Raw genomic sequence first — 98,198 nt, 5'->3', positions numbered from 1 at the left:
GTTTCACGGGCCGCACTGGTTATTGAAGGGTTTTTAAACAGTTGACCAATATTAAGTGTTATAGCCAGCTGGTAGCCCTTAAATATGGTGGGTCGTGCCTGGTTAACTAAATTTTGCGGACTATAAATGTAAGAGGCAGTTAATCCATCCAGCCATGCAAATTTGGTTGCATTATAATTACTGTGGGCGGCGTTTACCTGGCTTTGCTTCGCTTTTACTTCCGGATAGTTCTTTTTAGCGATAGCTACCAGCTTATCAAGATATGGCATGTTAACCGTATTAATAAATGTTTCCTGGGCATATAATTGTTTAGAAAACAGGGTGATAGTTAATAAAAAGCAAAAAACTGTTATAGGTTTATTCATTATTTATACTTTTTCTTTTTGAAAGAGAGCTGGCACAGTTCCCGCAATAATTCGYAAATCTAACCAAATAGAGTACTTTTGAGCATAAAAGTTATCCAGTTTTTTTCTTTCCCTTTCAGACATATCTTCTTTTCCCCGTTTGCTTATCTGCCATAACCCGGTTAAACCAGCAGGGCCCAGGAACCTCATCGACCATTCGTTTGAGGTTAACATTTCGGCCTCGTAAACAGGTAATGGCCTGTTGCCAACTACAGACATATCGCCAACTAATATGTTAAAAAGTTGCGGCAGTTCGTCTAAGCTCGAATTACGTAAAAAGTTGCCAAGTTTTGTTATACGCGGATCGTTTTTAATTTTTACAAACGCTGCTTTGTTGGCTCCCCCCTCGGTTGCGTATTGATTGTTCTCTGTTGACAATTGAGCTAACAATTGATCTGCATCGGTTCGCATCGATCTGAATTTGTAAAAATCAAACACTTTGTAACCTGTACCAACACGCTTACTTTTATAAAGTACCGGCCCCTTTGAATCAAGCTTTATAGCTATAGCGATAAGCAGGTAAAGCGGCGACAGGAAAAATAACATTGCCCCCGAGATGCCAAGGTCAATAATGCGCTTTCCAAAAGGCATTTTGTAAGTTGTATCAACCTCTTTTGAAAGTTCAAGCAGCTTTGGTTTTATCAGCTTAAAGGTTACCAGGAAGTTTAGCCTTTCGCGCAGGTCATCGATAGCAAAAGGCTGGCTATAAAAATCATGTACTTTAAGTTGAATAGCCCTTTTTTTAAGTGATTTGTCGTTTTGAGTGGATAACAAAACAATAATTGATCCATTAAGTAAAAAGCTCTTTTTAATTTCTTCAACAAGTGCAAAGCATTTTCCATGAGCATCTACCTCCATCAGGATAATGTCTGGTACGGTTAAAATAGACTGCTCTTTAAGGTAATTGTCAAGCTCGGCGAGGGAATCGTTAAGATGGATATTAAAATTGCTAAGGCCGGTTAATATCAGTTTTTTAAACTCCACCCCGGCATAAGCAATCTTGATGTGCGAACCTGAGTTTTCGTTCCAATCAGACGTTTTGTGATTCATAAACTTGTAAGAGTTTGTTAATTGCCGATTTTAGCTCAGTAGGTTTAAATGGTTTGTACATGTGTCCATCTATTTTGAAAGGCATTTTGCTTACCTGCTCATCCAGATCGTGGGCTGCGGATAGTAATAAAACCGGAATATCGCGATAAAACCCACTTATTTTAACATTTTTAGCAAATGACTGGCCATCAAAATAAGGCATTTCAAGATCAGAAAGGATCAGATCGGGCATGTTGCCATCTTCCAACCAGCCAAATGCATCAATGCCGTTGTTTTTAACCACAACATCATAGTCTTTTGAAAGAATAAAATTAAGTAATTTCAATATGCTTAAATCATCATCAACAATTAGTAAAGTTCTCTTCATATGTCTGGTTTGGCGTAATCTGCGTTAAAAGGTAATTAAAAACACGTAAAGTAACGATTAATAAGTAGATTAGGTTTTGAACACCTTGCAAATAAATTATAATAGTAAAGTATCAGGTGTACGTTAAAATAATACTAAGAGTTTGTTTTTTTACAAATATTCGTAAAATACCCAACTTTAATATTGATAAATGCAAGTAAACATTTATTGTACCGAAAATACGCATAAAATGTGTATAATAAATTGCATGTCATAGTTTTTTTGCAAACTAACCTTACTTATCAGTGGTAAAGTAAAAAAAAAGGTTCTAACACCCATTGTTTGATTTTGGATAGTTCCATTTAAGGTAAGCCTGTGGCCTGGAAGGTTTTATCCGGCTATTATTTTAAAGGCAGATGGGGTGTCCTTTAATGGAAGAGTAAAAGCCAAATGGGGGGATGGACGCCATATTTCACATCACCTGCAGTAATTTTACGGTATACACAAAAGCCCTTAAGTAGAATCTACCTAAGGGCTTTTGCTATTATAACAAAAGCTCGGCTAACCCTTTTGTTCAATAACAGATAATATATTCCCTGCCGGGTCATTAAACCAGGCGATAACAGGCCCACCAGCAGTGAAGATTCCTTTCTCGTTGGTTTTAAAGTTTTCTTCGTTATAAACAATGAATTTAACCCCACGTTTGGTAAGTTCATCAACCGCCGCCTCCACATCCTGAACCGGGAAGTTGAGGATTGTAAAGGTTGCAGGCTCATGATTGGGTTTGGGATAGATAATGATATTATTACCACCAGAAATTTTGAGGTGTAAAATGCCCGGCATTTCAATGTCATCTTCAACCTCAAGTCCTAATGTGTGGCCATAAAACTCTTTGGCTTTTGGTATATCATTTACCGAAAAACCGCTGAATGCTTTGCTGTTTTTTAACATAGTACCTCCTTTTAGTTATTACAATTACCAGGGTTGGTTTTTGTTTTAAATGATTGGTATTAGTCCGTAAGTACCTCTGCGTGGTAACCAAAATCTCTCAGGAACAGTATCAACGCTTTGGACCTGATTGTGCCATTGTTACATTGCACACGCAATATGTTATCGCAGTCATCCAGATCGAAATTGGCGTTATAGCCCGAGAACGTTTTATGGATGTGTTGCAATAAAACTTTGGCGTATTTACGCTTGTTTACATTGGTTTTAAAAACTTCTACCGTCATAACAGTTCATTTTTTAATCCGTGTATAGGTTGTTTATTTCCAGGTGAACAATGGCGCGTATTTATCACGCTGTGTGTATGCCAGGAATAGGATGCCAATTAGTAACGCAATTACAATAGGTAACTGCGCCGGTCCTAAAAACGCATGATAAAAAACAATATTTACCATAATAGGAAACAACACTATTAAAGCCAGCGCAACACATCTGCCTATAAGCAGTAATATAGAACAAATCAGCTCGAGCGCCTTAATCAGCGGCATTAAATAAATGGCAGCCATTAAGCCTTCATTAAAAGTTTTAGCATTGCCTGTCATCACCGGCGTAGGGTAAAGTTTTAAAAAATATGCTGCTGATGCCCACAGGAACATCAGGCCAACAAGGGTGCGAACAATGATTACAGCGATTTTCATGATTTAAGGTTTAAACAGTACAAGCAAAACTGTCAATATCCAATAAGTGATCTTAGTTGTTTTGGCACTCATAATTGTAAAATTTACTGCGGGCGGTTAGGTGAATAGCTTACCATCCATGAAATACCAAACTTATCAGAAAACCACCCGAAAAAGTCGCCCCATGATGCTGGTGCAAGTGGTACCATTACATGGCCCCCGGCAGATAGCGCATTGAACAGCGTGTTTGCTTCTTCTTCGCTTTCTGTAGTTAAAGAAAGTTGGAAATTGTTGCCTGGCTTATACCCCATACCCATTTGGCCAACGGCATCTGTGGCCATCAATATATTGCCTTTACCAATTGGCAGGGCTATATGCATCAGTTTTTCTTTGTCTTCTTCGGCTATATTCCCAGCCTCCTGGGAGTCTTTAAAACGCATTACAGTTAAAAAATCGCCGCCAAAAACCGATTTGTAAAAATTGAAAGCTTCCTCTGTATTACCAGGGAAATTTAAATACGGATTAATTGTTACCATTTTAATTGAAGTTTAGTTGATAATTTGGTTATTGTTTACAGAAGTAAATTTAGGTTGAATAAAGATAACCAAAGCGGGCAGAATACGACAATTATGGGGCTAAATTATGACAGAAATTATCGTTCGGATATAAATCTGTACAAATAGGGGGCTTTATGTGCACCGCCGGTCCATTTTTTGGCGGTACGCTCCAATATCCCCAGGCTCAGTATCTTACGCTGAAATGCCGCCCGGATAAGTTTCTTATTTAAAATAGTTTCATAAAGGCTTTGCAGATCGCCCATGGTAAAGTCCTCTGTTAATAAATTAAAGCCGATAAGTTTTTGATCAAGATTGGCCCGCAGGGTTTCCAAAGCTTTTTGAATAATGAGTTTATGATCCTGCATCAGTTCGGGCAAATTATCCAAACCAAACCAGTCGCAACTGTCTGATATACTATCGGGAGTGGGGATAGCCTTTGTAAAATCAACCAGGGCATAATAGCCAACAGATATAAAGCGTTTCAGCAGCCAATGATCGTCGGGTGGAGCAACACCCCTTGTTGCTGTCATGATAGCCTTTAGCGGTGCGGTATCATGCCGGCTTTTATCGCCAAAAACATAAAACTGATCCAAAAAAATATTGGTTAAGCCGGTACGATCAAACAAAACCCGGCGGGCGGCTTCGTTTACATCCTCGGTATCGCGTATGAAACCACCGGGCAACGCAAACAGACCCGTGTTTTTATAGGTGAGCAGTAATACTTTTAACTGATTATCATGAAAGCCAAAAATAACGGCATCAATAGCCAAACCAGGCAAATAACCATCTCCGCCGGCATTAATTTCCTGTTTCCTGGATTCGTTACTCATGCTTTATAAATAAAAATTATAGCAAGTAACAAAAAAAAATTGTTACCCGGATAAAATTAATTTATTATTGTAACAAAATGATACAATAGATATCTTATCTTCGTGTTAAACCAACTAAACTAATTATAGCCATATGATAAAACCATTTTTAGCAGTATTGATGCTGGTGCAAATTGCTACCGTAGAAGTAATTGCACAAACAAACCAGGTAACCGTTGAAAACGGGAAACTGGAAGGCGTAAAAGAGGCAGGTTCGCCGGTAACTATCTTTAAGGGGATTCCTTTTGCCCAGCCACCTGTTGGCGATCTGCGGTGGAAAGAACCACAGCCAACAAAAAACTGGGATGGCGTACGCAAGGCCGATCATTTTGGAAACAAGCCGATGCAACTACCAATTTTTGGCGATATGGGATTCCGCTCAGCCGGTATGAGTGAAGATTGCCTGTACCTGAACGTGTGGACCCCCGCAAAAACCATGAAGGAAAAATTACCTGTACTGGTTTATTTTTACGGAGGAGGTCTTGCCGCAGGCGATGGCTCTGAGCCACGTTATGATGGTGAAAGCATGGCAAAAAAAGGCATCGTGGTACTTACGGTGAATTACAGGCTGGGCGTTTTCGGCTTTTTTTCTCACCCCGATTTAACCAAAGAGTCGCCTAATCATTCATCGGGTAACTATGGCTACCTTGATCAAAATGCGGCCTTACTATGGGTTCAAAAAAACGTGGCTAAATTTGGTGGCGATCCTAAACATGTAACTATAGCAGGCGAGTCAGCAGGTTCAATATCTGTATCGGTGCAGATGGCATCGCCATTATCAAAAGACCTCATTATAGGCGCAATCGGGGAAAGTGGCGCGGGTATAAAACCAACGTTAAACTCAATACCACTGGCCGATGCCGAAAAAAATGGAGTGACGTTTGCCACACATGTAAAAGCCGGTTCACTGGCCGAACTAAGGGCGATACCTGCAGCCGAGCTGCTGGATGCTGTTTTTAAACCAGGTTCGACGCCAATGACGCCTACTATTGATGGCTATTTATTGCCAAAATCTTTACCTGCAATTTTTGAGGCCGGCGAACAAGCTAAAATACCAATCCTGGTAGGATGGAACTCGGCCGAGGTACCCTACCAGTTTTTAATGCGTGCTGATGCACCAACATTGGAGAACTATAAAAAAACACTCGCTACTATATATGGTGATAAGGCCGATGAGGCTTTGAAACTATACCCTGCATCAACAGATGAGGAAGTTATTAAATCGGCCACGGCCCTATCAAGCGATAGGTTTATAGTGTACAGCACCTGGAAATGGGCCGATCTGCAAATTCAAACCGGTGGCAAACCTGTTTACCGTTATTGCTTTTCGCGCATCCGCCCGGCTATGACTGCGCAAATGGGTAATGCCACGGCGGGTCTTGCAGGAGGAGTTGTTAAAGGAGATGCCGCTAAACCTGCGGCCAAAGCACCTGCAGCTGTAGGTGCCTCACATGCATCGGAAATTGAGTATGCCATGGGTAACCTGGCCAGTAATAAAGTTTATGCATGGACACCTGATGATTACAAGGTATCAGAAACCATGGAAAACTACTTTGCCAACTTTATAAAAACCGGCAATCCCAATGGATCAGGCTTGCCAAAATGGGACGCCAACACAGGTAAAAGCCCGGTTAAGTTTATGGATATCGACGTAAAAAGCGAGCAAAAAACTGAAAATGACAGGGCACGGTATGTGTTTCTTGATAAGGAGTATATGAAATAAAAATTTTGTACAGGGGGTGATTATCCCGGTCGCTGTGGGGGCGCCGGGATTTTTTTTGATATTATCTTTTTGTGAATGCAATTTTAACACCCATTAGCACAAAAACTATAGCCGAGAATTTATTTAGCCAAACGCCAAATAAAGGCCGTTGTTTTAACCGGATTGAAAGGGAACCTGCAAAAAATGTTAATATCATAAACCATACTAAACTCGTCAGTCCGTAAGTAACCCCAAGTAATATAAAAGGCAATGCATTATGGATGTGGGCAGGCTGTATAAACTGCGGAAAGAAAGCCAGGAAGAAGATTGCCACCTTGGGATTGAGTGCATTGGTAAGCACCGCAGATAAATAAGTTTTCCTTACAGACTCAATTATAGCAGGCGCATCTTTTTTTACAACTGTATCCTTTGAAAAGAATTTGCTAATACCAAGACATACCAAATAAGCGGCACCAGCATATTTAACAAAACTAAATGCCGTTGCCGATTGAGAAAGGATAAGCGATAATCCAAAGGCTGCCAGGGTAGTATGTACAAGCACACCTGTAGTAATGCCCAAAGTTGAGTAAACACCGGCTTTTTTTCCCTGGGCAATAGATTTATTAAGCACAAAAATAGTATCGATACCCGGCGAAATGATAAACAGAAAAGACGTTACCAAAAAAGTAGTAAAATTGATGATCCCCATAATGTAAAGGTAATTATATGATGATTTAAAGAAAGCTTTTTACTTTAAGCCTTCGGCTTTTTGCTGATTTTTGATAGGTTAGCGCTTAATATGAACACATTTGCCGATAGGATAATCGATTTTAATAAACAATTGGCGTATACAGGCACTCTGCCACCGGGAATCAGCATCATGAACCCATTTAGGGATAATGATTTTGCGTTTGATGTTTCATCACAATTTTACAGCAAATATTATAGCGATAATCACCGGCGGCATTTGATCCTCGGCATAAATCCCGGCAGGTTTGGATCGGGGATGACGGGCGTTTCTTTTACCGATCCTAAACGGATGATTGATCAATGCCAGATCCCGTATACCGGCCCTATGACTCATGAGCCATCATCAGCATATGTATATGATATGATTAACGCCTTCGGAGGAATAGCGGCGTTTTACCAGCAATTTTATATTCATTCGGTTTGCCCCCTGGGTTTTACCATAACCGGCCCAAAAGGTAAGGAGGTGAATTATAATTACTACGATACCCCTGAGCTAACCAAAGCTGTATATCCCTTTATTATTGAAAACATCCAAAAACAGATAGATCTTGGCTTTGAAACAGATACTTGCTTTTGCTTCGGCACAGGTAAAAACGAGGCATTTTTGAGAAAACTAAATGAAGAAAAGAAATTCTTTAAGCAGATAATCGCGTTGGAACATCCTCGTTTTATAATGCAATATAAATCAAAAACGAAGCAGGATTATATTGCCAAATATCTTAAGGTTTTTAACCAGGCTGTTATTTAACCCATTTATTTTGTACTGATATCGCGCTGGTGGTCATCAAACTCTTTACCGGTAGCATGGTAATCCCTGATGAATTGCGCTAATTGTTTCAATTCAAAATCCGTAAGCTCGGTACTGCCGGAATATTGGTAACCGGGATCAACGTCATCTAAAAATATGGCGCCTAAATACCCTTTATCAAATGTTTTGGGGCTGTCTATTTCCCTGTACAATTTATAGATCCCAGCATTATTGCTTTCAACTTTGTTGATATCTGCCGGATCTATAGCTATGTTGATATGTGTTCCGTCTTCCTTAGTTATGCCGAATGTTACGCCGCTGATTATCATAATAATTACTTTTTTTAAGTAAACACACTAATTACACGAATGTTACAAACGGGCATGAAATAATATGGAATGAACTGTGCGATTATATAGATTCACTAATGTTTAATATTGTTCACCGTACACAAGTAACAATTTAGAGGCTTTTGAAATAAAATTAAAAAGTTTTAATATGTTTATAAAATTATTCTTCAAATTATATAAACCGTGTAAAAAGCAACATGTTTTATTTTAATTTTGTTGGGTTGGTTACACCTATGATCATAATTTCGTCTTTTTAACTTTATCAATAATCCTAACTGCTGATGATGGCTTTCGTTAAAAAAATCTCTTTATTTAAGTTAATGGTTATGATGATGTCAACCTGTTTTGCTGCAAATGCACAGGAAGTATCAAAGTTTCCTTTGATCCCGTATCCAAGTGAGTTGGTAGCAGGCACCGGCTCTTTTGTAATAACAGCTCAAACAAGCATTATAGCTGCAAAAGAATTTACCAACGAAGCTGCCGAGCTTAATAAGCTGCTGCAAAAGGGTTTGGGCAGATCACTAAAACTAAATAAAACCGACAAGCCACGCGCTATAAAACTGGTTTATGATGCCGGCATTACCGCACCCGAAGCATATAGGTTAAGTATAACCACTAAACAATTGGTTATCAGGGCTAAGGATCCGGCTGGTGTATTCCACGCCATAGAAACTATCCGGCAGTTATTGCCCGTTTCTATTGAAACCGGCGCAATTCATAAGCAATTAACTTTACCTGTAGTATCGATAGAAGATAAGCCGGCGTATGACTGGCGGGGGATGCACCTTGACGTATCACGGCACTTTTTCTCTGTAAGCTATCTCAGGAAGTTTATCGACAGGATGGCGCTTTATAAGATGAATAAGCTGCACCTCCACTTAACCGACGACCAGGGCTGGCGCATCGAAATAAAAAAATACCCAAAACTAACCGAGGATGGCGCCTGGCGTACATTTAACAACCAGGATTCATCATGCATGAAACGCTCAAAAGATAACCCGGACTTTATTATTGATAAAGAGCACATCATACAGCGCGAAGGTAAAACACTATACGGCGGCTTTTATACGCAGCAGGAAATGAAGGGGGTAGTAGCTTATGCAACTGCAAGGCACATTGATATTATCCCCGAGATTGATATGCCTGGTCACATGATGGCAGCAATTAACTCGTACCCATTTTTAACCTGCAACGGCGAAAATAAATGGGGTGCGCTGTTTACCAAACCTATTTGCCCATGCAACGAAACTACTTTTGAGTTTGCGCAAAATGTATTCAGCGAGATCATGGATATCTTTCCGTCTAAATATATCCACATAGGCGGTGATGAGGTTGACCGTACCGATTGGGGTAAATCTGAAGCCTGCAAAGCTTTGATGGAGAAGGAAGGCATTAAAGACCTGCCAGCGCTGCAAAGTTATTTTATCAACCGGATGGAGAAATTCTTTAACTCAAAAGGCCGTAAACTGATAGGATGGGATGAGATCATTGAAGGCGGCATCAGCCCGACAGCTATAGTGATGTATTGGCGCACCTGGGTGCCGCAAGCACCGGTTAAAGCAGTAAAAAACGGTAATACCGTGATCATGACACCCGGTGAACCGCTCTATTTTGATAACCAGGCCGACCAGTATTCTATCTATAGAGTATATCATTTTAACCCGATTCCCAAAGTATTAGATACCGAAGAAGCCAAATCCATCATTGGTGCGCAGGCAAACATCTGGACAGAGCAGATCCCTTCCGAAAGGCGCGCCGACTATATGTATATGCCGAGGATGACTGCATTGGCAGAATTACTTTGGACAAACCAACCGGATAAATACGATTCTTATTTACAGCGCCTGGTACAGGAATATAGCAGGATGGATGCTTTGAAGATCAATTACCGCTTGCCAGATCTGCCTGATCTTTTAAATGAATACGTATTTACCGATGAAGGCAAATTAAACATAGCTTCACCATCAAAAAGTTTAACTATCCGTTATACTGCGGATGGTACTTTGCCCGATGTTAAATCACCAATATTGCCATCACCATTAATTATAAAAAAATCCGAATTAGTAAGGGTTGCTGCCTTTACCTCAACCGGCACCCGTGGCGATGTTTATAATTTACATTATACCCAACAACAAATGCTTGGACCGGTAAAAATAGCACCGCCAAAACCTGGATTGGCCTGTACCTATTATAAAGCTTATTTTAAGGAAACGGCATTGATGCAGGCTGCAAAAATAGACAGTACTTTCACAACTGATAAAATTGAAGTGCCTGCTACAGTACAAGCACCGTCATTTGGTATTACTTATAAGGGATACATTGATGTTCCGGCTGATGGTATTTACAGCTTTTATTTAACATGCGATGATGGCGGAGTATTAAGCATAGGCCCCAATGTAGTTGTAAATAACGATGGTAATCACTCGGCCCAGGAACGCAGCGGGCAAATAGCTTTAAAAATGGGGGCACACCCTTTTAAACTTGATTTTATTGAAGGTGGTGGCGGTTTCACCTTGAAATTGAAATATAGTGTTAACGGATCTGCACCACAGGATGTGCCGGCAGATTGGTTTAAAAATTAAAGATCTTTTATGAGGAAGTTTACAGGCATTGCTTTATTGTTATTTATCATCAGCCTAAAAGGATTTAGCCAGGCTACGCCTAAGCCTTATGGTGTGCTGCCAACTAAAGGTCAGTTAAATTGGCAGCAGATGGAGATGTACTGCATTATTCATTATGGTGTTGATGTTTATACCAACAAGGAGTGGGGATATGGAGACGAAGATCCAAAACTGATCAATCCTTCGCAGTTTAGCGCTATGCAAATAGTTGCGGCGGCTAAAGCCGGTGGTTTTAAGGGTGTAGTAGTTGTGGCTAAGCACCATGACGGATTTTGCATTTGGCCCACAAAAACTACCGAACATAATATATCAAAAAGTCCATACAAGAACGGCAAAGGCGATATGATGAGGGAATACCGGGAGGCCTGCGATAAATTAGGCATGCAGTTGGGCGTTTATTGCTCGCCATGGGATAGAAACAACCCTAACTACGGAACTGCCGAATATATAAACATCTATCGCGCGCAGTTAAAGGAATTGTATACCAATTATGGTCCCCTGTTTATATCATGGCACGATGGCGCCAATGGTGGTGATGGTTATTATGGCGGCAAGCGCGAAATAAGAAAGATAGACCGGTCTACTTATTATGGCTGGGATACTACCTGGGCAATCACCCGTAAGCTGCAACCCAACGCGGTTATATTTGGCGATGTGGGGCCTGATGTGCGCTGGGTTGGCAACGAAGAGGGCCACGCCGGCGAAACCTGCTGGGCTACTTATACGCCGCACGCCCCCGAAGAAGGCAAGAAACCAGGCAACGGCTTTGTAAAAGATTACGAAGGAACAGAAGGTACCCGCAACGGCGATTACTGGATGCCGGCAGAGTGCGATGTTTCATTACGGCCGGGCTGGTTTTACCATAAAACGCAGGATGATGGCGTGAAATCGCCATACACACTGCTCGATCTTTATTATAAAAGCGTAGGGCGCGGGGCGGCGCTTGACCTGGGCTTATCTCCTGATCCGCGGGGAATAGTAAACGAGATAGATGTTAAATCGCTCACCGCATTTGGTAATTTGCTTAAACAAACCTTTGCTGTTAACCTGGCAAAAGGTGCAACAATAATAGCCAGCAATGTGCGTGGCGGCAACAAAATCAAGTATGGCCCCCAGTTTTTGATTGATAACGACCGTTACAGTTATTGGGCTACTGATGATAAGATCACCACGCCCGAAGTGACCATTGATCTGCATACCCCTAAAACTTTTAATGTGATCCGCCTGCGCGAGAATATTAAACTTGGCCAGCGTATTGAAGCTTTGGAGGTAGATGCCTATATAAACGGTAAATGGCAGCAAATAGGCGCTGCCACAAGCATAGGCGGAAACAGGCTGATCCGTTTAACACAGAATATTACTTCGGGTAAAATAAGAGTAAGAATAACCAAATCACCTGTTTCTGTTGCGTTAAGCGATTTTGGATTATATAAAGAACCCGTACACCTCACAGCTCCAAAGATTGTTAGGAATAAAAAAGGTGAAGTTAGCATCACTACCGAAGCCCCAGTGGGTGCTATCCGTTATACTTTAAACGGGCAGGAGCCTACACTAAGCTCCCCATTATATACAAAACCATTTACGGTAATGGATGATGGTGTGGTTAAAGCAAGAAGTTTTGAAGGCACCACGAAAAAAAGCGATGTAACTTTTGTTTCATTAGGTTATGCTAAAGCCTATTGGAAAGTTTTGGATGCCGCAACTGCAAACAATAATGGCGCCGAAAATGCGATTGATGAGCATTCCGGTACACTGTACAGTACGTTGCAAAAGGATGCTGCAACCTATCCGCAGCAAATTACTATTGATATGGGTAGCGCTCATGATATCAAAGCCTTTGGTTATTTACCGCGGCAGGATAAGCAACCTGAAGGAATAGTAGATAGCTATGTGTTTTACACAAGTAACGATGGTAAGGAATGGACTAAAGCTGCATCTGGCGAGTTTTCAAATATTAAATCGAACCCGATTGAGCAGCCGGTGGTTTTAAGTAAACCCGTAAACGCCAGATATTTTAAATTTGAAGCCACGCGGGTAATTGCCGGTAATGGTATTACCGTTGCCGAATTAAGCGTTTATTAATAAACTATTATGTGCCGTGGTTTAGGTTTGAAAAATATGATGAACCACTGCACTATCATCCTATAAATAAAATGAAAAAACAGATCTGTTTAGCCGGAATGCTGGCACTTTTAGCTTTAAATTCATTTAGCCAATCGCATAAAAAGGCGGTGGCTGTAAAAACACCCGGTCTTACAAAATATGTTGATCCTTACATAGGTACAGGCTTTCATGGGCATGTATTTGTTGGTGCCAATGTTCCTTTTGGCGCGGTACAGTTGGGGCCAACCAATTTATCCGAGGGCTGGGACTGGTGTTCCGGCTACCATATTTCCGATTCTACCATCGTTGGTTTTCAGCATACTCACTTAAGCGGTACAGGTATAGGCGATTTGGGTGATATTTCCTTTATGCCAACAACCGGCCCGATAAAAACGATTAAAGGTACGCTTAAAGACATGCAAAGCGGCTATGTATCGCTGTTTAGCCACAAGGATGAGGTAGTTAAACCAGGTTATTACAAAGTAAAACTTAAACGCTATGATATTGGTGTTGAACTTACGGCCAGTACCAGGGTAGGGATGCATAAGTACACTTTCCCGGCATCCAAAGATGCGCATATCGTTATCGACCTGAAGGAAGGTATAGGCTGGGACCGGCCTGTGGAAACGTACATTAAGCAAGTGGATGGTCATACCATCTGCGGTTACCGTTTTTCAAATGGCTGGGCTGTTGATCAGCGTATTTACTTCACGGCAGTTTTCTCAAAACCTATAAAAACATTTACTGTGTACGATAGTACAGCCAAAGCAGCAGGATCGCAATTAAAAGGTATAAAAGTTAAAGGTGTTATAAGTTTTACAACCACCAAGGACGAAGTAGTTTATGCTAAAGTAGGTATCTCGCCGGTAAGTGCCGAAAATGCCATGTTAAATATCAAAGCCGAAATACCGGGCTGGGATTTTAGCAAAGTTGTTGCTAATGCTGATAAAGCATGGAATACGCAATTTCAGAAGATCAGCATCAAGGCAGATTCAATTTCGCAGCTTAAAAAATTCTATACCGCTTTTTATCATTCCATGGTAGCGCCATCTGTTTTTAATGATGTGAATGGCGAATATTGGGGTACTGATAAAAAAGTACATAAAAATATAGGCTTTAATAATGTGACCACGTTCTCGCTTTGGGATACGTACAGGTCAAATAACCCATTGTCAACCATTATACATCCCGAACATACAAACGATATGATTAACTCTATGCTGGCCATTTACCAGCAGCAAGGGAGCTTACCTGTTTGGCATTTAATTGCTAATGAAACTAATTGTATGGTAGGATACAGCGGGGTTCCGGTAGTTGCCGATGCTTTACTAAAAGGTTATAAAGGCTTTGATGCAAACCTGGCTTATGAGGCCATGAAAACCACAGCAATGCAGGACGCCCGAGGTATTAAGTTTGTTAAGAAATTTGGTTATATACCTGCTGATAGTACTGCCGAATCTGTTTCCATGGGGTTGGAATATGCAATTGATGATTGGTGCCTTGCTCAGGTTGCTAAAAAGTTGGGTAAAACAGCTGATTATGAATATTTCAGCAAGCGTGGGCAATATTATAAAAACTATTACGACCCCAAAGCCGGTTTTATGCGTGGCCGTCTGTCAGAAAATGCATGGCGTACACCCTACAGCCCGTTTATCTCTATTCATGAGCATGGAGATTTTACCGAGGGCAACGGCTGGGAATATACCTTTCTGGTGCCCCAGGACGTGGAGGGTTTGATCAGCCTTTTGGGTGGTAAAGATAAATTTAATATCAAACTTGATTCATTGTTTATTGCTAAAGGCGATATGGGCAAATTAGCATCCAATGATATCTCGGGTTTAATAGGTCAATATGCGCACGGTAACGAGCCAAGCCACCCAATGACATATTACTATGCCTACTCTGGCCAGCCATGGAAAACAGCCGAAAAGGTGCGTTACATTTTAGATGATTTTTATACCGATAAAACCGATGGCATTATCGGTAATGAAGATGTTGGCCAGATGTCGGCCTGGTATGTTTTATCGGCCCTGGGCTTTTACCCGGTTAACCCGGCAAACGGATTGTATGTATTCGGCAGCCCGGTTATTAATGAGGCCACACTGAAATTACAGGGCAATAAAACGTTTCATATTGTGGTGAAAAATAATGGTCCTAAAAATAAGTATATCAACTCAATGAGCCTTAATGGCGCTAACTATACCAAAACTTATTTCGCCCATAAGGATTTAATGAACGGCGGCGAACTGGTGATTACCATGGGGGATAAGCCAGGAACAGTTTGGGGAATTGGTGATGCTAATAAAGCGGTATCAGTGTTGAAGTAGGCAGACAATAAGAATAAAAGCGTCATGCCGAATTTTTCGGCATGACGCTTTAGATATATATCAATACTTTCCACTCCCTGATAATATCATGGACGCTAACTGCTCATCCCTGTTGTAAATATCTTTACGGAAGTTAAGCTTGTTGCCCCTATCAGTAAATGCCGTGAAATAAGCTATAAATACCGGTACTTTTTGTTTCAGTGTAACCTGCTTTTCTATACCGGAGTTCATTGCCAGGCTGATCTTTTCAGCGGTCCAGGTAGTATCGCTTTTTAGTAAAAATGCCGCAAGTTTTGCAGGCTCGCCCACCCGGATGCAACCGTGACTAAACGCCCGTGATGATTCGCCGAATAATGATTTTGAAGGTGTATCGTGTAAATAAATACTATAACTATTGGGGAAAAGAAATTTTACCAAGCCCAACGAATTTGCCGGACCGGGTTTTTGTTTAATCACCGGCAAGCCATTCAACTGCCCGGTGATGATCATATCATGTTCATTTATATAATTGGGGTTCCTACGCTGAGCAGGTAAAACCTCGTTGCGGATAATACTCTCTGGCAGGTTCCAGTACGGGCTGAATACTACGTACTGCATTTGCCCATAAAAAATAACGGTTTGGTGCACCTTTTGGCCAACTACCACATTACAGCTCCAAAGCAAACTATCGGCATGGTAAACATGCAGTTTAAATTCGGGTATGTTTACAGCCAGGTAATTGGTATTTAAGCTAACCGGCAGCCAGCGGCATCGTTCCATATTAACAATAATCTGGCGGATACGGGTTTCCAGGGGAACATTCATTTCGGCAATAGTTTCGGGGCCTGGTAAGCCGTCATTGGTTAAGCCATGCCTTAACTGAAACTGTTTTATGCCATCTTTTATTTCTTCATCAAATATGTTACTAAGTGTATCTCCTTTAAAATCCTCCAGTTTATAAAGCCGTGTTTTAATTTGCGATATAACTACAGATGAATCGCCCGGCTTTATTCCCTTAGCCGAAGGGATGGCAAGCCATTTTTCTTTGGCATCTAAAGCACGATATTTGCTTAGAAAAGCTTTTAGGAGGTCATATTGCCTGTAAACAGGTTCAGATAAAGTACTGCCGACTTTACCCTTTTGTTTCAGCAGGGTATCCAGGTAATCATCATACGCGATTTTTTTTCGGGGTAGATACCAGTTTACGGCCTTGCTTGTTGCATTGCTCATTCCCTGGAATACCAGCTTCGAAAACACAAAATATTGGGCGGTAAGCATTAGCTCGGTGGAAACATTGGGTTTAAAGGTTTTATCTTTGGGATGAACCTCAAATACCAGCGAATCTAAAGATTTTGGGTAGGGGATGGCTTTATAAATACCTTCATTTTGCAGGTTTGTCAACCTGTCTGATAAGTTTCCGGACTGTTCTATCAGCTGACCGTTGGCGTACCATGCATAGGCAAATTTACGCTTGCTATAAAACATGTTAATATCTTTAGCATAGGGTTCAAAAGCGGGGTACTTTTTAAGAAAGGCAATAACCTCCGCGCTGTCAAAAACAAGCTTGGTTTGGTCGCTGAAACTACCGGGAATAGTTTTATTCCATTCTTTAACAATTTCCTTTTTTAATGTGTCGGCTTTTGAATGCTTGTGTTTGATAACCTGTTTGCAGCTAAATGTATTGAAAATGAATAGGATAAGCAGTATCGGCAAATGTTTATAAACTCCTTTTAGCATAGCTTTTTTATTAGTAAGATAGAGAATGGAAAAAAATAATTAAAATATCAAATAAAGTATACTAAATATATAGACATTATAGTATATTTGTCTTGTTAATTCAAAATCATGCAAAGTAAAGTGCAAAAATACCATACAAATAGCTTTTTAAGTCATAACGATCTTAAGGATATAGCCTGTATGTGTTGTTGTTGAATTCCTCTCCCCGTAAAACCCCTCAACAAATAAAAAGTTTACTGACCTCGTTATTTAATATATTTTATGAACGCTTATCTGATTAGTCAAATGAATATGCCAACCGATGGTGTGTTACATTACAGCAGGGTAATATATGGATTATGCCGTTGTTGAACGTGATGTATTATCCCGTAACCCCAACAAAAAATAATTTATATACCCATTATATATACCCATTATTCTATTACAAATGTTAACCTCAAATAGTAAATACCCGTTTTTTGATCTTTCGGAAATTGTTCAAGATAATGATATTCCGTTTAAACCTTACCAGCCTTTAAAACCTGTAAAAGCAGGTAACTATATTCCTGATCTGAAATTTTTGAGTGATTACAGCCGCTGGCAGTCGTTTTTTAACGGGGCTCAAACGCATGGACCAATTTCATTAAGGCAGTTGTTAAATAAACCTTTGGTGATTGCTTTTTATTCGCGCCACTGGGGGCAGCAAGGTTTTGAGCTGCTGAAGAAGCTGAACAATATTCAACAGGAAATAAAAGCCAACGGGGGTAATTTATTGATCATCAGCGATGAGCGTACCGAAGAACTGGGAAAGAGAGCCTGGGAAAACAGCTTAACCCTTAACTTTTATCACGACGAAGAAAAAAATATAGCTAATATATTCAGGATCTATTCTGACAATGACCCGGTTTGGAACAGATTTTCGGGAATTGATGTAAATGTACCCTTGTTGGCTACTTATATTATTGATGCCAATAAACAGGTTATCTATAACCATATCGACCTGGACTTTTTGGGAACCTTTTTTGGCGAGGATATTATTTCTTCGGTTTATGAGGCCTCATTGATAGCTAACAGCAGGAGATCTGCCTGATATTTATTCACGTAAAATTAAAACTATGTCAATCACGATAGATGAGCTTCAGAAAGTGAAGACCAAAGTGCATCGGCAGGTACTTTCAGCCAACAGTGAATATGTGAAACACTTTGGCAACAAGGGCGAACTTACCATACCACCCAAACGTCAGTTTGCTATTTTAACCTGTATGGATGCCCGCCTTGATCCGGCGAAATATGCAGGTTTGGCCGAAGGTGATGCGCATGTGATCCGCAATGCGGGCGGGCGTGCAAGCGACGATGCCATCAGGTCGCTGGTTATTTCGCATAAATTATTGGGTACTAGAGAGTGGTTTGTAATTCACCATACCGATTGTGGTATGGGTTTATTTACCGATGATATAATCCGTAACCTGCTGGCTACAAGTTTAAAAACAGCTGCGATTGATGAAAATGGCTGGCATAATATCGACGAAAGCGGTGGATCTGATGAGGCGGCCCATATTGCGTTCCTTACTTTTAAAAACCTGGAAGCCAGTGTTACCGAAGATGTGGAGCGCATCAGGAACCATCCTTTAGTTGCCGGGCATATCCCCATTTACGGTTACGTGTATGATGTGCGGTCGGGCAAATTGATCGAGGTGCCCGAAGCCAGCCATGCCGGCGAAGTTTTTAATTAAACTATATAAGCGCGAAGCTGTTAATTTGGATATCTTAGGGGTACAAAACCTCTGAAAAATATAGATGAAGCTTGAAAAGCGCGATTACGATGCCATAATAGTTGGGTCGGGCCCAAACGGCCTGGCAGCAGCAATATTATTGCAGCAAAACGGCCTGTCTGTATTGTTGCTGGAGGGGAAAAAAGAAATAGGAGGGGGCCTGCGTACAGCAGAACTTACTTTACCAGGTTTCAAGCATGATATCTGCTCGGCTGTTCATCCTCTTGCGGTAGCATCGCCATTTTTTGAAACACTGCCTCTTGCACAGCATGGCCTGGAATATATTTTTCCGGAAACGGCAGCCGCCCATCCATTTGATGATGGTACGGCTGCTGTTTTACTAAAATCGGTTGATGAAACAGCAAAGCAGCTTGGCGCCGATGAACAGGCTTACCTAAACCTTATGAAGCCGATAGTAAAAAACTGGCCCCTTGTTGCAGCCGATGTATTAGGCCCGCTGCATTTTCCAAAGCATCCTTTGTTAATGGCCCGGTTTGGTTTGCCGGCGCTTACACCGGCAACCTGGTTGGCTAAAACATTTAAAACCCAAAAAGCAAAAGGCCTGTTCGGGGGAATGGCAGCCCACGCTATACAGCCGCTGAGCAATATAGCTACCTCGGCTATTGCACTTGTATTAATGGCCCATGGACACTTAAAAGGCTGGCCGGTTCCAAAGGGCGGTTCGCAGCAAATAGCGAATGCTTTGGCATCCTATTTTATATCTATAGGCGGAAAGATTGAAACGGATTGCTATGTTCAGTCATTAGATCAACTGCCATCTGCCCATGCGGTTTTGTTTGATATTACACCAAAGCAACTATTAAAAATAGCCGGTCATAAATTTTCATCTTTATACAAATGGCAGCTGGAACGCTATCGTTATGGTGCCGGTGTATTTAAGGTCGACTGGGCATTAGGCGCGCCAATACCTTTTAAAGCCGAAGCGGTAAAGCAAGCCGGAACTGTACACATTGGTAATACCTTCGAAGAAATTGCCGAAGGGGAGAAAGAGATATGGAAGGGCAGGCATCCCGATAAGCCTTATGTGTTGTTGGCACAACAAAGCACGTTTGATAAATCCCGCGCACCCAGGGGTAAGCATACCGCCTGGGCCTATTGCCATGTACCCAATGGGTCTGGTAAAGATATGACTGATATTATTGAGCAGCAGGTGGAACGTTTCGCACCGGGTTTCAGGGATACTATTTTAGCTAAGCATACTTTCAATACCGCACAGTTAGAGGAATATAATCCCAACTATATAGGTGGGGATATTAATGGCGGTGTAATTGATATTGGTCAGCTATTTATCCGGCCGGTGTTGCGTTCATCGCCATATAAAACATCAGCAAAAGGACTTTATATCTGCTCATCCTCCACGCCACCTGGTGGCGGGGTGCATGGCATGTGCGGTTATCATGCAGCTAAGAAAGCTTTGAGCGATGTTTGGGGCATAAAAGTAAAGCCGCTGTAGGCTCTACCCGAGAGGATGTATCATAAATAAAATTTATGCCCCGAATAAATCCAAAGAAAAAAGAGGCTGATCATTTTATGATACAGCCTCTTTAAGAAGATTTTTTAAGTCTCCCCTTTAGGGGAGATTTAGAGGGGTTTTAATTCAGTTCTAATGTCACTACAGATTTTGCAGGCAGTGTTACTACCAGTTTATCACCATCTTTTTTGGCACCTGTAAAACTTGCAAGGTGCAATTTGTTAGGATTTTTAAAAGTGTTGATATCTGTGATTTTAGCCGAAGTTAATACCTGGCCGCCAACGGTACTCCATTTAACATCTTTCAGATCGGTAGTAATGGTTATGGCATTATGCAAATCAAGGTTAACCAATGAAATGTGCACCTTCCCGGCAGCATCCTGCGAAGCTGAAGCATTTACAGCCTCTATCTTTTTACCGTCAACCTCGTAATTAGGTACGTTTAGTTTAATTGGCAGGTATTTAGCATCCTGGTGAACCTTGTACATGTCAAAAATATGGTAAGTAGGGGTGAGCACCATTTTTTCCTTGTCGGTTAAAATAAGCGCCTGCAATACGTTTACAGTTTGCGCCAATGCGGCCATTCTTACCCTGTCGCTATGGTTATTAAAAATATTCAGCGTTGTACCGGCTATAAGGGCATCACGCAGGCTGTTTTGCTGGAATAAAACACCATGGTCGGGACCCGGTTCAGGATCCGTCCAAACACCCCATTCGTCCACAACTAAAGCAACTTTCTTTTCAGGATCATATTTATCCATAATGGCAGAGTGTTTGTTAACCAGTTCCTCCATTTTAAGGCAGTTAACCATAGTGCTAAAATATTCTTTTTCACTAAACTCAGTAGCCGATCCTTTTTTACCCCAGTCTCCTGTCGGAATTGTGTAATAATGCAACGATAAGCCCGACATCAGCGAATTTGAGATGTTCTTCATGCAAACTTCTGTCCAGTTATAATCATCAGCGTTTGGTCCGCTGGCTATTTTTTGAAGCTTTGCGCCTGGGTAATCCTTGGCAAAAGCAGCGTAACGTTTAAACAGGTCTGCATAATATTCGGCTTTCATATTACCTCCACAGCCCCAGCTTTCGTTACCAACACCCCAAAAAGTCACCTTATAAGGTGCAGGGTGGCCATTTTTAGCGCGCATTTGGGCAACTGTACTGCTACTGTTTGAATTTAGATATTCAATCCATTTCGACATTTCCTCTACCGTGCCGCTGCCAACATTGCCGGCAACATAGGGCTCGCATTTTAATAAGTCGCAAAGCTCCAGAAATTCATGTGTGCCAAAGCTGTTATCTTCGGTGGTACCACCCCAGTTGGTATTTACCATACGTGGGCGTTGTGCTGCGGGGCCAATGCCATCGCGCCAGTGATATTCATCTGCAAAGCAGCCCCCAGGCCAGCGCAGGTTAGGGATTTTGATTTTTTTTAGGGCATCAACCACATCCAAACGGATGCGATCCTGCTTTTTAACCGGCAGGTTTTTATCAACCCAAAAACCACCATATACACCACGGCCCAGATGCTCGGCAAATTGCCCGTAAATGTGCTTGCTGATGGTTGTTTTTGAATCAGTGCTGATGCTGAGAGTACCGGTTTGGCTGTAGCCGGTTGCCGAAATTAAACATAACACGGCAATGCCAAATGAGGAGAGCAAATTTCTTTTCATTGAAAAACAGGTTTATGCCGTAAAGAAAAGAAAAATTATTAATAAGTGTGAAAATAACAATAAAAAAAATTGAGAGCCTCAGCCAAATTCTCCAAAGGAGGGTCTTGGCTGAGGCCTCTAATTCGTTTCCTCTTCTAAAAACTCCTTAAACTTATCTCCGCTGTAATCAACCGCGCCCGAATGCTTGTATTTCAGGCTTCCATCCTTGCCAAATATAAGCGTAGTAGGTATGGTGCCGCCTAATAATGTATCTGGCAGCTGGTTAAGGGATGTATATAATGGCAGGTTATAGCTGTGTTTCTGCAGGAAGATACTGGCCCTGGCCGGGTCATTATCCACATCAACCATTATAAAAACTATTTTGGGATTGTTTTTTAGTTTTTCATACAGTTTATTGATCGATGGCATTTCGGCAAGGCAGGGTGGGCACCAGGTTGCCCAGTAATTTACAAATACTACTTTTTGTTTTAAGCCCGATAAAGAGATGATATTACCGGTTGAATCCTTATATCTATAATCGGGCAGATTTGCAAATACTTCATGATGACGGGCATACCCCGCCGGATCTGGCTTAAAAAATCCTACAGCCATTAATCCACGGATCAAATAGCTTTTGGCTGCAGGATTTATCAATGTAATTAAAGCCGCTGTCATAAGTACTATAAACAGGATGTTTGATTTGGAGATATGTTTTCTTTGTATCATGTTCAATGGTTTGCGCCAGTAAAACTCAATGCGGCAATTTGTTGCGCAGTAATCCATAAACCCAGGTACCTGCAATTGCGCTTAATAAGGTTACAGCAGTCACCAAAAAGCCGCTCCCAATTTGTGCAAACAGCGGGCCCGGGCAGGCGCCGGTTATGGCCCAGCCTAAACCAAATATCAATCCGCCGTAAACATTACCCCAGCTGAATTTTTTTGGTTGGATGATAACGTCTTCGCCAAGCAGGGTTTTAATCCTGAATCGTTTAATGATTAAAATTGATAGCATACCAACAACAATAGCGCTGCCAATAATACCATACATATGAAAAGCCTGCAACCTGAACATTTCCTGGATCCTGAACCAGGAGATCACCTGTGATTTTACAAGTACCACCCCAAACAGTAAACCTATAAAGAGGTATTTTATATTTTTCATGTTAGAGTTGCATAAGGTAAGGTAAAATAAACCAGGTCATTACAAAGCCGCCTATCATAAAGCAGCATGTTGCTATCATAGATGGCCATTGGAGGTTAGAAATGCCCATAATAGCATGACCCGACGTACAACCATCGGCATACCTGGTGCCAAAACCCACTAAAAAACCGCCTAAAACCATAAAAACAAAGCCGCGTAAAGTAAGCAATTGCTTAAAGCTAAAAATATCCCGGGGTAATAAACCAATAAAATCCTTTACACCTTGTTGCCTGAGCAGGGCAGTAGTTTTGGGATTAATATCAACCGCCTGGTTCCCGGCTAAGTATTGTGTGGCAACTAATCCGCCTAAAATAATACCGGCTACAAAAAACAGGTTCCAGCTTTCTTCTTTCCAGTCGTATTTAAAAAAGGAGATATTAGCCGGCAAACAGGCCGCGCAAATATGCCTGAGTGATGATGATATGCCAAACGCTTTATTGCCAATAAGCAAAAGGGCCGGAACAAAAAGGCCTATAACCGGGCCGGCGATATACCATGGCCAGGGCTGCTTTAAAAAATCCATAGATTTAAAGGTGTTATGTCGCAAATATATTTAATGTAAGCAGCAAATCTGTTTTTTAACGCGTGTGAATAACAGTCATTCCTACAATTTTACTTTTTATTTGCTTTAGTAGTATTGTAACAATATATTTACCAGTAATTATATAAGGCTACAATATATTCTGAATGGTGAAAAGGTTTATTGCGATACTATTATTAAATGTGCATCTGTTCAATTTGGGCGGATACAATTTAGTAGCCCAGTATTTCATTCACCAGTCTGAAGTGCAGATAGTAAAAGAGATCTACGAAAATAAGATCGATGCTACCAAGCTTGTCGAGATCAAAATACCGGTACATCTGCCCGGAATCCACAAATGGAAAGATTATGTGCGCGTTAACGGCCAACTGCAATTAAAGGGCGTTTATTATAATTACCTGAGATACAAAATGGCACCCGATACGATGTCGTTCATTTGTATAGCCAATAGCGTTAAAACCAGGCTGGTATCTGCCAACCTGATCATAGCCAAAGAAATCAACGATGTGCCTTTGAGCAAGAAAGGACACGATTCATCGTTGAAAAAAGGAAGTACCAATAACGATTATAGTTTTACGGCGATGAATTACCAGTTCGCTGCATTTTCTACACCGCTGAAAGTTAATATCAGCCCTATAATTTACCATTTAAATTTTCCCTACATCGAGTCTCCCGGCAAACCGCCAAACTTTACCTGCTAATTATAGCTTATAAATTATGATGTTGAATTGTTCTTTTAAAAAAAAGCGCAGTTTGATTTAATTATTGATCGATACCAATTGTTGCTTTAATGTGCAATAAGTGTTTATTGAACAATTGACATCGTTATTATATGCTTACCAACTTTAATGCTGCATAATTATTTAATGGCCTTTATTTAATGGCGTAAATGATTTTTTCTTTAACCTGTTTATTGTTAACTTATTACTAAAAACCTTACTTAAATCGAATGAAACATTCATTGCTGTATTTTTACAGATGCTGTATTGTTATGGCATGTTGCCTCACTTTTTCAGAATACGCGCAGGCGCAAACAGATGCTGATGCCTTAATGATACCCAAAAACTACGTTTGTGCTGCGGGTGTTTATACCCACAGTCAGTGGGATAACTATTGGGAAGGTACTTTTAAACGGGATGCCCCAAACCTGGGTACCGTAAGCTCAAATTCATATATGCTGGGTTTTGTTTATGGTCTTACAAATAAGATCAATGTATCAATAGCACTTCCTTATGTAACCACAAATGCAAGTGCCGGTACCTTAAGGGGTGAGCGTAATTTTCAGGATATAAGCGCATATGTAAAATGGCTGGCTGTTAAGCAAGAGATAGGTAAAGGTGTACTTAGCTTTCATGCTATTTTATCGGGATCAATTCCTGCAACTAATTATGAGGCCGATTTTTTGCCTTTATCTATTGGTTTGCACAGTAAAAATATTGCTTTACGTGGTTTATTCAATTACCAGGTTAACCGCTTCTTTGTAGCCGGCGCGGCACAGTACATTCGCAGGAGCAATATCACTATCGACAGGAATTCATACTATACTACCGAGATGCATTATACCAATGAAGTGAAGATGCCCGATGTTTCTAACTTTTTTGTGAGCGCCGGTTTCAGGAGTTTACAATTTAATGCCGAGGCGGTGCTTACTAAGGTTACAACATTGGGTGGTTTTGATATCAGGAAAAATGATATGCCTTTTCCAAGTAACAAAATGAATTCAACACTTGCCGGTGTCATCTTCAAATACAGCTTTCAAAAGATAGCCGGGTTAGAGCTAACCGCCGGTGGTAACTATGTATTAAAAGGCAGAAATGTGGGGCAGGCAAGAACCATGTATGGCGGTGTTTATTATGTTTTTAACACCAGGAAAGAGAAATAATTTTGATAATACTTAATAATAATCTGATGAAAAGATCATTACTTTATATAATTCCTACAGTACTTTTAGGTGTAGCCGTTTTTAGCTCATCGTGCAATAAAGATATTGTAGACCGTACTTCGTTATACCCTGCATTAACGCCGGCAAAGCTCGATCTGAATGCTGATACCTGGACTCCCGTATTGGTTAAAGATTTTAGTGTGCTTACCGTTGCCGCACCTGATGCAGTTACCTCACCTGCCTATCTGGCGGATATTAATGAGATTAAAGCGGCACAACGGAATTTAACTGATGACCAAAAGGCATCTATAAAATACTGGAGCGCGGGTGCTGTATTAAGGTGGAACGAGATTATGCGCCAACTGGTGGCAAAGCACAATATTCCACCATATCAAAATGGCGACGGCACTTACCCGGCGCCAAGTTCGGCCAATCCGTTTAACTACCCGGAGTTTCCGTTCTCGAACCCACCGTTTGCTGCCCGCGCTTATGCTTATGTAAGTGCTGCGCAATATGATGCCCTCATTGCTGCATGGCATTTCAAAAACACTTACAAACGCACGGCTCCTTATAAAAACGATGCAGCCATACAGGCACTGGTTCCGGTATCCGAACTGCCATCTTACCCAAGTGAAGATGCTGTTGTTGCGAGTACTACGGTTGAAATGATGAAGCTGTTGTTCCCTACAGAGCTGGCTTACATTAATGAAAAGGCACAGGAAGAAAAATTATACCGTATAATGGCTGGCGCCAATACAAGAGGCGAAATTACCGCAGGCGAATCATTAGGTAAGCAGGTTGCCGCGTTGTTTGCAGCACGTGCCCGTGGTGACCGGGCCGGCAAGGCTATTGGCGATGCCAATGTATGGGCAAAGCTTCAAACAACTGCGTTTGAACCAGGTAAATTTTGGCTGAGTTTAGAAACGCCTAAAAGGCCGCCAATGTTACCTTTGTTTTCAAAAGTGCTTCCGTTTTTGTTTGATACGTTAACTGTTGTTTCATTGCGCCCGGCTGCACCTTATTTATCCAGCTCGGCCGAGTATAAAAAAGAGGTTGATGAGGTATTGTCAATGAGTAAAAACCATAGCCGCCAGCATGAAGAGCAGGTTGCTTTTTGGGCAGATGGTATTGCCACTTATACCCCAACCGGCCATTGGAACGCTATTGCTGCCGATGAGTTTGTAAAGCAAAATTATAGCGAAGTGCGCTGGGCACGTAACTTTGCCTTGTTGAACATGGCCGAAATGGATGCCGCAATTGTTTGTTGGGATACCAAATATTTTTACTTTAATCAGCGTCCGTCGCAAGTTGACCCTTTGATTAAAACGCTCACAGGAGTGCCAAATTTCCCGGCTTATACATCGGGCCACTCTAATTTTAGCGGTGCCGCAGCAACCGTATTAACTTATTTATTGCCGGATAGGGGTACTAAGTTTACAGATTTGGCACACGATGCTGCCATGTCAAGGTTGTATGGTGGTATCCACTTCCGCAGCGATTGTGAAGTTGGTTTGGTAACCGGCAATAAGGTAGGGCAATACGCAGTTAACAGGGGGAAAGCCGACGGAGCCGGGCTGTAATAAGTACTATCAAATAAGCTATAAAAATGTCACGTTTAATTACCGGTCAAAAAATATATTACACGCTTCGCTTTGCCTGTGCCATGTGTTTTATAGGGCATGGCGCGTTTGGAATAATAACCAAGCAAATATGGTGCAATTACTTTGCGGTTGTGGGGATAGGTCATGATATGTCATATACACTAATGCCTTATGTGGGTACGGTTGACATATTGTTTGGATTATCCCTGTTGGTTTACCCGATACGTGCAGTAGCCGGATGGCTGGTGGTATGGGGTTTAATAACTGCATCTATGCGCCCGTTATCTGGCGAACCATTTGCCGAATTAATTGAACGCGCGGGCAATTTTGGTGCCCCGTTTGTGCTGCTGCTTTTTCAGGGTGGCTTTAAAATGCCTTTGAAGAAATGGTTTAGCCGTATGGACGATCATGTAAGCCTGGATGCATCTACTTTAAAAACAGTAATAAATTGTTTAAGGTTATTCGCGTTCCTGCTGCTGCTTGGTCATGGTTGGCTAAACCTGACCCAGAAAGCTGGACTCATCAATCAATATCATTCTTTAGGATTTAATGACCCTGGTAAAACAGCACAAATGGTAGGCTTATTTGAAATTGTAGCAGCCTTTTCGGTACTCATCAGCCCTTTTGCCAACATTCTTTTGGTATTGGTCGCCTGGAAAATAGCAAGCGAGCTTTTTTATCCCAAATATGAAATGTTTGAGTGGATAGAACGTGGTGGCAGTTATGGAGTACTGCTATCCCTGTGGTTCGCGGTAAAAAAAGCACCTTCCGGTTTATTGGCATGGCCTTTTAAAAACAAATCTCATCTAAATATAAATTAATCAACATAAAAATCCTGTAAAAACAGGTTTAAGCAGGGTTTAAGCACCCGGCTTTGTCCTTTTATTATTTAAACATTGTAAACACTTTAAAATTCTATGAACCTATTTTTAAAATCTATTTGCGCAATTGCGTTTCTTGTACTTATTAATTACACCAATGTAAATGCACAAGGCTGCGTAGCCATCAGGAGCACAGGCGGTTTATGTACTATGGACGAACACCCCGATAGCGCCAGTGCAGCCGAAGGAAGCTGGCTGCTGAACAGTAATAGCCGCTACTTCCGGTCGTACAAACATTTTGTGGGTACTAAAGAGCAAAAACAACGTATTGCGTTGGGTACAAACGTTATTAATCATTCTTATACGCAAGACCTAACCCTTACCCGCGTCTTTAACAATCGTTGGTCGTTCGCAGTGGATGTTCCCGTTGTTGATAACAGCCGTTCCTCTTTATATGAGCACGGTGGTAAAGAGCGCTTAAGCACGCATTCATTTGGCTTAGGCGATATACGTTTAACTGCATATGCGTGGTTACTAAACCCGGCAAAAGCCCGTAGGGGAAATATACAGGTAGGTTTGGGTTTAAAACTGGCTACAGGCACCTATAACTACCAGGATTATTTTTACCACCAGGGAGGTACAGCCGATACGAAGGTGCTTGGCCCTGTTGATCAATCTATCCAATTGGGAGATGGCGGTACAGGCATAACTACCGAAGTTAATACCTATTACAACTTTACCAACAAGCTTGGTGTATATGGTGGTTTTTATTACCTGATTAGCCCAAGAGAACAAAATGGTGTTTCATCTGCACGTGGCGGTACCCCAAGCGCTAAAGCGGTTGCCAATGGCAGCGACGTAATGAGCGTGCCCGACCAGATAATGCTAAGAGCCGGTGCCAGCTATGGCTTAGGCAAATTTAATTTTTCGGCTGGTGCGCGTTATGAGTGCTTACCGGTGAAAGATCTTGTAGGTGGTAGCAATGGTTTCAGAAGAACAGGTTACATTATATCTGCCGAACCAGGCGTTACCTATCGTTTAAAATCGTTTTCAATTTATGCATTTGTACCAGTTGCTTTAAAACGCGACCGTACACAAAGTGTTCCTGATAAAATTTCAACAAGACTTACAGGAACTTATACACAAGGCGATGCGGCCTTTGCCGATTACGCTGTAAACGTTGGATTAACATACAGATTTAAATAGAGAGTTGATTTTATGATTTAAGGAGAAGCCGGGCGTGAGATACCCGGCTTTTTTGTTTTTTGTAATACTATTTTGTTAAAAAACTATAGTTTTACGGTATGAACACTCCCGAAGAAAACTTTGCGGCACTGGGTTTAAACCTGCCGCCGGCACCAAAACCTCTTGGTGTTTACAAACCTTGTTTAGTTGATGGTAAATACCTTTACCTGTCTGGTCATGGAACGGTACAGGATGATGGAACGCTAATTATTGGCCGTATTGGTGATACCATTAATATGGAAGATGGTAAGCTGGCCGCACGTCAGGTAGGTTTAGCTATGCTGGCCACTATAAAAGCCAATATTGGTAGCCTGGATAAAGTTAAAAGAGTGATAAAAGTATTGGGTATGGTTAACTGCACACCCGATTTTGAAAAACACCCATTCATCATAAACGGAGCAAGCGAGCTTTTTGCCAAAATATGGGGCGAAGAGAACGGTATAGGCGTTCGCAGCGCGGTAGGGATGGGGTCGTTACCTGATAATATTCCCGTTGAAATTGAAGCCTTGTTTGAGCTGGCTTAGTGAGTGGTGAGTGGTGAGTGGTGAGTGGTGAGTGGTGAGTGGTGAGTGGTGAGTGGTGAGTGGTGAGTGGTGAGTGGTGAGTAAAATTGCCATACAAGTTATTCAAAATTCTTTAATTCGTTTAATTCCGGTTCAGACAAATTCGATGGCTCAAAACTGGTTCACGATAGATAATATCGACAAGCTTGATACGCCGGCGCTGGTGGTTTATCCGGATAGGGTAAAGGCAAACATTGATCTGCTTAAAACCATGATCGACGATGTTACCCGTTTGCGTCCACATGTAAAAACTTACAAAAACAAAGAGGTTACCCGGCTATTGCTGGCTGCCGGGATTAAAAAGTTCAAATGCGCCACCATAGCCGAGGCCGAACTATTGGCATTATCTAATGCCCCTGATGTATTGCTTGCCTATCAGCCGGTGGGGCCTAAACTTGATAGGTTCATTAAGCTGATACACCATTATCCGCAAACAAAATTTTCATGCCTGGTTGATAATGATCTTGCTGCGGGCGAGATTTCTGAGGCCGCTAAACAACATGATCTGACGATCGATGTTTATATCGATCTGAATATTGGGATGAACCGTACGGGCATTGCCCCTGGATTTGAAGCATTGCAGCTATATATGGATTGTAGTGTACTGCATGGGCTAAACCCTGTTGGCTTGCATGCTTATGATGGTCATATCCACGATATTGATCTCGCTAAAAGAAAAGAACGTTGTGATGCTGGTTTTAACCCGGTTTTAAAACTGCAGCAAGACCTTAAAGCAAAGGATTATCCAGAACCGGTTATTGTGGCAGGAGGTTCGCCTACATTCACTATTCATTCCAAAAGAGACCTTGTAGAATGTAGCCCCGGAACTTTTGTTTATTGGGATAGAGGTTATGAAATTGGAATTCCCGATCAGCCATTTTTACCGGCTGTGCTGGTAATTGCAAGAGTGGTTTCCCTGCCCGATACTACTAAGCTTTGCCTGGATGTTGGCCATAAATCCGTATCGGCCGAAAATGAGTTGGGAAAACGGATCTACTTTTTAAACGCTGCCGAATTGGTGCCAACCGGCCAGAGTGAAGAGCATTTGGTAGTTGATGCCGGTAAAGATCACCACTATAAAATAGGGGATGTGCTTTATGGTATCCCGCACCATGTTTGCCCAACTGTGGCTTTATATGAGCGTGCTTATACAATTGAAAATAATACACTTACCGGTGAGTGGTTAAATGCTGCCCGCGACCGGAAGATCACTATCTGATAGAATAAATTATGTTTGTAATTGATGCCCATTTAGACCTCAGCATGAATGCGCTGGAGTGGAACCGCGACCTTACCCGCCCGCTTGCCGAACTTAACCAGCGCGAAGTAGGCTTGACAGATAAACCAGATAGGGCTAAAGCAGTAATAACTTTACCTGAATTGCGTAAAGGCAACATTGGTTTGGTAGTAGCCACACAGATAGGGCGTTATGTTGCGCCTGGCAATCCCTTGCCCGGCTGGCACTCACCAGAACAGGCCTGGGCGCAAACACAGGGACAGGTGGCCTGGTATAAAGCTATGGAAGATGCCGGTGAAATGGTGCAGGTGAATGACCTGGCATCGTTAGAAAAACATTTGTCTTTTTGGAATGATGGCCGGTCAACAGAAAATAAAGCAATAGGCTATATCCTGAGTTTGGAAGGGGCTGATTCTATAGTAACGATACAACACCTGGAACGTGCTTATAATTATGGTTTGCGTGCTGTAGGTCCGGCTCATTACGGTCCGGGCAGGTATGCACAGGGTACCGATGCCACTGGCTACATGGGGCCCAAAGGGCATGAGCTTTTAAGGGAAATGGAACGGCTAAACATTATACTTGATGCTACCCATTTATGTGATGATAGCTTTTGGGAAGCGCTTGATCATTTTAACGGCCACGTTTGGGCCAGTCATAATAATTGCAGGGCGCTGGTGAACCATAACCGCCAGTACAGTGATGAGATGATAAAGGCGCTGGTAGACCGGGGGGCGGTTATCGGTGCAGCTTTGGATGCCTGGATGATGGTGCCGGGATGGGTAAGGGGAATATCCACTCCAAAAGGAATGAACTGTAACATGGAAGTAATGGTTGATCATATCGACCATATTTGCCAGGTAGCCGGAAATGCACTGCACGTAGGCATGGGTACCGATTTGGATGGAGCCTTTGGCCGGGAGCAATGCCCTTATGACCTGGAAACTATTGCCGATCTTCAAAAAGTACCGCATCTTCTGAAAAAACGTGGTTATACAGATGCGGATATTGAGAATATGATGCACGGTAACTGGTTAAGATTTTTAAGAACGGCCTGGGCGTAAATAACAAAAAAATTAGTTTACGATAAAGTGCTGATAGCCAGCTGGAAAGGTGTTCCACCGCAATTTATTTTAACAGCTGTACGACAAGTTGTGTCGTACATAATTGGTTTTTAATCATTGATAACTATTTGATAGTTAGTTTGTTATGGTGTTTTTTTGGAAAATTCTGAAAAATAACTGCTTGTAGTGCCTTTTAAAACGGAACACTTTGAACCATTAGCTATTAACTGTGTTTTCTTCACCCTTGTGTAAAACATCTCCTGCGATTCTGTTAATTATTGTAAATAAGCCAACTTTGCGCCAATGAACGCAGAACAAGCAAGGTTAAAGGATACAAGCTGGAAAAAATGGGGGCCTTACGTAAGTGATCGCCAATGGGGAACAGTACGGGAGGATTACAGCGCCAACGGTGACGCCTGGAATTATATAACCCATGATATGGCCCGCAGTAAAGCCTATCGCTGGGGCGAAGAGGGCATTGCCGGAATCTGCGACAGGCAACAAAACCTGTGTTTTGCCATCGCGCTCTGGAATAAAAAAGACCCGATCATTAAAGAACGTTACTTCGGCCTCAGTAATCCCGAAGGTAACCATGGAGAGGATGTAAAGGAACTGTATTATTACCTGGATAGTACACCTACACATTCGTACATGAAAACGCTGTACAAGTATCCGCAAAATGAATTCCCGTATGCATTGCTGGTTAATGAAAATAAACGCCGTACCCGTAACGATCCTGAATTTGAATTGATTGATACCGGTATTTTTGATAAGGACGAATACTTTGATGTTTTTACTGAATATGCCAAAAACGCCCAGGACGATATCCTGATCAGGATCACTGTACATAACCGGGGAGCTGCCGATGCCGTACTTAATGTAATGCCCTCCTTGTGGTTCCGCAATACCTGGAGCTGGGGTTATGATGACTACAAGCCGTACATTACCGCACACGGCAAGGGCGTAACCGAAATTTTTCATAAAGACCTTGGGCAGCTTTGGCTGCATACAGAAGGTAATCCCGAAGTTTTGTTCTGCGAAAATGAAACCAATATGGGGCGCCTGCATAAGTTTGATAGCGGACATAAATACCATAAAGATGGCATTAACGATCATATTGTACATAATGCTGATACCATTAATCTTAAAAATACAGGCACAAAGGCGGCTGTAAATTACGATATCAGCGTTGCCGCCAGGCAAAGTGTAACTATCAGGCTAAGGCTATCGCCGGATGCCAATTATAGCTTTGAGGATTTCGACCAGGTTTTTAATACCCGTAAAACGGAGGCCGATCAGTTCTATAATGATATTTACAGCAATAAAAAGGATGCCGATAGATGCCTCATTCAGCGCCAGGCGTTTGCCGGCATGCTTTGGAACAAACAATTCTATTACTCGGATATCCGCCAATGGCTAAATGGCGATCCTTCACAGCCCGAACCTCCTGTCAACAGGGAAAATGCCCGTAACCATAAGTGGAAACACCTTAATACCAAAGATGTAATATCCATGCCCGATAAATGGGAATATCCCTGGTTTGCAGCCTGGGATCTTGCCTTTCATTGTTTGCCTTTGGCTACAATTGATATGGCTTTTGCAAAGAACCAGCTTGTTTTACTTACCCGCGACTGGTATATGCATCCAAACGGACAGTTACCAGCCTATGAATGGGATTTTGGTGATGTGAACCCGCCGGTACATGCTATGGCAACCTGGAAAATATATACAACCGATAAATTAGCCAACAATGGCAAAGGTGATACGTATTTCCTGGAGAGGATCTTCCATAAGCTGATGCTCAATTTTACGTGGTGGGTAAACCGTAAGGATGTCTCTGGTAATAATATTTTTGAGGGCGGTTTTTTGGGGATGGATAATATTGGCGTGTTTGATAGGAATACGCAACTGCCGTCTGGCCAGCACCTGGAGCAGGCAGATGGTACCAGTTGGATGGCCATGTACTCGCTTAATTTGCTGCGCATAGCTACCGAACTCGCAGAAACCGATAGGGCATATGAAGATATCGCCTCTAAGTTTTTTGAGCATTTTATCTATATAGTTGAGGCGATGTCAAACCTCGGCGAAAACAACGAAGGCCTTTGGGATGACGACGATGGCTTTTTTTACGATCAGATCCGGTTCCCGGATGATGGATCGATCAAAATGAAGGTTAGAAGCATAGTGGGGCTGATCCCGCTATTCGCAACCGAGGTTTTGGAGGAAGCCGATATTACTGATAGCCCTATATTTAAAGAGCGCCTGAGATGGTTTGCCGAAAAGCGACCAGACCTTGCATCACTGGTTTCCCGCTGGAACGAAAAAAACCGCGAAGGCAGGCACCTTATTAGTTTGCTGCGTGGTTATCGTATGAAATCATTGCTGAAGTATATGCTTGATGAAAACGAATTTTTAAGTGATTACGGCATTCGCTCATTGTCAAAATACCACCAGGAACATCCATTTAAAGTGGCAGTTAACGGAGTTGACTTTGGTATTGATTATACTCCTGCCGAAAGTGATAGTGGTCTTTTTGGCGGCAACAGCAACTGGCGTGGCCCTATCTGGATGCCCATAAACTATTTAATCATTGATAGCCTGCATCGCTTTCATCAGTATTACGGCGACGATTTTAAAGTAGAGTGCCCAACCGGATCCGGTAATTTCATGAACCTTGCCGAGGTTGCTAATGAACTATACCTGCGGGTATCCAAATTGTTTTTACGTGATGAAAAGGGCAATCGTCCACTGTTTGGTACCAATCAAAAAATGCAAACAGATCCTAACTTTAAAGATTACATACTTTTCTATGAGTTTTTTGATGGCGACAATGGCCGTGGCGCGGGTGCATCCCACCAAACCGGGTGGACGGGTTTAATTGCCAATTGTTTGCAGAGTAGTAGTACATAAGCAAGTTCAGGATGACCATGTATGTTTGAAAACTCTTCATCATGCTTAATTGTGTAAAAAAGACACAATAAGTTTTAATTTGCTGATTTTTATTATTTAGATTTACTGTACCACATTAAAACTAAAATTATCAGCATGAATTACAACAGGAGAAAATTTATTCAAAGCACTGGTGCATTGGTGCTTGGCGGCATGGCCTTATCAGGAAAAGCAGCTACTTTATTAAGTAATATGGCAAGCCCGCATGCGGTAGGCTTGCAGCTATACACATTCTTTGGCGTTATAGACGAAGATGTAAAAGGCACTCTTACAAAAATAGCAGCTCTCGACTTTAAAGACATGGAATCGGCATTCAGCAAAAAAGGCGGTTACTATGGTATGAGTCCAAAGGAATTTAAGGCTATGGTGAATGACCTGGGTATGAACTGGACCTCGCACCATGTGTTAGGCGCGCCGTTCAAACTTCCGCCCGGAGCAAAAATGCCTGCAGGTGCCGATGGTAAACCAATGGTTATTCCTCCAATGAAAAACCTCCACGATAATATGCAGGAGCTGGTTGACGATGCTGCTGCAGGGGGTATCAAATACCTGGTATGTGCCAATTCGCCAACAGCTACGCTGGAAGAGATCAAATCTACCATTGAAGTGTTAAATAAAACAGGGGAGGCTGCCAAAAAGGTAGGGATTCAATTCGCGTACCATAACCACGATATGGAGTTTCATCCGGTTGACGGTAAAGTACCATATGACCTGTTACTCAGTGAAACCGACCCGCAAAATGTAAAAATGGAGCTCGACCTGGCATGGGCAATTAAAGGGGGTAAAAATCCGGTCGAAATGTTTAACCAGCACCCTGGTCGTTTCCCGCTTTGGCATGTAAAAGATCTGGATGCCGCTCGTGAAAATGTATTGCCCGTAGGTAGTGGCACTATAGATTTTAAACCCATTTTTGCCGCTGCAAAATCTGCAGGTATGCAGCACTTTTTTGTTGAACACGATATGCCAAAAGACGCTTTGGCCAGTATCACCAGCAGTATTGGATATTTGAAGAATACTTTGAAGGTGTAAGGGCCCCATCCAACCCTCCCCGGATGGGGAGGGTCTTTTTTGATTTTTAGCGCAGATTTACTACTTAACAATTCTATAACGTACGCACATTTTGATTTAACCTGACCTTTAAGTATCTTAAGGCGGCAAATCAAAACATTAAAAAGCGTATGGCAACAACCCCGACAGATCACTTAAAAAGAGTTTTAAAACCCGTTCACCTTTGGGCAATTGCTGTTGGCCTGGTAATTTCAGGCGAATATTTTGGCTGGAACCTGGGCTGGGCTGTATCGGGTACTGTTGGGCTTTTGATAGCTACTTTGGTTATCACAGTAATGTATATCACCTTCATTTTCAGCTATACAGAGCTTACAACTTCAATTCCTCACGCGGGCGGAGCTTTTGCCTACGCATACAGAGCTATGGGGCCATTCGGCGGATTAATTGCCGGTTACGCAACTCTCGTCGATTTTTTGGTAGCCACACCGGCAATAGCAGTGGCACTTGGCACATATCTGCATTTCCTGAATAATGATATTCCGGTTTTGCATACGGCTATGTTCTTTAATGTTATTTTTATTATTCTCAATGCCTATGGAGTAAAGGAATCAGCCACTTTTTCCATCTTCATTACCCTGTTGGCAGTTGCAGAACTGCTGCTCTATATGGGAGTTGTTACTCCGCATTTTAAAATGGCTACTTACCTAACTGATCCTATGCCTTTTGGGTGGAGCGGTGTTTTTGCTGCTTTACCCTTCGCTGTTTGGTTTTATTTGGCCATTGAGGGTGTGGCTATGGTGGCCGAAGAAGTTAAAGACCCCAAAAAGAATATTCCAAGAGGTTATATTTCGGCAATAGCTACTTTAGTGTTTTTAGCATTGGGAGTTATGATCCTTACAGGAGGTGTAACGGACTGGCACAAACTACAAAACCTCGATTATCCCTTACCAGAAGCCATAGGAATTGTACTGGGCAAAGGAAACGGATTGACCAAAATATTTGCAAGTATTGGTTTGTTTGGCCTTATTGCCTCTCTGCATGGTATCATCCTTGCCTCATCAAGGCAGATATTTGCTATGGCGAGAAGTGGTTATTTGCCTCGCGGGCTGGCAAGTATTAATCATCGTTTTAAAACGCCGCATTGGGCCCTTGTTGTTGGCGGGATAGTAAGTTCCATTTTTATCTATAAGTTTAAAACAGATCAAATCATTATGCTATCGGTACTTGGGGCGGTAGTAATGTATATGATGAGCATGATAAGCCTTTTTATTTTGCGAAAAAAGGAACCTAACCTGGAAAGGCCTTTTGCGGCGCCTTATTATCCTGTTTTCCCGGCCATTGCACTTGTTATTTGCGTAATATGTTTGTTTGCTACCATTTATTTTAATGGGGAGATGAGCCTTATATTTTTTGCCGGCTTAGCCATGGTAATTTTAGTTTTTATGCTGATGGGAAAACATAAAGTTGCCCTTACAGATGAAATGATGACCGCTCCTGTATTTACCGAAGCAGGGTAGGGTCAATTCATTGGCAATACAATGAATTAATCAAACAATTGAACTAATGAACCAATAAATGCCCTATCGACACACTATACGTAACAAAGTTTATAAGTTTCACGATCTGAAAACTTTGCTGGGCAAAGCTTCGCCATACAGATCGGGAGATGAGCTGGCAGGAGTATGCGCAGGTAGTTATGAGGAACGGGTAGCTGCTCAGATCACGTTGGCTGATGTACCTTTGAAAGCTTTTTTGAATGAAGTGGTTGTGCCTTACGAACTGGATGAGGTAACACGCCTGATTATTGACAGCCATAGTGCTATAGCTTTTAATCAAATAAGTCATTTAACTGTTGGTGAACTTCGCGACTGGCTTCTTAGTGATGAAACTGATACAACAACGCTAAATGATATATCAACCGGCCTTACACCCGAAATGGTGGCTGCCGTATCTAAACTGATGCGTAACCAGGATTTGATCGCGATAGCAAAAAAATGCGAGGTGGTTACCCGCTTTCGTAATACCATCGGGTTAAAAGGACATTTCAGTACACGTTTGCAACCTAATCATCCAACTGATGATCCTAAAGGAGTTGCTGCCAGTATTATCGACGGCTTACTATATGGCAGCGGTGATGCAACTATTGGCATTAATCCGGCTACTGATAGTCCGGCAGCCGTGAATAATTTGTTAAAGTTGATGGATAATATCAGGCACCAGTTTGAGATTCCCACACAAACATGCGTACTAAGCCATATTACTACTACTTTGCAATTGATAAATGAAGGAGCGCCGGTTGATCTCTGTTTTCAATCTATAGCCGGTACCGAAAAGGCTAATGCCAGCTTTGGTATCAACCTGGGATTGATAGAAGAAGCCTACCAGGCTACACTATCCCTCAATCGTGGAACTATTGGCAATAACGTAATGTACTTTGAAACGGGGCAGGGTAGCGCATTATCTGCGAATGCTAATTTCGGGGTAGATCAGCAAACCTGCGAGGTAAGGGCTTATGCCGTAGCCCGCAAGTTTAAACCATTGTTGGTGAATACAGTAGTGGGCTTTATTGGCCCCGAATATTTATATGATGGCAAGCAGATTATCCGGGCCGCTTTAGAAGATCATTTTTGCGGAAAGTTGCTTGGTTTACCTATGGGTTGTGATGTTTGCTACACCAACCATGCTGAGGCCGATCAGGATGATATGGACAACCTGCTTACGCTGTTGGGTGTGGCTGGTTGTAACTTTGTTATGGGCATACCGGGTGCTGATGATATTATGCTTAACTATCAATCAACATCATTTCATGATGCACTGTACCTGCGTAAAGTACTGGGACTTAAACCGGCTCCCGAGTTTGATCAATGGTTAATAAAACAAGGTATTGTTGATAATAAAGGCAATATGCTGCCGGTAAATTCATCTCATGGCTTGCTTGGCGCAATGGTTTAGTAGTAAGTGAAAGGATAAGGCAAAGAGTGATTGTGTCCTGGAAATTAGAAAATGAAAAGAAACCTCCCRCACGAAATAGAACCATTAAAGGCGTTGCAGGAATTTACTGCTGCACGGATAGCTATCGGGCGGGTGGGTACAAGCATTCCGTTAAAGCAATCACTTGATTTTAAACTGGCCCATGCGCATGCACGGGATGCAGTATATTCTGAATTGGATATCAATCAATTAAGTGAATCACTTAAGCAGTTTGAATCACCTGTTATCTGCCTGCACAGTCAGGTTACTGACCGGCGCCAATACTTACAGCGGCCTGACCTGGGCCGTAGGCTTAACGATGCTTCATCGGATCAGTTAACGGATTGTTTTGTTGATACCGATATAGCTATCATAATAGCTGATGGCCTTTCGGCGACTGCAATAAATGAAAATGCTATTGGTTTGTTAAAAGAACTCATACCCTTGCTATCTCAGAGCGCTTTTAAACTGGCGCCCATAAGCCTGGTAGAACAGGGCCGGGTTGCCATAGGCGATGATATTGGCTATAACCTGAACGCCCAATTATCGCTTGTGCTGATAGGCGAACGTCCGGGCCTAAGCTCGGCGGATAGTTTGGGAGCATATCTTACCTACAAACCCAAACCCGGCCTCACCGATGAAGCCCGCAATTGTGTATCAAACATCCGCCCCAAAGGATTAACCTATAAAAAAGCCGCCCGAAAGATCTTTTACCTCATCAGCGAAGCATTTAAACGGAAGCTATCCGGAGTGGAATTGAAAGATAATGCGGGGTTGATAGGCTAAAGCCGAAAGCTCAAGGCTGTAGGCCCATTACATTAATATAAGGTAAAGCTTCCTGCTTTAGGCTTTCCACTTTCGGCTCATTTCTTCACCGGCCTTTTCTCAATGGTACCGTTAAATGAGATAGGTTCGCGGTTACTGCTAATCACCTGTAGCGAGGCATAACCATCTTCGCTTATTGTAAGGTACATTGATTGAACATCCCGCCAATCACTGATGTTTTTATTTGTTGGTTTAATGGTTATAGCCCAGCCGCTTTTTTTTCCTGGTTTCATCGCATAGGTGAAATGCGTGTTGGTGAATTTGATGCCACCCTCGATAGATCCGTATGGAGGGGCTGTATAAGCACGGCCAAAATAGGGCAGATAAGCTATTATGGTATCCTTAGTAACTGTAAGATCATATTCTGAGGTTAATGACCGGCCACTTCCCCTTGAAGGGTTTACAAAGTTGGCATCAAAAACAAAGTTTTGAGATTCTATAAGGCCTTTTATTTCGGCAACGTGCGCAGCTTTTCTATCCTTGCGTGTATTTTGGGCACTAACCATATTGATGCCAATAAAAACAAAGGCAAGCAGTATAGCTATTTTCTTTAGCGTTTTCATAATGAACGATTTAAGGTTAGACGGTAAAGGCTTATTCAGGTTTAATTTACATCAAATTTAAGTATTCTTTTAAACAAAAAAGCCACCCGTTTTGTGCGGATGGCTTTGAATTATTTTGCTTTGAAATTATATCAGGTTAACGCTGCGGTTCACAAACTCGGTAAGTTCGGCGCCGGTTAATAAGCCCTGTGAAAGCAAGGCAAGATCAAATGCCTGTTTTGACAATTGGGCCTGTACTTCCTCGTTTTCTTCCTGTAATATCCGGCTGATCAGTTTATGGTTACCGTTTACAATTACCTTGTAATTATCGGGCATGTTGCCATAAAAGCCCATGCCGCCACCCATTGCAGCCATATCTTTCATGCGGCGCATAAACTCGTCCATGGTTACAGTAACAGGTAATTCTTCTGGGTTAAGGCTCTCTAAATGAACGTTATATGCAGGTTTATTAATGGATTTGTTGAAGATATCCTTTACCTTAGTTGACTGCTCTTCGCTTAGAACAGACTCCGGTGTTTCATCTTTTTTAATCAGTTTATCGGCAACGTCGGCATCAACACGTTTTAATGATGTTTTGTCTAATTTCTGCTCTAATTGACTGATAAAGTGGTTATCGATAGGCGAGTTCATCACCAACACATCATAATCCTTTTTATTGGCCGATTGGATAAATGAATCCTGTTTTGCCGGATCGTTGGTGTAAATGTAAACCAACTGCCCGTCTTTATCAGTTTGAAAAGCCTCAACTTTCTCTTTGTATTCGGGTAATGTGAAGTTCTCTTTTTTAGTGTTTGTCACCAAAACAAAGTCTTTAGCCTTATCGTAGAACTTGTCTTCGCTTACCATACCGTATTTTACAAACAGGYCAATGTCGGTCCATTTTTCTTCGTAGGCTTTGCGGTCGGCTTTAAACAGTTCTGCTAATTTGTCAGCCACTTTTTTGGTAACGTAGCTGTTAATTTTTTTAACGTTACTGTCGGCTTGTAAAAAGCTTCTTGAAACGTTCAGCGGGATATCCGGTGAATCGATTACACCATGTAAAAGCATCAGAAATTCGGGAACAATGTCTTTTACCTCGTCGGTAATAAATACCTGGCGGCTAAATAATTTGATCTTGTTTTTTGAGATCTCGAAATCGTTTTTCAACTTAGGGAAGTACAATACGCCGGTAAGATTAAACGGATAATCAACATTAAGGTGGATCCAGAATAATGGATCTTCGCTAAACGGATAAAGCTGTTTGTAAAAGTTAAGGTAATCCTCGTCTTTTAACTCAGATGGTGCTTTAGTCCAAATAGGGTTGGTATCATTGATGATGTTATCTGCCTCAACGTCAATGTATTTTGGTTTGCCTTCTTCATCAACGCCATCTTCAACAGATTCGGTTTTAGTGCCAAATTTAATAGGCACAGGTAAAAACTTACAGTATTTGTCAAGTATCTCCTGCAATTTGTATTTGCTCAGGAACTCTTCCGATTCGCTGTTGATATACAGGGTGATCTCGGTACCCCGTTCAGCCAATACACCTTCGCCAATCTCAAACTCGGTGCTGCCATCGCAAACCCAGTATGCGGGCTCGGCACCTTCCTGGTATGACAGGGTTTGAATTTCAACCTTATCTGCAACCATAAAGGCCGAGTAAAAACCTAAACCAAAGCGACCGATGATCTCATTGGCATCTTTGGCTTCCTTAAATTTCTCCACAAACTCAGTAGCGCCCGAAAATGCTATCTGGTTAATGTATTTTTTGATCTCTTCGGCGGTCATACCCAAACCATTGTCGGATATAGTGATGGTTTTTTTTACCTCGTCAAATGCAATTTCAACGCGCAGGTCGCCAAGTTCGCCGTTGTATTGGCCTAAAGAGGCCAGGCGTTTAATTTTTTGGGTAGCATCTACAGCGTTTGATACCAGCTCGCGCAAAAATATCTCATTATCTGAGTAAAGAAATTTCTTAATTATCGGAAAAATGTTTTCGGTGTGGATTGAAATGCTGCCTTTCTCTTGCATAATATTGATATATGAATGGATTAATATTAATTTCTACCTGCAACCATCAATGCATGTTCCAAAGACGCCGAAGTTGTCAAATTGGCAGAAAGAATTGGCTCGCTTTTAAAACCTTACAGGTAATTTGGATATAAAAATTATATAAAAAATATAAGTTTATGTAGAAAAGTCAACATTTATCGAGAAAAATAAGGGAAATCTTAACAAATATTTTAACAAACGCGCAACCTCCTCCTGGCGGGCGAAATTGACAGAGATCATAAAAATTTTAAACGTGATTTACCCTGTTCAAAAACACTTTTAAAACTTCATCCAACTTTTTTCTCAGATCCTCGTCGGCTACCTTATCCCCATCCATTTTCGACCTGATAAAAGAGATCACCAAATTTGCATCATCAATAACCCTGGCCGATAATGCACCTAAAGTAAGTCGTAACGATGCATGCGCATGCTCGCCGCCTAACGACGCAGTTATCAATGCCACCGGCTTGTCTACAAGTGAACCACTCGATACCATCCAGTCCAGCATATTTTTAAGCTGACCAGGCACGCCAAAAGCATATTCCGGTGTGCAAATGATAATGCCATCGGCCAGCTTTAATAACTCTCTTAATTCAAAAACGGGTTCGGGCGGATAGTAGTCATCATTGCCAGGGTCAAAAGGAGGGATGAGGGCCAAATTGGTATAAATGCTGTATTCAACATCCGATGGTACCAAACCACCCAAATGTTTCAGGATATTATGATTTGTTGAACCCGAACGTAAGCTGCCCGGGATGGCAAGGATGGCCCCCCGGCCCCCTGAAGGAGGAGCAAAAGCGCCTGGCTGAATTTGTTTTTCCATTATTAACAAAGGCAATATCAAACTTCGTATGTTTCAAAAAACATACCAATCAAAAACTTCCCCTTTAAGGGCCCGGGGCCTTACGGCACAAACTGCAATATAAATGACGATCCTTTACCCTCTGTAGATTGTACCTGGATATTCCCTTTATGCAATAACATGATCTGCTTACACAGGCTTAGCCCAATACCACTGCCGGTTTTTTTGGTGCTGAAGAATGGAATAAAGATCTTATCTAATAGTTCGGGGGGCATGCCGAGGCCATTATCTGTAATTTTAACCAGTGTTTTGTTATTGTTTTGTACTTCGGCAGATAGGGTGATCCGGGGTTCTTCGCGGTCTTTTACGGCTTCGATGGCATTCACCAGCAGGTTGATCATAACTTGCTCAAGCAGGTTAATATCTGCTTCAATGGCAAGTGCAGGGTCGCGCATAATAATTACCAGCTCAATGTTTTTCTTCTCCAGGGTAGGCCGCATCAGACTGTTCAGGTTCTCGAACAGGTTACGTACCAGGATCTTTTCGCGATCGAGTTTGGTGATCTTGTTTAGGCTGCGGTAGCTTTCTGTAAACTTCAGCAAGCCCTCGCTGCGGCGTTTAATGGTATCTATACCCAACTCCAGGTCTTCCAGCTCGCTGCTTTCTATACTATTGGCAATCTCGGGGCTTTGCAGGCGGTTCTTCAGGGTATCGGCCAGCGAAGAGATAGGCGCCACCGAGTTCATGATCTCGTGGGTCATTACATTCAGTAATTTCGACCAGGCTTTTGATTCCGTTTCATCCAGCGCTTCGCTCACATTCTGAAACGCTATCAGCTTGTAAAGCTTATCATCGCTGCGCATCAGGCTGGCCGTTATCAGTATTTTAACTAACTGCTGGTTGCGGCTGATGGTGATGATATTGCTTTCGCCGGGCTTTAATCTAATCAATTCGTTATAAAGCGCGGGCTCCCGTTTTTCGAGCGATTGAATGGTTTTTAAATAAGGGATACCCAGCAGTTTTTTAAAAGCCTCATTGATCCAGCTGATGCTGCCTGTTTCTTCTTCGTAAGATAAAATCCCGGTATCCACCAGCTCCAGGATCTTTTGCAGGTAATGATATTGCGTTTCGCGTTCGCGGCTGATAAGCTTAAAGGTGGTGTTGATATCATTAAAGCCTTTGCGCAATGGTTTCAGTTCGTTTGGCGCCCGGCGTACATCAAAATGGCGCGAGAAATCCCGGTAATGGATAGATTCTACAAACTGGTTAACCTCATCCTGTGCCTTTTTCTGGAAACGGATCATTTCTATTACCGCGTAAACTACCAAAGGGATAAATATAACCAGGTATAACGGCTGGCCTGTAACCGTAACGTACGCTGCCGCGGCTAAGGCAATAAACATTAAAAATACACGCAGCAAAAGCCGCCACTCATAACGGTTAAATATCATATTTGCTTAATCTGCGGTATAAGGCTGTACGGGTTAATCCCAGTTCTTTGGCGGCCCGGGTAATGTTGCCATTATGTTTCTCTATCACCTTTAAAATGGCGTTTTTTTCCAGGGTGCTTAGCTGTATATTGTCATCGTTGATACTGCTGTCTGTTGATGTTTCCAGTATAGAAAATATCAGGTCGTCTGGCCTGAGTGTTTGTTCATCAGCCATAATAACAGCACGTTCAATGGTGTATTGCAGTTCGCGTACGTTGCCGGGATAATTATATGATTTAAGCTTTAGCAAAGCTGCGGCATCAAAATCCACGGCAGGTTTCAGATACTTGCTGGCATATTGTTTGGCAAAGTGCCTGGCCAGTATCACAATATCCTCACTGCGGCGGCGCAAAGGGGGCATATTAATTTCCACCGTATTTATCCGGTAAATTAAATCTTTACGGAAACGGCTTTCGTTAGCCAGCTCGTGCATGGGCACATTGGTAGCGCAAATCAGCCTGATATCAATATCAATGGCCTTATTGGTTCCTAACCGGGTTACCTGCCTGTTTTGCAGTATAGTTAACAGTTTGGCCTGTTGCTGCAGGCTTATGTTGCCTATCTCATCCAAAAACAAGGTGCCGCCCTGGGCATCTTCAAATCTGCCGGTGCGGTCTTCCCTGGCGTCTGTAAACGCGCCTTTTTTATGCCCAAACAGTTCGCTCTCAAACAGGGTATCGGTTAAGGCGCCCACATCCACTTTTATAAATGGTTTATCGGCCCGTAACGAACGCTCATGAATGGCCTTAGCCATCAGGTCTTTACCTGTACCGTTTTCTCCTAACAGTAAAATATTGGCATCAGTTGGAGCTATTTTGTTCACCTTGTAAAAAATATCCTGCATCACGTCCGATTCGCCCAGTATAGAGGTGTCTCCCGCGGTGCTTTTTACGGCTGCTTTAGTGGTTTTTACACCTCCTTCTTTCTTATCTAAAAGCTCTTTTATGGTAGCTATCAGTTTCTCGTTATGCCATGGTTTTACCACAAAATCATCAGCGCCTTCTTTTAATGAACGTACGGCCAGGTCAATATCGCCATAGGCTGTAATCATTATAACACATACATCCGGCTTCCAATCTTTCACTTTACGCAGCCAGTACAAACCTTCGTTGCCGGTGTTTATGGCGCTGTTAAAGTTCATATCCAGCAAAACCAGGTCTACCTCGTTGCGTTGCAGCAGCCAGTTCAGGTTCTCAGGGTTCTTCTCGGTTATCACTTCATTAGCCTGAGTTTTCAGCAGCAGCTTTACAGCGGTAAGTACATCCGGGTCATCATCAACAATAAGAATAGTAGCTTTTTTAAGTATCATTTGGTATAGTTCATAGTTAATGGTTCATTGATAGTGCCGATAGTTTTTTGATGATGATTTATAGCAGACGCGTGGTATTCAACAATTGTTACTAATTATACCGGTAACAAACGCTATACCATGAAGCATCATCTATGAACCACCAACCAAAGAAAACTTTGTGCAAATTAATAATTGAATGCTTAAAATTCACAGTATTATATAAATACAACTATTAAGGAGCTACCAGTTAAAAAAAGTAGTAATTTTAATTGTAACTAATATACGCGTTATGGGATATCCGCGCACTATTTTACTGTATCATTACCGTACACTTGATGTAACAGAAGCGTACGCCTTAAATCTGCAATAGGTATTTAATGTATTGAAATACAGTATTTTAATTTGTGGCATATCTTTTTGTAACCATAAATCAAAATATCATAATAACAGTGGACAGAAAAATTGAGAAAAAGACCTGGAACAGCAAACGAATACTAACTATAGCTGGTATTACAGGCATTATTTTATTAGTTGGGGGCAGTATTTATTTTACATCGGGTAAAAGCAAATTGGATGTTGATACCGAACGCATAACTGTAAGTACTATTACTAAAGGTCCATTTCAGGAGTTTATCCCGGTTAATGGTACAGTAATGCCATTAACCACTATTTTTCTTGATGCTACAGAAGGTGGTTTAGTGGAAGAGAAATATGTAGAAGACGGGGCGATGCTTAAAAAAGGTGATCCTATTTTAAAATTAAGCAATGTTGATGAAGAATTAAACCTGGCCACCCAGGAGTCGCAGGTGTTTGCCGAGCAAACCCAAATGCAGATTTCGCATAACAATGCATCACAAGCCACCATTACCAAACTTAATACCATGGCCGATGTAGACAATGCTTTTAAAGAAGCCGAGCGGCTTTATAAATTAGACAAAAACCTTTATGAGCAAAAAGCAATTGGTTTACAGGAATATCAATCGGCTAAAAACATGTATGATTACCAGTTTAACCGCCGGAAGTTAGCTATACAAATATTAAAGCAGGATACCTCGCTTGTTAAACAGCAGGATCAGCAGGCCCAGGAACACTATACCCAAATGAAGGCTGCCCTGGCCCTTATGCGTAAAAAAGTTGCAGGCCTTACTTTAAGGGCTCCTATTGATGGCCAGTTAACCTCCATGGATGCCGAAGTTGGCCAAAGCAAAAATAAAGGCGAACACCTGGGGCAGATCGACGTACAATCGGGCTTTAAAGTGAGGGTTGACATTGATGAGCATTACCTGTCGCGCGTGTTTACAGGCCTGAAAGGCGATTTTCAATTTGCCGATAAAACATATAACCTGGTTATAAAAAAGGTATTTACGCAAGTAAAAACAACAGGTAGTTTCCAGGTTGATATGCAATTTGTAGGCACTGTGCCTAAAGGCATCCGTAAAGGGCAAACGCTGCAGGTTAGGTTAGCACTTAGCGACGAAACTACAGCTGTATTGGTACCTAAAGGTGGCTTTTACCAGCAAACAGGCGGTAACTGGATATTTAAAGTGAGCGAAGACGGCAAGCGTGCCTACAAGGTTAACATACAGCTTGGACGCCAAAGCCCCGATTATTACGTGGTAACCGAAGGTTTAAATCCTGGCGATAAGGTAATTACCTCGAGCTATGAAACCTATGGCGATATCCAGGAACTGATATTGAAGAAATAAGCAGCCCCACCCAAACCCTCCCCGGTAGGGAGGGCTTCAAAAAGTCTCCCCAACCGGGGGAGATTTAGAGGGGGCTGGCACGATAAACAAGAAATAATTAATTTTATAAACAGAGTATAAACAAAATCAAAAAATCAAATCATCTAAACGAAAGGCGGATGATTTAGGAGGGGCAAATGATAAAAATTACTAATCTCGAAAAATTTTACCGCACAGAAGAGGTAGAGACCATAGCTTTAAATAAGCTATCAATTGAAATTGCGACCGGCGAGTTTGTGGCCATCATGGGGCCGTCTGGTTGTGGTAAGTCAACGTTGCTCAATATTTTAGGGATGCTTGATGATCCGGATGATGGCAGCTATGTTTTTAACGACATTGAAGTTGCGCATTTCACCGAGCGTAAACGTGCCGACCTGCGTAAGCACAACATCGGTTTCGTTTTCCAGAGCTTTAACCTTATTGATGAGCTAACCGTATTTGAAAATGTTGAATTACCGCTCATCTACACTGGTGTTCCTGCGGCTGAGCGTGTAAAAAGGGTAGAAGAGGTGTTAGATAAGATGCAGATCATGCACCGTCGTAACCATTATCCGCAGCAATTATCGGGTGGTCAGCAACAACGTGTGGCAATTGCGCGCGCCGTGGTTAACAAACCCAAACTGATCCTTGCGGATGAGCCTACAGGTAACTTAGATAGTACCAACGGTAACGATGTGATGGAACTGTTAACTGATTTGAACGAACAAGGTACAACCATCATCATGGTTACGCACTCCGAGCATGATGCCCGTTACAGCCACCGCATTATCAGGTTGCTTGACGGACAGTCGGTTGTGGAGAATATAATGGTTTAAACAGCATATCATCTACCCCGGAAGATAGTTTATATAAGTTAATTTTTTGTGCACGGCTCACCTCTCCGCAAGGGAGGGGTAAGCTTGTTTTATGCCTTCTTTTCGCTTCGCGGATTAAGGATTTTCGGACAAAAGACAAAGGACGAAAAGTGTAATCTGTGTGAATCCCCTCCCGAGCGGGGCGGAAAAGTGTTTTTCGCTACGCGGATTAAGGATTTTCGGACAAAAGACAAAGGACTAAAAGTGTAATCTGTGTGAATCCTCTCCTGAGCGGGGCGGAAAAGTGTTTTATTGAATGTCGCCTTTTAACCATTGGGTTTAAACTAATAAACAAGTAAAACCAACGCCATGATAAAGAACTATTTCAAGATCGCCTGGAGAAACCTGGTCAGGAATAAGGGGTTCTCATTAACCAATATCCTGGGATTGACTATTGGTATGACCTGTTCTATCTTTATATTTTTATGGGTGAAGGATGAAGTCGCGTTTGATAAGTTTCACGCCAGCCATGACAATATTTATAAAATAATGGCCAACCGCGACTTTAAGAACAGCATATTCACAGATGAGAATATGGCTTTCCCATTGGCCAAGGCGCTAGAAACGGGTAATCCGCAGATAAAATACGCCGTGATGACCAGTCACCAGGAAACCCACATGGCGCAGTATGGTAATACCAAAATGATCAAAAAGGGTTACCAGGTAAGCGATCAGTTTTTTAAAATGTTTTCATGGAAGTTTATTAAAGGCGATTCCAAAACGCCTATTAGTGACCCTAAATCCATGGTGATAACCGAATCGGCTGCCAAAGCATTTTTCGGGAACGGTGACCCCATTAATAAAGTAATCAAAATTGATAACCAGCTAAACTTTAAAGTAAGTGCAGTAATTGCCGACCCTCCAGGTAACTCCACCTTTCAGTTTGATTTTATAGCCCCGTTTGAATATACATCTGCAGATAGCAAGGCCCGGATGCAACAGTGGTCAAATTCATCAGATTTTGTTTTTATACAAGCTACCCCCGGCGCATCCCCCCAGGCGTTGGATAAGTATGTAAACGATGTTAAGCATAAGAATGATAGCCACGATGAAATAAGCTCCTATTATACCTTCGCCATGAATAAGTGGCACCTGTATGGCGAGTTTAAAGATGGTAAAAATATTGGCGGCATGATTGAATATGTAAAATTGTTCACCGTAATAGCAATTATTATTCTCCTGATTGCTTGTGTAAATTTCATGAACCTATCTACCGCCCGGTCTGAGAAACGCGCTAAAGAAGTAGGCATCCGTAAAACCTTAGGATCTGATAAAAAACAATTAATCATCCAGTTCTTTTTTGAGTCAATCATCCTCACCTGCATCGCCTTTGTATTTGCTATTGCATGTGTGTACATATTTATGCCGTTGTTTAATACATTGGTGAGCAAAAATCTTCACCTGGCTATTATTGATCCGTTCTTTTTAACAGGTACGGTGGTTATCATCCTGTTTACGGGAATAGTAGCGGGCAGCTATCCTGCCCTATACCTGTCGTCATTTAACCCGGTTAAGGTACTGAAGGGGACTTTTGCTGCCGGTAAAAGCGCGGTATTGCCAAGGCGCATCCTGGTAGTGGGGCAGTTTGTAATGTCGATATTACTCATCTCGGCTACCATTATCGTATACCAGCAAATTCAGCATATTAAAAACCGCAGCGTAGGGTACAATCCCAATAACCTGCTGATGGTGCCATCATCAGAGGCTGTAGATAAAAACTACGTAGCTATTAAGCAGGAGTTATTTAATACCAATTTGGTTGGTGCTGTTACCCGCACATCGGCACCCATAACCGATGTTTGGTGGAAATCACCATCTCCCGATTATGATGGTAAGCCCGCCGGTAGTATTATATTCACTGGTTTAAGTACCGACGTTGATTTTACCAAAACTATGGGCACCAAAGTGTTGATGGGGCGCGATTTTACTGCTATGCCCGCCGACTCGGGGGTAATGCTGCTCAACAAGGCTGCTATTGAGGCCATGAACATCAAAAATCCCATTGGCATGCAAATGCGTTACGGGCCCCGTAAATATACCGTAGCCGGGGTGATAGAAAACATTGTGATGGAATCGCCATACAAGCCTGTGGAGCCTTTGATGGTTTATTATGATCCCAAAAGCTCAAACCGGGTAAGTGTTCGTTTAAAAGATGGGGTGCAGCCGCAAAAGGCTATCCAGGCTATCCAGGTCATCTTCAAAAAATACAACCCCGAAAATATATTTGAATACCAGTTTGTTGACCAGGAATTTGGTAAGAAATTTATTACCGAAGAGCTGATCAGCCGCATCACCAACATATTTGCAGGTTTGGCCATTTTTATCTGCTGTATCGGCTTAGCTGGTCTGGCATCATTTACTATCGAAAAACGTTTCAGGGAAATAGGGGTACGTAAAGTATTGGGTGCTACCGTGCAACAATTACTAATGCTAATATCAACCGAGTTTTTAAAGCTGGTAATGGTGGCCTTTGTAATTGCTGTACCATTAACGTGGTGGTTTATGAGCAACTGGCTTCAAAAATACACCTACCACATCAGTATAAGTATCTGGTTGTTTGCAGTGGTCGGCGTAATTATACTGCTGCTAACATTAGCGGTGGTAAGCCTTAACACCCTGCGGGCAGCGTTGGCAAACCCGGTAAAAAGTTTAAGGAGTGAGTAGTTTATTGGTTCATTAGTTCACTGGTTCATTAGTGGAAAGCGGTGAGCTTGCGCAGTTGATCTGATTATTGCTATGCGACGAGCTTATCGACCATAAAAGACCAATGAACTGATGAACGAATGAACCAATGAACAAAAAATGAACCAAAGAGATGATCAGGAATTACATAAAAACCGCCATTCGTAGCCTTACAAAAAATAAGGCTTACAGTTTTCTGAATATTTTTGGTTTGTCCATAGGGATTGCCTGTGCCGCGCTTATTTTTTTATGGGTTGAGGACGAGCTGAATTTCGATAATGTATATGCTAAAAAGGATAACCTTTACGAGGTTCGTGAAAACCAGAAGTATGACACATATGTTTTTACAGAAAGCTCAACACCTGGTTTAATGGGCCCGGCAATGAAAGCCGAAATACCCGGTGTTGCCAATACCTGCCGTACCAATGAAGGTACCACATCTTTATTATTTGCAAAAGGCGACAGATCTGTTTTTGCAGATGGCAAATATGTTGAACCCTCCTTTTTTAGCATGTTTAGCACATCGTTTGTGCAGGGAAATGCCGCTTCGGCTTTTAATGATCCGCATTCGGTAGTTATTACCGAGAAGGCAGCAAAGAAATTTTTTGGTAACCAAAAAAATGTACTTGGCCAGTATGTTAAGGTTGATAACAAGCAAAATTATGTGGTGTCGGGCGTAATTAAAGATTTGCCTGCCAATGCATCCATACAATTTGAATGGCTGATGCCTTTCCAGCTTTATTTTGATCAAAGTCCCTGGCTAAGCAACTGGGGAAACCAGTCGCTATCTACCTTTGTTGAGTTAAAACCCGGTGCCAGCCCGGCCCAGGTTAATAAAATACTTTACAGTTATATACAAAAGCGTTCGCCCAAATCTTTAGGTCATGCCTTTTTGTTTTGTATGAACCAGTGGCACCTTTACGATGATTTTAACGAGGGCAGGCAAACAGGCGGCGGCCGGATAGCATATGTGCATCTGTTTACAGTTATTGCCTGGATCATCCTTTTTATAGCCTGTATCAATTTCATGAACCTGGCAACGGCCCGCAGCGAAAAACGTGCCCGCGAGGTTGGCGTACGCAAAGTACTTGGCGCCGGTAAAAGTTCGCTCGCCCTGCAGTTTATTGCCGAGGCCATTTTTATGTCGGTGATTGCCGCTGTTTTTGCGGTATTTATTGTATCTGTAGCTTTGCCGGCATTCAATACATTAGTTCAAAAGCAGCTTACACCAGGGTTTGATAAACCCGTGCATATCATTGCCTTGTTGTTTATTACTGCTGTTTGCGGCCTGGTAGCCGGCAGTTATCCATCATTATACCTTTCGTCTTTTAATCCTGTATCTGTATTAAAAGGTGCAAAACTAAAAGACAGCGGTGCCTCGTTTATTCGCAAGGGACTGGTTGTACTTCAGTTTACCGCGTCGGTTGTGCTCATTATCAGCACAATTATTGTTTATCAGCAAATACAGCACATTAAAAGCAGGCAACTGGGTTTCAATAAAAATAACCTTATCGAAATAGGACTGCAAGGGCAGATGGCTCAAAATTTTGATGCTGTGAAATATGATCTGTTAAGTTCTGGCCACGTTGATAATGTAGCCCTTTCTGATCATGCCATCATCTATGGCGGCAATAATACGTCGGGACTTACCTGGGATGGCAAACCACCTGCTTCAGAAGTATTGATATCTCAGCGCTACATAACCCCTGAATTTTTTGAAACAGCCGGTATGACCCTGGTTGAAGGAAGAAACCTTACGGTAGCAGATACGGGCAGGCCCTTACGCATGGTAATTACCAATTCGCTGGCAAAGCTTATGGGAAAAGGAAGCGCTATCGGTAAAAGAATACATGGCCAGGGCGATACTACGTCGGCTACTGTAGTAGGCGTGGTTAACGATTATGTGTATGGCAATATGTACGGCAAGCCCGATCCTGTTATGTTTTTTAGCTCCGATCCTAAAAATACAACGGTGATGTATGTACGCATAAATCAGCATAAGCCTATCGAAGCATCATTAGCCACAATTCGTAATGTGCTTAAAAAGAATAACCCGGCATATCCATTTGATTATCGTTTTGTTGATGATCAGTTTAACCAGATGTTTTTAAGCGAAATGCTGGTAAGTAAATTATCAAGGGTATTCGCCATGTTGGCTATTATCATTTCGTGCCTTGGCTTGTTTGGCTTGGCCGCTTACACTGCCGAGCGCCGTACAAAAGAGATCGGGATCAGGAAAGTACTTGGCGCAAGCGTGTTAAGTATTACCAGGCTGTTATCGGCCGATTTTTTAAGGCTGGTGATTATATCATGCAGCATAGCTTTCCCTGCAGCTTACTGGATAATGCAAAACTGGCTCAAAACATATCAATACCATATTAACATAAATCTTTGGGTATTTGCGGCAGCAGGACTAATGGCTGTTATTATAGCGCTTGCAACAATCAGTTTTCAATCAATAAAGGCAGCTATTGCAAATCCGGTGGATAGCTTGAAGAACGAATAATAACGTTCATTGGTTTATTAGTTCATTGGTTCATTGGTGGAGAGCGGTGAGCTTGCAGAGTTGATCTGGTTATTGCCTGCGACGAGCTTATCAACCATAAAAGACCAATGAACTAATAAACCAGTGAACTAGTGAACGAAAAGTGAACTAATGAACTAAAGAGATGATTAGGAATTACATAAAGACCGCCTTCCGTACATTAAGGAAAAATGTAGGATTTACTGCCATAAACATTTTAGGCCTTGCCCTTGGCCTGGCTACTTGTTTGATGATTGTACTTTACGTAGCCGATGAACTAAGTTATGACAGGTATAATGCTAAAGCCAGCCGTACGTTTCGTATTAATGAAGATCTGAAACTGGGCAACAACAATGTTTTGTACGCTGTATGCATGGCGCCATTGGCCCAAACCCTTAAAACTGATTTCCCTGAAGTGGAAGAAGCCTCAAGGATAAAGCCGACTAATGGTTTCCATATAAAAAAAGGAAACGAAAGTGTCCTGGAGTACAGTTCCGTATTTGCTGATCCTTCAATTTTTAATGTTTTTACCTTACCCATGATCAATGGCAACCCCGCCACTGCTTTAAATGAACCCAATAGTGTTGTACTTACCGAAAGTACCGCAAAAAAATATTTCAACAGTACCAATATAGTAGGTAAAACACTAACCATAGAAAATAACCAGCTGTTTAAAATTACCGGGGTAATTAAAGATATCCCAAAGCAATCGCATTTCAATTTTAACTTTTTCATGTCGATGTCGAGTTTTCCCGATAGCAAGTCGACTGAATGGCTCAGGAGCGATTTTAACACCTATGTAGTGCTCAAAAAGGGAGCCGACAGTAAAGCATTTGAGAAAAAATTACCCGCTTTTTTAAAAAAATACAGCGATGCCGAAATGCAGGCCGGTTTACACATGAATATGGATGCCTTTGAAAAAAGCGGAAGCTATTTCAGGCTCAACCTTACGCCGCTTACTGATATTCACCTGCACTCCAGTCGTGCAGGCGAATTGGGTACCAATGGCACCATGCAATATGTTTACATATTTTCGGCCATTGCTATATTTATATTGCTGATAGCCTGCATTAATTTCATGAACCTGTCAACCGCGCGTTCATCAAACCGCGCCCGCGAGGTTGGCGTTCGTAAGGTTTTAGGTTCACCCCGCAAATACATTATTTTCCAGTTTTTAACCGAATCGTTGCTGGTTACGCTTGCAGGGGCTATAATAGCCTTGTTTGCAACCCTGCTGCTATTACCGTTATTTAACCATATATCGGGCAAGGAACTGGTAGTGGGTTCGCAAACTTTGGCCTGGCTTATTCCTGCATTACTGGTTATTGTGGTGGTGGTTGGTTTTGCCGCCGGTTCATATCCTGCGTTTTTCCTTTCGGCTTTTCAGCCCATAAATGTATTGAGCGGTAGGGTATCGGGTGGTTTTAAAGGCAGCAGGCTACGTAGCGTACTGGTTGTGTTTCAGTTTAGTATTTCCATATTCCTTATCATAGGCACCATAGTTATTTATAATCAACTTAATTATATCCAAACCAAAAATCTGGGTTATAGCCGCAACCAGGTGCTAATCATCAATAAAACTTTTGAGTTGGGCAGCCATGCCAAAACCTTTAAACAGGAAATTAAACAGCTTCCCGGTGTAGTAAATGCCACACTAACCAGTTATTTGCCCACAGCGCATGTGCGTGCTACATCTATATTTTATAAGGATGCTACGCTCGATCAAAAAAGATCCATTTTCCCTCAAAGCTGGAATGTTGATGCAGATTACATTGGCACACTGGATATGAAAATAACAGCCGGCCGGAATTTTTCGGAACAAATGCCGACCGATTCAACAGGTTTGGTGATCAATGAAGCGGCCGCTAAATTTTTAGGCTACAGCGATCCGGTAAATAAGATCCTGTACCGCAATATGGATGGCAACCGCGATCATATGAAGCCGTATCATATAATCGGCGTTGTTAAGGATTTCAATTTCAACTCCCTGCACGAAACCATTAGCCCGGTTATCCTGTTGCTGAATGATGATACCGGCGACCTGAGCATCAAAGTGAGCACAGCAAATTTACCAGCCCTTATAGCCCAGATAAAAAATAAATGGGATGCACTTACCCAAAGCCATTTTGAATACTCATTTATGGAGCAGAATTTTGATGCCAATTACCGGACCGAGCAGCGTACCGGTACCATATCTATCATATTTACTGTTTTAGCTATAATAGTAGCTTGTCTGGGTTTATTTGGCTTAGCCGCCTATGCAGCAGAGCAACGCACAAAAGAAATAGGGATCCGTAAAGTGCTTGGCGCGAGCGTATCGGTTATAGTAGGTATCCTTTCTAAAGATTTTATCAAACTGATATTTATATCCATTGCAATTACTACACCTATAGCCTGGTATTTAATGAACAAGTGGCTGCAGGATTTTGCCTACCGCATCAGCATCCAATGGTGGGTGCTTGTGGTGGCCGGAGCAGCAGCATTATTTATAGCTGTAATAACGGTGAGCTTTCAATCTATTAAAGCGGCAGTGGCTAATCCGGTGGATAGTTTGAAGAATGAATAGGAGAGGTGAATGGTGAATGGTGATTTGAAATGGGGCGCCAATTTAGGATTTAGAGATTAGAATTTAGGGTTTAGAATTTAAAGTATAAAATCATGATCAAAAGCTATGTAACTATCGCCTTTAGGAATATTCGCCGTAACCTGAGTTATGCTTTCCTGAACGTTTTTGGGCTTACTTTGGGTGTAGCCGCATGTTTGGTGATCTTCCTTATTGTGAGGAATGAGCTGGGCTTTGACAGTTACAACAGCAAAGCCGACCGCACTTACCGGGTAACTTTAAACGCGATTGATTTTAACTCGAACGTATCTATGGCTATAATCCCGGCCATGCGGATTGATTTTCCCGAACTGGAGCAAACCACACAACTATTTTACCAGTCAGAAGCTATGATCAAGATTGGCGAGAACCGTTTCAGAGAAAAAAATATAGTTTTTGGCGATGATCAGACAGCTAAAGTTTTTGACTACCAATGGCTGGCCGGTGACCCTAAAACCGCGCTTTCGCAACCCAATAGCGTGGTACTTACAGAAACTATTGCCAAAAAATATTTTGGCAAAGCCAATGCTATGGGGCAGACAGTCAATTTTGAAAACCAGCTGAACGCCAAAGTAACAGGTATCATTAAAGATTTGCCTGCTAATTCCAGTACACCGACCGCGTTCCTGGTATCATTGAAAAGCATCGAGCAGTATTTGAAAGGTGGCATGAGTAATTTCTGGTCTATCCCGGGCGGTAGCTACGCCTATATTGTGCTTCCCCCAAATTATTCTGTGCAACAATTGAAAAGCAAAATACCTGCTTTTATTAAAAAAAACTGGGGCGCCGATATTGCCAAAAGCGCTCATTTGCCCCTGCAACCATTGAAAGATATTCACTTCGATCAGCGGTATATCAATAACATCATCACACCTACATCAAAAGATACTTATTACGCGCTCATTGGCGTGGCTTTACTTATCATCATTACAGCTTGTATCAATTTTATTAACCTGGCTACGGCGCAGGCCATCAGGCGTGCAAAAGAAGTTGGTGTACGTAAAGTATTGGGTGCAACCCGGTCACAGTTGGTAAAGCAATTCATGGGCGAAACTACGGTACTGGTGCTGATTTCAGTGATATTTGGTGTTTGTTTATCCGCATTATTCCTGTCAGAAGCCGGTAAATGGATGTCGATCAGCATAGATTCCTCGCAGTTATTGCAACCTGTAGTAATGGGCTGGATAGCCGCTATTACCCTGGTGGTTATTTTGCTTGCGGGTTTATATCCGTCGTTTGTACAATCAGCCTTTCAGCCGGTTGAATCTTTGAAAAATACGGCAGGCATGTCTTCCGGTGGCTTAACCTTACGTAAAGGTTTGGTAATAGCCCAGTTTGCTATTTCGCAGATATTGATAGTAGGCACCCTGATAGTAGCTCACCAGATGGATTTCTTTAAAAACCAGGACCTCGGTTTTAATAAAGAGGCAGTGATTTCTGTCGACTTGCCCAATAAGGAAAAACGCGAGGTGTTTAAGCAGCAACTGGCAACCTATCCGGGGATAAAGGACCTGAGCTTTTCAAACGGCGGACCGGTTTATAATAACAACTTCACCAGCTTCCAGTCGCCCGAACTTGGGCTAACCAAGGATGATGTTACCGAGGTGAAATACATTGATGAAAAGTACACAGATATGTTTCAGCTGCACATGCTGGCCGGGCAAAAGATCTGGAAAAAGAATGATAAAGATACCCTGCACAGCGTAGTGATCAACGAAACCATGATGCACAAACTGGGCATCCAGGACCCACAGCTGGCCTTGAATAAACAGGTAAAACTTAATGGCGACCAACAATCAACTATTGTGGGCGTGGTACAGGATTTTCAAAGCGAATCAAAACATAAAAACCGCAGGGCCTGCGTGCTGGAATACAATCCGCGGGGCTTCTTTATGGCCAGCATCAGGATTCAGCCTGCTGCTATGAATAAAACCATTGCATATATTGGCAAACAATGGTCAAAAATTTACCCGGATAATGTTTTTGAGTATGAGTTTATAGATGAGCATATTGCCAATTTTTACAGGCAGGAGCAAAAAGTTTATACCGCTTTCCAGTTATTCTCATACATAGCCATACTCATAGGTTGCTTAGGCTTATACGGATTGATCGCTTTCGCAGCCTCTCAACGTACTAAAGAGGTAGGCATCCGCAAGGTTTTGGGCGCGCCTGTATATAGTATTGTAGCCCTGTTTGGTAAAGAATTTATACTCCTGATAGGGATAGCATTTTTAGTAGCCGCCCCGCTGGGTTACTACGTAATGCACAACTGGCTGCAAAACTTTGCTTATCACATTAACATAGGGCCGGAAATATTCATCATAGCCATAGCATCATCATTTATAATCGCCGCTATTACTATTGCATACCAGGCTATTAAAGCCGCCTTGGTTAATCCGGTGAAGAGTTTAAGGAGCGAATAGAGGTTCATTGGTTCATTAGTTCACTGGTTGATTAGTGGAAGGCGGTAAACCTTAGTTTGATCTGCTGACCGCGCAACCAAAAAGTTAATGAACCATACAAGACCAATGAACTAATGAACCAGTGAACAAATGAACAAATAAAACTAATATCATGATAAAAAACTACATCAAAATAGCTTTCCGGAACCTTTGGCGTTACAAGGGGTTTTCGGTTATCAATATTATAGGTTTGGCCGTGGGGATGACCGCCGGGTTCCTGATTTATATGTATGTAAAGTTTGAGCTGAGCTACGATCATTTTAATGCGAATTATGATAACATTTACCGGGTAGCCTCAGACATTAAAACACCTACCGAAACGCTGCACTGGCCGTCAACCACCGCCCCTGTTGGCCCGGCCATACAAGGTGATTATCCCGAGGTTGAGGCTTATACCCGCTTGTTTGGCGCAGGTTACCTGGTGCAGTACCAGGATGCCAAATTCCAGGAAAATAATGTTCAGTTTGCCGAGCCTTCGCTTTTTAAGGTGTTCTCGTTCCAATTGGTAAAAGGGGATAAGAATAAAGCCCTTGAAGCGCCTTACAGCGTGGTAATGAGTCAAACCATGGCCAAAAAATACTTTGGCAGCGCCGATCCTATAGGTAAGCCGTTATTACTTGACGGTAAATACCCTGCCGCTGTTACCGGCGTCATGCAGGATGTTCCTCATAATTCGCACATTAAATTTGATATGCTCGTATCGGTATCCACCCTCGCAAAATTGTATAAAGGGTATTTAACCCAATGGGGCAATTATAATAACTTTACCTACCTGTTGCTCAAAAAAGGATATGATCCGGCTAAATTGCAGGCACGCTTACCGGCATTCGCCAAAAAGCATATCAGCGAGGCCGACCGTAAAAGCGGGATGGATTACGCCTATTATCTTGAACCACTTAGAGATGTATACATGGTTTCAAAAAGGGGAGGCGGAACCGAAAATGGCAGTGTTACCAATGTTTACATCTTTTCGGTAATCGCGGCGTTTATTTTGCTGATTGCCTGTATCAATTTTATTAACCTTACCACCGCCCGTGCCACCGAAAGGGCCAAAGAGGTGGGCATCCGCAAGGTGATAGGGGCGGTGCGCAAACAATTAACTATCCAGTTTTTAAGCGAATCGGTTATTATTTGTTTAATCTCTTTTGTGTTTTCGGCCTTGTTCAGTTACTTGTTGCTGCCTTTGTTTAACCAGTTATCGGGCAAAGTGGTTAGCGAAAGTATCTTTAACAGTGGTTACCTGGTACAACTTTTTGTTATTGCCAGTGCAATTGGCCTTGTTGCGGGCATTTACCCGGCCATGGTGCTGTCGGGATTTAAACCGGTCACTATTTTAAAGGGCAGGTTCAGCACTACCAGTAAGGGCATCATTTTGCGCAAAGGTTTAGTAATTACACAATTCACCATCTCTATTGTGCTTATTATTGGCACGCTGATAGTTTACAACCAGCTCAGTTTTATGCGCAGCCAGAACCTCGGCTTTAAAAAAGAACAGATGCTCACCATTGATTTTGCAGGCGACAGCGCTGTTCAGGCCCGTTTCCAGCTGATAAAAAATGAACTGGCAAAAATCCCCAACGTATCGGCTGTTACGGCATCGGGCAGTATCCCCGGTTTTGGCAACAGTGTGGCCTATTCAAAAATAGAGACCAAAACCGGCGCCATGCAGGAAATGAATATGAACATGTACGATGTGGACTATGATTTTATCCACCAGTTTGAAATGAAGGTTTTAGCCGGTCGCACTTTTTCTCAATCATTTGGAACGGATACCACCAAAGCCATTGTCATTAACGAGGCGGCTTCAAAAATGCTGGGCTACCTGAAACCCGGGGATGCTGTTGGACACAATTTCAATCAATGGGGGCGAACAGGTAAAATAATTGGCGTGGTAAAAGATTTTCATTTTCAAGGTTTACAAACCCAGGTGAAACCATTGAACATGCGTATTAACCAACGTGGATTAAATGTATTTACTTTAAAAATAGGGGTAAATGACATTCCAGTCACCATAAAAGCTATCCAGGATAAATGGAAATCGCTTGTACCCGAGCGGCCGTTCAATTATGTTTTTGTTGATGCAACCTTTGATAAGCTTTACGCGTCTGATAATAGGTTTGGCACCCTGTTCTTATATTTCGCGATACTCGCCATATTTATTTCGTGCTTGGGTTTGCTTGGCCTGGCATCGTACAGTACCATCCAGCGCACCCGCGAAATCGGGATCCGCAAGGTATTAGGCGCATCGGTATTCGGTATAGTGAATATGCTATCGCTGGAGTTTGTGATACTGGTAGGTATTTCGGCATTGATTGCTTTTCCGCTTGCTTATTATGGCATGCATAGCTGGTTAAAGGATTTTGCTTATCGAATCAGCATCAGCTGGTGGGAGTTTGCCCTGGCAGGCATAATAGCCCTTATGATAGCGCTTACCACGGTAAGCTTCCAGGCTATTAAAGCGGCGCTCACAAACCCGGTTAAGAGTTTGCGGAGCGAGTAGGCGTTTATTGGTTCATTAGTTCACTGGTTCATTGGTGGAAGGCGGTAAACCTTAGTTTGATCCGCTGACCGCGCAACCAAAAAGCTAGTGAACCATACAAGACTAATGAACAAATGAACCATTGAACAAATGAACCAAATACCATGTTTAAAAATTACTTAAAAATTGCCTGGCGGAGCCTGATAAAAAACAAGCTGTATTCTGCTATTAACATTGGCGGCCTTGGGGCGGGTATGGCAGTTAGTTTTATGCTGCTGTTATATGTATATAATGAGTTTACCTACGATAAATTTTATCAGAACAGCGATAGCATCTATAAAGTGATGCGTAATCAGCCGTCAGATGGCGAAATTCTTACCGGCGATGCCACACCTGTGCAGGTAGCCGGGGTACTGCAAAAAGAGTATCCAGATATTGCATACGCCGCCCGTACAAACTGGGCTTACGATCAGCTTTTTAATTATAACAACAAGCCGCTCAAATTTTCATTGATGGCTGCCGATGCTTCGTTCCTGGATATTTTTAAGCTTGATTTTGTTAAAGGCAATAAAACCGATGCGTTTAAAGATCTGAGCTCGGTTATTATATCAGAGTCGGCTGTTAAAGCACTGTTTGGTAAGCAGGATCCTATTGGTCAAACAGTAAAATTGAATGGTAGCACACTGGTAAAAATAAGCGGTGTTTTTAAAGACCTGCCCCAAAATTCCAGCTTTAGGTTTAAGGCTTTAATGTCGTGGAAATTGTTTGAATCAACCATGCCATGGGTTAAAAATTCTGGCTGGGGCAATTATTCATTCAAAACCTTTATCAAGTTAAAACCAGGTGTCGATGTGGCTAAGTTTAACCCTAAAATCACAAAGCTGATAGCTCATAATGATCCTTTTAATAAAGAAAATGAACTGTTTTTATACTCTTTTAATAAAATGCACCTGTACAGTGAATTTAAAAACGGTAAGGCCACAGGTGGCGGCAGTATTGAGTATGTAAGGCTGTTCCTGTTCCTGGCAATCGGGATCCTGGTGATAGCCTGTATCAATTTTATGAATCTTTCAACAGCACGTTCTGAAAAACGATCACGCGAGGTGGGGATCCGCAAGGTAGTAGGCGCCCGCAGGTTTGCCATTATCCAGCAGTTCATGGGCGAATCGATATTGACATCTTTCCTGGCTTTTATTTTTGCCGCATTATTAATGGGATCGCTGATGGGGCGTTTTCAGGAGATGATTGGTAAGCAACTCATTATACCGTTTAGTAACCCTTTAACCTGGGTAGCCATAATTGGCGTAACATTGCTTACAGGGATCCTTGCCGGTAGTTACCCGGCCTTGTTCCTTTCGTCGTTTAAACCAATAAAAGTTTTAAAAGGCCTTAGCAAAGCAGGCAAAACAACATTTTACTCCAGGCAGGTACTGGTTGTAATACAGTTTGTATTTGCTACATGCCTGATACTTTCAAGTATCCTGATTTATAAACAGATCAGCTATATAAAAAACAGGCCGGTTGGCTACTCACAAAATGGTTTGCTGGAGTTCTCTATTGAAGGCAGCATCCAAAAGGAGTTTGAAAACTTCAGGAGGGATGCCATTAATGCCGGAGCTATTACCGATGCAGCAATTACATCAAGTACTATTGCCAGTGCCAACAGCAGTAGCTGGGGCATTACCTGGCCCGGTCAATTGGCAGGTGAAGATAAAATTCCTATTGATCAGTTGGTTACCAGCTATCATTTTATCCCTACATATGGTCTGCAGCTTTTGGCAGGCCGCGATTTTTCAATAGATCACGTTGCTGATAGCTCGTCTGTTATGCTGAATGAAGCCGCGGTAAAAATGATGCGGCTAAAAGATCCGATAGGCCAGATAGTAAAGTGGCAGGATAGAAAATGTGCTGTTGTAGGAGTTGTAAAAAACTTTGTATGGGCCTCTCCATATGAACCAGTAAAGCCGGTGATCATCGGCTTTGATAAAAACTGGGCAGGGACTATCGGCATACGGTTAAATCCAAAAATATCGGTATCAAAAAGCCTGGCGACCATCGAGTCCCTCTACAAAAAATATAACCCCGAATACCCTTTTGAATACAAGTTTGTAGACGAAAATTTTAGCCGCAAGTTCCAGACAGAGAAATTGCTGGGTACGTTATCGAGCGCGTTCACGGTGCTGGCCATTATCATATCATGCCTTGGCTTGTTCGGCTTAGCTTCCTTCGCCGCCGAACAGCGTAAAAAGGAGATCGGTATCCGCAAAGTATTAGGGGCAACTGTAAGCAGCCTGTGGTTCAACCTGTCAAGGGAGTTTTTGCAATTGGTAATCATCTCCTTTGTTATCGGCTCTGCTATCAGCTATTATTACATGGATAAATGGTTATCCCAGTACACTTACCGCACTAATATCAGTGCGTGGGTATTTGTGGCTACTATAGCCATCAGCGTGGCCGTATGCCTTGCAACCGTTAGCTGGCAGGCTATTAAAGCAGCTTTGAGCAACCCGGTTAAAAGTTTGAGAAGCGAATAAAATTGTTCATTGGTTCACTGGTTCATTAGTTCATTGGTCTTATCTGTTGGCTAATTGGGTCGGTTATGTTGAATAATGGCTTGTGGCTGGCGAATTCAGACTGCAGGGTCTACGCTCCTCCACCAATGAACTAATGAACCAGTGAACTAATGAACTACGAATCATACAACACCAATGAACTAATAAACAATTGAACTAATGAACCAAATACCATGTTTAAAAATTTTATAAAAATCGCCTGGCGCAATTTATTGCGTAATAAATCATTTTCGTTAATCAACATATCGGGACTGGCCATAGGGATGGCAAGCGCGGCGCTTATCCTTTTCTGGATTCAGAACGAGTTGAGCTATGACCAGTTTCATCAAAATCGCGATAGACTATACCTGGCTTATAACCGGGCTGTTTTTGATGGCAAGCTTTGGTGCTGGGGAACTACACCGAAGATCATGTCGAAGACATTGAAGCAGGATTACCCCTCCGTTGAACAAAGCGCGCGTACAACATCAGCAAGTTTCTTGTTTAGCCTTGGCGATAAACACCTGAACCTGGATGGTAACTTTACCGATCCGGATTTTTTGACCATGTTTAATTTTCCGCTGGTGGCAGGAAATCCAAAAACGGCGCTTAATACTATCAATTCCATAGTTATTACGCAAAAGCTGTCAAAAAAGCTTTTTGGCGAACAAGATGCGATGGGTAAAGTGATACGTATTGACAGCGTTGACCATTTTACAGTGACAGGGGTAATGAAAGATTTGCCCAACAACACCCGTTTTGATTTTGAATACCTAATGCCCTGGAGTTATCTGAAAAAAACAGGTGGCGATGACGAGTACTGGGGTAACAACTCTGTGCAAACCTGGGTGCTTACTAAACCCAATGTTACCGAAGACCAGCTTAATAAGCAGGTGATCAACATTACCAAATCGCACTCCGATCAAAAAGACCAGGAAGTGTTTATGCACCCTGCAGCCAAATGGCATTTATATTCTAAATTTGAAAATGGCAAAATAACCGGCGGTAAAATTGAGTCGGTAAGGTTGTTTGCTGTTATCGCGGCATTTATTTTATTGATAGCCTGTATCAATTTCATGAACCTAAGCACTGCCCGGAGCGAAAAACGCGCCCGCGAAGTAGGTATCATGAAAGCGATAGGTGCAAAAAAAGGTTCGATCATCACACAATTTTTGGGTGAAAGCATCCTTATCGCTTTGATTGCAGGTATAATTGCCATTATCATTGTGCAGGTTAGTATGTCGGGCTTCAATCAGCTGACTGATAAACGGTTATTTGTACCTTATGGCAGTATTTATTTCTGGCTGGCCGGTTTAAGTTTTGTTTTATTTACGGGGATAATAGCCGGCAGTTACCCGGCTTTCTTCCTGTCGTCATTTAAGCCGGTTAGCGTTTTAAAAGGATCATTTAAAAAGGTAGATGCCGCAATTAGCCCGCGCAAAATATTGGTAGTAGTTCAATTTACTTTCGCTATTATCCTCATCATCTGTACCATCCTCATCCGCGACCAGATGCAATACGCCCAAAACAGGGATCTTGGATACAAAAAAGACAACCTGGCATATACCATGATGTCGGGCAGTATTGATAAAAACTTCAAGATGATCCGCAATGAACTGGTAAGCAGCGGGGCAGCAGTATCGGTTACTAAAACCAACTCGCCGGTTACCCAACGGTGGAGCGACAGCTGGGGTTTTGACTGGAAAGGAAAAGACCAAAGTCAGAAAATAGATTTTATCATGTACAACACCGATGGCGACTTTGTAAAAACCATGGGTTTAAAAATAGCTGCCGGCAGGGATATCGATATTAATACTTATCCTACGGACTCAACAGCCATATTACTGAACGAAGCCGCTGTAAAAGTAACCGGTTTTAAAGATCCCGTAGGACAGATCATCAAACGGGATAACCATAATTTGGTGGTGGTAGGTGTTATTAAAGATTTTATTATCGAATCGCCATACCAGCCTATTAAAGCCATGATTATCCAGGGGCCAAAATCATGGTTTAACGTGGTACATTATAAGCTTAACCCCAATAACACTACCGCCGAAAACCTGAAACGTGCAGAAGCCGTGTTTAAAAAATATAATCCGGAGTATCCGTTTGAATATCATTTTGTTGACGATGAATACGCGAAAAAATTCAACGACGAACAAAAAGTGGGCACCTTAGCCAGCCTGTTTGCCGGCCTAACCATATTTATATCATGCCTTGGGTTGTTTGGCCTTGCTGCCTATATGGCACAAAACCGTCAAAAGGAGATTAGTGTACGTAAGGTTTTAGGCGCATCGGTGTCAAACCTTACCGGCATGTTATCAAAAGAGTTTTTGATGCTTGTACTTATTTCCTTCGCAATAGCATCACCAATTGCCTGGTGGGGTATGCACAAATGGCTGGAAACATATACCTACCGCATCACCATCCAGATTTGGGTATTTGTAATGGCAGGGCTGGTAACCGTAATAGTTGCACTGGCGACCGTAAGTTTCCAATCTATTAAAGCAGCATTAGCCAATCCGATTAATAGTTTGCGGAACGAGTAGTTCCCTGGAACAAAGATTTTTGGACGAAGGACTTTTGGAGCAAGGAGTAAAGACTTTTGGACGAAGGTCCTTCAGACAAAAGATGTGTTTGTCTTCTTTTTGTCCTTTGTCCAAAAGTCTTTTGTCTGAAAGTCCAAAATCTTACTCCCCTGTTCGCCTATGCACAATGACCGTCCGCTATCGTACGGTTTTGTATTTTGGTTTTATTTTTAATTTACTGATATTTAGGTTTTTATGTAATTGGTACGGGTTTTAGTATTCTAATAGTATAACCATAAAACATTAGCCTTATGTTAAAGAATTATATTAAAGTAGCCTGGCGAAACCTTATCAAGCATAAAGTTTTCTCCATCATCAATGTAAGCGGTTTAGCCATTGGCGTGGCCGCTTTCTGGCTCATAAGTCTTTACGTGGCTGATGAATGGAGCTATGACCGATACAATAAAAAAGCCGACCGGATTTTCCGGGTTGCCCAGCATGGTGAATGGAACGGCGGTAAGTTTAATCTTGCAGTCACATCGGCACCTTTCGGCCCCACATTGAAAAATGATTACCCCGAAGTTGAAGAGTTTGCGCGTGTTGATGCCGAGGGTGGTGGTAAAATAACCTACGGCGATAAGCAGATGAACGAAGGAGGGATCCTTTTTACAGACAATGCCATCTTTAATGTATTTAGCTATCACTTTTTATCCGGCGAACCTGCATCTGCTTTAGCCAGGCCGCAAACCATAGTTTTAACCAAAACGCTTGCTGTTAAGCTTTTTGGCGATGCAGATAATGCGGTGAACAAAACGGTAATGATCAATGAGCAACCTAACGCGGTTACCGGTGTTATTGACGATGTACCCGCAAATTCGCACTTTTCATTTTCTGCACTGCGGTCGTTCCCTGCGGGTTATACCGATAGGTGGGGTAACTCTGGAATATATACCTACCTGCTGCTTAAAAATCAAACTGATTACAAAAAGATAGAAGCGGCCTCCCAAGGTTTTTTAAATAAATACTTAAAGGGTGATCTTGGCCCAATGAAGTACCGGATGGAGCTGCAGCCCCTAACCTCTATCCACCTTAAATCAAATTTAGATTATGAGATAGGTAATAACGGCAATATTACTTATGTGTATGTGTTCGGCATTGTAGCATTGCTGATACTGGCTATAGCGGTTATCAATTATGTGAATCTAACCACCGCGCGTTCATCTGTAAGGGTTAAGGAGATAGGGGTTCGCAAAGTTATAGGCTCCAGCAAAAACCAGTTAATGCTGATGTTTTTTGCTGAATCTATTTTGCTGACTGCCATTGCCACGATTTTGGCGGGGGCGGTCATCCAGTTTGTATTGCCGTATTTTAACCAGCTATCGGGCAAAACATTAATACTGTTGCAATTCGGGCTTACAAAAACCATCATTGCCTTTACAGTATTCTCATTTGTAACAGGCATGCTGAGCGGTTTGTACCCGGCTTTGTTCCTGTCGGGTTTCCGTACTATTTCTGCCATGAAAGGCCAAACAGGCAACCAGGTATCTACCGTATTATTCAGGAAATCGTTGGTGGTGTTCCAGTTTGTTATCACCATTGTAATGATAGCTGGCTCGTGTATCATTTACCAGCAATTGCATTTTGTAATGAACAAAGACCTTGGCTTTAACAAGGCGCAGGTACTTACTTTCCATATTAATGATAAATCGGCCCGAACTAAAATTGCTGCTATAAAAAGCCAGCTACTGCAAAATCCTGCTGTGGAAAGCGTGGGGATTGCCGGTAACCCGATAGGTAACAACAACATAGGCGGCGGCAGTTTTAACTTAGGTGCTGATGGAAAAGCAAACTCCGAATCGAAAATTGTAGAGAACCTGGTTGTTGATCAAGACTTTATCCCTACGCTGCAAATAAAAATGGACAAGGGGCGCAATTTTTTATCATCAATGGTTACCGATCAAAAGCAATCCATCATTGTTAACCAAACCCTGGTTAATGAAATGGGCTGGAAGGATGCCGTAGGTAAATCCGTTCGAACCGGGGTTGATGAAAAGGGCAACACGATATCGCAAACCATTATCGGCGTTGTAAAAGATTTTAATACCTACTCCCTTCAGCATAAGGTATCACCTATGGTGATGGTAATGCCAGCCAAAGCAAACGATCAGGATAATATGTATGTACGCATTGGTAAAAACAACATCCAGGCTACATTAGATTATATCAGTAAAGTGTATGGTCGCTTTGATATCGAAAGCAAAGTTGAGTTTCACTTTTTAGATCAGAATTTTTCCAAACAATACCAATCCGAACAAAAGCAGGGCAGTATCCTGTTCCTATTCACCATACTTGCCATTAGTATAGCCTGCCTGGGACTTTTCGGCCTGGTAACTTTTACCGCCGAACAAAGGGTAAAAGAGATAGGTATCCGTAAAGTATTAGGCGCCAGTATAGCAAACATTGTTACCCTGCTATCTCAGGATCTGATGAAACTGGTACTGGTGGCCACCGTAATTGCATCACCACTGGCCTGGTATGGCATGAGCAAATGGCTGCAAAGCTTTGCTTACCGTATTGATATCCAATGGTGGGTGTTTGCAATTGCCGGTATTACAGCTATTACCATAGCCTTTGTAACTGTTAGCGTACAATCTGTAAAGGCTGCCACTGCTAATCCGGCTAAGAGCCTTAAAAGTGAGTAGCTAGTTCATTGGTTCACTGGTTCATTAGTTTATTGGTATTGTCTGGTTGGATCACGCAAGGAGGCATTTTAGATAGGCAGTCGCTTGTCAGTCCACTATGCCCGCGTTAACCAATGAACCAATGAACCAATGAACCAATGAACCCCAAAAGTTTTGAGTGCAAGTGTAACCACAATCGTTAGCATGTTGTCAAAGGATTTATAATTGCCACCAATGAACCAGTGAACAAATGATTGATGAACTCTGCCACCAATGAACTAATGAACCAGTGAACTAATGAACTAACGAGATGATAAAAAACTACATTAAAACCGCTTTCCGTACGCTTAAGAAAAACTTAGGGTTTACGGCTATTAACGTTTTGGGGCTGGCCCTGGGACTGGCAACCTGTTTGCTTATTGTTTTTTATGTTGTTGATGAGTTAAGTTATGATGGATTTAACCTGAATGCCGATAGGATTTACCGCCTGAATAACGATATCAAATTTGGTGGTAACGATCAATCATATGCCAGTTCGCCTGCACCACTTGCGGGGGCCCTGGTAAGTGATTTTCCGGAAGTGGAAAAATCGACGAGGATGATTAACAGGGGGGGCTATAATGTAAAAAAAGGCAATCAGAATATTAAGGAAGATAGAATGATATTTGCCGATGCTTCCCTTTTTGATGTATTTACCTTACCCATGATAGCGGGCGACCCACACAAGGCCCTGATTGAGCCACACACAGCAGTAATCAACGAAACCACAGCCAGGCGCTATTTTAATAACCCTTTGCAGGCCGTTGGTAAAACCTTAACTTTTAATGACAGTATCTTATATAAAGTAACCGGGGTCATCAAGGATATTCCAAAGCAGTCGCACTTTAATTTCGGTTTCTTTTTATCAATGAGCACCCTTGCCGAAAGCAGGGAGAACGCCTGGTTCAGCAATAATTTTAATACCTATGTTTTATTAAAACCGGGGGCCGATCCGCAGAAGTTCAAAGCTAAATTACCCCAGCTGCTGCGTAAATATGCAGGCCCGCAATTGCAAAGTATATTGCACATCACCTTTGACGATTTTGAAAAGGCCGGTAACAAGTACCAGCTTAACTTAATCCCGCTGAAAGATATTCATCTTAAATCAAACAGTGTTTCGGAACTTTCACCTAATGGCAATATCCAGTATGTGTACATATTTACCGCGGTAGCCATTTTTATATTGCTGATAGCCTGCGTAAACTTCATGAACCTGTCTACCGCCCGCTCATCAAACCGTGCACGCGAGGTTGGGGTTCGTAAGGTGCTGGGTTCGCCTCGTAAATACCTTATTTTTCAATTCCTGTCCGAATCGGTAATGGTTACGTTTATAGCGGCTGTGTTGGCTGTAATCACGGCTTATTTATTTTTACCGGTATTTAATCATATGGCCGATAAAACTTTAGCGCTCAGTCTTAGCTCCCTAAGCTGGCTGATACCGGGCATGCTGATAGTGGTTTTAGTGATTGGTTGCCTGGCGGGCTTTTATCCGGCTTTCTTCCTGTCAGCTTTCCAACCCATTGAAGTATTAAAGGGTAAGCTGGCCAATGGCTTTAAAGGCAGCTGGTTAAGGAGTTTTTTGGTAGTATTCCAGTTTTCAATTTCTATTTTCCTCATCATAGGCACGCTGGTTATCTATAACCAGTTAAAATATATTCAGCATAAAGATCTTGGCTATAACCGCAACCAGGTATTGATCATACACGGCACATATGACCTGGGTAAACATGCAAAAACATTTAAAGAAGAGGTAAAGCGACTACCCGGCGTAATGAATGCCACCATGACCGGCTTTTTGCCCACCATGGATTACCGCAACAGCAGCAGCATGTTCCCCGATCGTAACCTCGATCAAAAACGGGCTATCCTTACGCAAACCTGGATGGTTGACGAAGATTACGTTAATACTCTGGGTTTAAAGATTACTAAAGGGCGTAATTTCTCTAAAGAGATGGCAACTGATACCGCATCGATGATCATCAATGAAACAGCCGCGAAACTGATGGATGTGCCCGATCCGATAAACAAAACATTATATCTTCCGCAGGATAATATGGCCAAAACCTTTAAGGGTTTTCATATTGTTGGCGTGATAAAAGATTTTAACTTCAGTTCGTTAAAAACCAATATCAGCCCTGTAGTATTGATGTACGGCGAGGATACCGGGGCAATGAGCTTAAAAGTGAATACCGCCAACATCACCTCGCTGATGGCGCTTATTAAAGACAGGTGGAAATCAATATCGCCCAACAGGGAGTTTAATTATTCTTTTATGGATGAAGATTTTGATGCCACGTACCGTGCCGAACAACGTATGGGCACCATATCAATAGTGTTTACCTCGCTGGCCATTATTATTGCCTGCCTGGGTCTGTTTGGTTTGGCTGCCTACGCCGCCGAGCAGCGCAGTAAAGAGATAGGCATCCGCAAAGTATTGGGAGCAGACGTAAGCACCATTGTTGCCATGCTCTCCAAAGATTTTATCAAACTGGTACTTATAGCTATAGTTTTTGCAACACCGGTAGCCTGGCTGTTTATGCACCATTGGCTGCAGGGATTTGCCTACAGGCAAAACATACAATGGTGGGTTATTGCTGTATCGTCATTCCTGGCTGTGTTCATTGCCTTTGCTACCATCAGTTTTCAGTCAATAAAAGCAGCGTTAAGCAATCCGGTGAAGAGTTTGAGGAGCGAGTAATCGTTCATTGGTTCACTGGTTCATTAGTTCATTGGTCAGGGTGTAGAGTGTAACGAAGAAGCGTTTAGAATTTTAAAATTAGAATTTAGGATTTATCATTTAGAGTTTAAATACATATGAATACCAAATTAGCGTGGCGTAATTTAAAAAAGAACAAGCTTTATGCTTTTATCAACATCCTTGGTTTAACGGTAGGTATTGCCAGTTGCCTGCTTATTGGCATCTATATCAGGCATGAATTGAGCTATGACCGTTTCCATTCAAACGCCGATAGGATTGTGCGGGCTACGATGGAGTATAATTCGTCCGACGTAACTAAAAATATTGCTTTAAGTGGTACAAAGGCGGGCCCGCAATTTAAAAGGACGTTTCCGGGTGTAAAGGAATATGTACGCACCTTTAAATATCCTATGGTAATAAGTTACCACAACCAGGTGTTTGAAGAAAAGGTATTTTATGCCGATGCCAATTTTTTCAGCGTGTTTTCGTTCCCCTTGCTCCTGGGCGATGCGCGGTCGGCTTTAAACGCGCCTGATAAAATAGTGATTACCCAAAACGCGGCTAAAAAGTATTTTGGTAACCAGGATGCCTTGGGCAAAGTTTTATCAGTTGGTTCAAAAAACTTTACGGTTGCGGCGGTTGCGGCAACCATTCCGTCAAACTCGCAAATTCAGTTTGATTTTGTTGTGCCTTTTAGTTTATACATTACCGATAACGGGCCCGAGCAATGGTGGTCGGCAAGTAACATGACTTATTTGCTGATTGATGATAAAGTTAATATCAAATCGCTTCAAGCTAAACTAACCGATTACATGGTAAACACGGTTAGCAAAAAAGAGCTTAAGATGGAGGGCAAACATTACCTTACTTACAACCTGCAACCACTAACAGCTATTCACCTCCACTCTGGCATACCATACGAATTTGAGCCTACCGGCAGTATCACTTACATTTATATCCTTTTGGCGGTAGCTATACTGATACTATTGATAGGCTGCGTAAATTATATAAACCTGGCCATAGCCCAATCGGCCGGACGCGGTGCCGAGATAGGCGTACGCAAAGTAATGGGCGCCGGTAATGGCGAATTATTTTGGCAGTTTATAGCTGAGTCGGTTTTTACAGCCGCAATAGCATCAGTATTTGCTATGATTTTGGCAGGTTTGGTATTGCCTTTATTTAACCAAATATCGGGCAAGCAATTAGAAATAATGGTGTTATTTAACCCGGCTGTAATTGGTGGTTTGGTGGCATTAAGTTTAGTGGTGGGTTTTGCGGCTGGGGCGTACCCGGCGTTATTGTTATCCAACGCAAAACTGGTGAAGATACTTAAATCGGGCTTCTCGTTTACTTCAGGTCAAAGTGTACGCAAATCGCTCATAGTATTCCAGTTCGTGATCTCTATTTTTCTGATCATCTCTACCATTGTGATATTGCAACAGTTGGCCTATATCCGCAATAAGGATGTTGGTTACAATAAAAGCAACGTAGTAGTTTTACCTGTAGATCATAAGATACGGCCACAACTCGAAGCCCTGAAAAAAGCAATGGCGGCCATTCCCGGTGTACAATCTGTAGCCGCTGCAAATGACGAGCCTATTAATGTAGGCTGGGGCGATGGTATCAGTACCAATGATGGCAAAAGTATTTCGGTGGCCGCCATACCGGTGGATATGGATTTTGTGAAAACTATGCAACTGAACTTAACCGCAGGCAGCGATTATACCCGTGCCGACTTGCTGCAAATGGATACCACCGATAAGTACAAAAACTACCACTATTCTTTTATCATGAATGAATCGGCTGTAAAAGCCTTAGGGTGGACACCGGAGCAGGCCATAGGCAAAACCATATCAAAAGGTAACCCCGGTGTTGTGAAAGGTGTTATTAAAGATTTTAATTTTAAAACGTTTCATGATCCTATTACCCCGCTCATCCTGTTTTTGGATAATGAGCAACTGCACAAGTTGTTTATTAGGATTAACGGCAATAACACACCTCAGATAATAACCGAGATTGGTAAGGTATGGAAAGACCGCGTTACGCACAGACCATATGATTACCATTTTCTGGACGATAATTACAACGCCCTATACCGCACCGAACAACGTACAGCAGGGGTATTCACCACTTTTTCAGCGCTGGCCATTATACTGGCCTGTTTAGGGTTGTTTGCTATAACAGCCTTTGCCGTAGTGCAGCGTACCAAAGAGATTGGTATTCGTAAAGTATTGGGTGCAGGCGTTATGAATATTATCCTGCTGATAGCAAAAGATTTTTTAGCACTGGTGATTATAGCCACCGTTATCGCATCGCCAATAGCCTGGTACATATCCAGCAAATGGCTGCAGGATTTCGCTTATCGTATTGATATACAATGGTGGGTGTTTATCATAACAGGTGCTGCCGCATTATTGGTAGCCGCCATTACGGTTAGTATACAATCAACCAAAGCGGCGTTGGCCAACCCGGTAAAAAGCTTGAAGAGTGAGTAGTGGTGAGTAGTGAGTGGGGTGACAAACTATTGCTCTCGATAAGTAATGATGAGGCTGTTTACAGTAACAAACCGTTTACCAGCGATAAGTACCAATGAACTAATGAACCAATGAACTAACATATGTTAAGTAATCACATCAAAATAGCTTTCAGGAGTTTGAGCAGGAATAAGGGTTTTACCTTTATCAATATCACGGGTTTGGCCGTGGGGCTTGCGGTTTGTATCATGATTATGCTGTATGTAACCCATGAAATGAGTTACGATAGTTTTCACAAAAACGGGAAGCGGATTTATAACCTCCGGGCATCAATAAAGGTGGGGGGAAATGTCATGAATATGGCCTACATGAGTTACGCTGCCGGGCCTATTATAAAGCAAAATAATCCTGTGGTGGAGGATTACATGCGTACGATGACTTATTTCAGGTCATTGGTGGTGAGCAATCCGAAATCACCCGAAAATAAGTTTGCAGAAAGTAAACTGATGTTTGCAGATGCGGGTTTCTTTGATTTTTATTCTTTTAAATTATTGTCGGGAGAGGCATCGGATGCACTTAAAGCACCATTCTCTGTTGTAATCTCCAGGGATATCGCCAAAAAATACTTCGGCAACGTAAATCCGGTAGGGCAAACACTTACCATAAAAACAGATAGCGCATATACCTATCACATTACCGGCGTAGCCGAAAACGCCCCGTCAAATTCGTCTATTGACTTCAACTTTGTGGCGTCTAACACAAGTTTGCTTTCAATGAAAGAAGCATCAATGTATACAGGTTCGCAAGGTATAAGCTTTGGCTCATTCGGGTTGACCCTGCTTTTAAATCATGCCTCGGATACTGCCACGTTGAGGCGTAACCTGCAGGCGATGGCCAAAAAGGATAAAAGCTTTGATGAGATGATTTATACCTTATCGCCAATAACGGATACCCACTTGCACATGAACTTTGGCGATTCATCTAACACCAGGTATTTAAAGATTTTTCCATTGGTGGCCGTGCTCATATTGCTGCTGGCATTGGTTAATTACATGAGCCTTTCTACCGCGAGGGCGACATTAAGGGCCAAGGAAGTTGGGGTACGCAAGGTATCTGGTGCAAGCCGTATTAGCATTGCCATGCAGTTTTATGTGGAGTCTGCCTTGTTCGCGGGCATTTCTTTCGTATTGGGTTATTGTCTGTGTTATCTGTGCAAGCCCTGGTTTTTAAATGTGTTGCAGTTAAAGATCGATAATTCGTTTTTATACAGTCCGCAGGTTTTGGGGCTGTTGTTTGCCTTGTTGGTATTAACTGTGTTAATAGCCGGGAGCTATCCTTCGCTGGTATTGTCGGCATTTAAGCCTGTGGTTACACTCAAGGGCAAAATGAGCAGGCAGGCCGGCGGTATCACGGTACGCAAAGTATTTACCACATTGCAATTTGCCATATCGGTAGGGTTGATTATTTGTGGAATTATTATCGACAGGCAACTCTACTATTTCAGGCATGCGGAAACAGGTATCAACCGCGATAATATTGTGATGCTGCCGGTAGGTACCAACCTCGTAAAAAATTACCAGGCCTTTAAAAAAGACATCAGTGATTTGGCAGGTATCGATAAGGTTGCTACTTCACATTATGCCATGTACAAAGGCTATGATATGTTTTTTGCTGCCGGCAAAACTAAAGAAGAGAAAAGTATAGCTATAGCCAACTTAGTTGCCGATAATAACTTTATCCCCGTTCTTGGTTTAAAATGGAAATATCCTCCTGCACAAAATACCGAAATTACCGGTCGTAACAAAGTTGTAATTAACGAACTGGCTATAGGAAAACTGCATTTGCCTGCAAACCCGGTAGGCAGTTTCATTAGTGATGGCAATAACAAACTCCGGGTTATGGGAGTGCTTAAAAATTTCAACTTTAGCTCAATGGCAGATGAGTTAAAACCCTTTGCTTTGTTTACGCTGCCGGATACCTCATCCTTTTGGAAAAGAACCGGCTGCAGTTTATTTGCCAGGATAAAACCGTATACCAATTTGCCAACGCTACTTAGCAAAATGCAGGGCATTTATAAAAAGTACGATCAGGATACGCCTTTCGATTATACTTTTATGGATGATGCTTTTAATCAGCAATACAAAGCCGAAGACCGCCTGGCATCTATATTCAGCCTGTTTACTTATATAACCATTATACTTGCTACGATGGGCCTGTTTGGTTTGGCTGCATTCACTATTGAGCAGCGTACCAAAGAGATTGGCATCCGTAAAATATTAGGTGCCAGCCTGTCGACAATCAGCACCCTGTTATCTATGGATTTTCTGAAATTAGTGTTGCTATCGGTTATTATCGCTTCGCCAGTTGCCTGGTGGGCCATGCACAGCTGGCTGCAGAATTTTGCCTACCGCATTGCCATACCATGGTGGGTATTTACCGTTGCCGGAGCAATTGCTATGGTAACGGCGGTTGTCACTATTAGTTACCATGCTATAAAAGCAGCTTTGGCAAACCCGGTAAATAGTTTGAGAAGTGAGTAGTTCATTGGTTCACTGGTTCATTAGTTCATTGGTGAAAAGTCTGATATTGAGATTTGATAGTAATATTTAGTAATTCTTTTTAGTATTTAAAGCTTAGGATTTAGAATTTATTTTTTACCGGGTGCAACGTATTTCTTCTTGCTGCTGTCTTATTAATAAACCAAACTAAAACATTATGAAAAAGCACTTACTGTTATTATTTGTTGCCTGCCAAAGCTGCATTGTTTTTGCGCAGGATTCCAAAACGCCATACATGACCAAATCCTTATCAGGAGCTATAAAAGACGTATTTGTTAGCACATCGGGGGGCAGCATCAGCGTTAGCGGAGCAGCCGGGGAGGCACCTCGTGTAGAGGTTTATATCCAGGGCAACAATGTTATTGGCAAAATATCAAAAGAAGAAATAGAAAAACGCCTGCAAAACTATGATCTTAGTGTTACCGTTAGCGGTGGCGAAGTTCATGCAACCGCCAAAAACAAGCACAATTTTTCAAACTGGAAAAACTCTTTAAGTATTGGCTTTAAAGTATTTGTACCAAAACAGGTTAATACAAGCCTGAATACCAGTGGTGGCAGTATCCACATGGATAATTTATCAGGCAATGAAAAATTTGAAACCAGTGGCGGTAGCTTGCATGTAGACAAATTAACCGGCATTGTTAAAGGCGAAACATCTGGCGGCAGTATTCAAGTAAGCAATTCTGGCTCGGATATCAGCCTTGAAACCAGCGGCGGCAGCATTGAAGCCAGCAACTGCAATGGCAAAATTCACCTCGAAACTTCTGGCGGTTCATTGCGTCTTACCGACTTAAAAGGTACTATAGATGCAAATACCAGCGGTGGCAGTATCAATGCAAATAACATAGCAGGCGAATTTAAAACAGGAACTTCAGGTGGTAGTATCAATCTTACTAACCTGGCATGCGCGCTCGATGCATCTACCAGCGGCGGCAGTTTTCATGCACAATTTAACAGCGTTGGTAAATATGTTAAAGTAGATGTTAGCGGGCATGTAGACATATCGATTCCGTCAAAACAAGGTTTAGATCTTGATCTGCGTGCCGATAGGGTAGAAGCTAACTTCACCTCCAACTTTAGCGGAACCAAAGAAAAGGAAAAAATTGAAGGCAAACTAAACGGCGGCGGCTCTTCTGTAGTAATCAGGGGTAACCGTATCAATCTTAATCTTAACTAAGATCTATATAAAGTAATTAAGTACAAAAAGGGGCCTGTTGTTTAACGCGACAGGCCCTTTGTGTGTTTAGTCATAAGTACTTAGTCTTGAGTCCTAAGCCTTAAGTCCCAAGCCATAAGCCTTAAGTCTAAAATGACAATTCAGACTTTAGACTTAGGACTTCAGACTTAGGACTTAAGTCCCCTGGTAGCGCTTCTTAAGTAATTGCATCATGCCAACGTTAATGTCCCATTGGTTTGATACCGGCATTTTTGTATACGGCAGTACAGGCATGTAAGGGGAAGGGCCAAACTCGGGTGTAATGGTTAATTGCCCGGCACCGCTTTGCAGGCGCGAATTTACTATAGCATCCCACCACAGCAAATGTGCTTCCAGTTCTGTTTGCCATTCGGGGGCATTTGGATCAGAAACCTGCGCAGATTGGGCATGGCCAACGCGCGCGTGAATATGAACAGTTCGGCTGATGGCTATTTTAACCGCCTCCCGCTGCTGTTCCAGCAAGCTTTCAGATACATTACACCAGTGCGAAAAATCTGCGGTTATTAAAACATCAGGATTATCTGTAAGTAATTGTTGAGAGATATGGGCTGCAAATAAAGCTTTATTCCGGTGCGTTTCATGGGCAATGGTAATGTCGCTTGCAACGGCAATCTCGTTGGCTATGGCAAAAAGCTCTTTGTTTTGGTAGTTTGTGAAATAATCCTTTCCGGTTTGCGAATCAATTAAAACCGGCTGCACTTGCACTGTATTTTCAAGATGTCTGCGGAAATTGATTTTGTGCAACTCAAAATCTTCTTCAAAAGATTGGTAATATTGACCAATCAATAACAGATCATATTCTTTAAGTGCATTTAAGATAATATTCTTTTGCCGTTCATCAAAAGGTACAGATGCTTCGACACCGTGATAACCAGCTTCCTTTACTTTAAAACAAAATTCATCCCAGGACAATTGTTCAGAGCCCCAGCGAGGGCAAAAAAACTTTATTTTCATTTGAAATTTTATTCAACGGTAAATGACGGTTTATCGGATTAAACGGTCTTCTATGATATATATGATTATTTGCCCCACTCATTACCTTGTAGTGCCGGATCTTCTTCTTTTTTTAGAAAATCAGCTTTAACCCGCTCTTCTGTTTGCCATTCCAGAATAGCTTCGTTGGCAACGACCTCTACAGGTGTTTTCCATGAAGTGGACTTTTCATTATAAGCAAGGTTAGATTGCAGGCTATAGCAGGATATAATTGACCATCTTGGGTAATCGGACAAATTTGCTTCTGAACGATGCAATAGGTTACTATGGAAAAACAGTGCATCGCCTGGTTCCAGTTCAGCGTAAATTAATTCCATTGATTTCAGTGAGTTTTCTACCATCACCATGTCGGCACCAACTTGTTCACCGGCATAACCGTGATTGATCCTGCCCATTTTGTGCGAACCTTTAATTACCTGGAGACAACCGTTTTCTTTGTTGGCAGTAGTAAGTGCAATCATTACGCTAATCAGCTGATCGGGAAACATAAATTGGTTTTTATACCAATAGCCGTAATCCTGGTGCCATTCCCATGCACCGCCAACTTTTGGCTCTTTCTGCATCAATTTTGAATGGAAATGGCATACCCTGGATTGGCCGCCGAGCAACTGTGCAACCGAATCCACCATCTTTTGACTTCTCGTTAGATATCCGAAAACATCATTTCCGGGTGTAAACCATAAAGACAGTTTAGTTTTTTTGCCCGATTGATCGTTCAGATCAAGTGCATTATTTAACATGTTATCGTCGCTGGTTGCAGCTTTGTACAGCTTGTCTATTTCCGGTTTACTAAAAAAACCTTTTACTATCACATAGCCATCTTTATGATAGTGGCCACTTTGTTCTGGTGTTAATTTAATGTTCGGCATACAATTGGTTTTAATACACCAAAGGTCAAAATCTTTGTGGGCGGCCGCCACATCGCATCTGTTAAAAACCGATACTTTTCTAACATCGCAGAAAAAATATTTAAGTAAAATAGCTTAATATTGGGCATGAAACCAGTATTGGAATATTTACCCCGAAATTCAGGCGAATCCTTTGTTACCAAATATTTCGATTACAATTTTTTTCCAACGCCCTGGCATTTTCATCCCGAATATGAACTTGTACTGGTTACCGAAAGTACCGGAAAACGTTTTATAGGTGACCACATCAGCGAGTTTAAGCCGGGGGACATGGTGCTGATCGGTCCGTATTTGCCACATACTTACCAAAATGGCGCAGATTACCTGGAAGAGCATTCGGTATTAAGAGCTAAATCCATAGTTGTTCATTTCAAGGAGGATTCCTTTGGCGACGGCTTTTTCGCATTGCCCGAAACGCAAAAAATTTCAGGTTTACTTCAACGCTCGGTTAAAGGGTTAAGCATTACGGGTAAAACTAATATGTTGATAACGGCAAAGCTGAATGTTTTAATAACCGCCAAAGGATTAACCAGGTGGCTATTGTTAGTTGATATATTAAATATCCTATCGGGTAGTAATGATTTGCAGGAAATCTGCCATAATGTGATTACCGGACAAAATCCTGCTGAAACAAAAAGGATGAATAATATTTTAAATTTTGTTCTCAATAATTTTAAACGCGAAATTACTATTGCGGAGGTCGCCGGTTTGGCTAATATGGCAGAAAATTCATTTTCAAGATATTTTAGTCAGCGTACAAGAAAATCATTTACAGCATTCCTGAATGAGGTCAGATTAAATTACGCTGCCAATCTTTTGATTGAAACATCCGTGAGCGTGACCGATATTTGTCTTGATTGTGGCTTCAACAACTTATCTAATTTTAACCGACAGTTTAGGGCAGTGTACCAAAATAACCCACTAAATTTTAGGAAGTTATATCAGCGGCAAGCAGTTCAATAATTAAAAATTTGCTAATCCAAATACTCAATTTAATTCAGCGCATCATCTGGCATACAAGTGTATCATAAGCGTACACCCACTGTTACGCCTGCGTACAGTTATAAATAAATTTTCAAATTAAATATTTGATTATCAGTAAATTAAATAATTGGTATGTGTTTTAAACAGCTTTAGGGTGTAATTACATCACGATGCTTAAAAATTATATCAAAACCGCCTGGCGTAGTTTAAAGCGCAATAAAATATTTTCGTTTATAAACGTGTTCGGCCTTTCGGTTGGATTGGCTTGTTGCATGCTGATTACTGCTTATGTTTATAGTGAATTAAGTTATGACAGCTACGCACATGAAGCCGGCCAGATTTATCGGGTTGGTATTAAAACTATTGAAAACGCAGGTGTAAGCGTGTACCCAAATGTGGATGTGGCAGTAGCCAAAGGGATAAAAGATCAGTACCCGCAGGTAGAAGAAGTAACCAGGCTTACCGGCCGGAAACCATCGTTTATAGAATACAACGGGAAAAAATTTAAAGAAGAACACCTGCAAATGGTTGATGCTAACTTTTTGCAAATGTTTTCGATCCCGTTGACGGATGGCGATATTAAAACATGCCTTAAAGAACCCTATAGCATGGTAATTACCAAAGCCTTTGCGCAAAAATATTTTGGCAATCAGCCTGCTTTGGGTAAATTGTTACTTGTTGATAAGGACCCTTACAAAGTTACCGGGCTTATTGATAAGGTGCCCGATGACTCTCATTTTCACGGCGATGCTTTCTTTAGCATGAATACTATTGTAAAGGACACAAAACAAACATGGAGCAATATTGGTTTTTTTACTTACATAAGGCTAAATAAAAATGCTGATCCTAAGAAACTGGAAGCTTCCTTTCCTGACGACCTTGTAAGAAAATTTGTAGTGCCCGAAATAGCCCATGATATGGGTATGAACATGGCCGAAGCCGGCAAGTCAGTAAATACATTCCTGTTTTATTTGCAGCCTTTAACCGATATTCATTTACACTCGGCCACCAAGTATGAGTTAGAGGCCAACGGTGATATTCACTATGTATACATTTTTGGCGCATTAGCCATATTTATACTGATGCTGGCCTGTATCAACTTTACCAACCTGTCAACCGCAAGCTCGGCAAAGCGAAGTAAGGAAGTAGGCATCCGTAAGGTTTTAGGATCAGAAAGAAGCGGCCTGATCTCGCAGTTCCTTACCGAATCTGTATTACTTACTTTGGGTGCCATGGTATTAGCAATAGCCCTGGTTTACCTGCTGTTGCCCATGTTTAATAACTTATCGGGCAAACACATCGGGATCAGCTTTTTCCTGAATTATAAAGCGATAATTATTGAACTTTTACTGGCATTTACAGTTGGTGTAATAGCCGGTATTTATCCTGCATTTGTTTTATCAGGCTTCCAGATCATCAGTGTGTTAAAAGGAGGTACGGGGAGTACAAAAACGGCAAGTAAAAATTATTTACGCAGCGGACTTATTGTTTTCCAGTTTGCGGTATCTACAGCACTCATTATAGCCACCTTTGTGGTTTACCAGCAATTGCATTACATGCAAAACAAAAAACTTGGTTATGATAAAGACCAGGTTTTGGTAATAAATGAAACCTGGTCGTTACGTAACAACATCGACGCGTTTAAGCAGGAGTTGCTGCGTAATCCGCAGGTGATCAATGCAACCATATCAAGTAGTGTTCCGGGTACCGGCGGAGGTATCGATGGTACACAGATAGATGCCAAAGAATTTAATGATAAGGGCGGCCATGCCGAGATCCATACTGATATTTTTCATGTTGATGAAAACTATATACCAACTTTAGGTATCCAAGTGGTAAAAGGTCGTAATTTTTATCCGTCATATCCCGGCGATTCGATGGCTGTTGTAGTGAACGAGGCTTTGGTGCGCGACCTTGGCTGGGGTAAAAGCGATCCGATAGGTAAAACTATTGTCCGCTCGGCAAGGGCTCACTATACGGTTGTGGGTGTAGTTAAGGATTTTCATTATGTTTCGGCCAGGCAGAAAATTGCACCGCTGATGTTATTACCCGGTCATAGTGCGAGCTCAATTATGGTTAAGGTAAAAACTAAAGATATTAAAGCCTTAATTACTGACATGAGGGCTCAATGGAATAATTTTAAGTCGGACCTCCCATTCAGCTATTCTTTCCTTGATGAGAAATTTGCCTCACTTTATGCAGCGGAACAGCAAACCGGCAAAATATTTACAGTATTTGCTGTTATCGCCTTAATTATAGCCAGTTTGGGCTTATTTGGTTTGGCCGCTTTCATGATAAGGTTGAGGGTTAAGGAGATTGGCATCCGCAAAGTTTTAGGTGCATCAACAGGTAGTATTACAACACTGCTATCTAAAGAGTTTTTAAAGCTTATTATTATCGCGTCGTTTATTTCATTTCCCATCACCTGGTACGCCATGAATAAATGGCTGCAGGATTTTGCATACCGCATAAGTATACCATGGTGGGTGTTTTTTTTGGCGGGTTTTATAGCCGTATTGGTAGCCGCGATCACAATTAGCTTTCAATCGGTAAAAGCAGCTATGGCCAATCCGGTGAAAAGTTTGAGGACTGAGTAGGTTCATTGGTTCATTGGTTCATTGGTTCATTGGTTCATTGGTTCATTGGTTCATTGGTTCATTGGTTCATTGGTTCATTGGTTCATTGGTTCATTGGTTCATTGGTTCATTTAAAAGGGCGCTCAATTTAGCAATTAGGATTTAGAGTTTGGGATTTAGGGTTTAAAAATTAGAATTTAACGATATTATTATGATTAGGAATTATTTACGCAGTGCCATGCGAAACATTACCCGGCACAAATTTATCTCGTTCATCAATATTTTTGGATTAACCATTGGGTTAACCTGCTGCCTGCTGATTGTGGTTTATGTGATCAACGAGCTGAGCTACGACAAGTTTAACACCAACGCTGATGATATTTATCGTGTTACCCGTAGTTTTAATACCCCGGATGGAGTAGAAACACTTCATCTTGGAGCGGTAGCGCCGCCGGTTGGGCCGTTGTTAAAAAATGAGTTTTCGGATATAAAAAAAGTTACCCGGATATTATCCAATGGTTCAACCTCATTGCGGTATAAGGATAAGCTATTTAATGAGCGTGGTTCGTACTTTGCCGATGAGAGCTTTTTTGATTTCTTTAGTGTAAAAACAATTCATGGTGACCCTAAAACAGCTCTTACAGAACCGTTTACTGTAATGCTGACACCGGAGCTGGCACGCAAATATTTCGGTAATGAAGATCCGATGAACAAGGAACTCCGGTTGGATAACCAATTTAACTTTAAAGTTACCGGGATATATGAGCCTTTCCCCGCAAATGCCCAGCTGCATCCACAAATGCTATTATCTTTCAATACCTTGAACAATGACGCTATTTATGGCAAAAAAGGACTGGAGACTAATTGGGGCAATAATTCATTCTTTACTTATCTTTTATTCCCCAAAGGTTATAATGTGGATCATGTGGCCTCGCAGTTCCCGGCTTTTTTAGATAAGTATGTTGGCAATAATGAATCAAAGAACAGCAAATTATCGTTCCAGAAATTTCTGAGCATCCACCTGAACTCGCACCTGGATGATGAGTTAGAGCAGAACGGTGATATCAAACGGGTTTATATATTTTCGGCAATTGCCTTGTTCATATTACTGATAGCCTGTATCAACTACATGAACCTGTCAACAGCACGCTCAACCTTAAGGGCTAAAGAGATTGGTATCCGTAAGGTAATTGGGGCGCAGCAAAAAGAGATCATCACTCAATTTTTAAGTGAATCGGTATTAATAACTGCTTTCTCGTTAATACTGGCACTGGTTATCACCTGGCTCATTATGCCGCTGATTAATAAATTCTCGGGGCTTACGCTTTCGTTTAACCAGTTATTTCAGCTTCAAATAATTGTGACTGTTGTAGCTATGCCATTTGTGATAGGCATCATTAGTGGTATTTATCCGGCCATTTTTATGTCGTCGTTTAAACCGATTAAAGTTTTAAAGGGGATGTTAAAAGTAGGCTCTGGCAATATCTCATTCCGTAAGGTATTGGTGGTTTTGCAGTTTTCTATTTCCATTATTTTGATAGTGGCCACAACCATTGTATTTCAGCAATTGAGGTACATGCAGCAAAAATCCCTGGGCTTAAATAAAGATCATTTGGTAACCATGGGTAATGCATTTAGCCAAAGCCAGTTTGAGGTATTTAAAAACGAAGTGATGAAGGATGGTACTATAAAGAGTGTCGGTCGTTCATCAAGGATCCCGTCGGGGCGTTTACTGGATGATCAGGGTATTTCCGTTATACAGGGCAGCACAATACAGGCTGTTAAAGCCGACGTTAAGAACATTAATGCCGATTATGGGTTTATCCCAACTTATGGCATGAAGTTGGCAGCCGGCCGTAATTTTTCAAAAGATTTTGCTACCGATAGTAATAACTATATAATAAATGTTTCTGCTGCAAAAGTATTAGGCTGGAAAACGCCTGAAAGCGCCATAGGCAGGGAAATAAGCTATGGTGGCGTAAACGGAAAAGTTATAGGCGTGGTTAATGATTTTCATTTCGAATCGCTGCACCAAAACATCATCCCGTTGTTAATGCGCATGCCATCATTCGCTAATAATAATTACGGCAAGCTATCCATTAAAATAGATGGCGGGAACGTGCAGTCGGCAATTAATATGTTAGAACAAACCTGGAAAAAATACCAGCCCGAAACTCCATTTGAATACACCTTTTTGGATGAGAAATTCCAGAAACTTTATGATAGTGAGCAACAGCAGGGGAGCCTGTTTACCATATTCTCGTTCATTGCCATATTTATTGCATGTTTGGGGTTATTTGGCTTGTCGGCATTTACCATTACACAAAGGGTTAAAGAGATTGGGGTGCGCAAGGTATTAGGCGCCAGCATCCCGCAAATAGTAACCGAACTATCAAAAGACTTTTTGAAGCTGGTACTAATCGCCTCTGTAATTGCTCTGCCTGTAGCCTGGTATACCATGAGTAAATGGCTGCTTGATTTTGCTTTCCGCGTCAGTATACAATGGTGGGTGTTTGTAATGGCTGGCATCATTGCTTTGGTGATTGCTTTTGTAACCATCAGCTTTCAATCCATCAAAGCAGCAACAGCGAACCCGGTTAAGAGTTTAAGGAGCGAATAGGTTTGTTCATTAGTTCATTTGTTCACTGGTTCATTGGTCCTGTTTGATTGATGCTGATGACCAAAAACAAATGCTAAAACTAATAAACAATGCCACCAATGAACTAATGAACCATTGAACTAATGAACTAATAAAATGATAAAAAATTACTTAAAGATCGCTTTCCGCAATTTCGGGCGGCATAAGCTGTTTACAATGATTAACATTGTTGGTTTATCCATTGGCATTAGTGCCGCATTGGTAATTTACGTTATTGTAAATTTTGATTTTACTTTTGATAAGTTTCACCAGGATGGGGATAGGATATACAGGGTAGTTTCTGAATATTCATTCTCGGGCGAAGTGGCTTATAATAGTGGAGTAGCAGGCCCGCTTCCGGGTGCTGTCAGGTCCGAGGTTACCGGTGTAAAAGATGTGGTGCCATTTTTTACATTATACCAAACAGATGTGTTTGTACCGAAAGCAGGGGCCGATGTTCCGGTTAAATTTAAAAACCAGAATGATGCCGTGCTTGCAGATGGCCGTTATTTCAAGTTGTTTAAATACAACTGGTTAGCCGGTTCCCCTTCAACCGCATTAACCGAGCCGTATAAATTGGTCATTACTTCAGACCAGGCAAAAATTTATTTCCCGAATATGCCTTATAGCCAGGTGCTTRGTAAAACTGTAATTTTTGATACTATTAAAACTACGATTACGGGCATTGTACAAAAACCTGTACAAAACACAGATTTTTACTTTCGCAATTTTATATCATACAGTACCGGGCTGAGCAATGCCGACCTGAAGGGGAATTTGCAATTAACCGAATGGAGCAGCACAACTTCCGCGTCATCGTTATTTATTAAGCTTGCCGGTAACGCGAATGCTGCCAATGTAGAGAAGCAGCTAAATGTTTTGCTCAAAAAACATAATCCGCCCAAAAAGGAGGATGCTGGAAATAAACAGATGTTTCATCTGCAGGCATTAAATGACCTGCATTTTAACAAAGACTACGGTAATTTCGATAACGGGCGTATAGCCAATAAAACCACATTATATGGCTTGCTGGTTATCGCTGCGTTTTTACTTGTGCTGGGTTGTATCAACTTTGTAAATCTTACTACAGCTCAGGCCTCGCAACGGGCAAAGGAAATAGGTATCCGCAAAACCATGGGCAGTACCCGCAATCAGCTTATCGGACAATTTTTAAGCGAAACTTTCCTGGTAACTGTTTTCGCAGTAATTATAGCCATGTGCCTTGCACCGGTGATACTTAAATTATTCGCAGATTTTGTCCCAAAAGAGGTCACGATTGATTATACACGCCAAAGCAGCTTAATTTTGTTCCTGGTTGCGCTCACTTTTGTAGTAACCTTACTTTCCGGATTTTATCCGGCATTGGTGCTATCTGCTTATAAGCCCGTGCTGGTGCTAAAAAACCAGGCTCAGTCGGGGTCAAGTAAAACCCGTAATGCTGTGTTGCGCAAATCGTTAACGGTAATGCAGTTTATAATAGCCCAGTTTTTTATCATGGCTACTATATTGGTAAGCAAACAAATTTATTATGCTTTGCATAAGGATCTCGGCTTTAAAAAAGATGCTATCGTGAATATTACCATTCCGTTTAAGAATACGCACGACGGCCTGAAACAAGTGTTTAAAAACAAACTGGCAGGCATTCCGCAGATAGGTATGATAAGCATTGGCGGAGCCGCGCCATCGTCAGATGATACCCACAGCACCGAGATTACTTATAAGGACGGCAGGAAGGAAATAAAAACGGATGTTCAGCAAAAATATGCCGACGAAAACTATATAAAGGTTTATCATATCAGGTTGCTGGCCGGCCGAAACATCAGGCACGCTGATTCGGCAAAAGCCCTTATTATTAACAATACCTATGCAAAGGTATTAGGCTTTAAAAATCCGGCCGATGCCATCGGTAAAATTCTGGACCACGACAATCATAAAATTGAAATTGTTGGAGTAGCTGCAGATTTTTACCAGAAATCGCTACATTCTCCTATTAAGCCCCTAACAATTTTGGTACCGGGGAACAGGTTTGGAACCCGTACTTTTCACATAGCCTTAAAACCACAAACAGAAGGTGGAAATGACTGGAAGAAAGCCATCAGCAGCATGGAAACTGCCTGGAAACAATTATACCCTGAAGAGGATTTTGAGTATCACTTTTTTGACGCCGACATCGCCAAATTTTACGACCAGGAACAGCATACTTCCACATTGCTTACCTGGGCAACCGGCTTATCAATCTTTATCAGTTGTTTAGGCTTATTAGGTTTGGCCATGTATACCACCAGTCTGCGTACTAAAGAAATAGGGGTGCGCAAGGTACTTGGCGCATCTGTGACTCAAATAGTAAGGTTGCTTTCAACCGAGCTGGTATTATTAATTGTACTGGCTTTTGTAATAGTAACTCCGGCGGCCTGGTACGCCATGAATAAATGGATGGAAAACTTTGCCGACCGCACTACAATAAGTTGGTGGATATTTGCAGTAAGCGGTGCCGGTATGCTGTTAACTGCCCTGTTTACATTAAGTTTTCAAACGGTAAAAGCGGCGGCGGCTAACCCTGTTAAGAGTTTGAGGAGCGAGTAATCAGCAGAAAGCCTAAGGCTCAAAGCAAAAAGCTATAATTATCTAAAAAGAAAGCCTTTAGCCTTTAGCCTTTTAACACATTTTAACTTCTCATTTAAAGAGTTTTAGCTATCATCGTATAAAGTAAATATTATGATCAAAAACTACTTCAAAATAGCCTGGCGTAACTTGTGGAAGCATAAGTTTTACACCCTTATTAATGTATTTGGCTTATGGCTGGGGATAGCCTGTAGTATTATTTTATTCCAGTTTATTACCTATCACCTTAGTTTTGATGCCTATCATCATAACAAAAAATCGCTTTATAAAATCGTAGAACAGGTGCACCTTGAGGATAGCAGCACGCTTTATGAACGCGGCGCGCCAATGGTTTTAGTACGCGCTATCAAAGCCGAGCTGCCGCGGATAAAGGACGCGGCCATACTTGTTCAAAAACGATCGTTTACCATCTCGGTGCCGCAAAAGGATGGTGCGGGGAAGAAGTTGTTTTATGAAAAAGAAAATGTTGGCCTTACCGATAAGCATTGGTTTAATATGCTTGATTATAAATGGCTTGGCGGCAGCCCCAAAACTGCTTTTAATGACCCCGACAATGCAGTTATTACCCATAAGCTGGCTCAAAAATATTTTGGTACAGATGATGCAGTTGGCCGGGTAATTAGCCTGGATAGTAAGCATAACTTTAAAATAACGGGAGTACTGGCGGATAACGTAGACAATACTGATTTTAAATGCGATATGTTTTTATCGCTCACGGCCATTAAAACACTTTACCCGGATGTTCAAAAGGATTTCCAGGAGAGTTGGTCCTGGGAAGACTCGCGAAATGTGATTTTTCTGTCTTTGCCACCAAAGCTTTCACCAAAAACGGTCGAAGCAGCCATAACCAAAGTTCAGGATAAGGACGCGGCAAAAATTTTCAAGTATATTTTACAACCCATTAATGAAGTGCATTTCGATGGCAGGTACAGCGGAGTGATACAGAAGTCGCTGCTGACCACGCTTGGCATTGTAGGTTTACTGCTTATCGTTATAGCCTGCGTTAACTTCATCAACATGGCAACCGCGCAAAGTTTTAAGCGGGCCAAAGAAATTGGTACCCGCAAGGTTTTAGGGAGTACGCCATCGGCAATATTTATCCAGTTTGTTGCCGAAACTTCATTGATAGTTTTATCTGCCGGTTTATTGGCTGTAGTATCCGTGTGGCTGTTTTTACCTGTTTTAAACTCCTGGCTACAAACAACACTTACTTTTAATTTTGTGCAGGATAAAGCGCTGTTTGTCTTTATAGCACTCTCAGTAGCGATCATCACTATAGCAGCAGGTTTTTACCCTGCCTTAGTTTTGAGCAGGTTTAAACCGGTGAACGCATTGAAAAGCCAGGGGAATGGCCACTCGCAATCTGCCGGATTTAGCCGTAGATGTTTGATAGTTGTTCAAAATGTCATAGCACAGGTGCTCATCATAGGCACTATCATTATTACCATGCAGGTGCGTTACCTTAAAACTGCCGACCTTGGCTTTAACAAAACCGGGGTGATCATACTGCCATTGCCCGATTTTGATAAGGGTAAAACAGATTTTCTACGTAACCAGTTATTGGCCAATCCGGGTATCAGCGCTGTTTCTTTTTGCTACCGGGCGCCATCATCAACCGCGGATAAAGGCGGCTCGATAAAATACGATGGTCGTGAATGGGAAAAATTTGTTGGGCGTACCGTTATGGGCGACGCCGGATATGCTAAAACTTTCGGTCTCTGTATCATTGCCGGGAGGAACATTGCCGAAGCTGATTCGGCTAAAGAATACCTGGTGAACGAACAACTCATGCAAAAATTAGGCGTAAAAGATCCGCGGCAGATCATCGGTCGCAAATTTACGGCCGGCGATCTCTCTGAGATCCCTGGTACTATTGTTGGCGTAGTGAAAGATTTTCATGCCAAATCATTATACAAAGCCATTGAACCAACGTATATCAGTACCTTTCGTAGTGCCTATCAATATGCCGGTATCAGGATAGATATGAAAAACCGCGCTGAGGCTTTGGCCCAGGTGCAAAAAATATGGCAATCGGTGTTTCCTGATAACGTTTTTGAATATAGTTTTCTGGATGAGCAAATAGCCGGTTTTTATCAAAAGGAAGACCTGTTAAATAAGCTTATCACATCGAGCGCTATAATAGCGATTTTTATCAGCTGTCTTGGCCTTTTAGGGCTGATCTCACTGCTTACTATCCAGCGTACCAAAGAGATCGGTATTCGTAAGGTACTTGGTGCATCGGTGGCAAACATTACCGGCTTGCTTTCTGTCGATTTTATTAAATTGGTGCTCATCGCTATTGTAGTGGCTTCACCGATAGCCTGGCTCATGATGAGCAAATACCTGCAGGATTTTGCTTACCGCATAGCTATTCAATGGTGGGTATTTGCACTTGCTGCTGTTATTGCCATGCTCATTGCATTTGTAACGGTAAGTTATCAATCACTTAAAGCTGCAATGGCCAACCCGGTAAATAGTTTGAGGAATGAATAATTTTAGGTGAAAGACTTTTGGACGAAGGACAATGGACTTTCAGACAAAAGACTTTTAGAGCAAGGAGCAAAGACTTTTGGACGAAGGAATTTCGGGATAAAGATGTGTTTGTCTTCTTTTGTCCCTCGTTTTACTCTTTTATCCTTTGTCTGAAAGTCTTTGCTCCTTTGTCTAAAAACCCTTACTCACCTTTTCACTGTATCATTACCGTACACCCACTGTTACACTTACGAACACATTCGTATTGTTAACTTATGTTAATATATTGATTATTAGATATTTGCTGTTTTGGTATATGTTTTAAACTACGTATCAAAATCTGCAGATAATATGATCAAAAATTATATCAAAATTGCCTGGCGAAACATAGTCAGGCATAAAGCTTATTCAAGCATTAACGTAGCCGGGTTAACTGTAGGCATTGCAGCTTGTTTACTCATTTTTGTGATTATCAAATTTGAATTGAGTTTTGATACCTATCAACCCAATTTCAAAAATATATACCACATTGTAACCCAGGAGAAGCATGAAGCTGATCTTACTTATAACCCAGGTATTGCAGTGCCCGCTACCGAAGCTTTGCGTTTGGATTTTCCGCAGGCAAAAGTAGCGGCTGTAAACAGCAGCTATGGCAGCCAGATAACGGTACCTGAAGGTGCAGGCAGCAACAATGGTGATAAGAAATTCACCGAGAACCTTGGCGTCCTTTTTATCGAACCACAGTTTTTTGACATTTTCAGTTCAAAATGGCTGGCTGGGAGTGCCTCTGTTTTGAAAGACCCGGATATGGTGGTGATTGATAAAAGTACTGCTATCAAATACTTTGGCGACTGGAAAAACGTGATTGGCAAGATTCTTAAAATGGATAATGTACTCACGCTCAAAATCGCCGGTGTAATTGAAGATGTACCGGTAAACAGCGATTTTCCATTCAAGATAATGGTATCGTTTGTTACCTGGAAACAGCATCCGGTAGATTATAACTATAACGATGGATGGGGATCAACCAGCAGTAACCACCAGGTATTTATGCTGTTCCCATCAAACATTAGTTCGGATAATGTGAGCGCACAGTTGAAAACCTTTTCGACTAAGCATTACAAAAAAGGAATTTCCGAAACTCATTTACTCGCCCAACCCTTATCACTTTTTCATTTTGATACCCGCTTTGGCAACCCGCTTGCCGATCATACCATGAGTTATGCCACCTTACGTACGCTTTCATTTATAGCAGTGCTTATTATTATCATGGCATCTATAAACTTTATTAACCTGTCGACAGCGCAATCAGTAGGGCGCTCAAAAGAGGTTGGTATCCGTAAGGTTTTAGGCAGTACCCGCAAGCAACTGATAGCCCAGGTTATTGGCGAAACAATGCTTGTTGTTTTATTCTCGGTAATACTGGCACTTGCGGTAGCCAAATTAGCATTACCACAACTCAAAAACATTGCTAATGTTCCGGAAAGCATTGGTTTATTCAATGTTCAGAATATGTTGTTTTTAGCGGCTGTTATGGTGATCGTTATCCTTTTATCCGGAATCTATCCGGCTTTAGTGGTATCGGGCTTTAAACCGGTACTGGCTTTAAAAAACAAAATTACTGCAGCCTCAATAGGGGGAATCCCCCTGCGCAGAGCATTAGTGGTTGCGCAGTTCGCAATTTCGCAATTGCTTATTATCGGCACCATCGTAGCCGTGAACCAGATGGATTATGTAAATAAGGCCGATCTGGGTTTTAATAAGGAAGCATTACTGATTATTCCCGGGTATACTGATAGCATCAGCTTGGGAAAAATAACCTCTTTTAAACAACAGTTACTGCAAAACCCGGCTGTAAAATCAGTAAGTTTTGCCTCAGATGCGCCATCGTCAGAAAACAACTGGGGTACCAATTTCAACTTTAATAACTCCACAAAAGATAACGGCTTTAATACCTATTTAAAATTTGGCGATGCGGACTATTTTAAAACTTTCGGTCTGCAATTTACAGCTGGTAAGGGTTATGATGTAAGCGATACCGCGCGTCAGGTAGTAGTTAACGAGACTTTTATTCATAAACTGGGTATTCAAAATGCCGAAAACGCCATTGGCAAAACCGTACGCCTTGGCGGCGGTAAATGGATGCCGATAACCGGTGTGGTTAAGGATTTTAAAACTAATTCGCTGCGCGAAACCGTAAAACCAATTGTAATAAGCGCGGCCAAAAAATTTGAAGGCATTGTAGCTATCAAGGTTCAAACCAAAACACTAAGCAAAACGGTTGCCGACCTGCAAAAAATGTGGGAGAACACTTATCCGCAATATGCCTACAACGGATATTTCCTGGATGAGAATATTGCTAAATTTTATCAATCGGAAAACCAGATGGCCCTGGTTTATAAAATATTTGCTGGCATAGCCATTTTTATATCGTGCCTGGGTTTATATGGCCTGGTATCGTTTATGGCTGTACAGCGAACCAAAGAGGTTGGTATCCGCAAGGTATTAGGGGCCTCGGTAAGCAGTATTGTTTACCTGTTCTCTAAGGAGTTTATAGTGCTTATTGTAATATCCTTTGTAATAGCCATGCCTTTGGCCTGGTATGTAATGACGGGCTGGCTTCAAAACTTTGCTTACCGCATATCACTCAATGCCTGGGTATTCCTGTTAGCTATCGGCACATCGGTAATTATTGCCTGGGTAACCGTTGGTTATAAAGCGGTACGCGCTGCAGTGGCAAACCCGGTGAAGAGTTTGAGGAGCGAGTAATTTCGTCATTAGTCATTGGTCATTAGTCATTGGTCATTGGTCATTGGTCATTGGTCATTGGTCATTGGTCATTGAAAAGAGGAAGTCAATTTAGGGTTTAAAATTTAATCATTATGATAAAGAACTATTTTAAAACCGCACTTCGCGTCTTGTTTAATAATAAGGCGCATAGTTTTTTAAATATTGCGGGCCTGGCTATAGGTATAGCCTGTGCATCTATGATATTTTTATGGGTGCAGGATGAAATGACCTTTAATCATAATTTTGAGAAGCGTAACAACCTTTATACTGTTTTCGAAAACCAAACCTACAACGGTAAAACATCCACCTTCCGTGCTACGCCGGGCCCTATGGCCAAAGCTTTAAAGGCCGACATCCCCGGTATCAAAAACGCGGCCCGTACAGCGGGAAGTGATCACCAGCTATTTTCACTTGGCGATAAGGCAATTAATGAACCCGGCAGTTATGCCGATGCAGAAATATTACCAATACTTAATATGCCTTTTGTATATGGGAAAAGTGCAAATGCGCTGCAGCAGATCCATTCGGTTGTAATTAGCGAGCTCATGGCTAAGAAATTTTTTGGTAATACCGATCCGGTAGGCAAAACCTTGAGGATGAATAATGAGCAGGATTTTACTGTAACCGGGGTATTTAAAGATCTGCCAAAAAACTCCACCCTGCAGTTTCACTGGCTTGCTCCGTTAACAAATATCGACCATAAAATGCCCTGGATGCAGGATTGGGGCGCCAACTGGGCGCGCACCTATGTTGAGCTGGAACCATCGGCGGATGTGAGCGTGGTTAATAAAAAGCTATCAACCTATCTTGGTACAAAAAAGACCGGTAATAAAACACAAGCATTCGTTTTTGCTATGAACGATTGGAACCTGTACGATAATTTCACCAATGGTAAAATGGATGGCGGCAGGATAGAATATGTACGGCTTTTTGCAGCCATAGCTTTCATTATTTTAATTATCGCCTGCATCAACTTCATGAATCTGTCCACCGCGCGATCAGAGAAACGAGCTAAAGAAGTAGGGGTCCGCAAGGTAATGGGTGCAGGTAAAGGAAAGCTGATTGGTCAGTTTATAGGTGAAGCTGTTATAATGTCGTTTATTGCTGTAGTAATAGCTGTAGGGTTAATTTATATGGCGCTGCCTTCATTTAACAACCTGGTACAAAAAGATTTGTCGGTCAATGTATTTGAATCCGGCCATCTTATTTACCTGGTTGCAATAGGCGGGGTTACCGGTTTACTGGCAGGTAGCTACCCGGCATTTTATCTTTCATCCTTTAACCCGGTAACGGTATTAAAAAGCATGAAACTTAAGTCGGGTACCGGTGCCGGCTTCATCAGGCAAGGCCTGGTTGTTATGCAGTTTTCTGTTTCCATTATACTCATTATAGGTACGGTGGTTATATACCAGCAAATTCAGCATGTAAAAAACAGGGCGCTTGGTTATAATAAAAGTAACCTGATCTATATTAATGCACAAGGCAAATTAACCGATCATTTTGCAGGAATATATAATGATTTAAAACAATCAGGATTTGTTGAGGATGCTGCTTTAAGTGAATACCCGGTAGTACAGATCTGGAATAATACCGATAACTACGCATGGAAAGGTAAGGATGCATCCAAAAATCCACTAATCACGTGGGAAAATGTTAGTCCGCAGTTTGTAAAAACCATGGGTATGAAGCTAACATCGGGCAGGGATTTTTATGCCGATCCAAAACTTGATAGCAATAATGTGATCATCAATGAAGCATTTGCCAGGCAAATGGGGAAAGAGGGCCACGTAGGAGGGATAATAAGGGAGGGCGGTAATAAAGTGCTTACAATAACCGGCATCATTAAAGATTTTTTGTACAACGATATGTACATATCGGGCGCTCCGCTTTTGCTATATAGCCATCCCGAAGGTACAAGGGTTTTAAGTGTAAGGTTAAAGGCCGGTGTAAACCTAAAAGAAGCATTAAACAAAACAGGGGATGTTTTAAAAGATAATAACCCGGGCTACCCTTTTGAATACAAGTTTATTGATGAGGATTTTAACCAACTGTTTATAACCGAAACCCTAACCGGCAATCTGGCAGGTGTTTTTGCGTCCCTGGCAATATTCATATCATGTCTTGGCTTATTCGGTCTTGCTGCCTATACCGCCGAACGCAGGATAAAGGAAATAGGAATCCGCAAGGTATTGGGTGCCACAGTTGCGGATTTAACAGGTTTGTTATCAAAGGATTTTTTAAAGCTGGTAGGTATTTCATGCCTGATAGCCTTCCCGGTAGCCTGGTGGGCCATAGCCAAATGGCTGCAAAATTACCAGTACCGTATAACTATACATTGGTGGGTGTTTGCCATTGCAGGGGTATTAGCCATGCTGATAGCCCTGGCAACAGTTAGTTTCCAGGCCATAAAAGCCGCGTTGACTAATCCTGTTAAGAGTTTGAGAAGCGACTAGACGTTCATTGGTTCATTAGTTCACTGGTTCATTGGTGGGAAGCGGCAAAGCTTGCATAATTGAACGCATGATGGATGCAGAAGTTAATAAAACCGATGAATTTACCAACCAGACAAGACCAATGAACTAATGAACCAGTGAACCAATAAAACTAATATTATGATAAAGAACTATATAAAAATAGCCTGGAGAAATTTAAAGCGTAATAAAGCTTACGCAGCTATTAGTGTTACTGGTTTGGCGCTCGGCATTGCCTGCGGCATTTTGATTTTTACCCTGATAACCTATCACCTCAGCTTTGATACTTTTCATAAAGATCCGGAGAGGGTTTTTCGTTTGTATACCGAGTGGCATGATGAGGGGATTGATAAATCAAACGGAGTGCCCCAGCCTCTAGGAAAAACATTCAGAAACGATTTTACCCTGGGCGAAAAAACAGCAAGGGTAATAAACTTTCATCGACCCCTGATCACGATCACAAAGGGCAACGATGTTAAAAAGTTTGAGGAAGAAGATGGCGTGGCTTTTGCCGAAACCCCATACTTTGATATATTGAATTTTCCGTTGTTAAAAGGAGATAAAAAAACGGCATTGGTAGCGCCTGGCGAAGCCATTGTTACCGAAAAAATGGCGCATAAATACTTTGGCAACGATAATGCCATGGGTAAGGTGATTCGCCTTGATAATAAAGTGAATTTTACCATTACCGGTATTTTAAAAGATATACCAGCCAATACCGACCGCCGGCAGCAGATCTATTTATCATATGGCAGCATGGCTGAATATACAGATAAGCGCCGGGAAGACAACTGGGGCGGTGTATACAGTGGGAGCGAGGCATTTACAAAGCTTAAAACCGGCGTATCTAAAACCCAGGGCGAAAAGGCTTTGGCCGAAATTGTTAAAAAGCACTACACTGGCCGCGATCTGAAAGTGTGGTTTTTTAAACTACAACCTATTAGCGATATTCACTTTAATGCCGAGCTTGACGGTTACGCAGATAAAAAGTATTTATGGGCGTTATTTTTTATAGGTATATTCCTGATTATTACCGCCTGTGTAAATTTTGTAAACCTGGCAACAGCACAGGCACTTAACCGCTCAAAAGAAGTTGGGATCCGCAAAGTATTGGGCAGCCTGCCTCATCAGCTTTTTTGGCAGTTTATAGCCGAAACTGCTTTAATAACGGTTGTAGCGGTTGTTTTAGCGGTAGGGATATCATATGTGGCTTTACCTGCAATAAACCATTTGTTCCAATCAGAAATGCAATTTAATATTGCCTGGCTATCGGTTTTTATTGTTCTGATAGGTATTGCGGTGGTTTTCCTTTCCGGCTCTTATCCCGGTTTGGTGTTAGCCAGGTTTCAGCCTATTATGGCCCTAAAAAGCAAGCTATCGCAAGAACACGTTGGCGGCTTTTCATTACGCCGTATTTTGGTGGTAACACAATTTGCTATTTCGCAGGTATTAATTATTGGCACTATCATTATTGTATCGCAATTACATTACTCGCAAACTGCCGATC

The 98,198-nt window shown here is 41.9% G+C and carries 66 protein-coding genes (1 of these 66 only partly in view); 43 read left to right on the top strand and 23 right to left on the bottom strand.

The genetic code is table 11. The features are described from left to right. The 8 genes from AC1DO4_RS16805 to AC1DO4_RS16770 form a co-directional block, all read right to left on the bottom strand. On the bottom strand, positions 1 to 365 hold a 365-nt coding region (locus AC1DO4_RS16805), incomplete at its 3' end, for a hypothetical protein (protein WP_477417847.1). Between the two features lie 3 nt (positions 366 to 368). Next, positions 369 to 1,454: a sugar transferase gene (locus tag AC1DO4_RS16800; RefSeq protein ID WP_477417845.1), complete on the bottom strand. Its 1,086-nt coding sequence runs from the start codon at positions 1,452 to 1,454 to the stop codon at positions 369 to 371. Then, entirely contained in the window at positions 1,435 to 1,821 is a 387-nt protein-coding gene (locus tag AC1DO4_RS16795) for a response regulator (RefSeq protein ID WP_477417843.1), read from the bottom strand. Before AC1DO4_RS16795 ends, AC1DO4_RS16800 begins: the two co-directional genes overlap by 20 nt. Positions 1,822 to 2,361: 540 nt before the next feature. Continuing rightward, entirely contained in the window at positions 2,362 to 2,751 is a 390-nt protein-coding gene (locus tag AC1DO4_RS16790; RefSeq protein ID WP_477417841.1) for a VOC family protein, read from the bottom strand. A gap of 59 nt (positions 2,752 to 2,810) precedes the next feature. After that, positions 2,811 to 3,032 (bottom strand): hypothetical protein, encoded by a 222-nt coding sequence (locus AC1DO4_RS16785; RefSeq protein WP_477417839.1) that lies wholly within the window; start codon positions 3,030 to 3,032, stop codon positions 2,811 to 2,813. A gap of 33 nt (positions 3,033 to 3,065) precedes the next feature. Then, the gene (locus AC1DO4_RS16780; RefSeq protein WP_477417837.1) at positions 3,066 to 3,443 is read right to left on the bottom strand and encodes a DoxX family protein; all 378 of its coding nucleotides are present in this window, start codon (positions 3,441 to 3,443) and stop codon (positions 3,066 to 3,068) included. Positions 3,444 to 3,526: 83 nt separating this feature from the next. Further along, positions 3,527 to 3,958 carry a VOC family protein gene (locus tag AC1DO4_RS16775; RefSeq protein WP_477417835.1) on the bottom strand — a complete coding sequence of 144 codons (432 nt, stop codon included), beginning with the start codon at positions 3,956 to 3,958 and terminating at the stop codon, positions 3,527 to 3,529. Positions 3,959 to 4,074: 116 nt separating this feature from the next. After that, a complete protein-coding gene (locus AC1DO4_RS16770) occupies positions 4,075 to 4,809 on the bottom strand; it encodes an NUDIX hydrolase (RefSeq protein WP_477417833.1) in 735 nt (244 codons plus the stop codon). Between the two features lie 133 nt (positions 4,810 to 4,942). On the opposite strand from AC1DO4_RS16770, the gene AC1DO4_RS16765 reads away from it, so the two are divergent. Next, on the top strand, positions 4,943 to 6,571 hold the full coding sequence (locus tag AC1DO4_RS16765; RefSeq protein WP_477417831.1) for a carboxylesterase/lipase family protein: 1,629 nt from the start codon (positions 4,943 to 4,945) through the stop codon (positions 6,569 to 6,571). 61 nt (positions 6,572 to 6,632) lie between these two features. On the opposite strand, the gene AC1DO4_RS16760 is transcribed toward AC1DO4_RS16765, so the two are convergent. Continuing rightward, positions 6,633 to 7,259, bottom strand: a complete 627-nt coding sequence (locus AC1DO4_RS16760) for a LysE family translocator (RefSeq protein ID WP_477417829.1) — start codon at positions 7,257 to 7,259, stop codon at positions 6,633 to 6,635. A 90-nt stretch (positions 7,260 to 7,349) separates the two neighbouring features. Here AC1DO4_RS16760 and AC1DO4_RS16755 point away from each other — a divergent pair, with 90 nt between their 5' ends. Further along, the gene (locus tag AC1DO4_RS16755; protein ID WP_477417827.1) at positions 7,350 to 8,048 is read left to right on the top strand and encodes a uracil-DNA glycosylase family protein; all 699 of its coding nucleotides are present in this window, start codon (positions 7,350 to 7,352) and stop codon (positions 8,046 to 8,048) included. Positions 8,049 to 8,053: 5 nt separating this feature from the next. On the opposite strand, the gene AC1DO4_RS16750 is transcribed toward AC1DO4_RS16755, so the two are convergent. Continuing rightward, the gene (locus tag AC1DO4_RS16750; protein WP_477417825.1) at positions 8,054 to 8,377 is read right to left on the bottom strand and encodes a hypothetical protein; all 324 of its coding nucleotides are present in this window, start codon (positions 8,375 to 8,377) and stop codon (positions 8,054 to 8,056) included. A gap of 347 nt (positions 8,378 to 8,724) precedes the next feature. Here AC1DO4_RS16750 and AC1DO4_RS16745 point away from each other — a divergent pair, with 347 nt between their 5' ends. From AC1DO4_RS16745 to AC1DO4_RS16735, 3 genes are all read left to right on the top strand, one after another. After that, the gene (locus AC1DO4_RS16745; RefSeq protein WP_477417823.1) at positions 8,725 to 10,980 is read left to right on the top strand and encodes a family 20 glycosylhydrolase; all 2,256 of its coding nucleotides are present in this window, start codon (positions 8,725 to 8,727) and stop codon (positions 10,978 to 10,980) included. Between the two features lie 9 nt (positions 10,981 to 10,989). Next, positions 10,990 to 13,101, top strand: a complete 2,112-nt coding sequence (locus tag AC1DO4_RS16740) for an alpha-L-fucosidase (RefSeq protein WP_477417821.1) — start codon at positions 10,990 to 10,992, stop codon at positions 13,099 to 13,101. A 71-nt stretch (positions 13,102 to 13,172) separates the two neighbouring features. Next, on the top strand, positions 13,173 to 15,449 hold the full coding sequence (locus AC1DO4_RS16735; RefSeq protein ID WP_477417819.1) for a GH92 family glycosyl hydrolase: 2,277 nt from the start codon (positions 13,173 to 13,175) through the stop codon (positions 15,447 to 15,449). A gap of 60 nt (positions 15,450 to 15,509) precedes the next feature. On the opposite strand, the gene AC1DO4_RS16730 is transcribed toward AC1DO4_RS16735, so the two are convergent. Next, positions 15,510 to 17,165, bottom strand: coding sequence for a L,D-transpeptidase family protein (locus AC1DO4_RS16730; RefSeq protein WP_477417817.1), 1,656 nt, complete (start codon positions 17,163 to 17,165; stop codon positions 15,510 to 15,512). Between the two features lie 427 nt (positions 17,166 to 17,592). On the opposite strand from AC1DO4_RS16730, the gene AC1DO4_RS16725 reads away from it, so the two are divergent. The 3 genes from AC1DO4_RS16725 (at position 17,593) to AC1DO4_RS16715 (ending at position 20,390) form a co-directional block, all read left to right on the top strand. Then, a complete protein-coding gene (locus AC1DO4_RS16725; RefSeq protein ID WP_477417815.1) occupies positions 17,593 to 18,234 on the top strand; it encodes a redoxin domain-containing protein in 642 nt (213 codons plus the stop codon). Positions 18,235 to 18,259: 25 nt separating this feature from the next. Then, positions 18,260 to 18,877, top strand: coding sequence for a beta-class carbonic anhydrase (locus AC1DO4_RS16720; protein ID WP_477417813.1), 618 nt, complete (start codon positions 18,260 to 18,262; stop codon positions 18,875 to 18,877). A 64-nt stretch (positions 18,878 to 18,941) separates the two neighbouring features. Further along, a complete protein-coding gene (locus AC1DO4_RS16715) occupies positions 18,942 to 20,390 on the top strand; it encodes a phytoene desaturase family protein (protein WP_477417811.1) in 1,449 nt (482 codons plus the stop codon). Between the two features lie 139 nt (positions 20,391 to 20,529). On the opposite strand, the gene AC1DO4_RS16710 is transcribed toward AC1DO4_RS16715, so the two are convergent. The 4 genes from AC1DO4_RS16710 to AC1DO4_RS16695 all read right to left on the bottom strand — a co-directional run bounded on the left by AC1DO4_RS16710 (position 20,530) and on the right by AC1DO4_RS16695 (position 23,783). Continuing rightward, on the bottom strand, positions 20,530 to 22,080 hold the full coding sequence (locus tag AC1DO4_RS16710) for an alpha-N-arabinofuranosidase (protein ID WP_477417809.1): 1,551 nt from the start codon (positions 22,078 to 22,080) through the stop codon (positions 20,530 to 20,532). Positions 22,081 to 22,197: 117 nt separating this feature from the next. Next, positions 22,198 to 22,785: a TlpA family protein disulfide reductase gene (locus AC1DO4_RS16705; RefSeq protein WP_477417807.1), complete on the bottom strand. Its 588-nt coding sequence runs from the start codon at positions 22,783 to 22,785 to the stop codon at positions 22,198 to 22,200. A gap of 25 nt (positions 22,786 to 22,810) precedes the next feature. Continuing rightward, a complete protein-coding gene (locus tag AC1DO4_RS16700) occupies positions 22,811 to 23,221 on the bottom strand; it encodes a DUF6691 family protein (RefSeq protein ID WP_477417805.1) in 411 nt (136 codons plus the stop codon). A 1-nt stretch (position 23,222) separates the two neighbouring features. Continuing rightward, positions 23,223 to 23,783, bottom strand: a complete 561-nt coding sequence (locus AC1DO4_RS16695; protein ID WP_477417803.1) for a YeeE/YedE family protein — start codon at positions 23,781 to 23,783, stop codon at positions 23,223 to 23,225. A gap of 164 nt (positions 23,784 to 23,947) precedes the next feature. Here AC1DO4_RS16695 and AC1DO4_RS16690 point away from each other — a divergent pair, with 164 nt between their 5' ends. The 6 genes from AC1DO4_RS16690 to AC1DO4_RS16665 all read left to right on the top strand — a co-directional run bounded on the left by AC1DO4_RS16690 (position 23,948) and on the right by AC1DO4_RS16665 (position 29,874). Next, positions 23,948 to 24,502, top strand: a complete 555-nt coding sequence (locus AC1DO4_RS16690; protein WP_477417801.1) for a hypothetical protein — start codon at positions 23,948 to 23,950, stop codon at positions 24,500 to 24,502. 248 nt (positions 24,503 to 24,750) lie between these two features. Further along, complete coding sequence (locus AC1DO4_RS16685; RefSeq protein ID WP_477417799.1) at positions 24,751 to 25,683, top strand: hypothetical protein; 933 nt, start codon at positions 24,751 to 24,753, stop codon at positions 25,681 to 25,683. Between the two features lie 26 nt (positions 25,684 to 25,709). Next, entirely contained in the window at positions 25,710 to 27,263 is a 1,554-nt protein-coding gene (locus AC1DO4_RS16680) for a vanadium-dependent haloperoxidase (RefSeq protein ID WP_477417797.1), read from the top strand. 26 nt (positions 27,264 to 27,289) lie between these two features. Further along, positions 27,290 to 28,105 carry a hypothetical protein gene (locus AC1DO4_RS16675; protein ID WP_477417795.1) on the top strand — a complete coding sequence of 272 codons (816 nt, stop codon included), beginning with the start codon at positions 27,290 to 27,292 and terminating at the stop codon, positions 28,103 to 28,105. 96 nt (positions 28,106 to 28,201) lie between these two features. After that, positions 28,202 to 29,311: a hypothetical protein gene (locus tag AC1DO4_RS16670; protein WP_477417793.1), complete on the top strand. Its 1,110-nt coding sequence runs from the start codon at positions 28,202 to 28,204 to the stop codon at positions 29,309 to 29,311. 98 nt (positions 29,312 to 29,409) lie between these two features. After that, the gene (locus AC1DO4_RS16665) at positions 29,410 to 29,874 is read left to right on the top strand and encodes a RidA family protein (protein WP_477417791.1); all 465 of its coding nucleotides are present in this window, start codon (positions 29,410 to 29,412) and stop codon (positions 29,872 to 29,874) included. Here AC1DO4_RS16665 and AC1DO4_RS16660 read toward each other — a convergent pair. Then, positions 29,824 to 29,967, bottom strand: coding sequence for a hypothetical protein (locus AC1DO4_RS16660; protein ID WP_477417789.1), 144 nt, complete (start codon positions 29,965 to 29,967; stop codon positions 29,824 to 29,826). The two genes, AC1DO4_RS16665 and AC1DO4_RS16660, sit on opposite strands and share 51 nt — an antisense overlap. Positions 29,968 to 30,019: 52 nt before the next feature. Here AC1DO4_RS16660 and AC1DO4_RS16655 point away from each other — a divergent pair, with 52 nt between their 5' ends. The 7 genes from AC1DO4_RS16655 (at position 30,020) to eutC (ending at position 39,927) form a co-directional block, all read left to right on the top strand. Continuing rightward, positions 30,020 to 31,132: a D-TA family PLP-dependent enzyme gene (locus AC1DO4_RS16655; RefSeq protein ID WP_477417787.1), complete on the top strand. Its 1,113-nt coding sequence runs from the start codon at positions 30,020 to 30,022 to the stop codon at positions 31,130 to 31,132. 11 nt (positions 31,133 to 31,143) lie between these two features. Further along, positions 31,144 to 32,214: a dipeptidase gene (locus AC1DO4_RS16650; protein ID WP_477417785.1), complete on the top strand. Its 1,071-nt coding sequence runs from the start codon at positions 31,144 to 31,146 to the stop codon at positions 32,212 to 32,214. A 303-nt stretch (positions 32,215 to 32,517) separates the two neighbouring features. Next, the gene (locus tag AC1DO4_RS16645; protein WP_477417783.1) at positions 32,518 to 35,124 is read left to right on the top strand and encodes an MGH1-like glycoside hydrolase domain-containing protein; all 2,607 of its coding nucleotides are present in this window, start codon (positions 32,518 to 32,520) and stop codon (positions 35,122 to 35,124) included. 135 nt (positions 35,125 to 35,259) lie between these two features. Continuing rightward, positions 35,260 to 36,192, top strand: coding sequence for a sugar phosphate isomerase/epimerase family protein (locus tag AC1DO4_RS16640; protein ID WP_477417780.1), 933 nt, complete (start codon positions 35,260 to 35,262; stop codon positions 36,190 to 36,192). Between the two features lie 149 nt (positions 36,193 to 36,341). Further along, positions 36,342 to 37,688 carry an ethanolamine permease gene (gene eat, locus AC1DO4_RS16635; RefSeq protein ID WP_477417778.1) on the top strand — a complete coding sequence of 449 codons (1,347 nt, stop codon included), beginning with the start codon at positions 36,342 to 36,344 and terminating at the stop codon, positions 37,686 to 37,688. A gap of 58 nt (positions 37,689 to 37,746) precedes the next feature. After that, the gene (locus tag AC1DO4_RS16630; protein WP_477417776.1) at positions 37,747 to 39,123 is read left to right on the top strand and encodes an ethanolamine ammonia-lyase subunit EutB; all 1,377 of its coding nucleotides are present in this window, start codon (positions 37,747 to 37,749) and stop codon (positions 39,121 to 39,123) included. Between the two features lie 51 nt (positions 39,124 to 39,174). After that, positions 39,175 to 39,927 (top strand): ethanolamine ammonia-lyase subunit EutC, encoded by a 753-nt coding sequence (gene eutC, locus AC1DO4_RS16625; RefSeq protein WP_477417774.1) that lies wholly within the window; start codon positions 39,175 to 39,177, stop codon positions 39,925 to 39,927. Positions 39,928 to 40,004: 77 nt separating this feature from the next. Here the strand turns inward: eutC and AC1DO4_RS16620 are convergent, their stop codons facing one another. The 5 genes from AC1DO4_RS16620 to AC1DO4_RS16600 all read right to left on the bottom strand — a co-directional run bounded on the left by AC1DO4_RS16620 (position 40,005) and on the right by AC1DO4_RS16600 (position 46,161). Further along, the gene (locus AC1DO4_RS16620) at positions 40,005 to 40,529 is read right to left on the bottom strand and encodes a DUF4251 domain-containing protein (protein WP_477417772.1); all 525 of its coding nucleotides are present in this window, start codon (positions 40,527 to 40,529) and stop codon (positions 40,005 to 40,007) included. A gap of 126 nt (positions 40,530 to 40,655) precedes the next feature. Continuing rightward, positions 40,656 to 42,539: a molecular chaperone HtpG gene (gene htpG / locus AC1DO4_RS16615; protein ID WP_477417770.1), complete on the bottom strand. Its 1,884-nt coding sequence runs from the start codon at positions 42,537 to 42,539 to the stop codon at positions 40,656 to 40,658. Between the two features lie 268 nt (positions 42,540 to 42,807). Next, positions 42,808 to 43,383 (bottom strand): NADPH-dependent FMN reductase, encoded by a 576-nt coding sequence (locus AC1DO4_RS16610; protein ID WP_477417768.1) that lies wholly within the window; start codon positions 43,381 to 43,383, stop codon positions 42,808 to 42,810. 80 nt (positions 43,384 to 43,463) lie between these two features. Continuing rightward, positions 43,464 to 44,813 carry a sensor histidine kinase gene (locus AC1DO4_RS16605; RefSeq protein WP_477417766.1) on the bottom strand — a complete coding sequence of 450 codons (1,350 nt, stop codon included), beginning with the start codon at positions 44,811 to 44,813 and terminating at the stop codon, positions 43,464 to 43,466. Continuing rightward, positions 44,803 to 46,161, bottom strand: a complete 1,359-nt coding sequence (locus AC1DO4_RS16600) for a sigma-54-dependent transcriptional regulator (RefSeq protein ID WP_477417764.1) — start codon at positions 46,159 to 46,161, stop codon at positions 44,803 to 44,805. The genes AC1DO4_RS16605 and AC1DO4_RS16600 overlap by 11 nt, the downstream gene beginning before the upstream one ends. A 431-nt stretch (positions 46,162 to 46,592) precedes the next feature. Here AC1DO4_RS16600 and AC1DO4_RS16595 point away from each other — a divergent pair, with 431 nt between their 5' ends. From AC1DO4_RS16595 to AC1DO4_RS16530, 14 genes are all read left to right on the top strand, one after another. Beyond that, positions 46,593 to 47,849 carry an efflux RND transporter periplasmic adaptor subunit gene (locus tag AC1DO4_RS16595; protein ID WP_477417762.1) on the top strand — a complete coding sequence of 419 codons (1,257 nt, stop codon included), beginning with the start codon at positions 46,593 to 46,595 and terminating at the stop codon, positions 47,847 to 47,849. A 176-nt stretch (positions 47,850 to 48,025) separates the two neighbouring features. Continuing rightward, positions 48,026 to 48,703: an ABC transporter ATP-binding protein gene (locus AC1DO4_RS16590; RefSeq protein ID WP_477403722.1), complete on the top strand. Its 678-nt coding sequence runs from the start codon at positions 48,026 to 48,028 to the stop codon at positions 48,701 to 48,703. A 348-nt stretch (positions 48,704 to 49,051) separates the two neighbouring features. Beyond that, entirely contained in the window at positions 49,052 to 51,406 is a 2,355-nt protein-coding gene (locus AC1DO4_RS16585; protein ID WP_477417760.1) for an ABC transporter permease, read from the top strand. Between the two features lie 151 nt (positions 51,407 to 51,557). After that, the gene (locus AC1DO4_RS16580; RefSeq protein WP_477417757.1) at positions 51,558 to 53,930 is read left to right on the top strand and encodes an ABC transporter permease; all 2,373 of its coding nucleotides are present in this window, start codon (positions 51,558 to 51,560) and stop codon (positions 53,928 to 53,930) included. 163 nt (positions 53,931 to 54,093) lie between these two features. Continuing rightward, positions 54,094 to 56,514, top strand: a complete 2,421-nt coding sequence (locus AC1DO4_RS16575) for an ABC transporter permease (RefSeq protein ID WP_477417755.1) — start codon at positions 54,094 to 54,096, stop codon at positions 56,512 to 56,514. A 92-nt stretch (positions 56,515 to 56,606) separates the two neighbouring features. After that, entirely contained in the window at positions 56,607 to 58,973 is a 2,367-nt protein-coding gene (locus tag AC1DO4_RS16570) for an ABC transporter permease (RefSeq protein ID WP_477417753.1), read from the top strand. Positions 58,974 to 59,124: 151 nt separating this feature from the next. Then, positions 59,125 to 61,512: an ABC transporter permease gene (locus AC1DO4_RS16565; RefSeq protein WP_477417751.1), complete on the top strand. Its 2,388-nt coding sequence runs from the start codon at positions 59,125 to 59,127 to the stop codon at positions 61,510 to 61,512. A 143-nt stretch (positions 61,513 to 61,655) separates the two neighbouring features. Further along, the gene (locus AC1DO4_RS16560) at positions 61,656 to 64,025 is read left to right on the top strand and encodes an ABC transporter permease (protein WP_477417749.1); all 2,370 of its coding nucleotides are present in this window, start codon (positions 61,656 to 61,658) and stop codon (positions 64,023 to 64,025) included. Positions 64,026 to 64,237: 212 nt separating this feature from the next. Further along, positions 64,238 to 66,592 carry an ABC transporter permease gene (locus AC1DO4_RS16555; protein WP_477417747.1) on the top strand — a complete coding sequence of 785 codons (2,355 nt, stop codon included), beginning with the start codon at positions 64,238 to 64,240 and terminating at the stop codon, positions 66,590 to 66,592. Positions 66,593 to 66,882: 290 nt separating this feature from the next. Continuing rightward, positions 66,883 to 69,273, top strand: a complete 2,391-nt coding sequence (locus AC1DO4_RS16550) for an ABC transporter permease (RefSeq protein ID WP_477417745.1) — start codon at positions 66,883 to 66,885, stop codon at positions 69,271 to 69,273. Between the two features lie 289 nt (positions 69,274 to 69,562). Continuing rightward, positions 69,563 to 71,989: an ABC transporter permease gene (locus AC1DO4_RS16545; RefSeq protein ID WP_477417743.1), complete on the top strand. Its 2,427-nt coding sequence runs from the start codon at positions 69,563 to 69,565 to the stop codon at positions 71,987 to 71,989. 116 nt (positions 71,990 to 72,105) lie between these two features. Then, positions 72,106 to 74,484 carry an ABC transporter permease gene (locus AC1DO4_RS16540; protein ID WP_477417741.1) on the top strand — a complete coding sequence of 793 codons (2,379 nt, stop codon included), beginning with the start codon at positions 72,106 to 72,108 and terminating at the stop codon, positions 74,482 to 74,484. A gap of 122 nt (positions 74,485 to 74,606) precedes the next feature. Further along, entirely contained in the window at positions 74,607 to 77,003 is a 2,397-nt protein-coding gene (locus tag AC1DO4_RS16535) for an ABC transporter permease (RefSeq protein ID WP_477417738.1), read from the top strand. 175 nt (positions 77,004 to 77,178) lie between these two features. After that, positions 77,179 to 78,198 (top strand): DUF4097 family beta strand repeat-containing protein, encoded by a 1,020-nt coding sequence (locus AC1DO4_RS16530; protein WP_477417736.1) that lies wholly within the window; start codon positions 77,179 to 77,181, stop codon positions 78,196 to 78,198. A gap of 174 nt (positions 78,199 to 78,372) precedes the next feature. Here the strand turns inward: AC1DO4_RS16530 and AC1DO4_RS16525 are convergent, their stop codons facing one another. Both AC1DO4_RS16525 and AC1DO4_RS16520 read right to left on the bottom strand, forming a co-directional pair. Further along, positions 78,373 to 79,191 (bottom strand): sugar phosphate isomerase/epimerase family protein, encoded by an 819-nt coding sequence (locus AC1DO4_RS16525; RefSeq protein ID WP_477417734.1) that lies wholly within the window; start codon positions 79,189 to 79,191, stop codon positions 78,373 to 78,375. A gap of 65 nt (positions 79,192 to 79,256) precedes the next feature. Continuing rightward, positions 79,257 to 80,099, bottom strand: a complete 843-nt coding sequence (locus AC1DO4_RS16520; protein WP_477417732.1) for a phytanoyl-CoA dioxygenase family protein — start codon at positions 80,097 to 80,099, stop codon at positions 79,257 to 79,259. Between the two features lie 126 nt (positions 80,100 to 80,225). Here AC1DO4_RS16520 and AC1DO4_RS16515 point away from each other — a divergent pair, with 126 nt between their 5' ends. The 8 genes from AC1DO4_RS16515 to AC1DO4_RS16480 all read left to right on the top strand — a co-directional run. Continuing rightward, a complete protein-coding gene (locus AC1DO4_RS16515; RefSeq protein WP_477417730.1) occupies positions 80,226 to 81,101 on the top strand; it encodes an AraC family transcriptional regulator in 876 nt (291 codons plus the stop codon). A 191-nt stretch (positions 81,102 to 81,292) separates the two neighbouring features. After that, on the top strand, positions 81,293 to 83,719 hold the full coding sequence (locus AC1DO4_RS16510; protein WP_477417727.1) for an ABC transporter permease: 2,427 nt from the start codon (positions 81,293 to 81,295) through the stop codon (positions 83,717 to 83,719). A 190-nt stretch (positions 83,720 to 83,909) separates the two neighbouring features. Then, positions 83,910 to 86,318 (top strand): ABC transporter permease, encoded by a 2,409-nt coding sequence (locus AC1DO4_RS16505; RefSeq protein WP_477417725.1) that lies wholly within the window; start codon positions 83,910 to 83,912, stop codon positions 86,316 to 86,318. A 135-nt stretch (positions 86,319 to 86,453) separates the two neighbouring features. Next, positions 86,454 to 88,919 carry an ABC transporter permease gene (locus tag AC1DO4_RS16500; RefSeq protein WP_477417723.1) on the top strand — a complete coding sequence of 822 codons (2,466 nt, stop codon included), beginning with the start codon at positions 86,454 to 86,456 and terminating at the stop codon, positions 88,917 to 88,919. A gap of 132 nt (positions 88,920 to 89,051) precedes the next feature. Beyond that, positions 89,052 to 91,451, top strand: a complete 2,400-nt coding sequence (locus tag AC1DO4_RS16495; protein WP_477417721.1) for an ABC transporter permease — start codon at positions 89,052 to 89,054, stop codon at positions 91,449 to 91,451. Between the two features lie 330 nt (positions 91,452 to 91,781). Then, positions 91,782 to 94,199: an ABC transporter permease gene (locus AC1DO4_RS16490; protein WP_477417719.1), complete on the top strand. Its 2,418-nt coding sequence runs from the start codon at positions 91,782 to 91,784 to the stop codon at positions 94,197 to 94,199. A gap of 113 nt (positions 94,200 to 94,312) precedes the next feature. Next, positions 94,313 to 96,673 carry an ABC transporter permease gene (locus tag AC1DO4_RS16485; protein ID WP_477417717.1) on the top strand — a complete coding sequence of 787 codons (2,361 nt, stop codon included), beginning with the start codon at positions 94,313 to 94,315 and terminating at the stop codon, positions 96,671 to 96,673. Positions 96,674 to 96,832: 159 nt separating this feature from the next. Then, positions 96,833 to 98,198, top strand: the 5' portion of a protein-coding gene (locus AC1DO4_RS16480) for an ABC transporter permease (protein ID WP_477417715.1). The gene runs 1,013 nt beyond the window's last position; the window shows 1,366 of its 2,379 coding nt (coding positions 1-1,366); its start codon is at positions 96,833 to 96,835; its stop codon lies beyond the right edge, outside the window.

It is taken from the genome of Mucilaginibacter sp. P5_A6 (assembly GCF_056400585.1).
Note: the sequence above shows the minus strand (reverse complement) of the source record. Positions and strands in the feature narration are given on the sequence as shown.

Coding starts and splice junctions, on each gene's coding strand:
- AC1DO4_RS16795 (WP_477417843.1), bottom strand. CDS start 1,821: ATGAAGAGAACTTTACTAATTGTTGATGATGATTTAAGCATATTGAAA.
- AC1DO4_RS16790 (WP_477417841.1), bottom strand. CDS start 2,751: ATGTTAAAAAACAGCAAAGCATTCAGCGGTTTTTCGGTAAATGATATA.
- AC1DO4_RS16785 (WP_477417839.1), bottom strand. CDS start 3,032: ATGACGGTAGAAGTTTTTAAAACCAATGTAAACAAGCGTAAATACGCC.
- AC1DO4_RS16780 (WP_477417837.1), bottom strand. CDS start 3,443: ATGAAAATCGCTGTAATCATTGTTCGCACCCTTGTTGGCCTGATGTTC.
- AC1DO4_RS16775 (WP_477417835.1), bottom strand. CDS start 3,958: ATGGTAACAATTAATCCGTATTTAAATTTCCCTGGTAATACAGAGGAA.
- AC1DO4_RS16770 (WP_477417833.1), bottom strand. CDS start 4,809: ATGAGTAACGAATCCAGGAAACAGGAAATTAATGCCGGCGGAGATGGT.
- AC1DO4_RS16765 (WP_477417831.1), top strand. CDS start 4,943: ATGATAAAACCATTTTTAGCAGTATTGATGCTGGTGCAAATTGCTACC.
- AC1DO4_RS16760 (WP_477417829.1), bottom strand. CDS start 7,259: ATGGGGATCATCAATTTTACTACTTTTTTGGTAACGTCTTTTCTGTTT.
- AC1DO4_RS16755 (WP_477417827.1), top strand. CDS start 7,350: ATGAACACATTTGCCGATAGGATAATCGATTTTAATAAACAATTGGCG.
- AC1DO4_RS16750 (WP_477417825.1), bottom strand. CDS start 8,377: ATGATAATCAGCGGCGTAACATTCGGCATAACTAAGGAAGACGGAACA.
- AC1DO4_RS16745 (WP_477417823.1), top strand. CDS start 8,725: ATGATGATGTCAACCTGTTTTGCTGCAAATGCACAGGAAGTATCAAAG.
- AC1DO4_RS16740 (WP_477417821.1), top strand. CDS start 10,990: ATGAGGAAGTTTACAGGCATTGCTTTATTGTTATTTATCATCAGCCTA.
- AC1DO4_RS16735 (WP_477417819.1), top strand. CDS start 13,173: ATGAAAAAACAGATCTGTTTAGCCGGAATGCTGGCACTTTTAGCTTTA.
- AC1DO4_RS16730 (WP_477417817.1), bottom strand. CDS start 17,165: ATGCTAAAAGGAGTTTATAAACATTTGCCGATACTGCTTATCCTATTC.
- AC1DO4_RS16725 (WP_477417815.1), top strand. CDS start 17,593: ATGTTAACCTCAAATAGTAAATACCCGTTTTTTGATCTTTCGGAAATT.
- AC1DO4_RS16720 (WP_477417813.1), top strand. CDS start 18,260: ATGTCAATCACGATAGATGAGCTTCAGAAAGTGAAGACCAAAGTGCAT.
- AC1DO4_RS16715 (WP_477417811.1), top strand. CDS start 18,942: ATGAAGCTTGAAAAGCGCGATTACGATGCCATAATAGTTGGGTCGGGC.
- AC1DO4_RS16710 (WP_477417809.1), bottom strand. CDS start 22,080: ATGAAAAGAAATTTGCTCTCCTCATTTGGCATTGCCGTGTTATGTTTA.
- AC1DO4_RS16705 (WP_477417807.1), bottom strand. CDS start 22,785: ATGATACAAAGAAAACATATCTCCAAATCAAACATCCTGTTTATAGTA.
- AC1DO4_RS16700 (WP_477417805.1), bottom strand. CDS start 23,221: ATGAAAAATATAAAATACCTCTTTATAGGTTTACTGTTTGGGGTGGTA.
- AC1DO4_RS16695 (WP_477417803.1), bottom strand. CDS start 23,783: ATGGATTTTTTAAAGCAGCCCTGGCCATGGTATATCGCCGGCCCGGTT.
- AC1DO4_RS16690 (WP_477417801.1), top strand. CDS start 23,948: ATGGTGAAAAGGTTTATTGCGATACTATTATTAAATGTGCATCTGTTC.
- AC1DO4_RS16685 (WP_477417799.1), top strand. CDS start 24,751: ATGAAACATTCATTGCTGTATTTTTACAGATGCTGTATTGTTATGGCA.
- AC1DO4_RS16680 (WP_477417797.1), top strand. CDS start 25,710: ATGAAAAGATCATTACTTTATATAATTCCTACAGTACTTTTAGGTGTA.
- AC1DO4_RS16675 (WP_477417795.1), top strand. CDS start 27,290: ATGTCACGTTTAATTACCGGTCAAAAAATATATTACACGCTTCGCTTT.
- AC1DO4_RS16670 (WP_477417793.1), top strand. CDS start 28,202: ATGAACCTATTTTTAAAATCTATTTGCGCAATTGCGTTTCTTGTACTT.
- AC1DO4_RS16665 (WP_477417791.1), top strand. CDS start 29,410: ATGAACACTCCCGAAGAAAACTTTGCGGCACTGGGTTTAAACCTGCCG.
- AC1DO4_RS16660 (WP_477417789.1), bottom strand. CDS start 29,967: ATGGCAATTTTACTCACCACTCACCACTCACCACTCACCACTCACCAC.
- AC1DO4_RS16655 (WP_477417787.1), top strand. CDS start 30,020: ATGGCTCAAAACTGGTTCACGATAGATAATATCGACAAGCTTGATACG.
- AC1DO4_RS16650 (WP_477417785.1), top strand. CDS start 31,144: ATGTTTGTAATTGATGCCCATTTAGACCTCAGCATGAATGCGCTGGAG.
- AC1DO4_RS16645 (WP_477417783.1), top strand. CDS start 32,518: ATGAACGCAGAACAAGCAAGGTTAAAGGATACAAGCTGGAAAAAATGG.
- AC1DO4_RS16640 (WP_477417780.1), top strand. CDS start 35,260: ATGAATTACAACAGGAGAAAATTTATTCAAAGCACTGGTGCATTGGTG.
- eat (WP_477417778.1), top strand. CDS start 36,342: ATGGCAACAACCCCGACAGATCACTTAAAAAGAGTTTTAAAACCCGTT.
- AC1DO4_RS16630 (WP_477417776.1), top strand. CDS start 37,747: ATGCCCTATCGACACACTATACGTAACAAAGTTTATAAGTTTCACGAT.
- AC1DO4_RS16620 (WP_477417772.1), bottom strand. CDS start 40,529: ATGAAAACGCTAAAGAAAATAGCTATACTGCTTGCCTTTGTTTTTATT.
- AC1DO4_RS16610 (WP_477417768.1), bottom strand. CDS start 43,383: ATGGAAAAACAAATTCAGCCAGGCGCTTTTGCTCCTCCTTCAGGGGGC.
- AC1DO4_RS16605 (WP_477417766.1), bottom strand. CDS start 44,813: ATGATATTTAACCGTTATGAGTGGCGGCTTTTGCTGCGTGTATTTTTA.
- AC1DO4_RS16600 (WP_477417764.1), bottom strand. CDS start 46,161: ATGATACTTAAAAAAGCTACTATTCTTATTGTTGATGATGACCCGGAT.
- AC1DO4_RS16590 (WP_477403722.1), top strand. CDS start 48,026: ATGATAAAAATTACTAATCTCGAAAAATTTTACCGCACAGAAGAGGTA.
- AC1DO4_RS16585 (WP_477417760.1), top strand. CDS start 49,052: ATGATAAAGAACTATTTCAAGATCGCCTGGAGAAACCTGGTCAGGAAT.
- AC1DO4_RS16580 (WP_477417757.1), top strand. CDS start 51,558: ATGATCAGGAATTACATAAAAACCGCCATTCGTAGCCTTACAAAAAAT.
- AC1DO4_RS16575 (WP_477417755.1), top strand. CDS start 54,094: ATGATTAGGAATTACATAAAGACCGCCTTCCGTACATTAAGGAAAAAT.
- AC1DO4_RS16570 (WP_477417753.1), top strand. CDS start 56,607: ATGATCAAAAGCTATGTAACTATCGCCTTTAGGAATATTCGCCGTAAC.
- AC1DO4_RS16565 (WP_477417751.1), top strand. CDS start 59,125: ATGATAAAAAACTACATCAAAATAGCTTTCCGGAACCTTTGGCGTTAC.
- AC1DO4_RS16560 (WP_477417749.1), top strand. CDS start 61,656: ATGTTTAAAAATTACTTAAAAATTGCCTGGCGGAGCCTGATAAAAAAC.
- AC1DO4_RS16555 (WP_477417747.1), top strand. CDS start 64,238: ATGTTTAAAAATTTTATAAAAATCGCCTGGCGCAATTTATTGCGTAAT.
- AC1DO4_RS16550 (WP_477417745.1), top strand. CDS start 66,883: ATGTTAAAGAATTATATTAAAGTAGCCTGGCGAAACCTTATCAAGCAT.
- AC1DO4_RS16545 (WP_477417743.1), top strand. CDS start 69,563: ATGATAAAAAACTACATTAAAACCGCTTTCCGTACGCTTAAGAAAAAC.
- AC1DO4_RS16540 (WP_477417741.1), top strand. CDS start 72,106: ATGAATACCAAATTAGCGTGGCGTAATTTAAAAAAGAACAAGCTTTAT.
- AC1DO4_RS16535 (WP_477417738.1), top strand. CDS start 74,607: ATGTTAAGTAATCACATCAAAATAGCTTTCAGGAGTTTGAGCAGGAAT.
- AC1DO4_RS16530 (WP_477417736.1), top strand. CDS start 77,179: ATGAAAAAGCACTTACTGTTATTATTTGTTGCCTGCCAAAGCTGCATT.
- AC1DO4_RS16525 (WP_477417734.1), bottom strand. CDS start 79,191: ATGAAAATAAAGTTTTTTTGCCCTCGCTGGGGCTCTGAACAATTGTCC.
- AC1DO4_RS16520 (WP_477417732.1), bottom strand. CDS start 80,099: ATGCCGAACATTAAATTAACACCAGAACAAAGTGGCCACTATCATAAA.
- AC1DO4_RS16515 (WP_477417730.1), top strand. CDS start 80,226: ATGAAACCAGTATTGGAATATTTACCCCGAAATTCAGGCGAATCCTTT.
- AC1DO4_RS16510 (WP_477417727.1), top strand. CDS start 81,293: ATGCTTAAAAATTATATCAAAACCGCCTGGCGTAGTTTAAAGCGCAAT.
- AC1DO4_RS16505 (WP_477417725.1), top strand. CDS start 83,910: ATGATTAGGAATTATTTACGCAGTGCCATGCGAAACATTACCCGGCAC.
- AC1DO4_RS16495 (WP_477417721.1), top strand. CDS start 89,052: ATGATCAAAAACTACTTCAAAATAGCCTGGCGTAACTTGTGGAAGCAT.
- AC1DO4_RS16490 (WP_477417719.1), top strand. CDS start 91,782: ATGATCAAAAATTATATCAAAATTGCCTGGCGAAACATAGTCAGGCAT.
- AC1DO4_RS16485 (WP_477417717.1), top strand. CDS start 94,313: ATGATAAAGAACTATTTTAAAACCGCACTTCGCGTCTTGTTTAATAAT.